108 protein-coding genes, 3 pseudogenes and 1 riboswitch (1 of these 112 cut by a window edge) are annotated in these 114,631 nt (G+C 62.0%); of the genes and pseudogenes, 58 read left to right on the forward strand and 53 right to left on the reverse strand.

The annotated features are described in order from the left end of the window. Window positions 1–160 (reverse strand): transposase (locus tag H0485_RS09815; protein ID WP_226935427.1); only part of this gene is annotated, 160 nt, incomplete at its 3' end. Window positions 161–347: 187 nt separating this feature from the next. Next, window positions 348–614: pseudogene (locus H0485_RS09820) on the reverse strand (transposase); the annotation flags it as partial. Here H0485_RS09820 and H0485_RS09825 point away from each other — a divergent pair. From H0485_RS09825 to H0485_RS21850, 3 genes and pseudogenes are all read left to right on the forward strand, one after another. Then, window positions 532–1,347 (forward strand): IS4/Tn5 family transposase DNA-binding protein, encoded by an 816-nt coding sequence (locus tag H0485_RS09825; protein ID WP_226935200.1) that lies wholly within the window; start codon window positions 532–534, stop codon window positions 1,345–1,347. The pseudogene H0485_RS09820 and the gene H0485_RS09825 overlap by 83 nt on opposite strands. Before the next feature lie 155 nt (window positions 1,348–1,502). Further along, window positions 1,503–1,583, forward strand: a pseudogene (locus H0485_RS21845) (transposase); the annotation flags it as partial. A 47-nt stretch (window positions 1,584–1,630) separates the two neighbouring features. Further along, window positions 1,631–1,894, forward strand: coding sequence for an IS4 family transposase (locus H0485_RS21850; protein ID WP_226935429.1), 264 nt, complete (start codon window positions 1,631–1,633; stop codon window positions 1,892–1,894). 504 nt (window positions 1,895–2,398) lie between these two features. Here H0485_RS21850 and H0485_RS22000 read toward each other — a convergent pair. The 4 genes and pseudogenes from H0485_RS22000 to H0485_RS09850 all read right to left on the reverse strand — a co-directional run. Further along, a pseudogene (locus tag H0485_RS22000) lies at window positions 2,399–2,532 on the reverse strand (IS5/IS1182 family transposase); the annotation flags it as partial. Between the two features lie 33 nt (window positions 2,533–2,565). Then, window positions 2,566–4,080 carry a DUF6880 family protein gene (locus H0485_RS09840; protein WP_226935201.1) on the reverse strand — a complete coding sequence of 505 codons (1,515 nt, stop codon included), beginning with the start codon at window positions 4,078–4,080 and terminating at the stop codon, window positions 2,566–2,568. A gap of 136 nt (window positions 4,081–4,216) precedes the next feature. After that, window positions 4,217–5,050: a hypothetical protein gene (locus H0485_RS09845; protein ID WP_226935202.1), complete on the reverse strand. Its 834-nt coding sequence runs from the start codon at window positions 5,048–5,050 to the stop codon at window positions 4,217–4,219. A 2-nt stretch (window positions 5,051–5,052) separates the two neighbouring features. Continuing rightward, on the reverse strand, window positions 5,053–5,508 hold the full coding sequence (locus H0485_RS09850; RefSeq protein WP_226935203.1) for a hypothetical protein: 456 nt from the start codon (window positions 5,506–5,508) through the stop codon (window positions 5,053–5,055). A gap of 451 nt (window positions 5,509–5,959) precedes the next feature. On the opposite strand from H0485_RS09850, the gene H0485_RS09855 reads away from it, so the two are divergent. The 11 genes from H0485_RS09855 to H0485_RS09905 all read left to right on the forward strand — a co-directional run bounded on the left by H0485_RS09855 (window position 5,960) and on the right by H0485_RS09905 (window position 15,960). Further along, window positions 5,960–6,766, forward strand: coding sequence for a hypothetical protein (locus H0485_RS09855; protein ID WP_226935204.1), 807 nt, complete (start codon window positions 5,960–5,962; stop codon window positions 6,764–6,766). After that, window positions 6,766–9,105: a TnsB C-terminal domain-containing protein gene (locus tag H0485_RS09860; RefSeq protein ID WP_226935205.1), complete on the forward strand. Its 2,340-nt coding sequence runs from the start codon at window positions 6,766–6,768 to the stop codon at window positions 9,103–9,105. Before H0485_RS09855 ends, H0485_RS09860 begins: the two co-directional genes overlap by 1 nt. After that, window positions 9,102–10,091, forward strand: coding sequence for an AAA family ATPase (locus tag H0485_RS09865; RefSeq protein WP_226935206.1), 990 nt, complete (start codon window positions 9,102–9,104; stop codon window positions 10,089–10,091). Before H0485_RS09860 ends, H0485_RS09865 begins: the two co-directional genes overlap by 4 nt. A gap of 48 nt (window positions 10,092–10,139) precedes the next feature. Next, window positions 10,140–10,433, forward strand: coding sequence for a hypothetical protein (locus H0485_RS09870; protein WP_226935207.1), 294 nt, complete (start codon window positions 10,140–10,142; stop codon window positions 10,431–10,433). Then, a complete protein-coding gene (locus tag H0485_RS09875) occupies window positions 10,433–10,654 on the forward strand; it encodes a hypothetical protein (protein ID WP_226935208.1) in 222 nt (73 codons plus the stop codon). The genes H0485_RS09870 and H0485_RS09875 overlap by 1 nt, the downstream gene beginning before the upstream one ends. Beyond that, a complete protein-coding gene (locus H0485_RS09880) occupies window positions 10,654–11,553 on the forward strand; it encodes a hypothetical protein (RefSeq protein WP_226935209.1) in 900 nt (299 codons plus the stop codon). Before H0485_RS09875 ends, H0485_RS09880 begins: the two co-directional genes overlap by 1 nt. 91 nt (window positions 11,554–11,644) lie before the next feature. Next, window positions 11,645–13,228 (forward strand): hypothetical protein, encoded by a 1,584-nt coding sequence (locus H0485_RS09885; RefSeq protein WP_226935210.1) that lies wholly within the window; start codon window positions 11,645–11,647, stop codon window positions 13,226–13,228. 2 nt (window positions 13,229–13,230) lie between these two features. After that, window positions 13,231–13,683: a hypothetical protein gene (locus tag H0485_RS09890; protein ID WP_226935211.1), complete on the forward strand. Its 453-nt coding sequence runs from the start codon at window positions 13,231–13,233 to the stop codon at window positions 13,681–13,683. Continuing rightward, the gene (locus H0485_RS09895; protein WP_226935212.1) at window positions 13,680–14,009 is read left to right on the forward strand and encodes a hypothetical protein; all 330 of its coding nucleotides are present in this window, start codon (window positions 13,680–13,682) and stop codon (window positions 14,007–14,009) included. The genes H0485_RS09890 and H0485_RS09895 overlap by 4 nt, the downstream gene beginning before the upstream one ends. Next, complete coding sequence (locus tag H0485_RS09900) at window positions 14,009–14,695, forward strand: N-acetylmuramoyl-L-alanine amidase (protein WP_226935213.1); 687 nt, start codon at window positions 14,009–14,011, stop codon at window positions 14,693–14,695. Before H0485_RS09895 ends, H0485_RS09900 begins: the two co-directional genes overlap by 1 nt. A 197-nt stretch (window positions 14,696–14,892) precedes the next feature. After that, the gene (locus tag H0485_RS09905) at window positions 14,893–15,960 is read left to right on the forward strand and encodes a rolling circle replication-associated protein (protein WP_226935214.1); all 1,068 of its coding nucleotides are present in this window, start codon (window positions 14,893–14,895) and stop codon (window positions 15,958–15,960) included. 770 nt (window positions 15,961–16,730) lie between these two features. Here the strand turns inward: H0485_RS09905 and H0485_RS09910 are convergent. The 16 genes from H0485_RS09910 to H0485_RS09985 all read right to left on the reverse strand — a co-directional run bounded on the left by H0485_RS09910 (window position 16,731) and on the right by H0485_RS09985 (window position 31,541). Beyond that, entirely contained in the window at window positions 16,731–17,459 is a 729-nt protein-coding gene (locus H0485_RS09910; protein WP_226935215.1) for an ABC transporter permease, read from the reverse strand. Then, window positions 17,456–18,163 carry an ABC transporter ATP-binding protein gene (locus H0485_RS09915; protein WP_226935216.1) on the reverse strand — a complete coding sequence of 236 codons (708 nt, stop codon included), beginning with the start codon at window positions 18,161–18,163 and terminating at the stop codon, window positions 17,456–17,458. The genes H0485_RS09910 and H0485_RS09915 overlap by 4 nt, the downstream gene beginning before the upstream one ends. Beyond that, a complete protein-coding gene (tenA, locus tag H0485_RS09920) occupies window positions 18,160–18,837 on the reverse strand; it encodes a thiaminase II (protein WP_226935217.1) in 678 nt (225 codons plus the stop codon). Before tenA ends, H0485_RS09915 begins: the two co-directional genes overlap by 4 nt. Next, window positions 18,834–19,778: an ABC transporter substrate-binding protein gene (locus tag H0485_RS09925; protein ID WP_435531492.1), complete on the reverse strand. Its 945-nt coding sequence runs from the start codon at window positions 19,776–19,778 to the stop codon at window positions 18,834–18,836. Before H0485_RS09925 ends, tenA begins: the two co-directional genes overlap by 4 nt. A 2-nt stretch (window positions 19,779–19,780) precedes the next feature. Beyond that, window positions 19,781–20,767, reverse strand: a complete 987-nt coding sequence (locus tag H0485_RS09930) for a HesA/MoeB/ThiF family protein (protein ID WP_226935219.1) — start codon at window positions 20,765–20,767, stop codon at window positions 19,781–19,783. Next, entirely contained in the window at window positions 20,764–21,360 is a 597-nt protein-coding gene (locus H0485_RS09935) for a thiamine phosphate synthase (RefSeq protein WP_226935220.1), read from the reverse strand. Before H0485_RS09935 ends, H0485_RS09930 begins: the two co-directional genes overlap by 4 nt. Continuing rightward, window positions 21,357–22,121, reverse strand: coding sequence for a thiazole synthase (locus tag H0485_RS09940; RefSeq protein WP_226935221.1), 765 nt, complete (start codon window positions 22,119–22,121; stop codon window positions 21,357–21,359). Before H0485_RS09940 ends, H0485_RS09935 begins: the two co-directional genes overlap by 4 nt. 3 nt (window positions 22,122–22,124) lie before the next feature. Beyond that, window positions 22,125–22,319 carry a sulfur carrier protein ThiS gene (thiS, locus tag H0485_RS09945; protein WP_226935222.1) on the reverse strand — a complete coding sequence of 65 codons (195 nt, stop codon included), beginning with the start codon at window positions 22,317–22,319 and terminating at the stop codon, window positions 22,125–22,127. After that, entirely contained in the window at window positions 22,319–23,299 is a 981-nt protein-coding gene (locus H0485_RS09950) for an FAD-dependent oxidoreductase (RefSeq protein WP_226935223.1), read from the reverse strand. Before H0485_RS09950 ends, thiS begins: the two co-directional genes overlap by 1 nt. Next, a complete protein-coding gene (gene thiD, locus H0485_RS09955; protein ID WP_255613478.1) occupies window positions 23,296–24,078 on the reverse strand; it encodes a bifunctional hydroxymethylpyrimidine kinase/phosphomethylpyrimidine kinase in 783 nt (260 codons plus the stop codon). Before thiD ends, H0485_RS09950 begins: the two co-directional genes overlap by 4 nt. A gap of 78 nt (window positions 24,079–24,156) precedes the next feature. Then, window positions 24,157–24,261: riboswitch (TPP riboswitch) on the reverse strand. Window positions 24,262–24,696: 435 nt separating this feature from the next. Further along, window positions 24,697–26,442 carry a dihydroxyacetone kinase subunit DhaL gene (gene dhaL, locus H0485_RS09960; RefSeq protein WP_226935225.1) on the reverse strand — a complete coding sequence of 582 codons (1,746 nt, stop codon included), beginning with the start codon at window positions 26,440–26,442 and terminating at the stop codon, window positions 24,697–24,699. An 8-nt stretch (window positions 26,443–26,450) separates the two neighbouring features. Continuing rightward, on the reverse strand, window positions 26,451–27,209 hold the full coding sequence (locus tag H0485_RS09965; protein WP_226935226.1) for a GolD/DthD family dehydrogenase: 759 nt from the start codon (window positions 27,207–27,209) through the stop codon (window positions 26,451–26,453). Window positions 27,210–27,327: 118 nt separating this feature from the next. Further along, window positions 27,328–28,311: a substrate-binding domain-containing protein gene (locus tag H0485_RS09970; protein WP_226935227.1), complete on the reverse strand. Its 984-nt coding sequence runs from the start codon at window positions 28,309–28,311 to the stop codon at window positions 27,328–27,330. A gap of 70 nt (window positions 28,312–28,381) precedes the next feature. Beyond that, a complete protein-coding gene (locus tag H0485_RS09975; RefSeq protein ID WP_226935228.1) occupies window positions 28,382–29,374 on the reverse strand; it encodes an ABC transporter permease in 993 nt (330 codons plus the stop codon). 27 nt (window positions 29,375–29,401) lie between these two features. Then, a complete protein-coding gene (locus H0485_RS09980) occupies window positions 29,402–30,880 on the reverse strand; it encodes a sugar ABC transporter ATP-binding protein (protein WP_226935229.1) in 1,479 nt (492 codons plus the stop codon). A gap of 331 nt (window positions 30,881–31,211) precedes the next feature. Continuing rightward, window positions 31,212–31,541 (reverse strand): DUF2322 family protein, encoded by a 330-nt coding sequence (locus tag H0485_RS09985; RefSeq protein WP_226935230.1) that lies wholly within the window; start codon window positions 31,539–31,541, stop codon window positions 31,212–31,214. Window positions 31,542–32,080: 539 nt separating this feature from the next. Here H0485_RS09985 and H0485_RS09990 point away from each other — a divergent pair. From H0485_RS09990 to H0485_RS10010, 5 genes are all read left to right on the forward strand, one after another. Further along, a complete protein-coding gene (locus tag H0485_RS09990; protein ID WP_226935231.1) occupies window positions 32,081–33,547 on the forward strand; it encodes an alanine/glycine:cation symporter family protein in 1,467 nt (488 codons plus the stop codon). Window positions 33,548–33,841: 294 nt separating this feature from the next. Continuing rightward, on the forward strand, window positions 33,842–34,048 hold the full coding sequence (locus H0485_RS09995) for a cold-shock protein (RefSeq protein ID WP_226935232.1): 207 nt from the start codon (window positions 33,842–33,844) through the stop codon (window positions 34,046–34,048). A gap of 385 nt (window positions 34,049–34,433) precedes the next feature. After that, complete coding sequence (locus H0485_RS10000) at window positions 34,434–34,823, forward strand: DUF6481 family protein (RefSeq protein WP_226935233.1); 390 nt, start codon at window positions 34,434–34,436, stop codon at window positions 34,821–34,823. A gap of 358 nt (window positions 34,824–35,181) precedes the next feature. After that, window positions 35,182–35,655 carry a MarR family winged helix-turn-helix transcriptional regulator gene (locus H0485_RS10005; RefSeq protein WP_226935234.1) on the forward strand — a complete coding sequence of 158 codons (474 nt, stop codon included), beginning with the start codon at window positions 35,182–35,184 and terminating at the stop codon, window positions 35,653–35,655. A 21-nt stretch (window positions 35,656–35,676) separates the two neighbouring features. Beyond that, window positions 35,677–36,864 (forward strand): MFS transporter, encoded by a 1,188-nt coding sequence (locus tag H0485_RS10010; protein ID WP_226935235.1) that lies wholly within the window; start codon window positions 35,677–35,679, stop codon window positions 36,862–36,864. Between the two features lie 51 nt (window positions 36,865–36,915). Here H0485_RS10010 and purU read toward each other — a convergent pair whose 3' ends face one another. The 6 genes from purU to katG form a co-directional block, all read right to left on the reverse strand. Next, window positions 36,916–37,800, reverse strand: coding sequence for a formyltetrahydrofolate deformylase (gene purU / locus H0485_RS10015; RefSeq protein ID WP_226935236.1), 885 nt, complete (start codon window positions 37,798–37,800; stop codon window positions 36,916–36,918). A gap of 245 nt (window positions 37,801–38,045) precedes the next feature. Next, window positions 38,046–38,987, reverse strand: a complete 942-nt coding sequence (locus tag H0485_RS10020) for a glycine betaine ABC transporter substrate-binding protein (protein WP_226935237.1) — start codon at window positions 38,985–38,987, stop codon at window positions 38,046–38,048. Window positions 38,988–39,067: 80 nt separating this feature from the next. Beyond that, window positions 39,068–40,156: a Zn-dependent alcohol dehydrogenase gene (locus tag H0485_RS10025; protein ID WP_226935238.1), complete on the reverse strand. Its 1,089-nt coding sequence runs from the start codon at window positions 40,154–40,156 to the stop codon at window positions 39,068–39,070. Further along, window positions 40,153–41,706: a transcriptional regulator BetI gene (betI, locus tag H0485_RS10030; RefSeq protein ID WP_226935239.1), complete on the reverse strand. Its 1,554-nt coding sequence runs from the start codon at window positions 41,704–41,706 to the stop codon at window positions 40,153–40,155. The genes H0485_RS10025 and betI overlap by 4 nt, the downstream gene beginning before the upstream one ends. Window positions 41,707–41,878: 172 nt before the next feature. After that, window positions 41,879–42,856 carry a bile acid:sodium symporter family protein gene (locus tag H0485_RS10035; RefSeq protein ID WP_226935240.1) on the reverse strand — a complete coding sequence of 326 codons (978 nt, stop codon included), beginning with the start codon at window positions 42,854–42,856 and terminating at the stop codon, window positions 41,879–41,881. 463 nt (window positions 42,857–43,319) lie between these two features. Next, window positions 43,320–45,500, reverse strand: coding sequence for a catalase/peroxidase HPI (gene katG / locus H0485_RS10040; RefSeq protein ID WP_226935241.1), 2,181 nt, complete (start codon window positions 45,498–45,500; stop codon window positions 43,320–43,322). A 126-nt stretch (window positions 45,501–45,626) separates the two neighbouring features. Here katG and H0485_RS10045 point away from each other — a divergent pair, with 126 nt between their 5' ends. After that, a complete protein-coding gene (locus tag H0485_RS10045) occupies window positions 45,627–46,547 on the forward strand; it encodes a LysR substrate-binding domain-containing protein (RefSeq protein WP_226935242.1) in 921 nt (306 codons plus the stop codon). A gap of 90 nt (window positions 46,548–46,637) precedes the next feature. On the opposite strand, the gene H0485_RS10050 is transcribed toward H0485_RS10045, so the two are convergent. After that, window positions 46,638–47,627: an MDR family oxidoreductase gene (locus H0485_RS10050; protein ID WP_226935243.1), complete on the reverse strand. Its 990-nt coding sequence runs from the start codon at window positions 47,625–47,627 to the stop codon at window positions 46,638–46,640. 207 nt (window positions 47,628–47,834) lie between these two features. Here H0485_RS10050 and H0485_RS10055 point away from each other — a divergent pair, with 207 nt between their 5' ends. From H0485_RS10055 to H0485_RS10095, 9 genes are all read left to right on the forward strand, one after another. Next, window positions 47,835–48,491, forward strand: coding sequence for a TetR/AcrR family transcriptional regulator (locus H0485_RS10055; protein ID WP_226935244.1), 657 nt, complete (start codon window positions 47,835–47,837; stop codon window positions 48,489–48,491). Window positions 48,492–48,586: 95 nt separating this feature from the next. Continuing rightward, on the forward strand, window positions 48,587–49,840 hold the full coding sequence (locus H0485_RS10060; RefSeq protein ID WP_226935245.1) for a sarcosine oxidase subunit beta family protein: 1,254 nt from the start codon (window positions 48,587–48,589) through the stop codon (window positions 49,838–49,840). Between the two features lie 11 nt (window positions 49,841–49,851). Then, window positions 49,852–50,121 (forward strand): sarcosine oxidase subunit delta, encoded by a 270-nt coding sequence (locus H0485_RS10065; RefSeq protein ID WP_226935246.1) that lies wholly within the window; start codon window positions 49,852–49,854, stop codon window positions 50,119–50,121. Beyond that, window positions 50,118–52,973 carry a 2Fe-2S iron-sulfur cluster-binding protein gene (locus H0485_RS10070; protein WP_226935247.1) on the forward strand — a complete coding sequence of 952 codons (2,856 nt, stop codon included), beginning with the start codon at window positions 50,118–50,120 and terminating at the stop codon, window positions 52,971–52,973. The genes H0485_RS10065 and H0485_RS10070 overlap by 4 nt, the downstream gene beginning before the upstream one ends. After that, window positions 52,966–53,475, forward strand: a complete 510-nt coding sequence (locus H0485_RS10075) for a hypothetical protein (RefSeq protein ID WP_226935248.1) — start codon at window positions 52,966–52,968, stop codon at window positions 53,473–53,475. Before H0485_RS10070 ends, H0485_RS10075 begins: the two co-directional genes overlap by 8 nt. Before the next feature lie 405 nt (window positions 53,476–53,880). Next, on the forward strand, window positions 53,881–54,876 hold the full coding sequence (gene dctP, locus H0485_RS10080) for a TRAP transporter substrate-binding protein DctP (protein WP_226935249.1): 996 nt from the start codon (window positions 53,881–53,883) through the stop codon (window positions 54,874–54,876). A gap of 7 nt (window positions 54,877–54,883) precedes the next feature. Further along, window positions 54,884–55,390 (forward strand): TRAP transporter small permease, encoded by a 507-nt coding sequence (locus H0485_RS10085; protein WP_226935250.1) that lies wholly within the window; start codon window positions 54,884–54,886, stop codon window positions 55,388–55,390. Then, window positions 55,391–56,680, forward strand: coding sequence for a TRAP transporter large permease (locus H0485_RS10090; protein ID WP_226935251.1), 1,290 nt, complete (start codon window positions 55,391–55,393; stop codon window positions 56,678–56,680). 199 nt (window positions 56,681–56,879) lie between these two features. Beyond that, entirely contained in the window at window positions 56,880–57,854 is a 975-nt protein-coding gene (locus H0485_RS10095; RefSeq protein WP_226935252.1) for a sugar-binding transcriptional regulator, read from the forward strand. Window positions 57,855–57,885: 31 nt separating this feature from the next. Here the strand turns inward: H0485_RS10095 and mtnA are convergent, their stop codons facing one another. After that, on the reverse strand, window positions 57,886–58,992 hold the full coding sequence (gene mtnA, locus H0485_RS10100) for an S-methyl-5-thioribose-1-phosphate isomerase (RefSeq protein WP_226935253.1): 1,107 nt from the start codon (window positions 58,990–58,992) through the stop codon (window positions 57,886–57,888). Further along, window positions 58,989–60,254, reverse strand: a complete 1,266-nt coding sequence (mtnK, locus tag H0485_RS10105; protein ID WP_226935254.1) for an S-methyl-5-thioribose kinase — start codon at window positions 60,252–60,254, stop codon at window positions 58,989–58,991. The genes mtnA and mtnK overlap by 4 nt, the downstream gene beginning before the upstream one ends. A 201-nt stretch (window positions 60,255–60,455) precedes the next feature. On the opposite strand from mtnK, the gene H0485_RS10110 reads away from it, so the two are divergent. From H0485_RS10110 to H0485_RS10135, 6 genes are read left to right on the forward strand one after another with little or no spacing between them, the layout of a single operon-like run. After that, window positions 60,456–61,964: a sugar ABC transporter ATP-binding protein gene (locus tag H0485_RS10110; RefSeq protein ID WP_226935255.1), complete on the forward strand. Its 1,509-nt coding sequence runs from the start codon at window positions 60,456–60,458 to the stop codon at window positions 61,962–61,964. Between the two features lie 53 nt (window positions 61,965–62,017). Further along, window positions 62,018–62,977, forward strand: a complete 960-nt coding sequence (locus H0485_RS10115; protein ID WP_226935256.1) for an ABC transporter permease — start codon at window positions 62,018–62,020, stop codon at window positions 62,975–62,977. A 32-nt stretch (window positions 62,978–63,009) separates the two neighbouring features. Continuing rightward, the gene (locus tag H0485_RS10120) at window positions 63,010–64,047 is read left to right on the forward strand and encodes a substrate-binding domain-containing protein (protein ID WP_226935257.1); all 1,038 of its coding nucleotides are present in this window, start codon (window positions 63,010–63,012) and stop codon (window positions 64,045–64,047) included. Between the two features lie 54 nt (window positions 64,048–64,101). Continuing rightward, window positions 64,102–65,034: a transketolase gene (locus H0485_RS10125; RefSeq protein ID WP_226935258.1), complete on the forward strand. Its 933-nt coding sequence runs from the start codon at window positions 64,102–64,104 to the stop codon at window positions 65,032–65,034. Between the two features lies 1 nt (window position 65,035). Then, on the forward strand, window positions 65,036–66,037 hold the full coding sequence (locus H0485_RS10130; RefSeq protein ID WP_226935259.1) for a transketolase family protein: 1,002 nt from the start codon (window positions 65,036–65,038) through the stop codon (window positions 66,035–66,037). After that, the gene (locus H0485_RS10135) at window positions 66,037–67,164 is read left to right on the forward strand and encodes a RuBisCO large subunit C-terminal-like domain-containing protein (RefSeq protein WP_226935260.1); all 1,128 of its coding nucleotides are present in this window, start codon (window positions 66,037–66,039) and stop codon (window positions 67,162–67,164) included. The genes H0485_RS10130 and H0485_RS10135 overlap by 1 nt, the downstream gene beginning before the upstream one ends. Window positions 67,165–67,182: 18 nt before the next feature. Here H0485_RS10135 and eutH read toward each other — a convergent pair whose 3' ends face one another. The 3 genes from eutH to H0485_RS10150 all read right to left on the reverse strand — a co-directional run bounded on the left by eutH (window position 67,183) and on the right by H0485_RS10150 (window position 70,547). After that, window positions 67,183–68,382: an ethanolamine utilization protein EutH gene (gene eutH, locus H0485_RS10140; RefSeq protein ID WP_226935261.1), complete on the reverse strand. Its 1,200-nt coding sequence runs from the start codon at window positions 68,380–68,382 to the stop codon at window positions 67,183–67,185. Between the two features lie 64 nt (window positions 68,383–68,446). Further along, a complete protein-coding gene (locus H0485_RS10145) occupies window positions 68,447–69,718 on the reverse strand; it encodes a D-arabinono-1,4-lactone oxidase (protein ID WP_226935262.1) in 1,272 nt (423 codons plus the stop codon). 61 nt (window positions 69,719–69,779) lie between these two features. Further along, window positions 69,780–70,547 (reverse strand): SDR family NAD(P)-dependent oxidoreductase, encoded by a 768-nt coding sequence (locus H0485_RS10150; protein ID WP_226935263.1) that lies wholly within the window; start codon window positions 70,545–70,547, stop codon window positions 69,780–69,782. A 92-nt stretch (window positions 70,548–70,639) separates the two neighbouring features. Here H0485_RS10150 and H0485_RS10155 point away from each other — a divergent pair, with 92 nt between their 5' ends. From H0485_RS10155 to H0485_RS21775, 6 genes are all read left to right on the forward strand, one after another. Then, on the forward strand, window positions 70,640–71,515 hold the full coding sequence (locus H0485_RS10155) for a helix-turn-helix transcriptional regulator (RefSeq protein WP_226935264.1): 876 nt from the start codon (window positions 70,640–70,642) through the stop codon (window positions 71,513–71,515). A 232-nt stretch (window positions 71,516–71,747) separates the two neighbouring features. Beyond that, complete coding sequence (locus tag H0485_RS10160) at window positions 71,748–72,581, forward strand: metal ABC transporter substrate-binding protein (protein WP_226935431.1); 834 nt, start codon at window positions 71,748–71,750, stop codon at window positions 72,579–72,581. 53 nt (window positions 72,582–72,634) lie between these two features. Beyond that, window positions 72,635–73,519 carry a manganese/iron ABC transporter ATP-binding protein gene (locus H0485_RS10165; protein ID WP_226935265.1) on the forward strand — a complete coding sequence of 295 codons (885 nt, stop codon included), beginning with the start codon at window positions 72,635–72,637 and terminating at the stop codon, window positions 73,517–73,519. Beyond that, window positions 73,516–74,379: a metal ABC transporter permease gene (locus H0485_RS10170; RefSeq protein ID WP_226935266.1), complete on the forward strand. Its 864-nt coding sequence runs from the start codon at window positions 73,516–73,518 to the stop codon at window positions 74,377–74,379. The genes H0485_RS10165 and H0485_RS10170 overlap by 4 nt, the downstream gene beginning before the upstream one ends. Beyond that, window positions 74,376–75,209: a metal ABC transporter permease gene (locus H0485_RS10175; RefSeq protein WP_226935267.1), complete on the forward strand. Its 834-nt coding sequence runs from the start codon at window positions 74,376–74,378 to the stop codon at window positions 75,207–75,209. Before H0485_RS10170 ends, H0485_RS10175 begins: the two co-directional genes overlap by 4 nt. A 147-nt stretch (window positions 75,210–75,356) precedes the next feature. After that, window positions 75,357–76,166 carry a response regulator gene (locus H0485_RS21775; protein ID WP_290427255.1) on the forward strand — a complete coding sequence of 270 codons (810 nt, stop codon included), beginning with the start codon at window positions 75,357–75,359 and terminating at the stop codon, window positions 76,164–76,166. Here H0485_RS21775 and H0485_RS10190 read toward each other — a convergent pair. Both H0485_RS10190 and H0485_RS10195 read right to left on the reverse strand, forming a co-directional pair. Continuing rightward, window positions 76,154–78,874, reverse strand: coding sequence for an ATP-binding protein (locus H0485_RS10190; protein WP_226935268.1), 2,721 nt, complete (start codon window positions 78,872–78,874; stop codon window positions 76,154–76,156). The genes H0485_RS21775 and H0485_RS10190 overlap by 13 nt on opposite strands. Beyond that, window positions 78,874–79,557, reverse strand: coding sequence for a substrate-binding periplasmic protein (locus tag H0485_RS10195; RefSeq protein ID WP_226935269.1), 684 nt, complete (start codon window positions 79,555–79,557; stop codon window positions 78,874–78,876). Before H0485_RS10195 ends, H0485_RS10190 begins: the two co-directional genes overlap by 1 nt. Window positions 79,558–79,909: 352 nt before the next feature. Here H0485_RS10195 and H0485_RS10200 point away from each other — a divergent pair, with 352 nt between their 5' ends. Genes H0485_RS10200 through H0485_RS10215 form a run of 4 tightly spaced genes read left to right on the forward strand, consistent with a single transcriptional unit; the run spans window position 79,910 to window position 83,142 of the window. Further along, window positions 79,910–80,743: a transporter substrate-binding domain-containing protein gene (locus H0485_RS10200; protein WP_226935270.1), complete on the forward strand. Its 834-nt coding sequence runs from the start codon at window positions 79,910–79,912 to the stop codon at window positions 80,741–80,743. An 11-nt stretch (window positions 80,744–80,754) separates the two neighbouring features. Then, entirely contained in the window at window positions 80,755–81,510 is a 756-nt protein-coding gene (locus H0485_RS10205; RefSeq protein ID WP_226935271.1) for an amino acid ABC transporter permease, read from the forward strand. After that, a complete protein-coding gene (locus tag H0485_RS10210) occupies window positions 81,500–82,381 on the forward strand; it encodes an amino acid ABC transporter permease (RefSeq protein WP_226935272.1) in 882 nt (293 codons plus the stop codon). The genes H0485_RS10205 and H0485_RS10210 overlap by 11 nt, the downstream gene beginning before the upstream one ends. 11 nt (window positions 82,382–82,392) lie before the next feature. After that, the gene (locus H0485_RS10215; RefSeq protein WP_255613479.1) at window positions 82,393–83,142 is read left to right on the forward strand and encodes an amino acid ABC transporter ATP-binding protein; all 750 of its coding nucleotides are present in this window, start codon (window positions 82,393–82,395) and stop codon (window positions 83,140–83,142) included. 63 nt (window positions 83,143–83,205) lie between these two features. Here H0485_RS10215 and H0485_RS10220 read toward each other — a convergent pair whose 3' ends face one another. Genes H0485_RS10220 through H0485_RS10230 form a run of 3 tightly spaced genes read right to left on the reverse strand, consistent with a single transcriptional unit; the run spans window position 83,206 to window position 87,536 of the window. Then, the gene (locus tag H0485_RS10220; protein WP_226935273.1) at window positions 83,206–84,714 is read right to left on the reverse strand and encodes a malonate--CoA ligase; all 1,509 of its coding nucleotides are present in this window, start codon (window positions 84,712–84,714) and stop codon (window positions 83,206–83,208) included. Between the two features lie 23 nt (window positions 84,715–84,737). Next, window positions 84,738–86,120 carry a malonyl-CoA decarboxylase gene (locus H0485_RS10225; protein ID WP_226935274.1) on the reverse strand — a complete coding sequence of 461 codons (1,383 nt, stop codon included), beginning with the start codon at window positions 86,118–86,120 and terminating at the stop codon, window positions 84,738–84,740. Window positions 86,121–86,153: 33 nt separating this feature from the next. Then, window positions 86,154–87,536: an SLC13 family permease gene (locus H0485_RS10230; protein WP_226935275.1), complete on the reverse strand. Its 1,383-nt coding sequence runs from the start codon at window positions 87,534–87,536 to the stop codon at window positions 86,154–86,156. 187 nt (window positions 87,537–87,723) lie between these two features. On the opposite strand from H0485_RS10230, the gene H0485_RS10235 reads away from it, so the two are divergent. Further along, window positions 87,724–88,383 carry a GntR family transcriptional regulator gene (locus tag H0485_RS10235; protein ID WP_226935276.1) on the forward strand — a complete coding sequence of 220 codons (660 nt, stop codon included), beginning with the start codon at window positions 87,724–87,726 and terminating at the stop codon, window positions 88,381–88,383. 569 nt (window positions 88,384–88,952) lie between these two features. Here H0485_RS10235 and H0485_RS10240 read toward each other — a convergent pair. Beyond that, the gene (locus tag H0485_RS10240) at window positions 88,953–89,558 is read right to left on the reverse strand and encodes a cupin domain-containing protein (protein WP_226935277.1); all 606 of its coding nucleotides are present in this window, start codon (window positions 89,556–89,558) and stop codon (window positions 88,953–88,955) included. Window positions 89,559–89,672: 114 nt separating this feature from the next. Between H0485_RS10240 and H0485_RS10245 the strand changes: the two genes are divergently transcribed. From H0485_RS10245 to H0485_RS10290, 10 genes are all read left to right on the forward strand, one after another. Next, on the forward strand, window positions 89,673–90,986 hold the full coding sequence (locus H0485_RS10245) for an NAD(P)/FAD-dependent oxidoreductase (RefSeq protein ID WP_226935278.1): 1,314 nt from the start codon (window positions 89,673–89,675) through the stop codon (window positions 90,984–90,986). A gap of 184 nt (window positions 90,987–91,170) precedes the next feature. Then, window positions 91,171–91,920, forward strand: a complete 750-nt coding sequence (locus H0485_RS10250) for an ABC transporter substrate-binding protein (RefSeq protein WP_226935279.1) — start codon at window positions 91,171–91,173, stop codon at window positions 91,918–91,920. A gap of 106 nt (window positions 91,921–92,026) precedes the next feature. Further along, complete coding sequence (locus tag H0485_RS10255) at window positions 92,027–92,689, forward strand: amino acid ABC transporter permease (protein ID WP_226935280.1); 663 nt, start codon at window positions 92,027–92,029, stop codon at window positions 92,687–92,689. Window positions 92,690–92,697: 8 nt separating this feature from the next. Next, window positions 92,698–93,426: an amino acid ABC transporter ATP-binding protein gene (locus H0485_RS10260; protein ID WP_226935437.1), complete on the forward strand. Its 729-nt coding sequence runs from the start codon at window positions 92,698–92,700 to the stop codon at window positions 93,424–93,426. 95 nt (window positions 93,427–93,521) lie between these two features. Next, window positions 93,522–94,451, forward strand: a complete 930-nt coding sequence (locus H0485_RS10265; protein WP_226935281.1) for a 2-hydroxyacid dehydrogenase — start codon at window positions 93,522–93,524, stop codon at window positions 94,449–94,451. Between the two features lie 177 nt (window positions 94,452–94,628). Then, window positions 94,629–94,805 (forward strand): hypothetical protein, encoded by a 177-nt coding sequence (locus H0485_RS10270; RefSeq protein WP_226935282.1) that lies wholly within the window; start codon window positions 94,629–94,631, stop codon window positions 94,803–94,805. A gap of 217 nt (window positions 94,806–95,022) precedes the next feature. Further along, a complete protein-coding gene (locus tag H0485_RS10275) occupies window positions 95,023–96,054 on the forward strand; it encodes a phosphotransferase enzyme family protein (protein ID WP_226935283.1) in 1,032 nt (343 codons plus the stop codon). 181 nt (window positions 96,055–96,235) lie between these two features. After that, window positions 96,236–97,822, forward strand: coding sequence for a flavin monoamine oxidase family protein (locus H0485_RS10280; RefSeq protein WP_226935284.1), 1,587 nt, complete (start codon window positions 96,236–96,238; stop codon window positions 97,820–97,822). 25 nt (window positions 97,823–97,847) lie between these two features. Then, window positions 97,848–98,243, forward strand: a complete 396-nt coding sequence (locus H0485_RS10285; RefSeq protein WP_226935285.1) for a c-type cytochrome — start codon at window positions 97,848–97,850, stop codon at window positions 98,241–98,243. 60 nt (window positions 98,244–98,303) lie between these two features. Continuing rightward, window positions 98,304–98,792, forward strand: a complete 489-nt coding sequence (locus H0485_RS10290) for a RidA family protein (RefSeq protein ID WP_226935286.1) — start codon at window positions 98,304–98,306, stop codon at window positions 98,790–98,792. Between the two features lie 147 nt (window positions 98,793–98,939). Here H0485_RS10290 and H0485_RS10295 read toward each other — a convergent pair whose 3' ends face one another. From H0485_RS10295 to H0485_RS10355, 13 genes are all read right to left on the reverse strand, one after another. Further along, window positions 98,940–100,010 (reverse strand): DUF1513 domain-containing protein, encoded by a 1,071-nt coding sequence (locus tag H0485_RS10295; RefSeq protein WP_226935287.1) that lies wholly within the window; start codon window positions 100,008–100,010, stop codon window positions 98,940–98,942. Window position 100,011: 1 nt separating this feature from the next. Then, window positions 100,012–101,004, reverse strand: a complete 993-nt coding sequence (locus tag H0485_RS10300; RefSeq protein ID WP_226935288.1) for an imelysin family protein — start codon at window positions 101,002–101,004, stop codon at window positions 100,012–100,014. Next, complete coding sequence (locus H0485_RS10305) at window positions 101,004–102,584, reverse strand: di-heme oxidoreductase family protein (protein ID WP_435531493.1); 1,581 nt, start codon at window positions 102,582–102,584, stop codon at window positions 101,004–101,006. Before H0485_RS10305 ends, H0485_RS10300 begins: the two co-directional genes overlap by 1 nt. A 76-nt stretch (window positions 102,585–102,660) precedes the next feature. Beyond that, the gene (locus H0485_RS10310; RefSeq protein ID WP_226935290.1) at window positions 102,661–103,923 is read right to left on the reverse strand and encodes an imelysin family protein; all 1,263 of its coding nucleotides are present in this window, start codon (window positions 103,921–103,923) and stop codon (window positions 102,661–102,663) included. A 152-nt stretch (window positions 103,924–104,075) separates the two neighbouring features. Then, window positions 104,076–104,621: a YaeQ family protein gene (locus tag H0485_RS10315; RefSeq protein ID WP_226935291.1), complete on the reverse strand. Its 546-nt coding sequence runs from the start codon at window positions 104,619–104,621 to the stop codon at window positions 104,076–104,078. Between the two features lie 141 nt (window positions 104,622–104,762). Continuing rightward, window positions 104,763–105,875: an NADH:flavin oxidoreductase/NADH oxidase gene (locus tag H0485_RS10320; RefSeq protein ID WP_226935292.1), complete on the reverse strand. Its 1,113-nt coding sequence runs from the start codon at window positions 105,873–105,875 to the stop codon at window positions 104,763–104,765. 244 nt (window positions 105,876–106,119) lie between these two features. After that, window positions 106,120–107,040, reverse strand: a complete 921-nt coding sequence (locus H0485_RS10325) for a sugar phosphate isomerase/epimerase family protein (RefSeq protein WP_226935293.1) — start codon at window positions 107,038–107,040, stop codon at window positions 106,120–106,122. 48 nt (window positions 107,041–107,088) lie between these two features. After that, window positions 107,089–107,934 carry an ABC transporter permease gene (locus tag H0485_RS10330; RefSeq protein WP_226935294.1) on the reverse strand — a complete coding sequence of 282 codons (846 nt, stop codon included), beginning with the start codon at window positions 107,932–107,934 and terminating at the stop codon, window positions 107,089–107,091. Further along, the gene (locus H0485_RS10335; protein WP_226935295.1) at window positions 107,931–108,806 is read right to left on the reverse strand and encodes an ABC transporter permease; all 876 of its coding nucleotides are present in this window, start codon (window positions 108,804–108,806) and stop codon (window positions 107,931–107,933) included. Before H0485_RS10335 ends, H0485_RS10330 begins: the two co-directional genes overlap by 4 nt. Further along, a complete protein-coding gene (locus H0485_RS10340) occupies window positions 108,799–109,878 on the reverse strand; it encodes an ABC transporter ATP-binding protein (RefSeq protein ID WP_226935296.1) in 1,080 nt (359 codons plus the stop codon). The genes H0485_RS10335 and H0485_RS10340 overlap by 8 nt, the downstream gene beginning before the upstream one ends. 71 nt (window positions 109,879–109,949) lie before the next feature. Continuing rightward, on the reverse strand, window positions 109,950–111,095 hold the full coding sequence (locus tag H0485_RS10345) for an extracellular solute-binding protein (protein WP_226935297.1): 1,146 nt from the start codon (window positions 111,093–111,095) through the stop codon (window positions 109,950–109,952). A 365-nt stretch (window positions 111,096–111,460) separates the two neighbouring features. Then, the gene (gene maiA, locus H0485_RS10350) at window positions 111,461–112,093 is read right to left on the reverse strand and encodes a maleylacetoacetate isomerase (protein ID WP_226935298.1); all 633 of its coding nucleotides are present in this window, start codon (window positions 112,091–112,093) and stop codon (window positions 111,461–111,463) included. After that, window positions 112,090–112,518: a MarR family winged helix-turn-helix transcriptional regulator gene (locus tag H0485_RS10355; RefSeq protein ID WP_226935299.1), complete on the reverse strand. Its 429-nt coding sequence runs from the start codon at window positions 112,516–112,518 to the stop codon at window positions 112,090–112,092. The genes maiA and H0485_RS10355 overlap by 4 nt, the downstream gene beginning before the upstream one ends. A gap of 118 nt (window positions 112,519–112,636) precedes the next feature. Here H0485_RS10355 and hmgA point away from each other — a divergent pair, with 118 nt between their 5' ends. Together hmgA and fahA are read left to right on the forward strand one after the other, a co-directional pair. Next, on the forward strand, window positions 112,637–114,001 hold the full coding sequence (gene hmgA, locus H0485_RS10360; protein WP_226935300.1) for a homogentisate 1,2-dioxygenase: 1,365 nt from the start codon (window positions 112,637–112,639) through the stop codon (window positions 113,999–114,001). 106 nt (window positions 114,002–114,107) lie between these two features. Next, window positions 114,108–114,631, forward strand: partial view of a fumarylacetoacetase gene (fahA, locus tag H0485_RS10365; RefSeq protein ID WP_226935301.1) — the 5' portion only. Its footprint extends 739 nt past the window's final position; only the first 524 of its 1,263 coding nucleotides appear in the window; it begins with the start codon at window positions 114,108–114,110; the stop codon falls past the right edge of the window.

Below are 114,631 nucleotides of genomic sequence, written 5' to 3' on the forward strand. Positions count from 1 at the left end.
CATCGCTGTAGGTCTGCTGGCGGCCACGCCTGCCTGTCGGCGCAGCGTCCCAGCTCATCTCGGGGTCGAACCAGATCGTCAGCGAACCCCGGCGCTTGAGCGCATCGTTATAGGCTGGCCAGTTCCTAGTCCTGTAGGTCGGGGAGGTGGGTCTGCTCATGCACCCCAGCTACCATATTGGATTCACGAGATGAATCCCTCACGGGATTTGCGCAACAGAGCCTTTTCAAATGCTTAAGCAAATTAATCACTATAAGCGTGTATCATTTCTCAAAACAAAGGGTTGTGTCGCGAATGTGGTGAGAATTGCCGAGCAGCGGGCTCCGAGCATGTGAGATTGGCTCCAGTCAGGCGGCGAGGTCAAGGGACATCGGCACCAGAGGCTGAGAAAGGGTTTCCCAGCCATCGACCTTTCGCATCTGGATCTGCCCTGACGCCAAGAGCGCCCAGAGCAGCATCGGCACGGTCTCGGCGCAGGGGAGCACGGTCTGGGTCTTGATGCGGCGGCGGAACTCCTCGTTCAGACGCTCAATGGCGTTGGTGGTCCGTGCGGATTTCAGTTGCGACGGATCGAAGCGGGTGAAGCTGAAGAGGCGATCGCCGGCCTCCTTGAGGCCCCGCCCTGGCAAATCTCTGCCCACGGCGTTTCAGGACTGGTCGAACACTAAGGCCGCCTACCGCTTCTTCTCCAACGGAAATGTCAGTGAAGATAAGATTCTTGAGGGCCATTTCGCCGCCTCTGCCCTGCGTATCAAGGCAACCGACGGTCCTGTCCTGATCCTGCAGGACACCACAGAATTTTCGTTCAAACGCGCTTCGCCGGAGAAGATCGGGTTTACGAAAGTGTCGACCGGCCGCAAGCTCAAGGAAGGCCGCTACCAGAAGCATGCGATCTGTGGGCTCCTGATGCATGCAAGTCTGGCGATCACACCAGAGGGCTTGCCGCTCGGGCTGACAGCGGCCAAGTTCTGGTCGCGTTCAAAATTTAAGGGGACCGCAGCGCTCAAACGCAAGATCAACCCGACCCGCGTCCCGATCGAGCAGAAGGAAAGCATGCGTTGGCTGGACAACCTGCGCCTGTCTACCGAGTTGGCAGGCGCACCTGAGCGCTGCGTGCATGTCGGAGATCGGGAAAGCGACATTTACGAACTCTACTGCCTCGCAGAGGAGATCGGGACGAACTTCGTCGTCCGGAGCTGCGTCGTTCGCCTGGCGGAGGATGGCACCACAACCATTTCCAAGGTCATGGCACAAGTGCAGTCCAGCGGCACGCACGAGGTCCGGTTCCGCGACGCGCAGGGCAAAAACCATTGCGCGATGCTTTCGGTTCGGCCGCCCCAAGATTGACCGTCCGGCCGCCGATCGGTAAGCAGCGGCAATACCGGCACCAGGAGCTCCAGATCATCCATGCCGAAGAGCTTAACCCGCCTGAAGGCCGATCACCCATCTTTGGGAGGCTGATCACGAACCTGCCGGTCGCAACTCACGCGGACACGGACGCGGTGCACAAACTTGAATGGTATGCGCTGCGCTGGAAGATTGAGACGTTCTTCCGAACCCTGAAGACTGGGTGCCGGATCGAGGAACTCCGTCTTGCCACGGCCGATCGTCTGGCCAACTGCATTGCACTGTGCTGTATAGCCGAGAGACACCGGCATCAGACCCTGCGGCAGTTTTTACAGACGAAGAGCGCCATCTACTCGAATGTGCAACGCCGGACAGAATGCGCCAGGCATCGCACGACCTGGCGTTCTATGCACGGCTCGGCGGCTATATCGACAGAACGTCCGACCCGCCACCTGGGACCACAGTCATCTGGCGGGGCTTATCGCGTCTCTCTGATCTCCTCGAAGGAGCACGCATGGCAAAGCCGCCGCCGGAAACTTATGGGTAATTGCAAGCCGGTGAGGGCCGTCTGCCCCGTTTTTGCAAATAGGCTTAAGGCATTGCCTTATGTCATATTCTACACATTCTCCCTCGATCGAGATTTTCACCGCCGATGAAGTCGGCCGGCGTCGCCATTGGAGCGATGAGGACAAGCTGCGGATTGTAGAAGATGGCCGCCAACAATCTCGCGAGACTTCCCAAACTGCTGACCGCCTGAGGCCGGGAGGCTCAGCCAAGCATGCATATTGCCTGGCGAAGAAGGCACGGCGGAACAACAGTTTCCGTTTCCACCCAGCTCTGCCCCATGCCTGCACCTCGATTATTCGGTGCCACATGACGAATCATGATCGCTTGTGCTCAGGCAAGGCCAAGTGGGTAGGTGACCACTTGTGGGTAATTGCAAGCCTCACCGCAAGGATACGTATCTCTAAGGGCTGCGGACAGTGGATCGAGAAGAGCTTTTGAATGCGCCGCCGTTGACACCCCTTGGCAGACCAATCGGATGTGGGGCCCCAAAAGCCCTGAGCACGGCGAATACGGAAAGTCGATCATGCCACTCAGAGGGTATATGGCCAGACGGCCGCCCGATTTCATATGACCGATCTCTGGTTCGATGGCGCTCCGCCGTTCCAGCAACATCGCCAGCGCCAGACGTAATTCTTCGGCGCTGACTGATGATCAGTCGCCGACATTCCAAATCGGTCGTCGTCCTCTCTTGAATGAATCTGATTTCGGGACTGACAGCGGCTCGCCGAACTGTGCCCAGAACCCGGATTTTCGCCCATGATCGGCACGGAGCTTCGCGCGATACGCCTCATGAGCATCGAAATCCGCAGGTCGCGCAGGATCCGCATCCGCTTCTGCGGCAAGCAAATCAAGCTGGCGCAGATACTTCGCCCCGTGCCCATAGGCCTTGGAGCGCGCCCGCCGCAGGATATCATCAAGAAGCGCCCGGAAAAGGATGCTTGCCGCCAGCGGATGCTCGTGCTGCAGTTGATCCGCAACCTCGGGCAGGATGTGCCAGTCGCGGCCCTCCCATTGCGCATGCCTCGCTACAACAAGTCCGGCCGCCAGATCCCGCCGCGGCCATGCGAGGAAGAAGTTCAGCGCGGCCATGGTGTCCGGATGCGCCAGAGCCAGCGTCATGGCCCGTTCTTCCGCCTCCATATCCTCGAAGTCCGGCAGCATCTTCAGATGCGCCCGCAGCAGGACCGGTGCGAGCGTATCGCGGAAGCGGTCCCACAGGAGCGCCAGCGCCTCTGGCGTGCGGTCCAGCGCCCGCAATATCCGCGCCTCGAGTTCGGACTGCCGAACCAGCGGGCTGCGATCCGGCGGATCTTCGTCCTCGTCCTCGATGCCGAAAGGCTGAAGATGCGCTTTAGGGCCACCGCGCCGCACCCAGTCGAGCGCCTCGGTGAGCCGCCCCGCATCCAACAACCGGCGCGCGATATCGAGCGTGTCGCGATCCCTTTCCGGTTTTTCCGCCTCAATGGCGATCAGCCGGTCCAGATCGCCGGATGCGGTCGCGATCATTTGCCGGATCTCTCGCCATTGCCCTGTCATGGAAAAGAACCAGCGTTCCCGCGCGCGCTGGCCTGCCTCCGCCGCGTCACGCTCCGCGATCCGTTCAGAAAGATCGGCATCCCAGATGGCCAGCACCTCGGGTGAGAGGTGTGGCACCACCTGCTCGGCAATCGGCTTCAGGTATCCGTGTTCCGTCTCGCCAAGCGCGGCCATGATGATCTGCGGCAGATTCGCGCTTGAAAGCCGGGCAGAAACCGACCCCATGGCCTCTATGGCCTGCCAGTAAATGTCTTGGAGCTTACCGGAAGAATCGTCGACACGCTGGAAGACCTGATCGTGGGTTGCTATGAAGCGGATCAGCCGCGATGCTCCGAGATCGGCGCCGGCGGGGCAAAGCTCCTTGACGATGCTGTCGCACAGCCCCTGCAGATCATCCCTGAATGCGCGCTCCTTGTCCCAGTCGATGAAGGTGCGCGCCCGCTCAAGTCCCGAGAGCCGCCGGTCGATCAGCTTCGTTATGGCTTCCGGCCCGGACTTGCCGGCAAGCGCCGCATTCACACGGCGTTTGAAACCTGCATTGACATGCACCTCGTCGAAGACAAGTTCAGCCAGCTTTTCTGCGCCGAGGGCGGTGAGGGATTCTTTGGAGAGGGCGGGTTTACGGGCCATGGGGCTTCCGGGCATAATGGGTCATGGTTTGATGCCGGATACGGGGCAGACGGACAATGAGCCAGCAGTGTGCGGTAATACCGGCCTCGTTCTGGGCGTCCAGAACCCGGACTGCCACATTCGCTTCAGCAAAACCCTAGATCACCCCGCACGAGCAACTGGGCTTTCTGCCCCAGCCAGTATCGATGGCATCCAAAACCAGTGCCTCTCTCCACAAAGGCGTCTTGCGACAGATCCGTTGGGGTCGATCCGCATTTGCAACTGTCCTGAACTGGACAAGTCCCACCCATTTCAGCGGTTCAAGAACAGACTGGCGGAAGTTGATGAGCTCTCGCCACCTGTCATGCGATCGCTCATCGATTGGCCCATAGAAGGCTGAAAACACGCGTTCTTCAATCGGCTCCAGATCGAGGATCTGGTTCATGACGTTCAGCCAGATGTCCCAATTGCCCGCGACACCTTCTCCGAACCGCGAAAACCCCGCATGGTCGATCTGGAGGACAAACATCGGGACGATCGCGTCGAAGAGCGCGCCGGGCTTGCCGAGAAGATCTGTCCCTTTCTTCGTGATCAGGAAGCGCCCCTTGTGGTGCTGAGCAAGGCGGGACGAGATCAGCAGGTAGTGCAGCATCTGCAGCGGCGGGAAGTCATGCTCGTTCAAGGCACGCCCCAGGGCATAAGGCTGATCTTTTCTTTCCCGCGGCCAATCGAATTCCGCCAGTGCCCAGGCAACAAAACTGCGCTTGAAGGCCTTGGTCTGGGTCAGCTCAATCCCGCCGTGCTCGGCCGCATATCCCAGAATGAGACGCGCACCCCGCAGAATCGGGGAGCATCCAAGCACTGCGTGCTCGTCGGGAATTGCTCTGAATGCCAGCACCTGGAGGTCTCCGTCTTTGGCGCGTTTCTGGCAAAAGTGGACCTGCGCGCCAAATTGATCCTGGGTCGGACGGCCAGCAACCTCAAGGCGCAAAATTATTTCGGCGCAACCATTGCGGAAAAAATCCCCTTTGTTTTCATTACCCTGGCACCCAGGCCGTGGCTAAGTCCTGGATTTTCCAGGGAAAATTTTGGCGCTATCCACATGAAATCTTCCAGGGGGGGCTTTTGCGCCCACCGAAGTGCTTTATCTTCCGCCTTGTGAGACATGAGAACCGGACCAATGACGATCCAGGACAAGACCACAGATGCGACGAAGATCGGGGCGAAGCCTTGCCAAGGCGCCGCCTCGATTCGAATCGTTGATGCGGTTTCCCACAGCCACTGGGCACTGGGAGGCGGCTTTGCCGTGATCGGGTTACGGTCTTTCGTGTCTGCGGAATTGGGAAAATCAAACCCGTCCCAATTCTCACAAACCCAGACCATGCAAATGGAGCCTTCAGCCTTGTCAGCTGGCTCTGATTTTCCCCCAGAAAAGAAAATGCCAGCCAAGGGGTTGCAACACCCCTGCCCTGACCTCGCGGTCTCGGGGCGGCGAATAGATGATTTCGTCAAATGCCGAAGCGGAGGTTTTTCCGAGCTAAGGCACTGATAACAAATAAAAGACTCTGAATCTGGATAAATCCAGGGCAAGATCCTGCGCAGTCTTCAAATGCGTGCGGAAGCCTTGATGGGTTTGGCAGACAGGCAGAGGACCATAACGAAAACCAGAAGAAGCATCGACCTCACGTCGGCGCATCATACGGCTTGTTGCGATCTCGGGCATCAACCCGGGATCGAGGATCACACCTGACTATGCCTCAAGGCTGAACGAAGTCCTCAGGACTGCGAACGGAAGAGGCTTGTCCGACGAGCAGCATGAAACCGGCGCCACACCTCCTCCCTCCCGCCAACGCGATGCGCGTTTCAGCGGCCGATACCGCTTACCCTCAGGGGATCACAGATGAAGCTCAAGGATGCAAAGAAAGTCACAGAACTCGGGGCAAAAGCACCCCGCAAGCCGCCATTCAGGCAGAAGTGCTCGCTGCGCGATCGCCTGAATGCCCATGCGGTCCTTGCCGAAAATGCCCGCAAGGAACAATCAGGCTTGCGGGCATCACGGGGGAGCACCTCTGACCGCTACACAGATCGTGCATCCGCGGGAATTTCGCATCGCAGCATCATCTGCAACCTGCCGGTTCCAGCCCAAGGCGGACAGATCCTTATCCTCGACAGCCGGCTTGAGCGCGACCATGCGCTGGCCCTGATGTTCAACCCTGGCGTTCGCTATATCGAGGAACAGGTTGGGTTTAACTGGACGGAAGGTGGGAAAACCTTCACCCACTATTTCGACCTGTTGACCCTTGGCCACAATGGCGAGGCCATTGGTTGGTCAGTTCGTCCCAAATTTCGTTATGATGGCTCGACGCTTTCTCAGAAGCTGCCAAAAATTGCCGAGTATGCTGTTTGCACTGGGCAGTTGGACGCTGTTCGCCTTCTGACAGATCAGCATATCAATCCCACCGCGACGGATGACGCGCTGCTGATCCTCTCCGTGCGAGAGGATGACGAGGTGGCACAGGAAGCCGTGCGCGCTGCTCTGACAGAAGCACAAGCCCCTGTTTCCTATCAGGATTTGATTGATCGTGTTCAGCTTGGCCGCCGCGGACGTGATGCCATCCTTCGGTTGCTTGGGCTGCGCGTCGCAAGGCTCCACAGCTACGGGCTCAGCCATGGAAATGCCCTGATCAGTCTTCGGGAGGGCCTGTAATGGGAGCGAACTCTGCTTTGGCACCAGCCATGAAGACCGTGCGCATTCCTGGCTATTCTGACATCTGTGACCGCTACGCAGTGGGCGACATTCTGAACATCAACAGTGTCAGATATGCCGTCTGCGAAATCAAATCCCGAGGCATCTCTCTGCTTCGGCAGGATATCGATGGCGCAAAGCCGGAACTCTTCTCACCTGCGCAGCTGCATGAAGCTGAAAGCAGCTTCGGCTTTCGCCATAATTCCGGGCTCAGACTAGGAATTTTGCCGACAGATCCTCGCCTGACCCTGGCCTCGGCACAGCCTGCACATACGCTGTGTCGGACCTACATCAAGATCCAGTTCATACAGAGGTTCAATGACCTTCATGAAGGCGGAAAGATCAAGCGACGGGCCAAGCTGACTGGTGATGAGCATCGCTTGCTTCGTCAGACAGTAAAAGAAGACAGCACGAAGCATTTGGAGAACCTCGACAAGCACCAGCGACTGGAGATCGAGGTCGAATATTTTGGCAGCGGCTCATTCCCCTCGGAACGCACAATCCGTGACTGGACCAAGCGCTACTCTACCGACGGCGCCTTGGGCCTGGTGCGGAAACTGCGGTCCGACAGCAGCAGACGGTCAATGTCGGATGCCGCGCTCTGGATGATGGTCAGAAACGTCTTGAAGTTTCAATGCCGGAGCCGCCCACGTCCATGTGACATCATCCGCTGGACGAAAGATGACTTTCAGGCGGCCAATCTTGACCGTGAAGCGAACGGTTTAGAGCTCCTGAAATGCCCCAGCGATCAAACCATTCGCTCTGAAATCAAGAAGCTGGACCCTTTCCAAACCTGTCTGGCGCGCGAGGGGATGTCAGTCGCCCGGGCCAGATTTGGGTCTGTCTATGGCAAACTTCTGGCTGCTCGGCCTGGGCAAATCGTCATCATTGATGAGGTTACGCTGGATGTGCAAAGCCTCAAGAAAGCACCGGGGCTGAAGCAGCTACTGGCTCCGGCAGCTCTCAAGAAAATGGGCTGGGACGGCGGAACCGGCCGTCTGCATCTGACTGTGGCGATTGACGTGAAGACGCGGGTGATCCTCGCGGCCCATATCAGTGCACATCCGGCTGCCGCGTCCGCCTTGGCGACACTGCAAATGATCATGACCGACAAGAGCTACATGACGGAGCTCTTTGGTCTTGAAAAAACATGGCACATGCACTGTCGTCCGGAAATAATCTATACCGATCATGGCCCTGCGTTCAGGGCCGGCGATTTCATTGCAGCCGGCGGTGAATTCCAGATTACGATTGAGAAATCGCCTGCCGGCATTCCTCAGATGCGTGGTCATGTCGAGCGGGCGGTTGGGCGGCTGAATGTCGAAGTCTCCACCGGATCCCCTGGCGCGACGGGGAGGAACATTGCCGAGCGCGGAGATCGCAAACCTGAGAAGGATGCGGCACTTACCCTCGACCATTTGCAACATCTCGTGCTGCTCTGGATCGTTGATGCCTACCATCATACGCCCCATGACGGCCTGGGCGGTGCTACTCCGGCTGAGGTATGGGACTCTTACCAGGGCGCTGCTGATGGGCCACGTCCCCTGCCCGAAGAGGACCAAATGCGGATGGTATTCGGCACTCCCGAATTCCGCACCGTGCAGCGTCAGGGTATCTTCTCCAACTACGTCTACTACCACTCCATAGAACTGGCCGAATGGTTCAAGCGTAACGACGACCACAGGGTTGAAGTGCGCTCATGGGACAATGACATCGGCGCCATTTCTGTGCTCCTCGATGGCAGCTGGCATACGCTGGAATGCACGGATCCACGCGCCAAAGGCCTGAACGGCGTGCAATGGAGAGCCGCAAAGTCTCGGACCCGTGGCGTAGCCAGGGCTGCGTACCCATTTGACTGCATCCTCAGAGTCTACAGAAAGATGGATGCGGTGAAGCAAAATGCCCGGAGCTCGCGTGGGCTATACATCCAGGCGCCATCCCCCGAGGAGCTTGCTGCAGCCGAGCACGAGACCACCACGGGCTTCAGGCAGGCAGCCCTGCGTGCAAGCGGACCGTCCGACAAGATGCTGCAGCATCCCGACCAGCTTCCCGGAGAGCGGGTGCCAAGTGCAGACACAGTGAGCGAACGGCCGCAGACCGGGGGCCGGATCCTCCATCCTACTGAGGCCTACCTGGCACGGAAAGGAAGCGACCAGCCTCACAGGCCGGAAACGCCACCCCCGACATCTCTGCGCACAAGGCCTGCAAAGCCGAACGATCGCGCTGAAGCGGCGCCAGACAACGAGTGGAAACTCACCCCGGCCCAAAACCCGGCATCCAAAGGAGACAAACCCAAATGAACACGCAGATCGAAACCGCTGATCAGCTGCAAACTGCAGCGCTGCCGACCTCCGTTGACGCTGTGCTGGAGGGGCTCCGGCAGATGCATGTCAGCACGGAATGGGATACCCAACTGCGCCGCCATTTCGATCGGCTGCTTCAAGTCAAAGCCGGCGGTGGGCTTACAGCGCGGCCAGCGCTGTTCGCTCAGGGTCGGGAAACAAGGGGCATTCTGGTCACGCACGCGCCGGGGGGCTGCAAGACGACCCTGGTCAATCACATGCTGAGGACACACCCTGCGCTCAGCAACCGGCAGCACTATGTCGAGGCAACTGTTCCATCCCCTGCAACCCTGGGCGCGCTTCTGCGGATTATCCTGACCAACAGCGGTTACAATCTCGTCAGTCACAAAGACGAACCCCTGAGCCTGACCGAACAATTGAAACGTCGCTTTGCCGCCCAGCAGACCGGGGTTCTCTGGATTGATGAAGCCCAGGACCTGAAAAGTGTGGGCAAGGACAACATGCTCAGAACGATCAAGAGTTTCATGCAGGCGCCCTTTCCGGTCATCGTGATCCTGAGCGGCACGCCCGATCTTCTCAAGATCATCGAGAGCGACGAGCAGCTGGACCGCCGGTTTTCAAAGATGAAGCTACCCGCGCTGGACCCCTACAGCTACGCCGACAGGATCCGATCGATCATCGAAAGCTATGCTTCTGCCGCTGCTCTGGGGGTCGCAGTCGGTGATGACTTGCCACAGCGGCTGATCCACGGATCTCGCAATCTGTTCGGGCGCTGCATCGAAAACATCATCGGTGCGATTGAGATGGCTTTACGTGAGCGCGACACGTCCCTCACGGATTTCCATTTTGCCGACTACTATGAACTGCAGGAGGGATGCAGTCCCGAGAGCAACGTCTATCTCAATGAATATTGGGCCGATATCAGGTTTGGAGTTCACGATGAGGAGGAAGACGCGCCGAGAAAAGGCCATCGATGGCGCTGACTTCAGACCCGAATGACTTCAGATTGAGCGAACCAAAGGACCGGCACTGTGCCGGTCCTTTTTTATGTGCCGGGTCTCAAGGCTGATGCCCAGCCTGGCAGAATATCCCTGAACGCCTGGCAAAATAACTATGATCTGCAAAATGATGCCAATCAAGTAATTGATATTGTTTACTTAAATATCGCCGAATTTGCAGCTTGGCAAAAGTGGTCTTGTTTTTACAGCCAGCTTTCTGCAAAGTCGGTTTCTGCTGTTCTCCCGATGCTTCTGGGTTTTATCGGGGGCACTGTCTCTCTCTTCTTCCCGGCATATTTTCAGGCATTCTGCGCCGGGCTGGCCTGATGCGGCTTTCATCCATCGAAAAGACGGATCATGTCCGTTATGGCCGTGAGCCTGTCTCAGATTATTGGTCAGCAATCTGGCGGCTTGTGCCGTATCTGGACAGTCTTGGCTGGACAGAGGTTGATGACCTTCCCTTCGCTGCTGAGCTTGTTTGCGATATTTTTTGGGTCACCCATGCCGAATTGCGGGCTGACCTTAAAAAGGCGCGGGGGTCGTTCTGATGGTCGACCTTGCGGGAGCCGGAGCCATTATCAGTGGCCTCGGCGGTCTCTTCGGTAAGAAGCAAAAGCTCTATAAAATGGATGGCCAGATTTGGGATGCCGCACGCGGCGCTCGTCTGGCCTCTGAGGACTTTGGCTTCAATCCCCTGACGCTTCTCAACACGCCTACCAACGGTGGCACAGCCTATGGTGGTGGCCCCTCCATGGGTGAGAGCATCGGCAACGCTATGATGCTTCTCGCTGATAACCTCGGCGGGAAAGATAAGGGGATGGACCCTGCTGCCCAGCAGGTCACCCGGCTGGCTAACCAAAATGCAGAGCTTAAGCGCAAGCTTGACAGTCAGACCATTCGGCCCAAAGTAGGCGGGATCTATGCGCAAACCGAGGCTGTGCCTTCGCTTGCGTCCGCCTTGGGGAAATCGAATGGTCAACCAGCTTCTGGTTCTGTCTCTCGCGTCAATGCTTCTCGTGGTTCTGGGGCTGTTTCTGCAGACCCTTCTGGGTTAACACCTCTCCCCACTTCTGAGGCGACTGACCCTCGACGTAAAGTTGAGGATAGCCCTGTCAAAACCCACAGTGGCTTCATGGTCATCGATAACCCGTATTTCGGGCGCTTGCGCGTTCCCACTCTCGATGGGGATGAGGCATTGCAATGGTACGATTATCCAAGCCTTGCCGGGATTTATGCTGGCAATAAGGCATGGGATATCGGCACCAGCGTTGGCACCTATGGCCGTAACAAGTTCATTTCAAATTTTGGTCTGTCTCCCCATGATTGGTGGAACGGTAAAAAATATGATGTGAATCCTGACGGCTACAATGAGCAAGGGAAGCCATTCTGGCGCGTTCCGGGTGGGACCACTTGGAACCCTCCCAAAAAGCACCGCAAAAACCAATGAAGCGCTGCAAGAAATGCGCTGAACGCCGGGCCGCTTTGAAGCGGACCGCGAAAAAACTCATCATCAAAATTCGCCCGAAAGGAAAAGCTCAATGAGCTTCCAAACCCCTCGCAACACGCGCCGGGAGCATCGGACTATTGTCGATCGTACTCGCGCTGGAAAACTCAATCCCTGCATGGCTGTGGCCGTGCGCGGCAATGAAGGCGGGATGCTGTCTCAGTCCATCACTATGGAGCTGGACCCTATCGCTGGCCGTATGATCACGCCTATCACCGCAGAATTCATTTCGGTCTTTGTTCCGGTGCAGGCCATGTATGCCCTGCGCTTCCCGAATGATGCATATGCGGGGCTTACTGAGGTTCTGCGTGAAAAACTGGCCAACGGTGAAATCCTGTTCGGCCTCGACCATTCGCCGGGTGAAATCTCGGACCGGATGGGTATCAACCCGGTCAGTATCTCTGGCAATAAGCGCGTTTTGACTGCCGCGCTCTTTGCTCATAACGCGGCTGTCAATCATCTTCGCTTGCGCAAGTACACTTACGCAACGCAGCTTCTCGCCACGAATAATGTGGTCACCCCCGCCCTGATCGGTCAGACGGTCCTTGATCGCTTCAACGCTGTTCTTGATCCTGATGACCGTATCAACGGCGCTGTGCAGCTTGATATTCCGAATATGCAGCTGCCCGTTTCGGGCGTTGGCTTTGAAGCTGCTAACCCGGTTACGGGTAGCGTTGCTGCAAAGCTTGATGCTGGTTCTTCTGCTTCTCGTACTGTTCCTGTCGCAATGAGCGATAACACCTCGGGTCGTCGTCTTGCTGTTGAGAATTCTGGCACTGGCGCTACTCTTGCGCCGAAAGTTTTCGCTCAGTTGAATGGCCTTGTGGCCGGTGGTGTCTCTCTCTCGGATTTCTATAATGCCGAGAAAATGGATAGTCTGACTCGCACCATGCGCCAGATCGTGGATGATAATCCCGAATATGGCGAGGAAATGGTCCTTCGCTGGGCGCATGGCCTGTCTGTTGACAGTGGCAAAACTCCCTTCGTGATCCACCAGCAAACCCAGCAATTCGGCCGCAATATCGTTGGCGCAACTGATACCTCTGGTATTCAGACTGATGTTATGCGCTCTGATATGGGTCTCACCATGCAATTCTCGGTGCCGATCCCACGCACTGAGCTCGGCGGCATGATCGTCACATTCTGCACTGTGAAGCCTGACGAAACTATTTCCAGTCAGCCCCACCCCATTCTTTCCGAACCTTGGGGCGCTGATAACTTCGCCGCGGATGAATTGAAAATTGATCCTGTGCCGGTGACCATGCGTCAGCTTGACAGCAATATCCTTGCTGCAAGCGAAAGCACTGTGGCGGCTTATGTCGGCCATAATGAACTGAAAAAGACCTATGTCTCTTACGGTCTCTCGCGTCGTCTCGACGCCTCGACGGTCGAAAACAAAACCGCCGTCTGGCAGCTTAACGTTCCGCTGTCGGTCACGCCGAATAATATCCTCTATCCTGAAAACCTCTCGCACTATCCGTTCGCGGATCAGAATGCAGAGGTCTGCACTTACACGGTGACCAGCAACGCGGTCATTCAAACCCCGATGATCTTCGGTCCGACCCCGGTCGAAACCCTCGCCATCATCGGCGCAGAAGATATCTTCGAGCAGGAGTGATCATGAATATCACCGCTAAATCTTCCCTCGTCTCTGCAAAGGGCGGTCGCATCGAGTACGTCTCGCCGGACGGTGAACTTCTTCGTGCGGTCGACGTTCCGCCTGGCATCGTCTCCGCCCTGCAATATCTCCAGCTGGCCCCTGAGGGGGCCACTATGGAGATCGCCGAAGGCATCGAGGTTGTCTCGCCTCGCTCGTCTGTGGGTATTCAGGAATACGGTGAAGGCGCTTTCGAAAGCGGCGCTAACCCCGATTTCCGGCCCACCAGTGCGACCACTAACGCCCTGCAGATGGCGCTCTCTATGCGTAAACTCCAATCCATGTCGAAAACCATCGACGCCCGCATGAGCGCCCTGCAGAATATGGAGCGTATCCCGCAGAACCCTGCGCCCTCCCCTGCCCCTGAAACTGATCCTGTGATCGAGCCAGTCACGCCGGAGCCTGACCCGGCATGACATCACGGCGCTATGTGAAGCGCATCTGGCGCGTCCCGAAAGATCGGGGCGCGTTGGAATACTTCGCCACGCTCGTGGTGAAAGCGCTCGTCAAACACGGCTGGCCCGCAAAATGGGAGCCAGTCCTGACCACTAACGGCTTTGAAATTCAGAGCCACGATCACGGTAACAATCTGCCCCCTGACTTCCTTCACGCTGCCGAAATGGCGGTGCGGATCACTGCTCGCACCTATCGGGTCGATGTGGCCAGCTATGGCAACGTCTATGAGCTGGCCCGCAATTATGAAGTCACCAAAGGCGGGCATTTCAAGGAAGTGAAGCACTGATGTATTTCCATGGCAAAAATCGCGTCCCTGTAACCGAAGCAATTCTGCATTGCGCTGCGATCCCGACAGGTTACTTCAAGGGGGCCAGCCCCTTTGAAGTCTTCTCTAAAGTTAATCAGTGGCATACTGAGAGAGGCTTCAAAAACGGCTTTGGCTATCATGCTTTGATTATGCCAAGCGGCGTCGTCTATAAGGGGCGCCCTTATGACATGATCGGCGCTCATACCCTTGGGAAGAATTCCGGAACTATCGGCATTCTACTGATCGAGAGTGTAAAGATTGAGCGTATTGGCCAGTTTTATGACTACTTTACTGAGCGGCAGTATGGCGCTCTGAGGATCTTTCTTCGCCAGTTCCCGGGGCTGACTAAGGTCAGCGGTCATAATGACTACGCTAAAAGGCTTTGCCCCGGTTTCATGGTTAATTCTGATGAATGGCTCTTAACAAAGGGTGGGCTTCTTAGTCCTACCTATGCAGCGTGGGAGACCTCCGAAAGGCTGTATAATAATGATTATATCCATCTGCTTATGCAGAATGGTCAGCCCTCGCGCATTAATGCAGAAAGCTTCATTACTTACACCGGTAGCCATGATCATTATCTTTCCCTTGGTGGAAAGTATGATTTGCCTGTGAAGCCTGCCAAGAAAATCTGCCTGGAAGAAATGAGGCAAAACGCTCGAAAATAATTCCAGCCTCCCCGCCCGCCTAGTGAATACGGCGGGCGGGGTCCTGTGCATCCCTTGTTCCTGTATGCACTTAAAGACACTCGAAAGGCTCAATTCCCGTGTGTACTCGTCCGATCACCCAAGATGGCCGTACCTTTGCATGTCGCACCTGCGACGAATGCATTGCCACCCGCCGGCACGGATGGGTAGCCCGTGCCATGGCCGAAAAGGCCGAAAACAAGCACGCTCTCTGCGTTGCGCTTACTTACTCCGATGAAACCCAAGAGGGCCGGGACGGCGCTCGTTTCTTCTGCTATGCGGACGTTCGCGCTTTTGTTAAGCGCCTCAAGTCAGCCCTTCGCCGCGCGAAGCTCTCTGATACAGTCCGTTTCATTTGTGCCGGGGAGCAAGGCGACCGCAATGGCCGCTGCCATTGGCACATGGTTCTTTTCTCTGATGTGGATCTCACTCAGGCCGGGTCTATCTCTGGTAAATTCGGCCCTATCACTGACAGAGCTTCATTAATCAGCGTGGGCAAGCATATGCGTCGCCTCAACTGGTCGCTCTGGCCCTTCGGCTTCGTAACATTTCAGGAGCCGGATCAAGGCGGGATGTCCTACGTCCTTTCGTATTGTCTTAAAGACCAGTTCACTGTCGAAAATTCGCAAGGTACGATGCGCGAAGCAAAAGCCGAGAATTTCGCTACTGGTCTATTCAGAATGTCCAAGCGTCCAGCCATAGGCGAGCGCTGGCTCATTCGTAAAATGGAAGCCCTCGACGCCACCGGCTCGGTGCTTCCCTCTCTCAATATCAAAATCCCGGATTTCGCAGGCTATTGGCAGCCTAGCGGCTCGTTCCGCAAGAAGCTGCTCTGGCACCTCGTGGCGCTTAACAAGCGCTCTCTCTGGACCTATGGGCGCAATGCGCCTCAATGGTCCGCCCTGCTCTCAAGCTGCTCGGATAACGAGTCAGATATGGAAATCCTCAATGGCACGTTCATCGAAGAAAAAATCGACCCCAAGCACAAAATCACAAAGCTCGGTCGCCAGCTCGAAAGTTACTCAAACTTCCGCGACAAACGTCGCGCGGAGCAGGCTTCCGGACCCTGTATCTGTTATCAGTGCTGTAAGCTTGAAGACCCGCATACGCTCATTTCAGGAGGGCGTATCACTCGTATCGAATACGAGGGCGATGAGGTCGAATACTATTGGTACCACAAGGACCACGGTGTCGAATATTCCGTCCGCCACGAAAGTTGCAAATACCTCCCGGACGGTCCGTTCTGAGACCATTAACGCAACCCTAAAATCTCCTGAGCCGCAGACTTGCAAGGCTCGTCCTACTGATACCACCAAGAAGGGTTCAGGCGGTTCCCGCTCCTTCGTTCCATGGTGTGATCGCAAATCCTAATCCCCGGTAAGCTGGATCGTTTTATTCGGCGCTTTGCGCAAACGGTCTAAGTCGAGCTTACAGAGCCAAAGGCTCCCCCTCCCCTAAAACACAAGGGGGAGGGGTTGGGGGGTTCGGGGGGATAGGGGAGGGGGTGAAACCCCTTCCCCTGTCCCCCCGCGCTACGTTTCCAAGGGCGCTACGTTCAGCAGTTAGCATGGCCTGCCCATTCGCTTGCGCGCGCTGCATTCGCCCGATTAGAACAAGTAGCACTAAGCCCCGGTCACCGCTCTTTCCAAACAGGGCTGTAGGTGGCCGGGGCGTGGTTCGATTTGTGCAATGTTGCATAATGTAAAGTCTCGGTGCCGAGTGATATTGTTCCTGATTCGATCACGGCATAAAAAGTAGTCAACCCCTATTGACTCCCCCTATATCTTGTGCCATCCACAAGATGCGCTAATGTGAAAGTTGTCTTTTACACTTTTCATATTATGCGTTCAGTGCCATCTCAGCGCCGGAATTGTCAGGCTCAGGCAGATCGTGTCGCCTGAGCCTGTCGTGGCGTAGTCTTTCCATCAGGCAGTCTTTCCTGCCTGCGAACACATCGCCACAGAAATAAATACAATCCGGGTTCTGTCTGCTTTTCCGGGCTGTAGCGACCGATTTTTCAGATCGGCCCGAAGTGGCGGAAAGCGCGGTGGACGAGCTGGCCAATGATCATGTGGAATGTCAGCGCGATCAGGCTTACCATGGCAAGCGCCGCGAAGGTCAGGTCGATCTTCATGCGGCCATTGGCATGGATCATCACCGCGCCAAGCCCTTCGGAGCCACCCACCCATTCGCCGATCACCGCCCCGACAGGCGCATAGACCGCAGCGAGTTTCAGCCCGCTTCCCAGCATCGGCAGGGCCATCGGAATGCGGATATGCAGCAAGATGCGCCATTCCTTCGCCTCTAATGTGCGCGCAAGCTCGAGACAGGCCGAAGAGCTGCGCTCAAGCCCGTCGGAAAAGGCCGATGCCACGGGAAAAAAGCAGATCAGGGCGGCGACGACGATCTTGGGCGCCATGCCATAGCCGAGCCAGAGCGTCAGGATCGGCGCCAGCGCGAAAATGGGGATGACCTGGGTGACCAGCAGCACCGGCCGCAGGTTGCGGCCAAGGGCGGGAAAGGCGGTCATGGCAATCGCCAGAATGGCCCCCGCCCCGAGGGCAAAACCGGCGAGGATCTCGGTCAGGGTCCGCAAAGCGGCAGCACCCAGCAGCTGATGATGCAGGATCAGAGCCTCGGCGACGCGCCCGGGCCCCGGCAGCAGATAGGGCGGCAGGCCTGCCGCCAGGACCAGCATTTGCCACAGGCCCAGCAAGATCGCCCCGCACAGAAACAGCCGTCTCATGGCATCATGCCCTCAGTGATAAGCTGCGCAAGCAGGGCCGCCTGGCAGGCAAGGGTCGCAGCATCGCCCGGCAGGCGCGGCGGCTGGCTTTGCGGCGGGGGCAGCCCGGTCAGGCCGGTTTCGGTCAGAACAAAGATATGATCCGACAGGCGGGCGGCCTCGGCCGGATCATGGGTGACCATCAGCACCGTCCGTCCCTTCAGCAGCCCCGCGGCCAGATCCTGCATCATCAGGCGCATCCGCGCATCCAGCGCCGAAAACGGCTCATCCAGCAGGATGAGCGGGCGATCCTCCATCAGCACCCGTGCCAGTGCAACCCGCTGGCACTGCCCGCCCGAGAGTTCGGGCGGGTATCTGGCCCCATGTCCGGCCAGGCCGGTCTCTTCGAGGATAGAGGCGAGCCGGGCCTGATCGGGGCGCTCGCCGCGCAGGCGCGCGCCCAGAGCGGCATTCTGCCGGACCGTCAGCCATGGCAGCAAAGCGGGATCCTGGGCCATCAGGGCGAGCGGAACCCGGTTTTCTACCCTTCCCTGAAAGGTGCCGCCGATCGGCAGATCCGCGATCAGGCGCAGCAGGGTTGACTTGCCCACCCCCGACGGCCCCAGCAGAGAGGTCCAGCTGCCTGGCCGGAGCTGCAAAGTGAGCGGCGCGAAAAGCGGTCGTCCGGCCATGCAGACCTGACCCGACACTGTGACAGCTTTCATGCGCGGCCAAGGCCCCAGAACCCGGCCTCAAGCTCGGTCGCGGTGATGAAATGCCGCTCGAGGTCTTTCCAGCGTGGCAGATTTTGCGCCTCACCTCCCAGCCGCGAGCACACGGCCTGATCAATCAGCGCCCCGGTGTCACGACAAAGCTGCTGATATTCCGCACTGCCATAGGTTTCGATCCAGTCGCGATAGCGGGTCTCGCCGCTCTCGCGCAGCAATCTTGCGCCGATCTCGCCATAGCCCAGCACACAAGGCGCGAGGGCGGCCAGCAGGTCGAGAAAATCGCCGGAATAGCCGGTCTCCAGCACATAGCGGGTATAGGCCAGGTTTTCGGGGGCCTCGCGCGTCGCCTCGAGGATCTCGCGGCTGATCCCTGCGGCCTCGCAGCTGCGGATATGCAGATCCATCTCGAAATGCAGCAGTGCATGGACGGTGGCGCTCGCGGCCTTCATTTCCTCCAGAGAACCGGCTTTGACCACCGCCAGCGACCAGGCGCGGGAGAAATGGATCAGAAACACATAATCCTGCTGCAGGTAATTCAGGAAGGCGGCTTCGGGCAAGGTGCCGCTCCGCAGGCCTTCGACAAAGGCATGGCGGCTATAGGCCTGCCAGGTCTCGCCCGCCGCGGCCCGCCAGGCGGCAAAGCTTTCGCCGTAATCGGGGCCGCTCATCGCTTTGCCCCCGGATCAATGGCCAGTTTCTCCACCGGCAGGATCGAGGGGATCAGGCCCGCCGCATGCAAAAAAGCCTCAAAACGGGCATAGCGCCCGTGATCCAGCGCGGCCGGGCTATGGGCAAAGCGCGGCAGGGTATCGCTCCAGGCGCGGGCGTTCAGCTCATCGCTCAGATCGGGGCCGCTGGCGGCGAAAATCGTAAAAGCTTCCTCGGGATGGTTCAGCATATATTCACCGGCCTGCCCGACCGCCGCCAGAAAGCGGTTGATCCGGTCGTGATCAAGGCTTTCGGCATTGGCGATGAAGATCAGCTCGTCATAGGTGGGCAGGCCGTTTTCCTCAGGGTAGAAGCAGCGTCCCCCGGCCCCCGCGAGGCGCATCTGCGTCAGCTCAAAATTGCGAAAGGCGCCGATCACCGCATCGACCTGCCCGGTCAGAAGCGAGGGGGTGAGCGACCAGTTGACATTGATCATCTCAACATCGGCCATGGTCAGATCCACCGAGGCCAGCATGGCCGACATCATCGCCTCTTCGACCCCCGAGACCGAATAGCCGATCTTTTTGCCACGCAGATCGCCAAGGCTCTGCACCGGGCCATCCGCATGCACCATCAGGCAGTTCAGCGGCGTCGCGATCAGCGTGCCGACCCGGATCAGCGGCAGCCCCTCATGCACCTGAAGATGCAGCTGCGGCTGATAGCTGACCGCCAGATCGGCGCGCCCTGCCGCCACCAGCTTTGGCGGCTCGGTCGGATCTGCCGGGGCGATGATCTCAACCTCCAGCCCCTGATCGGCGAAGAACCCGCGTTCCTGCGCCAGAATGATCGGAGCATGGTCAGGGTTTACATACCAGTCGAGGATCAGCGTCAGGGGCTCGCTGGCCAGCGCGGGTGCGGCGCTGAACAGGCCAGTGGCCAGAGCAAAGGCGAAGCGCTTCAAAATCATGTAACATTCCTTTCCGGAAGGGGGAGATCGGCCATCAGAACGATGGGGCCAGTGCAACAGGGCCGCAGCCGCTCGGCCGCGCGCCAGGCGCGCAGGCCTGAGCGACAGACGAAAACCGCGCGCTGGCCCTGGCCGGGTTTCGGGCCGCTGGGGCCAAAGGCCCCGACGGGCAGGCGCAGGGCCTCTGGGGTGACCGGGCAAGGCGCTTCATCTGCCCCGCGCAGATCAACGACGAAATCTCCGGGGCGCAGCCCGGAGCGGGCGATGAAGGGAAAATGGCTGACCGGCTCGGGCGCGCTGTCAAAGCGAAAGCTGCTGCAGCGAAAACCCGTCATATCATAGCGCAGGATCTGCCCGAGGGGGGAGGGCTGCTGCCCGGTCAGGACCGCCAGCGCCATCTGCGCCTGCACCAGCCCCATCATGCCGACAACCGGGCCGAGCACACCTGCCGTGGCGCAGCTGGCAAGGGTTTCGGGCAGATCGGGAAAGACCGCGCGCAGCGAAGGCGCCCGCTGGCAAAAGCCGCCGACATAGCCCGAGAGCCCCAGAACCGAGGCTGAGATCAAAGGCCTGCCGCGCTGCAGGCAGAGATCCGAAAGCGTATAGCTGACCGCGAAACTATCGGCGCAATCGAGCACCAGATCCGCCGCTTCGATCAGGCCCGGGGCATTGGCGGGGGTCAGCCAGTCCAGCACCGGAACCAGGCTTACCTCCGGGTTCAGCCGGTGCGCGACCTCTGACGCCGCCAGGGCTTTGGGCTGGCCGATATGGCCGGCATAGATCGGCTGGCGGTGCAGATTGCCGGTCTCGACCAGATCGGGATCGACCAGGGTTATCCGCCCGATCCCGGCACCGGTCAGATATTGCAATACCGGCACGCCAAGCCCGCCTGCCCCCACAATCAGAACATGCGCCACGCGGATCCGCGCCTGCCCCTGCTGGCCGATTTCGGGCAGGATCTCCTGCCTTGCATAGCGGCTCATTGCGTGGCCGCCAGCCAGGCTCTGAGCCTGGCTTCGGGGGATGGGTTCAGGGTGATATCAGTCACGGCCGAGACGATATCGGCCCCGGCGGCAAAAGCCTCGGGCGCGCGCGCGATGGTCAGGCCACCGATGGCCACCAGGGGGATATCGCCGATCCGCGCCTTCCATCCGGTCAGCTTTGCGCAGCCCTGCTCATGCCATTTCATCTGTTTGAGGATGGTGGGCCAGACCGGACCGAGCGCGATATAATCGGGCGAAAGGGCGAGCGCACGGTCAAGCTCGGCCTCGTCATGGGTCGAGACCCCAAGGCGCAGCCCCGCCCTGCGGATGGCGCCCAGATCAGCGCTGTCCAGATCCTCCTGGCCCAGATGCAGCCAGTCGCAGCCTTCCTCAATTGCGATCTGCCAGTAGTCATTCACCACCAGGATGGCCCCGGCCGCCCGGCACAGATCCCTGGCGCGGCGGATTTCGCTCCGGACCTCGGGGGTCGGGCGATCCTTGATGCGCAGCTGCACCAGCTTCACCCCCAAGGGCAGCATCCTTGCGATCCAGCCGGCATTTTCGAAAATCGGGTAGAAACGGGGCAATGTCATGCAAGAAACGCCTTTCCGATCACCGGGGTAGAGGGCGCCGCCATATCCCGTGCCTCCATCGGATCGGCGCGGTAGGCCGCTGCCCCGGCCTCAATCGCCAGGGCCATGGCGCGCGCCATAGCCACCGGATCACCGGCCTTTGCCACCGCACTGTTGAGCAGCACCGCGTCATAGCCCAGCTGCATCGCCTCGGCGGCATGGCTGGGCAGGCCGATCCCGGCATCAACCACCAGAACCGCCTCGGGAAACTCTGCCCGCAGGGCCCGCAAGCCATAGGGGTTGTTCAGCCCGAGACCCGATCCGATCGGCGCGCCCCAGGGCATCAGCACCTCGCATCCGGCTGAGCAGAGCTTTTCGCAAAGGATCAGATCCTCGGTGCAATAGGGAAAAACCTTAAACCCTTCGGCACAAAGGATCTGCGCTGCCTCAGCCAGGGCAAAGACATCGGGCTGCAGGCTGTCGCTATGGCCGATCACCTCCAGCTTGATCCAGTCGGTGCCAAAGAATTCGCGGGCCATATGCGCGGTGGTGACCGCCTCTTTTACGCTGTAGCAACCGGCGGTATTGGGCAGGATATGGGTGCCAAGCCCTTTGATCAGTTCCCAGAATGCCTGGCCGCCGCCCTGTTCGCGCCGCAGGCTGACAGTGGCGATACCGGCTTTCGATTGGGCAAAGGCCCGGGCCAGAATGGCGGGCGAGGGATATTGCGCCGTGCCAAGCATCAGGGCGCTTTCCACCGGCGTGCCATAGAAGAGCGGCATGGTTCAGCCCCCCTGCATCGCGGCGAGAACCTCGATCCGGTCACCCTTGCAGATCGGGGTCGTGCCGCGCAGCGTCAGGGGCACGAAATCGCCGTTGCGGGCGGTGGCGACTTTGGCGCCAAAGCCCTGTTCGAGCAAAAGCGCCTGCAATGTCGCGGCCGCTGTGCACTTTACCTCGCCATTGAGAATGATCTCCATCAGGAAGCCTCCTTCATGAATTCGGGAATGGTGCCATGCGCGACATGGTCAGCGACCATGCCCGCCACCGCGGGCGAGAGCAGAAAGCCGTGGCGATAAAGGCCATTGGCGTAAAGCCTGCTGCCCTCGCGGCGCAGACGGGGCAGATTATCGGGAAAAGCAGGCCGGGCATCCGCGCCCAGTTCCAGCACTTCGGCCTCGCCAAAAGCCGGATGCAGCGCCCAGGCGGCGGAGAGCAGCTCCATCAGCGAGCGGGCGGTGATCACACCGCGCCGGTCGCTTTCAATCATGGTGGCGCCAAGCATGAATACGCCCTCGCCGCGCGGCACGATATAAAGCGGAATGCGTGGATGCAGCAGCCGCACCGGACGCGACAGGCTCAGCTCCGGGCAGCGCAACACCAGCATCTCCCCCCGCACGCCGCGCAGATCGGTCAGCTGGTCGCGGGCGGCAAGCCCCCGGGCGTCGATCACCAGACCGGCGGGGGTTGAGGGGCTTTCGTGATAAAAACCCACCCCCCGGGCGAGCAGTCTGCTCTGCAGCGCCTGCAGCGCTTTGCGCGGCGCCAGATGCGCCTCGTCCGGATAGAACAGGGCCGAGGAGAAGCGTCCGGCCAGATCGGGTTCCAGACTGGCAATCTGCGCCGCATCAAGGCTCTGATACCCGCGACTGCGACGGGCAAAACGGGCCAGCTCGCCCCTGTCGCGCTCTGGTGTCAGTACCAGGGTGCCCCGGCATTCGACCGCGCCGCTGTGGCGCTGCCACCAGTCGGCGGCCCTCAGGCCAAGACGCCTGACCGGCTCGGCGGCATCAACCGCCTCGCAATGCGGTGCCAGCATCCCCCCCGCCCACCACGAACAGCCAAGCGGGCCGGGTCCGGCATTTGGATCGACCAGTTCGATCTGGTCATATCCGCGCGCGGTCAGCTCGGTGGCGATGGTCAGGCCCATCACACCCGCCCCGAGAATGCGGATCCTCATGCCGGCCACCAGCTGTGGAAATGATGCACCGGCCCGTGACCAGAGCCGACCCCCAGCCCGTCGGCAGCCGCAATCGCCTTTTGCAGATAGCAATGCGCCTGGGAAACCGCTGCGCCGGTTTCCAGCCCCTGCGCCAGACCTGCGGCAATCGCCGCCGAGAGGGTACAGCCCGTGCCATGGGTATTGCGGGTGGCGATGCGCGGCGCGGTGAAAACCGCGGCCTCTGCGCCCAGCAAGAGATCGCTGCAGATCGCGCCCTCGGCATGGCCGCCTTTCATCAGCACCCATTGCGGCCCCATGGCCTGCAGGGCTCTGCCCTGTTCCAGCCGCGCCGCAATATCCGCCGCGCAGGGCAGCTGCAGCAGCTCTGCCGCCTCGGGCAGGTTCGGGGTCAGGACTGTGGCGAGAGGCAGAAGATGGTCGCGCAAGGCGCAGACCGCTTCGGCCTCAAGCAGCCGGTCCCCCGATTTCGCCACCATGACCGGATCGAGCACGAGGGGGATCTGATAGGGGGCCAGAGCTTCGGCCACGCTGCGGATGATTTCTGGCCCGCCCAGCATACCGATCTTGATCGCGCCAACCGAAAGATCATCCAGCACCGCGCCGATCTGTGCCCGGACCATCTGCGGCGGGAGGGCCGCAATGGCCGTCACCGCGCGTGTATTCTGCGCCGTCACTGCGGTCACAACGCTGGCGCCATAGACGCCAAGGGCCGAAAATGTTTTCAGATCGGCCTGTATGCCAGCGCCGCCGCCACTGTCGGAACCTGCTATTGTCAATGCTATGCCTGTCACATCGCCCTCAAAAACGGCCGACGGAATGGCATAGGAACCTGACGCAGGGCAGTATGCCCCGACGAAAACAAGCTACCCGTTCCCTCCGCCGGTATTAACCGGATCAGGTTCGATGGGTTAGCTTTCGCCTCTCAGCCCTGATGTCTCAGGGCACCCCAACGAGTAATCGCGGCGGATGATAGGGACTGAGATCCACATTGCAAGATCGAATATCAGAACAGATTGAAAATTATGAGATCCTGCGAGGCAGCGCCCGGGCCTGCACCCCCTGATCCCCGCCGTGATCTGGAGTAGTTACCAGAACGGAGACCGGCCCCCGGAGTGCCCCCCTGCCCGGCGTCACGTCCTGAAAGAATGGCTGATTGCGGCCTCGACCGGCGGAAAACTGGCTGAGGCCTGCCCCTGAACCAGGGCGGCAACCGGGGCAGAGTGAACTGCCAAAGGCCGGGAGGGACGGCGGTGACTGAACCGGCACATCGCCTGGTCGGGACATCATGCGGACATGCGGGTGAAGGGCGTGAGCAGTGGGGCTGCCCATCCCCGGATCCCCAGGGAAAGAAAAGCCCGCTTGCGCGGGCTTTTGAAAAACGCTTTGTGCCGGGATCAGCCCGCGGCCTGCAGGCGCCGGGTGATGCTCGCGGCAAGGGTGATCAGGATCAGACAGCAGGAGGTTGCCCCGGCATCCTGCACCCCGCGCGAGCGCTCGCCAAGACGCGCTGCCCGGCCCAGTTTCGCGACGAGGCCGATGGTGCTGTCGCGCCCGCGGATGGCAGCCGCCGACATCAGCTCCAGCGCCGGGGCGAAACCATCCGCTTTCGCGGCGCTGAATTCTTCCACCGCCGGGACAAGGCAGTCGATCAGGGTCTTATCCCCGACCTGCGCCGAGCCGGTACGCCGCACCCCGGCCAGCGCCGCGAGCAGCACCGCCTCAAAAGCATCGGCATCCAGCGCCTCGCGGCCCTCAGCCTCATCGGCCATATTCTCAAACATATAGCCATAAAGCGGGCCCATCGAGCCGCCGATCTCGGTCATCAGCACATCCGAGAGGATGCGCAGAGCATCATCAAGGCCGATCTCCTGGCCGCGGATCCGCTCTGCGGCGCGACCAAAGCCCTTGGCCATATTAATGCCGTGGTCGCCATCGCCGATCAGCCCGTCAATCTCGGAAAGATGGGCGCGATTGGCGACAATCACTTCGGCCAGCTCGGTGACAATGGCGGCGGCCTCTGGCCCGGTAACGGCAATATGTGGTCCCTTCAGCCTGGCGGTCTTGACCACTTTGACACGCTCGGCGCTGCGCGCGGCCCTGCGGCTTTGGGCCGGAGCAAAGCCATTTTGTGCCGCAACCTGGCCCGTGACCATGCCAGGCGCCTCAGCCGAGAGATCAAGCAGCGCCTTCAGCTCCTCATCCAGCGCCATGATGGTCAGCGTGGCCCCGACCATCTCCAGCGAGGTGAAGTAATTGCCGACAAAGGCTTTATGGACATGCAATCCCCGCGCATCGAGCTGGCTCTCAACCCGGTCGTAAAGCACGTAAAGCTCATTCACCGGGGTTGCCCCGAGGCCCGAGAGCAGCACCGCCACTTCGGTGCCCGGTGCCATAGCGTGATCCTCAAGCACGATATCGAGCATGTCATCGGCCACCGCATCCGCGGTTTTCAGGGCTTCGACCCGCACCCCCGGCTCGCCGTGATGACCAATACCAACTTCCATCGTGCCCGGGGCGATCTGGAAATTCGGGTGACCAACCGCAGGCAGGGTGCAGGGGCCAAGGCCCACCCCCACCGAACGGCAGGCATCAACCGCCTTCTGTGCCACCGCGATCACCTCGGCGAGGCTGCCACCAAGCGCGGCTTTTGCGCCACCGATCTTCCACATGAAGATCTCGCCCGCGACCCCGCGCCGCTTTTCACGCTCGGCGAAAGGGGCCGAGCAGACATCGTCATTGGCGACGACAATGCCGGTCTCGATACCCTCGGCGGTGACAGTCTCGCGCGCCATACGCACATTCATATTATCGCCGGCGTAATTGCCAAACAGCACCGCCACCCCTGCCCCGCCATCGGCAGCCCGGATCGCATCGGCAAAGCTTTTCGCCGTGGGCGAGGAGAACAGCTCTCCCACCGCCACCGCATCGACCAGATTGCGGCCGGTATAGCCGATAAAGGCAGGCTCATGCCCCGAGCCACCGCCGGTCACGATCCCGACCCGGCCCTGTTGCGGCGCATTGGTTGAGACCACCACCCGGGGGTTGTCGGGCGAGAGGCGAACCAGATCGCGGTGCGCACGGACAAAACCGGCAACGGTTTCGTCAACGATATCATCGGGATTGTTCAGAAATCTTTGCATGTTCCGGGTCACTTCACAGTATAGCCGCCATCGACCAGCAGGTCGGCGCCATTGATCATCGCGGCCTGGTCCGATGCCAGGAAGACCGCAGCTGCCGCAATTTCTTCCGGCTCGGCAAAGCGGCCGGTCGGGATCTGGGTCTTCAGCGCCTCACCCTTCGGACCATCCCAGGCTTTGCGGCCCAGCTCGGTCAGCACCACAGTGGGCGAGATGGAATTGACGGTGATGCCATACTTGCCCCATTCCAGCGCCAGGGTTTTGGTAACGCCGATAATGCCGAATTTAGTGGCGCAATAGGCGACATGGCCGTCAATCGCCACCGATCCTGCCTGGCTGGCGAGGTTGATAATCCGGCCGCCGCGTCCCTGGGTGATCAGGCGGTTGCCAAAGGCCTGGGCCATCTGGAAGCTGCCGGTCAGGTTCACCGCAAGACTGCGATCCCAGGCCACCTGGCTGATCTCGGCCGCCGGCGCCAGATCAACGATACCGGCGCTGTTGGCGAGGATGTCGAGACCACCGAAGGCAGCGAGCACGGCCTCAAGCGCGGCCTCCACCGAAGCGCGCGAGGTCACGTCACAGGCAAAGGCTTTCGCGCCTTCGAGGCTGGCCGCATGGGCTTCGGCAGCGCCGAGGTTCATATCCAGCAGGGCAACCTTTGCCCCTTTGGCGGCAAAAGCAGCGGCAATCGCCGCGCCGATCCCCGAGGCCGCGCCGGTCACGACGGCGATCTTGCCAGAGAGTGAAAAATCGTAAGCAAAGCCGGACATGGCGGTTCCTTCGGACAAAGGCGGAGGGCTGCAGGAGGCGGGCGGCTATATCGGCTGCCCACCGGAAGTCTGGTACGGGAAGGGCCTGCACAGACGCGGCCCTTCCCGATGCTCTGGCTTACTGACGCTCGGCCAGCAGCGCGTCGACATTCTCAGCCGTGACCGGGGTCCATGGCACGTTATATTCGGCATCTTTGCCGCCGTTCCACGGCATATCGGTATATTTGGCCCAGATATCCGATTTCGGCTGGTAATCGGGCAGCACTGCCGCGATGGCGAGATCGACTGCGCCCTGGGCCTGAGCGGCACCATCTTGCAGGATCGAGGCCATATCGCCGGCTTTCACCGCGGTCAGCGCATCGGTCACGCCGTCGATCCCGGCAATGGCGATGGTGGTGACGTCGATATCGGCGGCCTTGATTGCCTCAATCGCGCCAAGCGCCATCTCGTCATTCTGGCCGATCACCCCGTTGATCGCCTCACCATGTTTGGTCAGCCAGTTTTCCATCAGGCTCTGACCCTCGGCGCGGCTCCAGTTGGCGGTCTGCTGTTCCAGCACTTTCACTTCCGGGCATTCGGCCAGGGCTTTCATATTGCCCTCAAGACGCTGGATCTGCGCCGACTGGCCGATCGGACCTTCGATGATCACGACATTGCCCTTGCAGCCGATTTTATCGAGGACATATTTTGCCTCCATATAACCCGACTGCACGTCATCCGAGCCGACATAGGATTTCAGCTTGTCGGAATTGACCCGGGTGTTCGAGCCGATCACCGGGATCCCGGCCTCGGCGGCCGCATCGACAGCAGCAGCGCCAGCCTCAATATCATGCGGCACGAAGACGATGGCATCATAGCCTTCGGTGATCATAGTCTCGAACTGCTCCTGCTGGACCAGCGCGTCATAGCGGCCATCGAAGACGGTCAGATCGACCAGGCCTTCTTTTACCGCCGGGTGATTGGCGGCGGCATCGGCCCAGATCTGCATGAATTCGGCGTTCAGGCCGTAGACCGTCGCGCCGATACGCGGCTTGTCCTGGGCGAGGGCGCCGGCTGCGCCAAGTGCCAGGATGCTGGCCGTCAGAAGTGATTTCACAAACATACTATATCCTCCCTGATATAACTGAGATCGTCTGAAGTCTGGTAAAGCTGACAGGTGACTGCGGTTGCCGTCAGTCCTCGCGGCTGCGCGAGCGGTCGAGCATCACGGCGGCCACGATCAGCGCGCCTTTGATCACCTGCTGGTAGTAGGATTCCACGCCCTGCAGATCGAGGCCGTTGTTCACCACGCCGATCAGCAACGCCCCGATCAGCGTGCCCGAAACCCGGCCGATCCCCCCGGCCAGCGAGGTGCCGCCGATCACCACGGCGGCAATCGCATCAAGCTCATAGGCCACGCCCGCCTGGGGCAGGGCCGAGCCGGTGCGCGCCGCAAGGATCATCCCTGCGAGCGCCGCCAGAGCGCCCGAGATCACATAGACCGCAAGGCGGATCCGGTTGACCGGCAGGCCCGAGACCTTGGCCGCATGGGGATTGCCCCCCACCGCATAGACATGGCGGCCAAAGCGGCTCTGGCTGAGCACGAGATGCGCGATGATAAACACCGCCAGCAAGAGGATGATCGGCGTCGGAATGCCGAAGATATTGCCGGTGCCGATCCAGCGAAACTCGGGCGTCAGCGCCGGAACCGGACGACCGCCCGAATAGAGCAGCGTCAGCCCGCGTGCCGCCGACAGCATACCGAGTGTGGCAACGAAGGCCGGGACTTTAAAGCGGGCGACGAACAGGCCCGAAACCCCGCCGCAGGCCATGCCGACCAGAAGGCCAGCAAGGATAGCAACGGGCGCGAACCAGGGCGCGCCGGGGATGAAGGTGGCGGTCGAGCTGGTGGCAAAGCTGCCCGCCACCACCCCTGCGAGGGCGACGACTGAGCCGACCGAAAGGTCGATGCCGCGCGTCAGAATGACGAAGGTCATACCAATCGCCAGAATGCCATTGATCGAGACCTGGCGCAGCACGTTCAGCAGGTTGCGCGTGGTCAGGAAATTCTCGCTGATCACCGCCAGAACGGCACAGCACAAAGCCAGCGCCAGAACGATGCCGTATTTCTGCATCATCTGTGCGGCCTGAAAGCCGGAGGCGGCCTGCGGATTTGGGGTGCTCATTGCGGCATAGCTCCTGCTTTCTCCCTCTCAGACCGCCAGATGCAGCAGCGCTTCCGCGCTCAGCTCTGCCCGGGACAACATGCCCGCCTGATGGCCGTCTTTCATCACAATGACCCGGTCGGCCATGCCGAGGATCTCATCGGTCTCGGAGGAGACCATCAACACCGTGCCGCCCGCCCGGGCGAAATCTGACATCACCCGGTAGATTTCGCGTTTTGCGCCGACATCGACGCCGCGCGTCGGCTCATCGAGCAGCAGGATTTCCGGCGCGGTCAGAAACCATTTCCCGAGCACGACCTTTTGCTGATTGCCCCCCGAGAGATAGGCCACCGAAAGCGCATCCGTGGCGGTCTTGATCTTCAGCTCGTCAATCATCGCCCGCGCCCCCGCCGCCTCACGCCCGCCCTGCATCACGCCCAGAGGGGAAAGTCCGGGCAAAATGGCCAGCGACAGATTTTCGCGCACACTTCCCGCCAGAACGAGGCCCGAACCTTTGCGGTCCTCGGTGACAAAGGCGATCCTTGCGGCAATGGCCTCGCGCGGGCTGGTCAGGCGGACGGGCTTGCCATGTATCAGCACTTCGCCGCCCGCCTGAGCGGAAAGGCCGAACAGACGCTCAAAAATCTCACTGCGCCCCGAGCCCATCAGCCCATAAATGCCAAGGATCTCGCCGCGATGGGCGGTGAAGCTGACACCGCTGAGGCCCCGGTCGCCCGAGAGATCGCGCACTTCCAGCACCTGTTCCGGGTCGGACTGGTTTTGTTTGACGAATTCCTCATTCAACGGGCGGCCCACGATCAGCTGGATCAGCCGCTCTTTATCGAGATCAGCAATCGCCCCCTCCTCGATGAACTCGCCATCGCGGAACACGGTGTAGCTGTCGCAGATATCAAAAATTTCCGAGAGGCGGTGGCTGACATAAATCACGCCCTTGCCTTTGTCGCGCAGGGTTTCAATGGCACGAAACAGCTGGCGCGCCTCGGCCTCACCAAGGGCCGAGGTCGGCTCGTCAAGGATGATGACCTCGGCCTCATGGCTCAGCGCCTTGGCGATTTCGACCAGCTGGGTCTGGGCCACGGTCAGGCTCATCATCGGCTGATCGGCGCGGATGTTAAAGCCAAAGCCGTCGAGCAGCTCCTGGGTTTTGCGGTTCATGCTGCGAAAATCAATCCGGCCCGGAAACCGCACCGGCTCACGGCCGAGCCAGATGTTCTCGGCCACACTCATCGCCGGGATCGGGGACAGCTCCTGCTCGACCATGGCGATGCCATTGGCCAGAGCATCACCCGGCCCCGAGAAGCTGACCTCGCTGCCATTGCGCAGGATTTTGCCCTGATCGCGGGGCTGAATGCCCATGATGATTTTCAGAAACGTGGATTTGCCCGCGCCATTTCCACCGCAAAGCGCATGTACCGAGCCGGGGGCCAGGCGGAATCGGCCATTTTTCAGCGCCGGGACGCCCGAGAAGCTTTTGCTCAGGGCTTCGACTTCAAGAACCGGCTGCATCGCTCCTCCCCGGGGCTGGTTGCATATGACAAAATTCACAAATGTCTGGAAAATGTTAAATCTTCGCGGCGTCATATGTCAATATTGTTTTTACAAATGACAAATAAGCTGAAAATTCTGACCTGTTACACCGCCAGGCCAACCGCCCAGGTTATGTTCAGCCCGTCTCAAAGCCCCCCGCGACCGGCAAGCGGCAGGGTGATTCCTGGCTCGGAAGGGGGAAAATGCAAAACGTCCTGCTGCGCCGGGCAGCAGGACGTAAGGGCTGCAGCGGTAAGAGCCGCTGGTGGGAAATGGGCCGCATCACCCGGCGGCTGCCGGGGCGCGGGGCTCAGGCGCGGATCAGTTCGATCTCGAGCCCCGGGCCCTCGCTCAGCACCGCAAAAAGGCGATCGATATTCGGATGGGCCCCCGGACGGTTTCTGGCATCGGCCGTATGTTCGGCAAAAATCTCGAGCCCATGCTGCGCCGCCGCCCTGTCGAGCCGGCCAAACTGCTGGTGCAGATACTGATAGACCGCGAGCGACCCCTGCTTGCCAGGTTCATTGGCGATGCTGGCAATGAGCTCACCAGTGGCCGTTTTCAGCTCGATACGCGCCAGGCCGTCGATGGGCGGCAGGGCCTGCAGATTGTCTTTGAACGAAGCTCCGGGCCGGATCATCGCCGCCTCCCTCTCTCTCTGTCAGAATTGCCTGGCCTCTAGCAGTTTGCCGCCCCTCCCACCAGATCAGGCACTCAGATCACCGGCGCCGTGGCGTGCATTGCCACAGATCCGCCGCCGCGCCACCCGAGCGCCCCCGTCTGCCAGCGATATTCTGCCCTGCGCCGCCGAAAATAATCCGACATTTTTCAACGACGTGAAATACACCCCATGATTGATAACCTGGGCACGCGAATATCACCGATAACTCATAACTCAGGCAGCCGAAAAGCCGGCGCAGCCCTGCCCGGATGCAGGATGGCGTCGCGTCATAGTGTTCATAATAAAGCTGAAATCTGTTTTCGGCTGAGATCCGGCCGCAAAGCTGGCTGCTCCCGCCGCCATGCCGGGCGCTTCTGGTATGCAACCTGAAATTGCAATTAACCCCGAATCCGCGCTCTCCCTCAGGTGGTGCCGAAGCCCGCATCCCCTGGCAGACTATATTGACAATGAGGCGATTTTCCCGCGGGGAGGAGGGGCAACAGGTGGAGGGCCAGAGCATGGTTTGGTTGGAAGAATTTCTCGGTACGGTGGGCAGCATTGTCTGGGGCCCCTGGATGCTGATCCCGCTTTTGCTGGGAACAGGCCTCTATCTGACAGCGCGGCTCGGCCTTTTGCAGCTGCTCTATCTCGGCCCGGCCCTGCGTCTGGGGCTGATCAAACGCAAAGACAGCGGCGCCGAAGGCGATCTGTCGCAGTTTCAGGCCCTGACCACCGCGCTGGCCGCAACCGTGGGGACCGGCAATATCGTCGGCGTCGCCACCGCCATCGGTGTGGGCGGACCGGGGGCTTTGTTCTGGATGTGGGTGACCGCGATCCTTGGCATGGCGTCGAAATATGCCGAGGCCTTCCTTGGTGTGCGTTACCGCACCACGGACAGCGCCGGTGAAAAGAACGGCGGCCCGCAATATTACCTCGAGCGCGGCATTCCCGGCGCTTTCGGCAAATTCCTCGCCCTCTCCTTTGCCATCTTCGCCGTGATCGCCTGCTTCGGCATCGGCAATATGACCCAGGGCAATTCCATCGCCTCTAACCTTGAGCGCAGCTTCGCCGTGCCGCTATGGCTGACGGGCGCGGTTCTCGCGGGGCTGACGCTGCTGGTTCTGGTGGGTGGCATCAGGGCCATCGGCCGGGTGACCGCCGGTCTGGTGCCGGTGATGATCGTCTTCTATGTCGTCGCCGCCCTCTATATTCTGGTGGCCAATGCCAGCGCGGTGCCAGCGGCCCTTGGCCTGGTGTTCAGTTCGGCCTTTACCGGCAGCTCGGCAGTGGGCGGCTTCCTTGGCTCGACCATCATGATCGCGGTGCAGTTCGGCGTGGCGCGCGGCATTTTCTCGAACGAATCCGGCATGGGTTCGGCCGCGATTGCCGCCGCCTCGGCCCAGACCATCCATCCGGTGCGCCAGGGTCTGGTGTCGATGACCCAGACCTTCATCGATACGATCATCGTGGTCAGCTGCACCGGCCTCGTCATTGTCACCACCGGTGTCTGGCATGAAATTGACCCCACGACGGGCGAGCGGATCGCGGCTTCGGTGATGACCGGCCAGGCCTTCAGCCATGGTCTGCCGGGTGAATGGGGCCACTGGATCGTCACCATCGGCCTGGTTCTCTTTGCCTATTCGACCATTCTTGGCTGGGCTTATTACGGCGAGCGCAATGTCGAGCGCCTGTTTGGCCGCGCTCTGGTCATGCCGTTCCGCATTCTGTTCGCCGGCATCGTCTATATCGGCTGCACCGTGCAGCTGGGCGTGGTCTGGAACTTCTCGGATGTGGCCAACGGGCTGATGGCAATTCCAAACCTGATTGGCTTGCTGCTGATGTCGGGGCTGATTGCGCGCGAAACCCGGCTCTATCTGAAACATGACCCGAAACTGACGGCGAGCCGGGCCGAGGTCGAAGCCTTTATGAAAGGCGATCCGGGCTGGGAGGAATGGAAGCGCAGCGAGGCGGCCCGCGAGCACTGATCCCTGCTGACAAAATCAGAACGCCCGGGCAAAGGCCCGGGCGTTTTCATCTCTGCCGCCAGGCTGAGAAAGCCGCAGCCGCGGGGCACGAAACAGCTCTTTCCGGCCAGAAATCAGCTCGATATGTCAGAAATCCGGCAGGTTCTGCGATAGTTCTCGCTATTTTGCTGCAACCAGGCTAGAGGGGCGCTGCATATTTTGTTTTCGAACCCTGTTCCTGTCGGCTCAGCATTCGATTTGCAGCTTTGCCGGGCCGCTGCGCGATGTGAGCGGCATCATACAGGAAACAGCACGATGGCCCAGGGCACGGTGAAATGGTTCAACGCCACCAAAGGCTTCGGCTTCATCGCACCGGCATCCGGCACGAAAGACGTTTTCGTGCATATCTCGGCGGTTGAGCGCGCGGGCCTTCGCAGCCTCGACGATGGTCAGGCACTGTCCTTTGACCTCGAAACCGACCGCAACGGGCGTGAATCGGCAACGAATCTCGTCCTCGGCTGATCTGCGTCAGCTGACAGCAAAGGGGGGATCAGCCGGGCTGGCCCCGCCTTATTTTACCGGCCGGAACGGACATCTTCTCAGATTTGTTCGCATCCGGCACAGAGCAGAGACTGATCGGGATCCCCCGGGAACCCCCTCGCCCTTGTCCTGTTATGTGATGGAACAGGACCGGAATACAGGCCTGAACAGACCCTGCAGGGGAGGGCGTTTCCCCTTCGCCGCGCAGGTTTCGCCTGTCGGCAATCCGCGCAGTGCCGGCGAGAGGCCGGCCCTGCCAGAGAAGAAGACCAGGCCAGAGACGACGCACCGGACGCCGCTCTGCCAAAGCACGCCAGCCCTGTCTGACAGGCGCGTGTTCCATGAAGATCCGGAGTAAAAGCAAGAGATGAAGAAGACCAAAGAATTTTCCGACCGTCGCGGCGATGCCGCCAGCGCCAAAGCTGCTATGATGGAGAATTTCCGCAAAGCTCAGGCTGCGGCAGCGGCCGGCCAGGAAGAGCGCCTGAAGGCCCGCGTCGAAGTGGCAAAAGCCCGTGAGGAGCGCCAGGCGGCCCGCGAGCAGGAAAAGCAGGAGGCTGCGCAGCGGCTGATCGCCGAGGCCGAGGCGAAGGCCGCCGAAGAGGCGCGCCGGCTGGCCGAAGAAAAAGAGGCCGCCCAGGCGCATATGACCGCGCATGAAAAGCGCATCGCGCTGGTCTTCTCGGATGAGGCCGCACGCAAAGCGCTCCGCGATCAGCGCTATGCTAAACGCAAGGCAGCCCAGGCGCGCAGCTGATCTGATCGCTGCCCCCTTCGCGCTGCAAACCCAGCCGCCCTTGTGGTGGCTGGGTTTATGATAGCTGTCACAGGCATCAGCGCCGGGGCTGAGCCGCCTTGCACCGCTCAGGAGGGCTGCGCCTCGCCGTGATTGCCCGGCCCCGGAACTGCCGGAATGCGCGCAGAGCCTGCGCTCCTGCTGCCTGAGGGCGGTGCATCGGCATATCCTGCGCGACCCGGTTTTCCGGTCCCACAGGCCGAAGGGCCGTGTCATGGGCAGAGCGCCCCGTCGCCGCCTGTCATGTCTTTATCGCAACGCCGTTAAGCCCAGGCCAATTGCGCTTGCCAATCGCTGCTTTTCGCAGAATAAAGCGGGCATGCAGCCTAATTTACCCCCCGAAGCCACCGCTGGCCTGACTGATCCCGCCACAAGGTTTGGCAGGCTGATCAGTGCGGTTTACCGCGAATGGCGCCGCCAGGTTGACCTGGTGCTGCAGGATATGGATCTGAGCGAGGCGACGCGGATGCCGCTGCTGGTCCTGCTCGATCATGGCTCGGAACTGCGACAGAAAGATCTGGCCCAGGCGCTGGCAATTGACAGCTCCTCTTTGTTTCGGGTGCTGAATGCGCTGCGCAGACGCGGCTATCTTGACTGGACAGCTGACCCCTGCGACCGACGCGCCAAGCTGATCCGTCTGACCGCCAAAGGTCACGAAATTGCGCATCTGGTACGCAATAAAAGCCTTGAAATTGAAGAGAAAATTCTTGCCGGTCATGCGCCTGCTGACATGGCCCTGACCCGTGCTTTTCTTGAACATCTTCTGGAGCGTCTCCGGAAGACAGCCCTCTGACCCCCGCGAACTGAGACCCAAATGCATGCGCTGAGAACCGTTTTCGCTCCCTGGCTGGTGGCGGTCACAATGGTGTCGGTCCTGATGGCCACCGCGCTGATCAGCCCGCTCTATCCGCTCTATGGGGCTGCCTGGCAGCTCAGCCCGGGCGAGCTGACCCAGCTCTATGTTATCTATATGATCGGCGCGCTGACCTGCCTGTTGTTTCTGGGCCGGCTTGCCGACCGCTGGGGGCCGCGCCCGACCCTGCTGCTCGCGCTTTGTCTGGCGCTGAGCGGCACTTTGCTTTCGGCACTCGCGCAGGGCGCGGGGCTTTTTAGCTTTGCCCGCTTCCTTGTCGGCATTGCCAGCAGCCTTGCCACCACTGGCGGCGCGGTGGCGCTGCTCGCCACGATGCCGGTGGAAAAACGCCACCGCCTCGCCAGCATGACCAGTCTGAGCATTGTGGCCGGCTTTGGCCTTGGCCCGGTCATCGGTGGCCTGACAGGCCATCTGGCGGCGCATCCCTTACAGACGGTTTTTTATCCCGCGCTGGCGCTGCAGGCGGTTGCGCTGCTGCTGCTACTGTTCGTGATCCCGCCAATGCCCTTACCGCGCCGGCTGCGCCCGGGCGATTTTCTGCCAAAGCTCAGCTGGCCCGACCGCGCGCAGTCTTTGCGCTTTGCCCTGACCATCTGCGTGCCCTTCCTCGCATTCGGGGTCTTCGGCCTGCATTCCTCGCTGACGCCGCTGATGATCCGCGAGATGACCGGGCTTTCCGGCCCGCTGGTCGCGGGGCTTTCGCTGGCTCTGCTTCTGACCGGGGCCGGGCTGTCACAGCTGTTTGGCGCCGGCCTCAGCGCCCGCCAGGCCGTCATGCCGGGGCTGTTCCTGATGGCCTCAGGCGCGGCAGCAATGCTGCTTAACCTCGGCGTCGGATCGGTCTGGCTGTTCGGCTTTGGCGGCATCTGCGCCATGTTCGGCCATGGGCTGTCGCTGCTCGGCAGCTCAAAGGCGCTTTATGAAATCTCAGATACCAGTAATCGCGGCGCGCTGACCGCCACCTATTGGGCGACCGGTTATTCGGGATCGGTTTTCCCGCTGCTCGGGACCGGCTGGATTGCCGATCGCTGGGGCACAAATACCGCAGTCGGGCTGTTCTTTGCCCTGATCACCGTACTGACGCTGGCGCTGATCCTGGCGATCCGGCTGCTGCTGCCGCGCCCCTGAAGACAAAGGCTGTCTCCGGCCTGAAGCTTCAGGCCGGAGCGCGATCATGGCTCAGCCCATACGCTCAGAAGCGTAGGAACCCGGCGAGGCCGGGAATACCACGGTTTTCTCACCGTTGATGAAGACACGGCCATGGATATGGGCATGGATGGCGCGGGCCAGAACCGAAGCCTCAACATCGCGGCCAAGCGAGACGTAATCCTCGCCCGATTGCGCATGGGTGATGCGCACAATGTCCTGTTCGATGATCGGGCCTTCGTCGAGATCCGCGGTCACATAATGCGAGGTCGCCCCGATCAGTTTCACCCCACGCTCAAAGGCTTGTTTATAGGGGTTCGCGCCTTTGAAGGACGGCAGGAAGGAATGGTGGATATTGATGATCCGGCCCGACATTTCGCGGCACATCTCATCTGAGAGCACCTGCATATAGCGCGCCAGCACGATCAGCTCGGCCCCGGTCTCGCGCACGATCCGCATCTGCTCGGCCTCGGCCGCGGCTTTGGTCTCTTTGGTGACCTTGATGCAGTAATAGGGGATATCCTGGTTCACCACGACTTTCTGGTAATCCATATGGTTCGAGATCACCGCGACGATCTCAACCGGCAGGGCGCCGATCCGCGAACGATAGAGCAGATCGTTCAGGCAATGGCCAAAACGCGACACCATAATAATGACTTTGCGCTTGGCCAGCTCGTCGAAGAATTCGGCCTCCATGCCGAATTTCTCTGCAATGACCACGAAGGCCTGGCGCAGATCCTCCAGGGTTTTCCCCTCCTGGCTGCCAAAGCTGATGCGCATGAAGAAACGGCCGGTATGGCTGTCGTCGAACTGGCTGCTGTCGGTGATATTACAGCCCTGTTCAGCGAGGAAGGTCGAAATGGCAGCGACAATGCCGCGGGTTGAGGCACAGGTGACGCGAAGGGCAAGTTTGGTCATGAAATTTCCAGATACCGGAAGGGAGGGCAGCACAGCCCGGCTTGCGAAGCGAAACCGGGCTGTCGGCTGCTCTATAACACTCTGCTACAGGAAGCACCCTGTCATTCCGGCCCCGGACTTGTTCATTTCGGACTAATTTCCGGCTCATCCGCCAGAAACGGACATGTTCTCAATTGCTTGCCTGGGTCGAGGCGAAACAGCACAGGCTGCGCCTCCGGCCCCGATCTGCGGCCGGAGAGCTGGGGTCACTCCAGTCCGAGCGCCGCTCGGATCACCGGCAAAGCCGGCGCGCCTTCCCGCGTGGTCACGCCTTCGAGCCAGGGCCCAAGCAGTTCGGGCATTTCCTTCAGCTGCGCCCGGGCCGCATCCATCGGCTCAAGCCCTTCGCTGAGGATGCGGTTCATGCCATAGTTTTCATAGGCCAGCGTATATTGCATCTGTGACAGGAGCCGCGCCACATTCGGGCATTCGGCCGCATAGCCCGGACGGGACAGGGTCCGCACTGTCGCGCCGCCGAAATTGGCGCCAAAGACCTCATCCCCGTCCTCGAGATAGGCAATCTCATAATTGATGTTCATCGGATGCGGTTCCCAGCCGAGGAAGACCACCGGTTCCTGGCGCGAAATGGCGCGCTCGACCTGCGAGAGCATGCCGCTTTCACTGGTCTCGACCACTTCCCAGCTGTCGTCAAAGCCGTAAAGACCATTGGCCACCATATCGAGCAGGTAATCATTTGATCCCGGCTCGATGCCATAGATTTTGCCGTCAAACAGCTCACGATTGGCTGCCACATCGGCAAAACTGCGGATCCCGGCCGCATTCATATAGGCCGGAACCGCGAGGGTGAACTTCGCCCCCTCAAGATTCACCCCCAGAACATCGACCAGGTTTTTGTCAAAATACTCTTTGAAACTTTCGTCCTGGACCGGCCGCCAGTTGCCCTGGAAGGCATCCATATTGCCCTCCTGCAAGGCGGCATAGGTGACACCGAGGCCAAGAATGGTGTTTCCCGCATCATAGCCGAGCGTATCGAGGATCAGCTCGACAGTGGCATCGGTGAACAGGATATCGGTCCAGCCCAGGTTTGCGAGCCGCACCGTCTGGCAGCTGTCTGCCTCGGCGAGGGCTGCCCCCGCGCTCAGGCTGAGGATGGTGGTAAATGCTGTGGCGGCAGTGAGTTTTCTCATCTTGTGTCCCTGTTGGTTGATATCTGGTGAAACAATCCTTCTCTGAGACCGTGGCGGCCGCAGAAAGCTCGGAACCCCGCTCAGCTGCCGAAGGTAATGACTGAGCGCGCCACCCGTCCGGCCCGCAGATCGTCAAAACCCTCGTTGATGGCTTCCAGTGGCAGTCGCTGCGAGATCATCAGATCGAGATGCAGACGCCCGGCGAGATAGAAGTCGACGTAACGCGGCATATCCACCCGGAAGCGGTTCGAGCCCATATTCGAGCCCTGCAGCCGCCGGTCATAGAGCAGGGCCACCGGATCAATCTCCAGCTTCTGCCCTTCGGGCACCATACCAATCACCGTGGCCACGCCAGAGGGGGCCAGCATTTCAAAGGCCTGCTCGGCGGTGCGTTTCCTGCCCAGGGCCTCAATGGCGTGATCGACACCACCGCGGGTCATCTCGCGCACAGCTTCGACCGGATCGATACCGCTGGCATCCAGGGTATCGGTCGCCCCGAACTGGCGGGCCAGCGCCAGCTTATCCTTCTGGATATCAATGGCGATGATGCGCCCTGCCCCGGCGATCGCGGCGCCATTGATCGCCGAGAGCCCGACCCCGCCGCAGCCGATCACGGCCACCGTCGCCCCGACCCCGATCCTGGCGGTATTGATCACCGCCCCCATACCGGTCGTCACCGCACAGCCAATCAGCGCCGCACGGTCAAAGGGCATGTCGCGGCGGATCTTCACCAGCGCATGTTCATGGACCAGCATCATTTCGGCAAAAGCGGAAAGCTCATAGAACTGTGCCACCGGCACCGCCCCCTGGGAGAGGCGGAAGGGCTGGCTGTCGTCACGGCGCGTCTCATGCTGGTGGTCGCAGTTATAGGGGCGCCCGGTGGTGCAAAAGCCGCAATGGCCGCAGAATACCGAAAGGCAGCCAATCACATGATCCCCGGGCGCGAGGCCGATCACCCCCTCGCCCACTTTCTCGACGATCCCGGCCACCTCATGGCCAAGAATGGCAGGCCCTTGCATCGCATAGGCACCATCGATGAAATGCAGATCCGAATGGCACAGACCCGCCGCCATGGTGCGCACCAGCACCTCGCGCGGGCCGGGATTTGCGATCTGCACCTCTCCAATGCTGAGCCGCTGTCCGGCTCCGTGAAACAGCGCGGCCTTCATAACGGGGTCTCCTCAATAGAGCAGTGCTGGCGCAAAAACGCGCTGATTTCATCAAGCGAGGTCGTGGCCTCGGGTAATGCAGGATAAAATTCAAACACATGCCAGAGGCCGGGCCAGTCGCGCAGCGTGACCGCGACGCCTGCCGCCTGCAGCGCGTCGACAAGGCGATACACCTGTTCATGCATGATGTCGCGGCTGCCCGTGGTGATGAAGGCGGGCGGCAGGCCGCGCAGATCTCCGAGCAGCGGCGAAACCGAAGGGTGCTGATGATGGCCCGGCGCATAGAGTCGCGCCGCATCGCGCAGTATCTGCGCGGTGATGGTCGGATCCCAGCCATCATTGGCAAAGCCGTTGCCGCCGCTCAGGTCGCACCAGGGCGAGAGCAGGACCATGGCGGCGGGCAGTTTCAGCCCTTCGTCGCGGGCCGCCTGAAGCATGGCCAGCGCCAGGCCGCCCCCGGCAGATTCACCAATCACCGCAAAGGGTTCTGTCGCAGTGGCGACAAAAGCGCGATAGGCCGTCAGGGCGTCTTCAGGGGCTGCGGGCCATGGATGTTCCGGTGCAAGCCGGTAGCTGGGCGAGAAAACAACTGCCTCCAGCCTTTCGGCCAGCCCGGCTGAAATCGGCAGGTCGGCCTCGGGATCACCGCTGATATAGCCACCGCCAAACAGATAAAAATGCTGCGCCAGCCCTGCTGCGCCCGCAGCCCGGGCTGATTTTGGCACAATCCGCAGTGTCTCGATCCCGGCAAGGCTGTGGCGCGACAGGCTGACCTGATGGCGTTTCACCGCCGCCCGGCTCTCAGGGCGCGCGGTGGTCTGAGCCAGGCTGCGAAACCCCGCAATGCTGCTGTGACTGACCGCCATACTGGCAACCGGAAGATAGTCGCGCAGGAACTGCTGCGCCGCTGCACTCAGCGCTGCATCTTCGGCGGCGCGGCGCGGGGCCTGATCTGCGGGCGGAGAAAAATGCTGGCCGGGCAGCAGGCGCTGCAACACCCGGTAAAGCAGCGTCCGGGCGCGCTCGGGGGTGAAGGTCACCGGATTGGCGGTGTTCTGCCAGAGCCCGTCGATGAAAATCGCCAGCTCTTCGGCCAGATCGCTGGCCTCGGCACGACCGATCCCCATAGCCCGCAGGGCCTGGCTCAGCGTCGACAGAAACCGGCGGTCAAAAGCGTGCTCGATCCGCTGCAGCAGGGGATATTCACCGATCAGCGCATAGATCGCCAGCCATGTATTGACCGCCTCGGGGGTCAGAACCGAAGGGGCAATCTGCGCCTCCAGAAGCGCCGTTACCCGCTCCTGCGGGCTGTTGGCCAGCGCGAGACGGCGGCGCATCCCGGCGGTGAATTCACGATAGATGCTGCGGAAGGTTTCCAGCAGCAGCGTTTCTTTATCGGCGAAGTAATGCTGGATCAGCGCCGGTGCCACCCCTGCCTCGCGGGCGATGCGGCCGAAGGTGGCGCGGGTGATACCCTCTTTATGGATCGCGGCCATGGTGGCGGCGATGATCTGACGCCGTCGTACCGGCTCCATTCCGACTTTGGGCATTGCAATACCTGGGCTGGGAGGGAAATCAGATGTGATTCGTTTTTATAGTATGATTATATAAAAATAAGTCCACATCTTTTCGCAGCCCGGAAAACGAAAGCGCGCCCCCTGTCGGGGACGCGCCTGGCGGTCAGACCGGTGTACTGCGGATCGGGTTCGGAGCAGGCGGGGCTCAGGCGGCTGGAGCCGCTCCCCCACCCTGCGACCAGCGCTGCGCAATCACGGCGCAGATCAGCAGCTGCGTCAGGTGATAGAGCATCAGCGGCAGGATCACCGGGCCAATCGCCTCGGGGGCGAAAAGCGCCGTGGCAATCGGCAGGCCGCTGGCCAGGCTCTTGGTCGAGCCGCAAAAGAACAGCGAGGCTGCATCCGCCCGCCCGAGGCGCAGAACCCCTGCCCCCAGCCGCATCATCAGCATCATCAGGGCAAGGAAGCACAGGATCACCGCCGCCAGGCTCAGCAGCCGTGGCAGCGGTGTATTCTGCCACAGGCCGGCCACGGTCCCGGCGCTGAAGGCCACATAGACGATCAGGAGAATAGAGCCGCGATCCGCGATCATGGTCAGGCCAGGACGCTTCTTGAGCGGCGCCATCAGCCAGGGCCGCAGCAGCTGACCAAGCGCGAAGGGCAAGAGGATCTGCAGGAAGATCGTCAGCACCGCATCGCCGGAAATGCCGCCACTGCGGTGCAAAACCAGCGCCATCAGTGCAGGCGTCAGCAGCACGGCAGCCAGGTTGGACAAAGATGCCGCGCAGATCGACCCGGCGACATTGCCGCGCGCCAGCGAGGTGAAAGCGATAGAAGACTGCACGGTAGAGGGCAGAACCGAGAGGAAGAGCAGCCCAACCGCCAGCTCTGGCCCGATCAGCGGCCCGGCGATCCAGGCAAGACCAAGACCTGCCAGCGGGAACACCGCCCAGGTCGCGGCAAAACAGCCCAGCTGCAGGCGCAGATTGGTCATCGCCTGGCGCAAAGCGGCCGTGTCGAGCTTAGCGCCATAGAGGAAGAACAAAAACGCCACCGCCCAGTAGGTGACATGTGACAGCACCGTGGCAAAGCCGCCGCGCGCCGGAAGGAAGGCTCCGGCCAGCACCATCAGAAGCAACAACAGCATATAGCTGTCGAAGCCGAAACGTTTTAATCGGTTCATCATCTCATTCCTGGGGCTGCCAGCCCGGCAGGCGAGGGCAGGCCATTATCTGATTGCGGTCTGGCACGAGGCACCAGGGCGGTCCATCATTACGGTTGTCCCGGCCACCGACAAGCACCTCCGGGAAAAAGTGCTGCATTTTCAGTCAGGATCCTGTCTGTGCTGCCCCTCGCTTTCCGGCGGGGATCACCGGCCTGAAGCGTCTTCGGCCCTGAGAGAAAGGCGGCAGCGCTGCCACCGCGGCGCGCCTCGTCGGGATGATCTGATCCGGCAAGCGGTCCATGCAGCAGGCCCCCCGGGCCGCGGCTCTCCAGCGCCGGAAAAAGTCGCACCAGCATCCCCAGGCCGCAGCAGGCGGAAAGCCCGGCGCCGGCGCTGCATCCGCGATCCGCTTAATCCAGCCCTTACCACCAAAGAAAAACGCCGGCCCCGAAGGAGCCGGCGTTTCGCTTTTCAGCGCTGATCAGGCCTGCAGATCGTAGCGGTCTGCCGTCATGACCTTGGTCCAGGCTGCGACGAAGTCACGGGCGAACTTTTCTTTATTGTCGTCCTGGGCATAGACCTCTGCATAGGAGCGCAGGATCGAGTTCGAACCGAAGACCAGATCAACGCGGGTGGCGGTGAACCTGGTGGCACCGGTGGCGCGCTCGACAATGTCATAGCTGTTGCGGCCGGTCGGCTTCCAGCTATAGGCCATATCGGTCAGGGTGACGAAGAAGTCATTGGTCAGAACACCCGGAGTGGCGGTGAACACGCCATGCTTTGCACCGCCAAAGTTGGTGTCGAGCACACGCATACCCCCGATCAGGGCAGTCATTTCAACGGCGGTCAGGCCCAGCAGCTGCGCGCGGTCCAGCAGCATCTCTTCAGCAGTCACGATTTCGGAATGCTGCTGCAGATAGTTGCGGAAACCATCATGCTTCGGCTCGAGCACTTCAAAGGCCGCAGCATCGGTCTGCGCCGCGCTGGCATCACCCCGACCCGGAGCGAAGGGCACCTCGATCGACAGGCCAGCCGCTCTGATCGCGTTTTCAATCCCGACGTTACCCGCCAGAACGATCACATCCGCCAGCGAAGCGCCACCTGCCGCGGCAATCGGCTCGAGCGCGGCCAGCACTTTCGCCAGACGGGAGGGCTCATTGCCTGCCCAGTCTTTCTGCGGGGCCAGACGGATGCGCGCGCCATTTGCACCGCCGCGGAAGTCAGACCCCCGGAAGGTACGGGCGCTGTCCCAGGCGGTGGCGATCAGCTCGGCATCCGACAGGCCGGTTGCCGCGATTTTCGCTTTGAGCGCTGCCACATCATAGGAGGTATTGCCTGCCGGAACCGGATCCTGCCAGATCAGCTCTTCCTGGGGCGCATCCGGGCCAATGTAGCGGGTGTTCGGTCCCATATCGCGATGGGTCAGCTTGAACCAGGCCCGGGCAAAAGCATCCGAGAAGGCGTCGAAATCATTCATGAAACGCTCCGAGATCGCGCGGTAGACCGGGTCTACCTTCAGCGCCATATCGGCATCGGTCATCATTGGCATACGGCGGATCGAGGCATCCTCGACATCGACCGGCATGTCAGCTTCGGCAATATTCACCGGCTCATATTGCTGTGCACCGGCCGGCGATTTCGTCAGCGCCCAGTCATATTTGAACAAAAGGGTGAAGAAGCCATTGTCCCAGACCGTCGGATGGGTGGTCCAGGCGCCTTCGATACCCGAAGCCACCAGATCACGGCCAATGCCACGGCCGGTGGTCTTCATCCAGCCCATGCCCTGATCCTCAAAACCGGCCGCTTCCGGCGCGGGCGAGAGATCGGCGGCATTGCCATTGCCATGGGCCTTACCGATGGTATGGCCGCCGGCGGTGAGGGCCACGGTTTCCTCGTCATCCATGCCCATACGGGCGAAGGTTTCGCGCATCATCAGCGCGGTGCGCGCCGGATCCGGCTGGCCGTTCACGCCTTCGGGGTTCACATAGATCAGACCCATCTGCACTGCGGCCAGCGGGTTTTCCAGCGATTTGGCGTCAGTCACATCGGCGTAACGGGTATCAGAAGGCGCCAGCCATTCCTGCTCGTCACCCCAGTAGATATCTTTTTCCGGATGCCAGATGTCTTCGCGGCCAAACGCAAAGCCAAAGGTCTTCAGACCTGCGACCTCATAGGCGATGGTGCCGGCATAAGAGATCAGATCCGCCCAGGACAGCTTATTGCCGTATTTCTTTTTGATCGGCCACAGCAGGCGGCGGCCTTTGTCGGTATTGACGTTATCGGGCCAGGAGTTCAGCGGGGCAAAGCGCTGGTTGCCGGTGCCATTGCCGCCGCGACCATCGGTATTGCGGTAGGAACCCGCAGCATGCCAGGTCACGCGGGCCATCATGCCCACATAGCTGCCCCAGTCTGCCGGCCACCAGTCCTGGCTGCTGGTCATCAGGGCGCGCAGGTCGGCCTTGAGGGCCTCCACGTCGAGCTTTCTGACCTCTTTGCGGTAGCTGTACTCCGCCCCCATCGGGTTGGTTTTCTTGTCATGCTGATGCAGAATATCGAGGTTCAGCGCATTCGGCCAGAAGACGCTGGTACCGCCGTTTTTGGTGGTAGCTGCCCCATGCATCACCGGGCATTTGCCCGCAGACGAAGTGTTGTGGTCGCTCATTGAGTATCCCTCAGATAGTATCTCAGGCCAGGAAGGCACGGGAGATGGCGTAGACTGGAGTCGTTCTAACCTGGAGTCTTCATAAATAAAATTTGTATTTTCTGATCGTAGTAATATGCAACGCTTATGATCACTCTCAAACATCTGCGTTATTTCAGTGCCCTCGCCCAGCACCGCCACTTCCAGCGGGCCGCGGATGCCTGTGCGATCAGCCAGCCCGCCCTCTCGCTGCAGATGAAAGAGCTTGAAGCCGTGCTCGGCGCACCGCTGATCGAGCGCGGCAGCCGGCAGATCAGCATTACCCCCCTGGGCGAGCAGTTTGAGATCCGCGCCCTGCGGATCCTGCAGGAGGTGGCCGAGCTGACCGATCTGGCCCGCGCCGCCAGAGAGCGGATCCAGGGGGAGCTGCGCCTCGGGGTCATCTCGACCATTGCCCCCTATCTGCTGCCGCCGGTGATCCGCCGCCTGATGGCCGATATGCCAGGCATTGATCTGCGCCCGCGCGAGACCACCACCGATAAGCTGCTTGAGGAACTGGCGCATGGAAGGCTTGACGCCGCGATCATGGCGCTGCCCGCCTCGCAGCCCGGGCTGGAAGAGCATTTCCTGTTTGAAGAGGAATTCCTGCTGGTGCGCCCCTCGGGCGAGGCCGGGCAGCCCCTGCCCTTTCCCGGCCTGCTGCCGCCGGGGCTGCGGCTTTTGCTGCTGGAGGAGGGGCACTGCTTCCGCGATCAGGCGCTTGGCTATTGCACCCGGAAGAACGAAGTCGCGCCGGATATGCTGGAGGGCACTTCGCTGGCGACGCTGGTGCAGATGGTCGAGGCCGGAATGGGCATCACGCTGATCCCGGAAATGGCGCTGAAACGCGAGACCCGCGGCGCAGATGTGGCCATCACCCGGCTGTGCAAGCCGAGGCCGACACGGCGGATCGGCATGGTCTGGCGCTCCAGCTCGCCGCTCTCGGATCATCTGCGCCGCATTGCCGAGCTGATCGGGGCGGAATATCACTCTCTGCGCCAGCAGGCCGGACCAGAAATTCCGGCCTGAGAAGCGGCGCCCCGCGAATAAAACAGCGAGGCCGCAGGAGAATGCCCTGGGCCAGCGCCGCTCTCGCCCCCGGGACCGCGCCCCGCTCTCTCAGCCGATCTCGATCACGGTGCGGCCGCGGATCTGACCGGCCACGATCTGTTCGGCCAGCTGCGGCAGATCCGCAAGCTTTGCCCTATGGGTCAGCCCGGCCAGTTTCGCCCGGTCGAGATCGCGCTCGAGCAAAGCCCAGGCCCGGGCGCGCCGCGCCTGGGGACACATCACCGAATCCACGCCGAGCAGCGCCACCGAGCGCAGAATATGCGGCATCACTGTGCCGGGCAGATCAGCGCCCCCGGCCAGGCCGCAGGCCGCAATCGCCCCGCCATAACGGGTCTGCGCCAGAGCATTGGCGAGAGTATGGCTGCCAACCGCATCAATCCCGCCGGCCCAGAGTTCGGCCTGCAAGGGCTTGCCCGGCGCCGCGAGGCTGGCCCGGTCTGTCACCGCCGTCGCACCAAGCCCGCGCAGAAACCCCTCTTCCGAAACGCGCCCGGTTGAGGCGGTGACCTCAAGCCCGCGCGCGGCAAGCAGAGCAATGGCGATGGTCCCGACACCTCCGGCAGCCCCCGTCACCAGGAAGGGGCCTGGTCCGGCAAGCGTGCCATGATCCTCCAGCGCCAGCACACAAAGCGCGGCCGTATAGCCCGCCGTACCGATCGCCATAGCCTCAGCGGCGGAAAAGCCAGCAGGCAGCCGGGTCAGAAATTCGGGCTTCAGCCGCTGAAACCGGCTATAGGCGCCCCATTCGGTCTCGGAGAGGCCCCAGCCATTAACGATCACCTGATCGCCTGGCTGCCATTGCGGCGCGCGCGATGACACCACCACCCCGGCCAGATCGATCCCGGCCACCATCGGCAGCCGCCTGGCGATCCGGGCCTTGCCGGTGATCGCCAGCCCGTCCTTATAGTTCAGGCTGGAATGGCTGATCTCGACCAGCACCTCATGATCGGGCAGATCCGCAAGGCTCAGTTCGGTCAGCCCGGCCCGGGGCCCTCCCTCTGTCTCGCGGATCAGCATAGCGGGAAATCTGCGCGTCATCCGGTATCCTCCAGTGCCATATCTACAGACAGTGCTAACCGCCGGCAGGGCCTCTGCCTAGGCCCCGGAAGCAGCAGCCGGCCCTGCCGCCCCGCCCCAGGAGGGTACAGATCTGACCCGGCCCGGGGATGAAATCGGGCTGCGGTGATTGTCAGCCCGGCGCACATCGGCGATGCTCGGCCCAATCCTCCGAGCAAAGCGAAGCCAATGCCAGCCACATCCTCCACAACCCGGACTGATCCAAAGCCTGCCGCTGCAGAAGCCGAGCGCGAGGCCCGTCTTACCCGGGCAGACTGGCTGGCGCTGGCGCTGGAAACTCTGGTCAGTGACGGCATTGATCAGGTCAAAATCCAGATCATGGCAAAACAGCTGAATGTGGCGCGCTCCAGCTTTTACTGGCATTTCGAAAGCCGCGAGGCGCTTCTTGATGCTATGCTGCAGGAATGGCTGCAAAAAAACACCGGCCCGATCATTGAGCGTGCGTTGCGGCCCGCCGCTGATATCAACCTCGCGCTGATCACCGTCTCGGAATGCTGGCTGCACCGCTCGCTGTTTGATCACACGCTCGATGTCGCGGTCCGGCTCTGGGCCCGGCGCTCAGATGAGGTGCGCCGCGTGGTTTTACAGGCCGATACCATGCGAACCGATGCCATCCGCGCCATGTTCATGCGCTATGGCTATGAAGAGACCGATGCGCTGATCCGCGCCCGGACCATCTATTTCACCCAGATCGGCCAGTTCACCCTGGAAGATATCGAGCCGCCACCCCTGCGCAGAAAACATGCCATTGATTACATCCGCATTTTCACCGGAGTCAGCCTGAACGAGGCCCATCTGCGCGCGATCTCTGCCATTTTTGGCTGAGCCGCAGGATGCGCCGGACAAAAGCGCGGCAATTCTGGACATACATGTACTGATCTGGCAAAGGGGGCGAGTCCCCAGATCAGAGCGGCCTTGTCATGACGCGTAAATATTCTGCCCTCTCGCTTTTCAAAGAGGGTCTCACCGGTCAGAAGGGCTGGGAGCCAGCCTGGCGCTCACCCGAGCCAAAATCCAGCTATGATCTGATCATCATCGGCGGCGGCGGGCACGGGCTTGCCACGGCCTATTACCTCGCCAAAACCCATGGCATCACCAATATCGCGGTGCTGGAAAAGGGCTGGCTGGGCGGCGGCAATACCGGGCGTAACACCACCGTTGTGCGCTCAAACTATTTCTTCCCCGAAAGCGTGCGGCTCTATGACCTGGCGCTGAAGCTCTATGAGGGGCTCTCGGCTGAGCTGAACTATAATATCATGCTGTCGCAGCGCGGCATGATCAGCCTGGCGCACAGCCCGGCCGAAATGGAAATGTCGGCCCGCATCGTCAATGCGATGCAGATCAATGGCACCGATGCTGAGCTTTTCGGGCCGGAAGATGTGAAACGCGTGCTGCCGATCTATAATTTCTCGGACCGCGCGCGCTATCCGGCCCTGGGCGGGGTCTGGCAGGGCCGGTCCGGCACGGCACGCCATGATGCGGTGGCCTGGGGCTATGCCCGCGCCGCAAGCGCCATGGGCGTTGATATCATTCAGCAATGCGAAGTGCTTGATTTTCTGATCGAGGGCGGGCGCTGCCGCGGCGTGCGCACCACCAAAGGCGAAATCCGGGCCGAGCGCACCGGCATGGCCGTCGCCGGTCATTCCTCACAGATGGCGATCAAAGCCGGCTTCCGCCTGCCCGTCACCTCCTATGCTTTGCAGGCCTGCGTCTCCGAGCCGGTCAAGCCGGTGCTCGACACGATCGTGCTCTCGCCTGGCGCCGGCACCTATGCCAGCCAGTCCGATAAAGGCGAGATGGTGGTCGGCGGCGGGCTGGACCGCATCCCCTCCTATGGCCAGCGCGGCAATCTGCCGGTGCTTGAAACCGTGCTCTCGGGCCTTGTTGAGATGTTCCCCTCCTTCCGCCAGCTCAAGCTGATGCGGCAATGGGCCGGGATTGTTGATGTGGTCCCCGACAGCTCTCCGATCATCGGCGAAAGCCCGCTGCCCGGCCTGTTCCTGAACTGCGGCTGGGGCACCGGCGGCTTTAAGGCCATCCCGGCCGGCGGCACGCTGCTCGCCCATCTGCTGGCAACCGGCCAGCATCACGACATCTCGCGCCCCTTCGATCTCGACCGTTTCACCACCGGCCGCCTGATTGATGAGGCCGCAGGTTCCGGCATCGCCCATTAAGGCTGACATCCATGCAAATCTTCTCCTGCCCCTTCTGCGGCGAACGGCCCGAGACCGAATTTCACTTCGGCGGCGATCTGAACAATCCGCGCCCCGAGGGTTTTGATCAGGTCAGCCCTGAGACCTGGGCCTCCTATCTTTATTACCGCAACAACCCCAAAGGCCTGGCCCGTGAGTTCTGGATGCATATTCCCTGCGGCGAATTATTCGCCATGGAGCGCGACAGCGTGACCATGGCAGCCGCCGCCGGCCAGGCTCTGATCCATGAGGGCGAGAAATGAGCGCGAAACGTCTGCCTGCGGGCGGTGAAATCAACCGGGGCAAGGCGCTGCGGTTTACCTTCGATGGCCAGCCGGTTCTGGCCTATGAGGGCGATACTTTCGCCGCCGCTTTGCTGGCTGCGGGCCATAAAGTGGTGGCGCGCAGCTTTAAATACCGCCGCCCGCGCGGAATTTTTGCCGCCGGGGCCGAGGAACCAAATGCCTATGCCGATCTGCGCAAAGCAGGTGAGACGCGCATCAATCTGCGGCTGACCACCGAGCTGGCGGTCGATGGGGCCGAGCTGCGTTCGGCCTCGACCGCGCCCTCGGCGCTGCATGACCGCACCGGCATGCTCGATCTGTTCGCGCGCTTCATCCCTTCGGGCTTCTACTACAAGACCTTCATCTGGCCGAACTGGCATCTGTTTGAGCCGCATATCCGCGAAATGGCCGGGCTTGGCCGGGTGGATGTGACGCAGACCGGCCCCGAGGGAGAGCAGAAGAACCACCATTGCGACGCGGTTGTGGTCGGTGCGGGCCCGGTCGGCATCGCCACCGCCCGGATGCTGGCCGAGGCCGGCCAGAAGGTGCTGCTCTGCGACGAGGCGAGCCGGATGGGGGGCAGCCTGCTGTCGCGCGATGCGGTGATCGACGGCCTGCCGGGCCGGACCTGGGCCAGGCAGAACCTTGACGCTTTGCAGGCCCTTGGGGTGACGCTGCTGCCGCTGACCACCGCTTTCGGCATCTATGACCATAATCTGATCGCGCTGAACCAGCGCCGGGCCGATGGCAGCCCGGATCTGCTGTGGCGGGTGCGGGCCGGGCGGATCCTGCTGGCCACCGGAGCGATTGACCGGCCGCTGCCCTTTGACCGCAATGACCTGCCCGGCATCATGTCGGCCCAGGGGGCGCTGACCTATCTGCGCCGCTACGGCGTGCTGGTGGGCGAGCGGCTGGTGCTGGCCACCAATAACGCGGCCGGGGCGGGTATGGCGCGCGCTTTCTGCGAGGCCGGGGCCGAGGTGGTGCTGGTCGACAGCCGTCCTGCTGCTGCCGAAATCAGCGCTCCGGGCCTGCGCCATCTGCGCGGCGTGGAAATCCGCAAGGCCTTTGGCCGCAAAGCGGTTACCCATGTCCAGCTGAGCGATGACCAGACCCTCACCTGCGATACGGTCCTGGTCTCGGGCGGCCTGACCCCGAGCATTCACCTTTACGCCCAGGCGAAGGGCAAGCTGCGTTTTGACGATCAGAAACTGGCTCTGGTTCCTGACAGCGAGCTGGCGGGCATCACCGTGCTCGGCGCAGCGCGCGGCGATTTTGCCCTCGACCGGGCGCTGGCGGCACTGCCTGCAGCCCTTGGCCTGCCCGAAGCGGCGGTGATCCCAGCCGAGGGCACCCCCTGGGACATCACCCCGGCCTGGCCCACGCCCGGGATGAAGGGCCGGGTCTGGATCGATTATCAGCATGATGTAACCACCAAGGATGTGGCCCTCGCAGCGCGCGAGAACTTCGTCTCGGTCGAGCATCTCAAGCGCTATACCACGCTTGGCATGGCCACCGATCAGGGCAAGACCTCGAATCTCAACGGCCTTGCCCTGATGGGCCAGCTGACCGGCCGCACCATCCCCGAGGTTGGCACCACCACCTACCGCCCGCCCTTTACCCCGGTGCCCTATGTCAGCCTCGCCGGCAATCGCGGCGGTGAAAGGATGAACCCGCTGCGCCGTCTGGCCGTCGAAAACCAGCACCGTGCCGCCGGAGCCAGCTTTGGCGAATATGGCGGCTGGCTGCGCCCGGCCTGGTACGGATGCGACGAAAGCGCCATCATGACCGAGGCCCGTCTGGCCCGCGAGCATGTCGGCCTGTTCGACGCTTCGCCGCTTGGCAAGATCGAGGTGATCGGCCCTGATGCCGCCGAATTCCTCGATTTCATCTATTACAACACCGTCTCGACGGTGAAGCCGGGCGGTTGCCGCTATGGTTTCATCCTGTCGGAAAATGGCATCGTCTATGATGACGGCGTGCTGGTGCGCCTTGATGAGAGCCGCTTCATCGTCTCCTGCTCCTCCTCGCATGTGGCCGGGGTTTACGGCATGATGGAGGAATGGCGTCAGGACCGTTTTCCGACGAAGAAGATCTTCATCCATAACGCCACCGCCGAGACCGCCACCTTTACCGTGACCGGGCCGAAGGCGCGCGAGGTGATCCGCGCCGCTGGCATTGAGGCTGACCTCGCGGATGAGGGCTTCCGTCATATGACCACGCGCTGGGGCCGCTTTGCCGGGCATGAGCTGCGTCTGACCCGGGTCAGCTTTACCGGCGACCGCTCTTATGAGCTGTCGGTGCGTCAGGATCTGGCCAGCGGGCTGTGGCAGAAACTGGCTGAGGCCACGGCAGAGTTTAAGGGCGGTCTGGTTGGCATTGAGGCGATCATGATCCTGCGCGCCGAAAAGGGCTTTATCGTCATCGGCAAAGACAGCGATGGCATGACCCGCCCCGGCGATCTGGGCCTTTCCGGCCCCTTGCGCAACAAAAAGACCGAATTCATCGGTCGCCGCTCGCTGCTGCAGGATGAGGCGCAGCGCCCCGACCGCAACCAGCTGGTTGGCCTTGTGCCAAGCGACGGGCTGGGGCTTTTGCCGATCGGCGCGCATGGCATTGATCTGAGCGGCGGCGCCCCGCGTTCGATCGGCTATGTCACCAGCAGTTATGACAGCGTTTCCCTGCCGCATCCGGTCGCGCTTGGCCTGATCGAGCGCGGCGCCAGCCGCCATGGCGAAGAAATCACCTTGCAACACCTTGGCCAGCGCCGCCGTGCCCGCATCACGCCGCCCTGTGCCTTCGACCCTGAGGGGGAGCGTCTGAATGCTTGATCGTGGTGAATTCTGGGCGCCCGCTGTCAGCGAGGGCCTGCTGATCCGCACTGCGCAGCTGGAGGTGGAGCTGCTTGCACCGCTGCACCAGATCATGCTGAGCGGTGATCTGGCGGCCGGTCTGGCGCGCTATGGGTTGAGCGAAAGCCTTGGCCTGATGGCCGGGGCACAGGGCGAAACCTATGCGCTGCGGCTGGCGCGCGGGCGGATGCTGATTGTCGGCGCGGGCACGGATGCCGCCGTCGCGGGCTGGAGCGAGGGCATTGCCACCACGCCGATGACCGGCGCGCTGGCGGTTCTGGAATTGCGGGGCGAGGGTACGGCCGAGCTGATTGCCCGGGCAACTCCCATTGATCTGTGCCAGGCCTCACCCTGTGCCGCGCTGAATTTCGCCGGAGTGACATCGGTGCTCTACCGCCATGAAGGTGCAGTGCGCCTGCATCTGGACCGTGGGCTGGTCAGCTATATGGCCGACTGGATCCGCAGCAGCGGCGCGGCCTGAGGCTTTACACCCCGAAAAAACAAGGGCCGCACCGACAAAAAGGGGCGGCTTTTTCATTTTCCGCACAGAGATGACCTGAAACCTGTTCAATTGTTACGCGATAACTGACAGAATCTTTTACAAAATGACGATATGCTTGTCAGTTTTGAAGCTTTTGATTTGTATAAATCCATACAGGATTGTACTTAACTGCGAAGAATCCTGGTCCCATCCCTGTGCTGGCACTGAAAGGCATAAGATCTCAGCCCCCTGAGAGCGAAGGCCCCACAGCGCCCTTCAGGCCGGGCAAGGCAGAAAGCTGTTCGCTCTGACGGGGTGCCCCCTCTCAGGGCGTCACAGTTTAAACGGACAACAAGCCGGTTTGTGGCCCCGGTGAGCATCTGGCCCGATGATGGAGACCCGCGCATGACCTTCAAACATTTGCCGCTGGCACTTGCCGCCAGCCTCAGCCTGATGGCCGCGCCCGCCGTCGCTGAAACCGTGCTGAAAATTGCCACCGATTCCGGTGCCAAAGGCTCGGATACCGGGAATGCGATCGAATCCTGGGCGAAAAAGATCGAAGAGGGCACCAATGGTGAGATCAAATTCGAGATCTTTTACCAGAATGAGCTGGGCGGTCAGCAGGAAACCTTCGATCTGCTGATGGCAGGGGATGTCGACCTGATGCTCAACTGGCCGATGACCTCATATGATCAGCGCATCTCGCTGCTCTATGTCCCCTATATGTTCACCAACTGGGAAGACGGGCTGAAAGCCTATTCCGCAGATGGCTGGCTGACCCAGGCGATGAGCCTGATCTATGAGGATCAGGGCCTTGAATTCCTTGGCGCCTGGCCGGAAGGTTTCAACGGTATTGGCACCAAGGGCGGCCATGCGCTGACTGCCGGGGATGCCGCGAAATTCAAAGTCCGCGTGCCGCCGATCTTCCCCTTCACCGAGACCGCGCAGGCGCTCGGCTATCAGACCGCCGCCATCGACTGGGGCGAACTCTATTCCGCGATCCAGACCGGCATTGTCGGCGGGGATGCCGCCAATATCATCTTCTACGACCTGACCTATTTCCCGGATCTGCTGACCGACTGGACCTCGACCCGCACCCAGCTGATCACCGGCGTGCTGACCGCCAATGCCGAAAGCCTTGAAAGCCTGAGCGAAGCGCATCAGCAGGTGATCCGCCAGGCCGCGAAAGAAGTGATGGAAGCCCGCTTTGCTGCCGCCGAAGCCGCGAATGCGGCCGATGCAGAAAAATGGAAAGCGCTTGGCCATGCTTTCATCGAGCCGAGCGAGGCCGAAATGGCTGAAATGGTCCGCACCGTGCGCGAAAAAGTTTGGCCGCTGATGGAGCCGGTGCTCGGCGAAGAGCTGACCGCGCTTATCCATGCCAATGCCTCGGTGAACTGAGCGGCTCATGCTTCGCGTTCTGAACCTTTGCGACAGGGGGCTTAACGGTCTGCTGTCCGCACTTGTCCTGATCACCAGTGCGGTGACCACCCTGTGCCTCGTGGTGCTGGTGATCACCCGCTATTTCTTTGACCTCTCGCTTGCCGGTATGCACGAGACCAGCCTGTTCGCGGCAATATGGCTCTATATGGCCGGGGCCGTGATGGCGACACGGCGTGGCGAACATCTGGTGGTGGATATTCTGGCCACCTCGCTGCCCTCGGCGCGTGGCCGGGCCTGGCATAGCTTGATGATCGCGGTGATAACCCTGGTGATCGTCGCCTTCTTTGCCCAATGGGTCTGGGGCATGTTTGCCTGGGGCATGAAGCGGCCCCAGATCATTCCGGTGCTGAATGTGCCACTGTGGTGGGCCCAGGCCCCGCTCGCGCTGATGGTCTTTGCCGGTATGCTCTATGGGTTGCGCGATCTGGCCCGCGCCCTGCTCAGCCTCTCCCGTCTGTCGAAGGAGGCGTGAATGGAAACGCTGGCCGTTCTGATTTTACTGCTTGTACTTCTGGGCATCGGTCTGCCGGTGGCCTGGTCTTTTGCCGGGGTGGTCGCAGCCCTCGCCTGGTTCTATGACGCCAATCTCAACACGCTGATGCTGCAGGGCTTCCGCTCGCTGAACTCGGTCATTCTGCTGGCGCTGCCGCTGTTCATCCTCGCTGGCTATCTGATGGAATCGGGCGGGATTGCCGGCCGGCTGATCAGCTTTATCGAAATGCTGCTCGGCCGTCGCAGAGGTGGGCTTGGCACCGCCCTTGTCGGTGCCTCGGGTATGTTCGGCGCGATTGCCGGCACCGCCACCGCCGCCGTTGCCGCTATCGGGACGCTGATGATCGATCCGATGGAGAAACGCGGCTATCCCCGGGGCTATGCCGCGGCGCTGCTGGGCATTTCCTCGCTGATCGGCATTCTGATCCCGCCCTCGATCACCATGATCCTGTTCGCGGTTGCCACCCAGCAATCGGTTGCCGCCTGCTTTGCCGCCTCTATCGTGCCGGGCCTTTTGCTGATGGGCGGGCTGATGGCCTATAACCGCCATCAGGTCGGCCGACGTTTTCAGGAAACCGCGCCGCCCCCGGCCCAGAGCCTGCGCGAGAAACTCTCGGTCACCGCACGCACTCTGCCGGCGCTGCTGCTGCCGCTGATCATTCTGGGCGGGATCTATGGCGGGGTTTTCACCCCCACCGAGGCCGCTGCTTTCGCCGTGCTGTCGGCGGTGCTGATCGGCATGTTCATCTATCGTGACATGACCTGGAAAAAGCTGGCCAGCAGCACGGTGCAAAGCGCCGAGACCACCGGCTCTATCGTGCTGATCTTGCTGTTTTCCTTCATCATTGGCCGGATCCTCGTCGCCGAGCGCATCCCCCAGGAGCTGACCGAAATGGTCATGGCGGCGGTTGAGAATCCGATCCTGATCATTTTGCTGGTCACCACTTTCCTGGTGCTGATCGGTGCGGTGATTGACGATGTTTCCATCACCGTGGTCATCGCGCCGCTGTTGCTGCCGCTGATGGTTTCGGTTGATGTACATCCGGTGCATTTCGCCTCGATCGTCGCCACTTCGGTGGTGATCGGCGCGAACAGCCCGCCCATGGCACCGCTGCTCTATATGGCATGCCGGATCGGCAAGGCGCCGGTGAAAGAGGCAGTCCTGCCAGCGCTGCAGCTGATCCTCTGGGTCGCGCTGCCGCTGATGCTGGTCACCACTTTTGTGCCCGAGCTGTCACTGGCCCTGCCGCGCTGGCTGGGGCTGCTGTAATCCCATCCGAACAGACAGACGGCCACACAGACAGACAGACGGCGCGCCCCTCCCGGCGCGCCGTTTTGCATTGCTACCTGCCGCCCCGGCCGGGCAAAAGCGATAAATCTTCTGCCGCAGCGCGGCCCGGCGATTGCCCCGGGCGCGGCCCGCTGCTACAAATGTCACATATCTTTGTCTTAGGTAAAATGAGGCGCAAGTGACCCCTGGCAGCAAGCGGCGCACCATGGGCCAGGTCAGCGGCGAAAATGCCGTGATTGAAGTGGCATGGCTCTATTATCATGAAGGGCTGAACCAGAAGGAAATTGCGGATACGCTCAGCATTTCCCGCGCCACTGTGGTGAATTACCTGCAGGAGGCGCGCGAGCGCGAGCTGATCCGCATCACCCTCGCCGCACCTGCCTTTACCACCCACCGCCTGGCCCATGAGCTCTGCCGCCGGTTCGGCCTGAAAGCCGCCTATGTGGTGCCCGAAGAGGGCGCAGGGCTTGAGCAGGCGTTTCGCCGGGTGGTGAAAGGCGCCGCGCTCTGGCTGCCCGATCTGCTGGCGCCGGGCGATCACCTCGGCCTGGCCTGGGGCCGCACCGTCTATGATCTGGCCGAAGCGCTGGAGGTCACGGCGATTGAGGATCTGACCGTGCTGCAGCTGGTCGGCTCCATGGCCACACCCTATGGCTTTACCGCCGAGGCCTGCTCGACCCGGCTGGCGCAGCGCCTTGGCGCGCGCTGTCTGAACCTGCATGCCCCTGCCATTCTGTCGAGCGCCTCGCTCTCGGCCGCTCTGCGTGAGGAGCCGATCCTGAAGCGCCAGCTCGATGAGATTGAAAAGGTCAATAAGCTGCTGTTCTCGGTCGGCACGGTCGCCGGTGACAGCCATATCGTCTCAAGCGGTCTCGCCACAGCCGGGGATCTCGACTTTTACATCCGGAGCGGCGCGGTGGGCGTGATCTGTGGCCGCTTTGTCGATAAAACGGGCCGCGAGATCCCCGGCCCGATGAGCGAGCGGATGATCGGCATTCCGCTCGACCATCTCGTCGGGCTGGAAAGCGGCATTCTCGTCACCCCGGGCCATGATAAGCTCGAGGCGACCCTGGCTGCAATCCGGGGCGGCTATGTCACCCATCTGGTGACCGGGCTGACCGTGGCCGAGGCGCTGCTCGAAGCGGAGTTCTGAGGCAGGGGAAACCCCCGCCCCTGCTCCGCCATCAGCGGCTGAGTGCCGCCGCTTTCAGATCGCCGAACATCGCCTCCATCGCCGCCGCATCTGCCCTGCAGATACCGCGCTCGGTGATCAGCCCGGTGACCAGCGCGGCGGGCGTCACGTCAAAGGCCGGATTGCGTCCGCCGGTGCCGTCAGGGCTGATCTGCACCTGGATGATCTGGCCCGAGGCATCGCGGCCCTGAACATGCGTCACCTCACGGTCTGAGCGCTCTTCAATCGGGATCTCTTTCACCCCGTCCACCACCGTCCAGTCGATGGTGGGCGAAGGCAGCGCTACATAGAAGGGCACATCATTCGCCTTTGCGGCCAGCGCCTTGAGATAGGTGCCGATCTTATTGCAGACATCGCCCTGGGCCGTGGTGCGGTCGGTGCCGACGATCACCAGATCCACCTCGCCATGCTGCATCAGATGGCCGCCGGCATTGTCAACGATCAGATCATGGCTGATGCCGGCGGCATTCAGCTCCCATGCGGTCAGCTGCGCGCCCTGGTTGCGTGGCCGGGTCTCGTCAACAAAAACATGAACCGCAATCCCCGCCTCAACCGCGTGATAGATCGGCGAGGTCGCCGTGCCCCAGTCTACCGTCGCCGGCCAGCCCGCATTGCAATGGGTCAGGATATTCACCGGCTTTCCCGGCTTTTTCGCGGCAATCTCGCGGATCAGGGCCAGACCATGCGCGCCGATGCGCCGGTTGATCTCGACATCCTCATCGGCAATCTCATCGGCCCGTTTTGTCGCCGCCGCCGCGCGCTCCGCCGCGGGCAGCGGGCGCAGCACCCGCTCCATCTCATCAAGCGCCCAGCGAAGATTGATCGCGGTCGGGCGGGTTTCATGCAACACCTCCCAGGTCTCGCTCAGCGAGGCATCTGACGGGTCGCGCCCCATCTGACCGGCGACGCCGTAAGCCGCTGTCGCACCGATCAGCGGCGCGCCGCGCACCCACATATCGCGGATCGCCACCGCGTAATCCTCACGGCTGGAAAGCGCGACGATGCGCAGCTCATGCGGCAGCCAGCGCTGATCAATAATCCGCACCTCTCCCGAGGCCTCGCGCCAGATGGACCGGTAAGGCTTGCCATTGATTTTCACAGGTGGTCCTCCGTATTCACGCGCGCCGCGAGATCAAGCAGCGCCTGGGTTCCGCTCAAGGTATGGCGGCTGTGGATCAGCGCAGTGCCAAGAGCAAGGGCACGGGCCTCACAGGCCGCACGCAGTGCAACATCATCAATCCGTTCAAAATCAGCATTATGGGCCAGGCCAAGAATGCGGCGATGGATCTCAACCCCACAAAAACCAAGCGCATCGCGCCAGATCGCCCCCAGCCTTTCGCCCCGCGCAATCTCGCTGGCAAGACCGTGGCGCTGATCCTCATAAAGCGTCGCCTGATAGAGAATGCCCTGACGCTCCTCGCGCCAGAGCCGGGTAAATTCGGCCTCAAAGCTGGTCCAGACCGCCGCCGTGACCGAGAGCAGCCAGGACTGATAGCCAGAGCGTGCGCCAGGGCTTTCCGCGTGACCGGGCTGCGCAAGGCAGGCCATCAGAAAATTCGCCATCAGCATGCCAATGTCAAAACCGATCGGCCCATAGGTGGCAAATTCCGGATCAATCACCCGGATATCGCGCTCTGACACCATGACCGATCCGGTATGAAGATCGCCATGCAGCAGGGTTTCCGCCTGCGAGGTGAAGGCCATTTTCAGATGCTGCGCCGCCACTTTCAGCGCCAGATCGCCGCGCAGCCGCGCCACCGCAGCCTCAAGGCCCGGCGTATGGCGGTTCAGGGCTGCCTCGAAATAAGGATCTGAAAAGACAAGATTTTCGGTAATATCGCATAATTCGATATTGCCCGCGAACAGCGCCAAATCGGCTTTTTTCTCAGCCGCTTTCATCGAAAGATCCGAGCCACGGAACAGGGTCCTGGCGCAGAACTGGCCGAGCCGCTCGCCCAGCCCCCCATAGCGCTTACCGGCGATCAGCCCGTGGCGCAGGATGATATGCGGGCTGAGATATTCCATCACAATGAGCGCCTGGGCCTCATCGAAATGCCAGAGTTCCGGCACGCTGCCCGGGTCACGCGCCGCCTGGCGCTGCAAAGCATGATATTCAAAGAAACTGCGCTTCAGCGGCAGGGGCCAGCTTTCGCCCACAAGCCGCACATAGGGCAAAGCCTGTTTCACAATCGCCGCGCCCAGGCTGCCGCGCAGGATGAAAACGAGGTTGAGATTGCCATCCCCGACCTCCTCGACCTGCCAGCCCTCAGCCGGGCCGATGCGGCGGGTCAGAAGATCGAGACCGCCCAGCCTTGCAGGCAGGCTCCCGGGTGTCAGGGCTGCATAGTCAGACGCGCTCACGCTTCTCCTCCTCCTGAAAACCGCCGCCTTCCAGAATGAAATCTTCCGGCCAGGCTGCTGCTTGCCTGTCTGCAGCACAGGGCGTTCCTTACCTGGTACCGCTCTCCCCGGGGCAGGATTTCCGCGTCACGATCATTTGTCAAACATTATTGACATTTGAACAAGTCACGCTAGCGTCAGCCCTGGGAGAGGAGAATTTATGTGTCTCAGCCAGGCATCGTTATTACGGGGCTGACCCGATCCTTCGCGCGCAATCATGTGCTGCGCGGCATCAATCTGACCCTGCCTGCCGGCGCGATTACTGTGCTGATGGGGACAAATGGTGCAGGGAAATCCACCCTGGTCAAAATTCTCTGCGGTGTGCAGGGCGCAGACAGCGGCACTATCACGCTTGACGGCCAGCCCTTTACCCCCGCCAGCCCGGCGGCGGCGCTGCGCGCCGGGGTGGTGACGGTGCATCAGTCGATCAATGACGGGGTGGCCGCTGATCTCGATATCACCTCAAACCTGCTGCTCGATGATCTGGCCAGCCGCTCGGGCTCCTTTCTCAATGGCCGGAAAATGCGCGATAAAGCCCGTGCCATTGCCGCAGCCGTGGGGCTGAAAGCCGATGTCAGCCGCCCGGTGCGCGAACTCAGCCTTGCTGATCGTCAGCTGGTCTCGATTGCGCGCGCCATGTCGCACCGACCGCGCCTGCTGATCCTCGATGAGCCGACCTCCTCGCTCTCAGCCGCCGAGGCCGGGCAGCTTTTCACTTTGCTGGACCGGCTGCGCAGCGAGGGGGTGGCGATCCTTTATATTTCGCATCGCATGTCCGATATCCGCCGCCTTGCTGACCGTATCGTCTCGATGCGCGATGGCCAGATTTCGGGCCTGTTCGAGGGCAGCCCCCCCGATTACGCCGGCGCGGTCAGGGCGATGCTGGGCCATGAGATCAACAGCAGTGACATTCAGATCCCCGCCCCCGGCCCTGCCGTTCTCAGCGCAAAAGCACTGCAGCTGCGCGCTGAGAGTCGCCCCTTTGATCTGAGCCTGCATGAAAATGAGGTGGTGGTGATCACCGGCCTCGTCGGCTCGGGCAAGACCGAACTGGCCGGGATACTCTACGGATTGCGCAGGCCCCATGCCGGAGATCTCTGCCTCGACGGCGCGCCCTATCAGCCCCGCGATCCGGGCGAGGCGGTCAGGAAAGGCGTCTGTCTCAGCGCCAGGGACCGGCGCATGAATGCGGTGATCCCCGATTTCGACATTACCAGAAACATCACCCTGCCCTTTCTGGGCCGCCATTCCGGGCTGCTGGCGCTGCTGCGCCCGGGGTCGGAACGCGCGACCTCGACCCGGATGATCCGCGAGATGGGTGTGGTCTGTCAGGGGCCAAAGGACAGCATCCTCACGCTTTCCGGCGGCAATCAGCAAAAGGTAATGGTGGCGCGCTGGCTGGCCGAGGCCTCGCGGCTGCTGATCCTGGATGAGCCTTTCCAGGGCGTCGATATTCAGGCCCGCCGCGATATTGCCCGCCATATCCGCGCCAGTGCCGCCCGCCGCGCCACCCTGGTGCTCTGTGCCGAGATCGATGAGGCGCTCGAGATTGCCGACCGCATCCTGGTGATGAGCGAGCAGAGCCTCGGGGCAGGGCATCGCAATGAAAATATCGACCTGGCCCGGCTGATGGCCGAGGTCACCGCTTCCGCCGCAGGACAGGCCGCATAAACAAAGACTTCAGCTTTACTGATTTTGCCATCCGCTACGGTTTTTTGCTGCTGATGGTGGCACTGGTAACCGGCTTTACCATCGCCGAGCCCGCATTTCTTTCGGCCCGCAGCGCCGTGTTCATTCTGCAGTCGGTGGCCATTACCGGCATCCTGGCGCTTGGGGTCACCGCCACCCTGGTGGTGGGCGGCTTTGATCTGTCAATCGGTGCGGTCGCCACTTCGGCGCTGATGCTTTCGGCCTATACGATGGTGATCTGGGATCTGGGCGCGGTCGAGGCGGTGGTGTTCTGCCTGGCCATGGGGGCGCTGGTCGGGCTGATCAACGGGCTGCTGATCGTGAAGATGAAGGTGCCGGATCTGCTGGCGACGCTCGGCATGATGTTCCTGCTGATGGGGCTGCAGCGCATTCCGACCGAAGGCAATTCGATCTCGACCGGCATGTCTTTGCCCGATGGCAGCAGCGCGACCGGGGTGTTTGCTCCGGGCTTTCTGATGCTGGGCCGCCACCGGCTCGATTTCATCCTCGAGGATCTGATCCCGCTTTCGGTGGTGTTTCTGCTGGTCATCGCCTTTCTGGTCTGGGGCTTTCTGGAACTGACCCGGCATGGCCGCATCATGTATGCTATCGGCTCGAACCCCAATGCCGCCGCCCTGGCCGGGATTAATGTCGCGCGTTACCGGGTGCTGGCCTATGTGATCTCGGGCACATTGGCCTCATTCGGAGGGATCCTGCTCGCGGCCCGCCTCGGGCGCGGCGATGTCGCCTCGGGCAATAATCTGCTGCTTGATGCTGTCGCGGCAGCGCTGATCGGCTTTGCCGTGTTGGGTGCCGCCAGACCCAATGCCTTTGGCACCGCCATAGGCGCGCTTTTCGTTGGCATCCTGCTCCAGGGGCTGACCATGCTGAATGCCCCCTATTACACCCAGGATTTCATCAAAGGCTTTGTGCTGGTGGTGGCCCTGGTCTTTACCTTTGCGCTCTCCGGTCGGGGGGGGCGGGCGCTACACTGAAACAGAAAGACAATAAATTCAGGGAGGATACCATGATTTCCAGACGGACATTCACCGGACTTCTGACCTCGGTCGCGCTGTTGCCGGGCATTGCTCTGGCCGAAGGCGCGCCCGCTCCTTTCGATACTCCCGGCGATGTGAAAATCGCCCTCGTGCGCTATCTCTCGACCGGCGATTTCTTCCAGGCCTATCTCTCGGGCGTCGAGAAACAATCTGCCGCGCTGGGGGTAAACCTGCAGGTGTTTGACTCGCGCCAGGATGCGGCGCTGCAGGCCGATATGGTCGATCAGGCCATTGCGCTTGGGGTCGATGGCATCATCATCCAGCACGGCTTGACCGAGTCGATGAAAGAGGCCGCGCAGCGCGCCGTCGATGCCGGGATCAAGGTGGTGGCCTTTGACGTGAATGTCGAAAACACCGCCATCCCCCAGGTCGAGCAATCCGACCGCGATCTGGCCCGTCTTGCGCTGGAACAGGCGATCAGAGACCAGGGCGAGACCTGGACGGCGGGCTATGTCTATGTGCCGGGCATCGCGCCGCTCGACCGCCGCGACGAGACCTGGAAAGAGTTTAAGGCGAAATATCCCGGCATCACCGAAAAGGCGATGTTTGGCACGATGGACAATCCGATTGCCAATTCGGTCGCCAATCAGGCCCGCGCGGTGCTGACCGCCAACCCCGATATCCAGGTGATCTTCGCCCCCTATGATGAATTTGCCAAAGGCGCGAAAATCGCCGTGGATGAGGCCGGCATGTCGGGCGATGTGGCGATCTATTCCGCCGATATCTCGACCGCCGATATCGCACTGATGCGCGAGGAGGGTTCGGGCTGGAAAGCCACCGCCGCGACCAATCCGGCGGTGGTGGGTGAGGTCTCGGTGCGCACCCTCGCCCGGCTGCTGGCCGGTGAGGAGGTCGGTGCCCAGGTCATTGTACCGCCGACCCTGATCACGCAAGGCGAACTCAATGATCTCAACATCTCAAATATGGAAGAGCTGGGCGCGAAAATGCCTGCCTTTGTCCATGCCGAGGTTTCGGTCAGCCCCTGGATGAAACTGCCCGAACGTTAACATCTGCCGGGGGGCGGTCACCCGCCCCCTGCCCCTTCTGCAGTGAGGCCCGTTTTGCGCAATTCCCGCCCGACCGAAGAGATCGCCCATGGCATCCGCTGCCGTGTCTTTGAACATACGATGCGCAATAATGGCGGCTATCTGAGCCAGGCCTGTTCCGCCGCCGAGCAGCTGGCGTTTTTGTATAATGAGGCGCTGAACCTTGGCCCCTCGACCATGCCGATGATCCCGCCGCCCTTTACCGGCGTGCCCTCGGCCACGCATACCGGCTACCGCACCGGCGCGGGCTATAATGGCCCCTTTGACGCGGTCCATGACCGGTTGTTCATCGCGCCCGCTCATTATGCCCTCGTCGCCTATGCCTGCCTGATCGAGGTTGGCCGCATGGCGCCGGAGGGGCTGGAGATGTTCAACCAGGACGGATCCTCGGTCGAGATGATCGGGGCCGAGCATTCGCCGGGGATGGAGGTGCATAACGGCACGCTCGGGATCGGGCTTTCAACCGGCGCGGGCCTGGCCTGGGGGCGCAAGCGCAAGGGCGAGAGCGGTGAGGTCTGTGTTTATATGTCAGACGGCGAGGTCCAGGAGGGCCAGACCTGGGAGGCGGTTCAGGCGGCAGCGCATCACGGCATCGATAACCTCTGGGCGCTGATGGATGTGAACCGTCAGCAATGCGACGGCGCGATGGATTCAGTGATGACCGTGGGCGATATTGCCAGCAAATTCCGCAATTTCGGCGCTGTGGTGGCCGAGGTCGATGCCCATGACCTGAATGCGCTGCGCCAGGCGAAGGCAACCCCGCATGAGGGGCAGCCGCTGATCATTCTGGCCCATTCCAGCCCGGTGAAGGGCATGGAATTTCTGATGAAACGCTTCCCGCGGCTGCATTACGTTCGCTTTAAATCCGAAGAAGAGCGGGCGGAAATGAATATCGCTATCGCGGCAGAGCTGGGGATCGTCCCGGTCGATCTGGGGAAGGGTCACTGAAATGGAAATGGTCAACCGCCCCTATGCCAGCGCCTTTGAGGCCTATGCGGTGCAGCACCCCGAGGTGCTCTGCCTTTCGGCCGATCTGACCTCGAGCTGCGAGATTGACGGCTTTCGCGACCGCCACCCGGATCAGTTCCTGTCGCTGGGCATGGCCGAGCAGAATATGCTGTCTTTTGCTGGCGGCCTCGGCCTTGCCGGCTTCCGCCCCTTCCTGCATTCTTTCGGTGTCTTTCTGTACCGGCGCCCCTATGACCAGCTGATCGCCTCTATCGCCTATCCGCGCCGCCGGGTCCGGCTGATGGGCTTTCTACCCGGCGTGACCACCCCGGGCGGCATGACGCATCAGGCCATCGAAGACATCTCGGTGATGCGCAGCATCCCGAATATGACGGTGCTGGAGGCAGGCGATGCAACCGAGGTCGAAAGCATCATCGCCGCTGCTGACAGTGTCGACGGTCCGGTCTATTGCCGCATTCTGCGTGGCGCGGTGCCGCGTCTCTTCGACAGCCCGCTTGTAATTGGCAAAATGCGGGTGCTGGCCGGGGGCAGCGATGTGCTGATCGTGACCTCAGGCATCACCACCGAAGAGGCGATCCGGGCGCGCGCGGCGCTGGAGCGTGCCGGGGTCTCGGTCCGGCATCTGCATCTGAACACGCTCAAACCCTTTGATGCGGCGGCGATCCTGGACCATGCCAGCGCGGTCAGCCATGGCGTCATCACGCTGGAAAACCACCTCGTCACCGGCGGTATCGGCTCGATGGTGGCCGAGGCGCTGGCCGAAGCCGGGCTGGCCCGGCGGCTGATCCGGCTGGGGCTGCAGGACACCTATGCCCATGGCGGCTCGCGCCCCTATCTGATGCGCCATTACGGCATGGATGCGCTGAGCCTGGTGCGCGCGGTCGAGCGGCTGACCGGGGAGACGACCGGCATTGATGAGACCGCGCTGGAGGCGGTGCGGGTTGAGGCGGTGCATTCCGCGCTCAAGGCCGAGGCGCTCTGATGCGCTTTACCGTCAGCTACCGTATCCGCGCCAGCGACCGGGCCGGGGCCATGGCCCGGGCGGAGGGGATCGCGCTTGAGCAGACCGTTGAAGTGCCGCGCGCCGTGGTGCCGCCGGGCTATATCGAGGATGAAATCCTCGGCCGGGTTGAGGAGCTGGGCCAGCTGGCCGATGGAATCTGGCAGGCGCAGATCTCCTATTCGCCCGATACGGTCGGCGAGGAGATCACCCAGTTTTTCAATGTGATTTTCGGCAATTCCTCGCTCCAGCAGGGCATCCGCGTCACCGCCATCGATCCCGGGGCCGAGATGCTGCGGCGGTTTCCCGGGCCAGGCTTTGGCATAAAGGGCCTGCGGCAGCGGGTCGGGCGGCAGAAGGGCGCGATGATTGCCCCGGTGCTCAAGCCAATGGGTCAGTCTGCTGCGGCCCTGGCAGCGCTTGCCGCCGGATGCATTCGGGGCGGCGCAGATATCATCAAGGAGGATCACGGCCTTGCCTCGCAGCCCGCCGCCCCGTTTGAGGCCAGGGTCGAGGCGATCGCCGCTGCCGTGGCAAAGGCCAATGCCGAGACCGGGTGCAACGCGATCTATATTCCCAATCTCTCTGGTCCGGCCGATCAGATCGAGGCCAGGCTGCGCTTTCTCAAAGCGGTCGGTGCGGGCGGCGTGCTGATCATGCCGGGGCTGCTGGGCTTTGGCCTCGTGGACCGCATCGCCCGCGACCGCGCGCTCGATCTGCCGGTGATGACCCATCCGGCCTTTCTCGGCCCCTATGTTCTGGCGCCGGATACCGGCATTGATCATGCGGTGCTCTTTGGCACGATGCAGCGCCTCGCCGGGGCCGATATCTCGGTTTTCCCCAATCTGGGCGGCCGTTTCGGCTTTTCAGCCGAAGAATGCCGCGCCATTGCCCGGGGCTGTCGCAGCCCTGGCGGCCCGGGAAGGCCGATGCTGCCCAGCCCTGGCGGCGGCATGTCACTGGACCGCGCCGGGGATATGATACGCATGTATGGCGAGGATCTGGTCTGTCTCTTGGGTGGCAGCCTGCTGGCTGATCCTGCGAATATCCATCTCGCCGTCGCCGCGATGCGCCAGGCGGTGGATGCTGCCGGGGCCAGCCCGAACTGAGGCCAGCCCCGGCTGAGATCAGACGCGCGACACCGCCTTATCGCTGGCGAGGCCCGGGCTTTGCAGCCACAGAGCGATGGCAAAGCCCGCACCCCCCCCGACCAGCTTGCCCAGCAGCAAAGGCAGGATAAGCGTTGGCTGGAAATTCGCCGAAAACGCCAGGTGATCGCCGAACATGAAGGCACCGCAGACCGCGAAGGAAATCACCAGCACCTTGTCACGCGGCGGCATGTCTTTGACCAGGCGGAACATGGCGAGGATATTCGCCGCCGCCGCCAGCAGCCCCGCCGTTCCTGCCGCCGAGAGCCCGAGCCTCTTGCCCAGCCATTGCATCGGCGCCTGAAGAAAGCGGTTCATCAGCCAGACCATGGGGAAGGCCCCGGCCAGCATGATGCCGATATAGCCCGCCACTTCCAGGGCGCGGAACTGATCCCCGGCATCGGCGATGATCGGGGCAAAACCCCAGGAGCCGAAGAGGGCCGAGAAAAAGCCGGTGAAATATTCAACGATGGAAAACACCAGCACCAGGGTGATCGCGGCATAAAGGATCCGGCCAAAGGCCAGAAAGCCGCGGATCATCAGCGCCGGGAACAGCTTCAGACAGGTGGCCAGCACAAGGCAGAACACGATCAGTGGCGCGATATTGCGCAAAACCCCTGCCACATTCAGCGCCAGGGCCCGGCTCGCCTCGCCGCTGGCATCAATGCCGGGCCGGATCGCCACATCCATTACCCCCATGGCAAGGCAGGAGACCAGCACCCCGATCGGGATCGACAGGAGGCCGCACATAATGCCGACCGCCATATACTGGTGATCCTCTTTCTCCAGCATCGCCAGACCAACCGGGATCGAGAAGATGATCGTCGCCCCGGCCATAAAGCCGGTGATCGTGGCCAGCATCCAGCCCTCGGGCGAGAGCGCCAGCTCTTTTGCCAGCTGATAGCCACCCATATCCGCCGCGATCACCGAGGTTGCGGCCAGTGCCGGATCCGCGCCCACCGCCAGGAAAACCGGCCCGAGCACCGTGCTGATAAAGGCCGAAAGATAGGGAATGGCCGCCATGATCCCGGCCACCGGGATGAAGATCGGGCCAATGGAATGCAGCCCGGCGGTAAATTCCTTGCCAAGCGGGCTTTCGGGATCACGGATCGAGGCAAAGGCCCCGATCACGGCGCAGATCATGATAATATAGATAACGACTGTACCGATATAGGCCAAAGTCTTTCCTCCCTTGAGGGCCGGTCAGGGATCTTGCGCCCCCGTCCCGGCGGGTTTCTGCGGTTCAGCGGAACAGCTGCGAGAGATGGTCGTTCAGATAAAAACCGTCTGGATCAAGCTTGCGGCGCAAGGCGCGGAACTCTCCGGCCTTCGGATAGATCGAGCTCACATCCTCGCCGGTCAGGAAATGCATTTTGCCCCAGTGCGGGCGCGCGCCATAGCTGCGCAGGATCTTATCGACCGCGCGCAGATAGTCCCAGTAATCCACCCCCGGCTGGCCCGAGACCGAAATCGTCACGCTGTCCTGGCGGTAGAAGGGCGACATCCAGGCCTCATCCCCGGCGGTGAACCGATATTCGATCGGGAATTTCGCCTCGGGGAAATCCTCGAGCATGATCTTACGCACCGCCCGGACAGCTTCTTTACCGGACTGAACCGGCACCGCATATTCCAGCTCGTGAAAATTCGCTACATATTCAATCGGATAGACATCTGAAGAATAGGCCGCCTTTTCAAATTCACGCTCAAATGGTGCCTCGGTGGTGATATCCATCACCTTCATCTCACAGACATCGGCTGTGCGGCCGGTCTTTGAGGTGGCCGAAGTATCGGGCAGGCAATAGAGATGCCGGCTCTCCTCATAGGGGCACCAGAAGAAGCTGAAATGGCGGTGTTTTTCGGCCAGCTCGTCATGCATCTCCATCGCGCTTTCGAAATCCTCGCGCCAGAGACGTTCTTTCAGACGGTAGCTGTCGGTCAGCTGCAAGGTCATTTCCGAAATCGCGCCCAGCGTGCCGAGCGAAACCCGGCTCGCCAGCAAAAGATCCGGCGTGGTTTCATCGACGGTGATCACCGAGCCATCGGGCTGCACCAGCCGCATGCCGACGATGCAATCTGCCAGCAGCGGCAGTTTCGCCCCGGTGCCATGGGTGCCGGTGGAAAACGCCCCGGCAATCGCCTGGCTGTCGATATCGCCCTGGTTGAGCATCGAAAGCCCCTCGGCTTTGAGCACTTTCACCAGCTCATTGATCGTGGTCCCAGCCGAGGCCGTCACCCGGCGTTTTTCGCGGTCGATGCTTTTGACGCCCCGCATATTGGCGAGCGTCAGATGCAGACCATTGGTCAGCGCCACCGGGGTAAAAGAATGGCCCGAGCCCGCGACCCGGACATTCATCCCCTTGCCGGTCGCTCCGGCGATCAGGCTGCACAGCTCATCCTCGCTCGCGGGGGCGGCGCGCGCGGCGCGGATGCAGGTCTGATTGCCAACCCAGTTGCGCCAATGCGCGTGATCCAGCCCGAAATCGTTTACCGTCATACCATGCGATGAGGTATTCATGGAAAACTCCCTGTTGGTTTATCGTTTTTTTGACAGAGGGTCTCAGCCCGGTTCCCGGGGCTCAGACCGCAGTATAGCCATTGTCGGCAAAGAGATGGGTGCCGTTGACGAAAGAGGCCTCATCGCTGGCAAGGAACAAAGCCGCCGAGGCCACCTCATCGGGGCGACACAGCCTGCCCTGGGCCGTAGCGATCATGCTTTCCGAAACATCGACGCCCTGCCTGCCAAGCAGCTCAATCTCGCGCAGCCCATGGGCGGTGGCGATAAAGCCGGGGCAGATCGCATTTGAGCGGATACCGCGATCCCGGAACTCGACCGCAATGGCGCGGGCGAACATATGGCAGGCGCCTTTTGAGGTGCAGTAGAGCACCTCCATCGGCGTGCCGACCACGCCCGAGATCGAAGAGGTGCAGATCACCGATCCGCCACCGGCGGCAATCATCCCTGGCAGCACCGCTTTGGTCACCAGAAACATGCTTTTCACATTGACCGCCATGATGCGGTCCCACTCCGCCTCGCTGGTCTCGAGAAAGGGCAGAGCCGACAGAATGCCTGCATGGTTCATCAGCACAGTGATCGGCCCGAATTCTGCCCCGACGCTCTGCACCGCTGCGCTGACCTGGCTGCTCACCGAGACATCGGCGGCGACGAAGATTGCCTCCAGCCCCTCATCGCGCAGACTTTGCGCCAGCTCTTCGCCCCGGCTGCCCGGCAGATCAAGAATACCGACCCTGGCCCCTTCGCGCGCAAAGCGTTCCGAGGCCGCGAGGCCGCAGCCGCCGGCCCCGCCGGTGATCAGCGCGGTCTTTCCCTGCAATCGTCCTGTCACATCACCCTCCCTGCCGAGGCTTGCATGCCCGGCCGTTTTTCGCATCAATGGCAGGCGACACGGATCCCTTCCGCTGTGCTCTCCTCCACCGGATGATGAAAGCCTATGAGGATGCCGCTGAATTGCTATATGGCGAAAGTCATATGATCGCAGAGCCGATGGACAGTATGATCGCAGGGGCGATTGCCGGGGTATTCGCCAGCAGTGGCGGCCCGGGCTTTGGCGCGGCGCTGGATCAGCTGACCCGGCTCGGCGCCGGGTTCGATATGAGCTGCATTTTTGGTTTCTCGCCCCATATGCCGCCTGCAGTGATCCATGATGGCTATAGCGAGACCACCGACCGTAAGGCGCTGAAATCCTATCTGCGCGGCGCCTATCTGCTCGATCCGTTCTATGCTGCCTCGGTCAGTCCGGTCCGCGAAGGCGGGATGGCCCGCGAGGGGCTGTGGCGGATGCGCGATCTGGCCCCCGATGCCTATTTTGAGGGGGCCTTCGCCTGGTCGCAGGAGGTGCATCCCTGCATCTCGGATCAGGCCGGCACCCTGGTCGAGGAGATCGGTTTTCTGATCCCGCTCGGCAGTGATGTGACTGCAACCTATTCTCTGATGCGCAATCGTGGCGGCTCGGCCTTTGATGAAGGTGAGACCGCTCGCCTGACCGCGCTGCAGCCGGTGATCACCGCCAGCCTGCGCCAGCACTGGGCGCTGATGCAGCATCCGGCTCCGGCCGCTGTCCCTGCCGGTCCGCAAAGCGAGAAGGTCTTTGCCGCCGCCTTCCAGAGCCTGACCCCGGCGCAGCAGGCGGTGACCAAGCTGATCCTGCGCGGTCACAGCAATCTCTCGATTGCCGGTCACATCGGCATTACCGAAGGCACGGTCAAGCTGCATCGCTATAACATTTACCGACGCCTCGGCATTACCGGCCAGGCCGAGCTGTTTCAGCGCTTTATCGATTTTCTCGGCCGCTGAACGCACCCTTTCTCAGCCCCGCCCCAGGAGTTCGCGCCGCAAATGCCGGGATCAGCTATTTTTTACAGTTGAGAATGATTTGCAATTGCAATTACTTTCAACCCCGCTATCACTTGCACAACCCGTTTGCCAAATGACCACTGCCCCTGCCGCGAAAGGATTGCTGATGACCACCAGATTTGCCCGCCTCCTGGGGGCCGCAACCCTGAGCGCCCTGCTGACCGCCCCGGCCATGGCCGATGAAAAGATGAAAGTGGTCACCACTTTCACCGTGCTCGCGGATATGGCGCAGAATGTGGCGGGAGATGCTGCCGAAGTGGTCTCGATCACCAAAGCCGGGGCCGAGATCCATGGCTATGAGCCAACGCCGCAGGATATCGTCCGCGCCCAGGGGGCCGATCTGATCCTGTGGAATGGCATGAACCTTGAACTGTGGTTTGAGCGCTTCCTGACCAATCTCGGCGATGTGCCCTCGGTCACCGTCACCGATGGCGTGGATCCGATCCCGATTGCCTCGGGCTCCTATCAGGGCAAGCCGAACCCCCATGCCTGGATGGGGCTGGAGAATGCCCAGATCTATGTCGACAATATCGCCCGCGCCTTTGTCGCCGCCGATCCGGCCAATGCCGAAACCTATCTGGCCAATGCCGAAAGCTATAAGGCCAGGTTGCGCGCCGGACTCGAGCCGCTGAAGGCAGAGATCGCCGCAATCCCCGAAGCGCAGCGCTGGCTGGTCAGCTGTGAGGGGGCCTTCCCCTATCTGGCCCGTGATCTGGGGCTGCGCGAGCTTTATCTCTGGCCGATGAATGCGGATCAGATGGGTACGCCGCAACAGATCCGCACCGTGATTGACGGCGTGCGCGAACATGCGATCCCGGCCGTATTCTGTGAAAGCACCGTGAATAACGCTCCGGCCGAGCAGATTGCCCGTGAAACCGGGGCGGCCTATGGTGGCATGCTTTATGTCGACAGCCTTTCCGAACCGGATGGCCCCGTGCCAACCTATCTCGACCTGCTTCAGGTCACCACCGCCACGATTGCAAAGGGGCTTGGTGGCGCCGAATAGGCCCTGCCGCCCCTGAGCTGCTGATCCGACACAATACAGGAAACAAAGCCAAAATGTCCGAACCAGACCCGAGCACGGCTGCAGGCATTTCTGCCCGGGAGGTGACCGTCACCTATCGCAATGGCCATACCGCCTTGCGCAATGCCGGCTTTGAAATCCCCAAAGGCACAATCACCGCGCTGGTCGGGGTGAATGGCGCCGGTAAATCCACATTGTTCAAGGCGATCATGGGCTTTGTACCGGTGGCACGCGGTGAGATCCGCCTGCTCGGCCTGAGCGTAGGCGAGGCGCTGAAACGCAATCTCGTCGCCTATGTGCCGCAGAGCGAAGAGGTAGACTGGACCTTCCCGGTGCTGGTTGAGGATGTGGTGATGATGGGGCGATATGGCCATATGGGCTTTTTGCGCCGCCCCGGCAAAGCCGATCACGCCGCCGTCACCGCCGCGCTGCAACGGGTGAACATGCTTGAATTTCGCCACCGCCAGATCGGCGAGCTTTCGGGCGGGCAGAAAAAGCGGGTGTTTCTCGCCCGGGCGCTGGCCCAGGATGGTCAGGTGATCCTGCTCGACGAACCCTTTACCGGCGTCGATGTGCAGACCGAAGAGCAGATCATCACCCTGTTGCGCGAGCTGCGCGCCGAGGGCCGGGTCATGCTGGTCTCGACCCATAATCTGGGCTCGGTGCCGGAATTCTGCGACCGCGTGGTGCTGGTGAAGGGCACGGTGCTGGGTTACGGCCCGACCGAGACCACCTTTACCCGCGAAAATCTCGAGGCAACCTTTGGCGGCGTGCTGCGCCATTTCACCCTCGGCGGTGATGTGCTGCATGAGGATGACGATCAGCGCCAGATTTCGATCCTCAGCGATGATGAGCGGCCACTGGTGCATTATGCCGACCGTATCCACCGCCAGTCTCCGGCCGGAGAGGTGGGACAGTGAGCCTGTTACTCGAACCCTTCACCTATCAATATATGCTCAATGCGATGTGGGTCTCAGCGCTGGTCGGCGGGGTCTGCGCTTTTCTCTCGGCCTATCTGATGCTTAAGGGCTGGTCTCTGATCGGCGATGCTTTGTCTCACTCGGTGGTGCCGGGCGTGGCCGGGGCCTATATTCTCGGCCTGCCCTTCGCGCTTGGCGCGTTTTTGTCGGGCGGGCTGGCCGCCGCGGCGATGCTGTTCTTTTCGGATCGCTCGGGGCTGAAGCCCGATGTGGTGATCGGGCTGATCTTCACCAGCTTCTTCGGCCTGGGGCTGTTCATGATTTCGGTCAATCCGATGTCGGTCTCGATCCAGACCATCACCATGGGCAATATCCTCGCCATTTCGCCCGAAGACACGCTGCAGCTGGCGATCATCGGCTTTGTCTCGCTGATCATCCTGCTGGCGCGGTGGAAAGATCTGATGGTTGTCTTCTTTGACGAGACCCATGCCCGCTCGATCGGGCTGCGGCCGGGGCTGCTCAAGGCGATGTTTTTCATGCTGCTCTCGGCCTGTGTGGTGGCTGCGATGCAGACGGTGGGCGCGTTCCTCGTAATCGCCATGGTGGTGACGCCCGGGGCCACCGCCTATCTGCTGTGTGACCGTTTCCCGCGGCTGATCCAGCTCTCGGTGCTGATCGGCGCAGTGACCAGTTTTATCGGCGCCTGGGCCTCATATTTCCTCAACGGCGCGACCGGCGGGATTATCGTCTGCCTGCAGACCCTGATCTTCCTCTGCGCCTTTGTCTTCGCACCGAAACACGGCCTGCTTGCCGCGAAAGCCCGCGCCAGAGCCGCCCTGGCCGGGGAGCTGCAGTCATGAGCGCCGATCTGCTGCTGCCCTTCCAGTTTCCCTTCATGCAAAATGCCTTTCTGATCGCGGCCATGCTGGCTGTGCCCACTGGGCTTTTATCGTGTTTTCTCGTCCTCAAGGGCTGGGCGCTGATGGGGGATGCGATCAGCCATGCCGTACTGCCCGGGGTGGTGCTGGCCTATATCACCGGGATACCGCTGATCCTCGGTGCTTTTGCAGCCGGACTTTTTGCCGCTCTCGCCACCGGCTATCTCGCCGGCAACAGCCGGGTGAAACAGGATACGGTGATGGGGGTGGTGTTCTCGGGCATGTTTGGCCTCGGGATCGTGCTCTATACCTCGATCCGCAGCGATGCCCATCTCGATCATATTCTGTTTGGCAATATGCTCGGGGTCAGCCTGCAGGATCTCTGGACCGCGGGGCTGATCTCGCTCGCCGTGAGCCTGGTGCTGGTGCTGAAATGGAAGGATCTGATGCTGCATGCTTTTGATCCGACCCAGGCCCGCGCCTCGGGTCTGGCGGTGGGGCTGCTGCATTACGGGCTGCTGACCATTCTGTCGCTGACCATCGTCGCCACCATGAGCGCGACAGGGCTGATCCTGGCCATTGGCCTGCTGATCTGCCCCGGAGCCACCGCTTTCCTGCTGGTGCGCAGCTTCGGGCGGATGATGCTGGTCTCGGTTCTCATCTGCCTGATCTCACTGCTGGGCGGGGTCTATGCCTCATTCTTCCTCGACAGTGCTCCGGCGCCGACAGTGGTGCTGATCTTCACCGCGCTGTTCCTCGCAGCCTTTCTGCGCCGGATGCTGCAAAACCGCCGCATCGCCGCAAAAACCTGAGATCAGCCCCGCCCGGGCCCTGCCAGGCGCAGGACGGGCGGGGCCCGGCTCTGCCCCGCCTCTTTCGGTCACGCGCGATCCGGATTAAACCGCCCGCACGCCGGGCGCTGGCCTTCACAGCCGCCCGGATCCGACCGGAAGATCCAGATGACCTCGCTCAAACGCAACCTGCCGCCCCTGACCAGCCTCGTGACCTTTGAGGCCGCGGCCCGGCTGGGCAGCTTCTCCGATGCCGCGCGCGAGCTGAATGTGACGCGCGAGGCGGTCAGCCGCCAGATCCGCACGCTTGAGGCCTATCTCGGCCTGTCGCTGTTTGAGCGCAATGCCAATGCGACTGCGCTGCGCGACTGGGGGCGGCAGTATTTTGAGACCGTGACCAGCTCTCTGGATGCTATTGCCCGCGCCTCGCAGAGCTTTCCCTCTGCCGCCCCGCCCGGGCCGGAACCCGCTGCCGTGGCTGAGGTAATCGCAGAAGGCCCGCGCCCGCGCCTGCTGATCGTGGATGACATGCCCGGCAATATCCACCGGCTGCATGATATTCTGCGCGGGCAGTATGACACCATCGCCCATATCTCGGCGAGCGATACGCTCGACTGGCTGGCACGCGGCGGACAGGCCGATCTGGCGCTGCTTGATGTGCGGATGGCGGATATGGATGGCTATGCTCTGTGCCGCCGGATCCGGGCCGATCCGCGCCATTCCGCGCTGCCGGTGATCTTTCTGACCAGCCTTGACGCGCCCCAGGATGAGACCGAGGGCTTTGCCGCCGGGGCCTGCGATTTCGTCTCACGCCCCTTTGCAGCGCCGGTGCTGCTGGCCCGGATCGCTGTACAGCTGGAGCTGCGCCGCACCACCAGCGCCCTGGAAGAGCTGTTGCAGCGCCGGGCCGACCGGCTGGAACATGCCGAAGCGCTGATCCGGGCGATCAGGGCCGGGGTGGAAAGCTACCCCGGCTGAAGCGCAGCGAGCATCTGCAGCGCCGCCCGGAAATCAAGGCGTTCCGCCGCCTCCTGCAGAGGCTGCCTCGACCGCTCAGGCAGGGCAGGCAGCAGTTCCGCCAGCAGGTCAAAACCGCGCATCTCGCGGCCTTCAAGCGCATTAAGACAGGCGGCAAAAGCCGCTGAGGCCGGAGGCGCTGCCGCGTTTTCCCGCCGCGATGCCGGATGCGGCAGCGAGGCCTCCAGCGCATCAATCGCCGCTGAAAGCCGGGCCGCAGGCAATTCTCGGGTGCTGCAAAGCTCGGCCAGGGTGGTCGCGCCCAGCTGTGCGGCACCCCCCCGGATGGCATGCAGCACCTCCTGACGGACCAGGCCGTCCCCCCCTGCCCCGATTTCTGCCAGCAGCCGGCGCCAGTCCTGTATCTCGGCGGGCAGCCTGGCCAGCCAGGCAGCGGCCAGGCTGGCCGAGCCCCCGGCATGGCGCAACAACAGCGCCTGATCAAACACCCGCCCGGCCGGGCGGAGCGGGCTGTCCGGCGCCGGTCCGCTGATGCTGACCCGCTTGCCTGCCAGCACCCGGGACAGCTCATCGAGCAGCCGCTCGGCGCTCAGCGGCTTGCCGATGAACCCGGCAAAGCCCGCCCCTGCGCAGGCATCCAGGGTCGCGGTCGAGACATCGGCGCTCAGCGCCACCACCGGCACCCGCCCCAGCCCCGCCTCGCGCAGGGCAGCGATGGTGGTAAAACCATCCATCCCCGGCATATGCAGATCGGTCAGCACCAGATCAAAGCCGCCGCGCTGCGCCTGCCAGAGCGCCAAAGCCTCGCTGCCGCCGGCAGCCGGGCTGACCTTCGCCCCGGCCCGCTCGAGCAGCGCCTCGACAACCACACGGTTGATCGCCCGGTCTTCGATCAGCAGGATACTTTTACCCGCCAGCCCGGGCCTCGCCGCCGCGCGTTCCTGCGGCCAGGCCTCCGGCGCGACCGCCCGGCGCAGCGCGGCCACCAGTTCGCGGTGGGTCAGCGCCTCGGGCAGGATCTGCACCAGTCTGCCCTGGAATAACAGCTCAAAACCGGTTGTCGCGGCCGCGCGCAACACCAGTCCGGGCAGCGGCAGTGCAGCCGGGCAGAGCCGCGCAAGACGCCTTTGCAGCAGACGCGCCTGGCGTGCGGGCATCGGCGCCAGTTCGGGGCGCGGCAGGCCGGGATCGGGCGCCGGCAATGCCCCCGGGCCCTGCAGCGGCAGGTAAAGCACAAACAGACTGCCGCGCCCACTGCGGCTGGTGAAGGCCAGACGCCCCCCCATCCCCACCGCCATTTCCGCCGCAATCGGCAGGCCGAGCCCGGTGCCCGAGACATCGCGCGCAGCAGAGCTGTCGGCCTGCATGAAGGGGCGGAACACCACATCGCGCTCGCCCGGCTGCAAGCCCTTGCCGCTGTCAAACACCGACAGCCTGAGCCAGTCGCCACGTCGGGTGATGCGCAGAACCACCCGGCCCTGCGGGGTGAATTTCACCGCATTGCTGGCGAGATTGAGCAGGATCTGCGTGACCTTCTGCGCATCTCCGCGCAGCGAGGCCGGCACATCCGCGGCAATCTCGCCGCGCAGAGCCAGGTCCGGACTGGCATGGGCCAGGGCCCGCGCCTCGGCCAGCACCTCATCAAATACCGCCTCAGGCGCATAGGGGCGCGCGGCATAGACCATCTGCCCTGCTTCCAGTTTGGAAAAATCGAGCACCTGATCAATACTGCCCAGCAATTGCTGCGCGGCATACCGCATGTCACTGACATAGCCCCGCGCCGCCGGATCCGGATCGCCCGCCAGCAGCAGATCTGAAAGCCCGGTAATCGCATTCAGCGGCGTGCGCAGCTCATGGCTCATATTGGCAAGGAAGACTGATTTGGCACGCGAGGCGGCCAGCGCCTCATTGCGCGCCACCAGCAGTTCGGCGGTGCGCTGCTCGACCTCTTCGCGCAGATGGTCACGATAGCGCTCCATCCGCGTCACGGTACGGTTAAAGTCATGGGCCAGCACCGAGACCTCATCACCCTCGGGGTCAAAGACCTCGGCCACCCGCAGACCGGCGAACCGGAAACTGCCGGTCTCACGATGCCCCCGCGCGGCCCGGGCCAGCGCGTCGAGCGGCGCAATCACCCGGTTGCGCACCAGCCAGAACAGCAAAGCTGCGATCAGCAGAGATTGCAGAACCGTGGTGCCGATCATCGCCAGGGCGCGGTGGCCCAGCTCATCATAAAGACCGGCAAAGCTGAGCCGCAGCTCAAGCGCCGCCACCGGCTCGGCCGCACCGCGCCCGCGCAGAACGAAATCATGGCCACCGCTGAGCCAGTCATGGGGCACGATGCGGCTCAGAGCCCAGAAGCCCGGTGCCTCGCCACTGCCACCGGCCGCCAGATCACCGATCTTCAGCGCCTGCATCTGCTCGGGGCTGAAGATCAGATCCCGGACCCTGACCGATTTCACCAGCGGCATTTCAGACAGCCGGTCCAGCGTGGCCTGAACGGCGGCAAGGTCGAGATCCCAATATGCGCTCTCCAGCTGCGGCAGGGCAGCGGCGACAACCCGGGCGTTGTTTTCCAGCGCGCTGTCATAGCTGCGGCGGAATTCAGCAAAGGCCAGCAGACCGCCCAGCCCCATACCCGAGAGGATCGAGATCACCACCGAAGCGAAGGCAATGCGCCGCGCAAGACTTTTCCGGCGATGCGGCATCAGCCCTCTCCATGCGCGGCGAGGATGCGATCGATGCTGCCCCTGAGCCACATTTCGGCAAGCGCCTGGCCCATCAGCCCGGCCTTGGCATTCCCCGGGGCATCGCGGCGGAAGCTGACATAGCGCGGCACCTCGGCCAGCGCCGGGCGCAGAATGCGGATCCGCTCGCTTACCCCCAGCTGCCGGGCGGCATAGCGCAGATTGGCGCTGCCCCCCAGCACGGTGCTGACCCGGCCCAGCAGCAGCTTGCGCAGACTGGTCAGATCATCAATCGAACCCTCTCTGGTGAAAGCTGCCGAGCGGTCGAATTCGGGCGTATAGGTGAAACCGTTCACCACGCCCACGCGGTGGCCCGCCAGCAGGCGCAGATCATAGCCTGCTGCGGCGCGCCGGTCGTATGCGAGCGCATCCTGGCGCGGATCCTCAGCCCGGACCGCAAAGGCCTGCTGCGTCCGGCGCATCGGCCCGACCATATTCCAGCGCTCAAAACGCTCAGGCGTCGGCGCCACCTGATAGAGCGCATCGGCCTGCCCGGCCTCAAATCCGAGAATCGCCCGCGGCCAGGAGAGCGGGATTGTGGTCAGCCTCACCCCCAGCAACAAAGCCGCCTCGGCGATGATATCGACATCAATTCCGATGAGTTTTTGATCAAGATGATAATTATAGGGCGGAAAATGCTCCATCGCGAGGATGGTCCACTGCCGCGACCCCGCCGCCAGAACCGCAGGCGCGGCCAGGGAGAGACCCAGCAGTGACGTGGCGGCAAGCCCCAGGATATGGCGCCGCGACCGGGCCTGAGCACCCGGGCTGCAGGCTACTGAACTCTCTGTAAAACCATGGTAATTTTCAGGTGAACCGGCTCCGCCCGCCTCGCTTCCGGTGGAGCGGGAAGCTGATTTTGTCAAAGGGCTCACATTGCTCTCCTGCCCGCCCTCTGACGGAATTATTGCCACCCCTGGGCAACCTTTTTGTCTCTCACACTCCGCCACCGGCGGTTGTTAGTCCTGCGCGGACTGTACTGGGAGGTTCCATTCCATGAAAAACACCATTCTTGCAATCCTGGCCGCTTCGGTTGCCCTCTCGCCGCTGGCAGCTGCCGCCGAGGCCTGCAGCAATGCCGCGCTGAAACGGGTGCAGGCTGCCGGTAAACTGGTGGTGGGCGTAAAGGCCGATTACAAGCCCTGGGGGTTTCGTGACACCAATGGCGATATCATCGGGCTTGAGCCGGATATGGCCAAAGCCGTCGCCGATACCCTTGGCGTTAAGCTTGAGCTGGTGCCGGTGATTGCCTCGAACCGCATGCAGTTCCTGCAGCAGGGTCAGATCGATCTGATGATCGCCACCATGACCGACACTGCCGACCGCCGCGAGATGGTGGGGATCAAAGGCCCGAATTACTATGCCTCGGGCACTGCTGCGATGACCCCGAAAGCGCTTGGCCTGACCGAATGGGAAGCTTTGCGCGGCAAGCCGGCCTGCGGCGTCCAGGGCTCGTTCTATCTGCAGAAGATCGAGCAGACCTATGGCGCGACCATCGTCGCTTTCGGCAATGCTGCCGAGGCCAAACAGGCGTTGCGCGACAAAAAATGCATGGCCTTCGTCTATGATGACACCACCATCGGTGCCGATATTGCCGCCGGTGGCTGGGAGGATTTCGAGATCAGCCTGCCGGTTGAAGATTTTGCTCCCTGGGGCCTCGCCGTGGCCAAAGAAGAGGAAAACTGCGCGCTCGGCCAGATCGTTTCGGGCCTGCAGTATTCCTGGCACCGCGACGGCACGCTGATCGCCTTGGAAAAAGAATGGGGCGTACAGCCGAGCCCCTTCCTGAGCGAGATGCATGAGCGCCTCGCTGATCCGCTGGCGCAGTGAGCGGCCTCCCGATGATTGAGCTGATACAGAATTACTTCCGCGAACTGGCGCTGAGCTCGCCCCATTGGAATTTCGTCTGGATCTATGATCCGCATCAGATGAACCGGGTGCTGACCGGCCTGTGGATGACGGTGAAACTCAGCCTGTTCTGCCTGGTATTCTCGGTGATCATCGGGATTTTCGGAGCATGGGCGCAGGGGGCGAGAAGCCGCCTCCTGCGGGCCCTTGTCTCGGGCTATGTGCAGTTCTTCCGCAATACGCCGCCGCTGCTGCAGCTTTTGTTCTTCTATTTCGCCCTTGGTCAGTTCACCCCCAGCTACAGCCCCGATGGCTGGCTGGAAGTGCCAATCATCTCGAATGTCGGCTGGGCGATCATCTCGCTTTCCTTCTTCGCCGGGGCTTTCAATATCGAGATCTTCCGCGCCGGGGTTGAGGCTGTGCCACATTCCACCCGCGAAGCGGCAGAATCCCTCGGGATGACCCGGTTCCAGACCTATACCAATGTGGTTTTCCCGCTGGCCCTGCGCATTTCGATGCCGGCGCTCTCGGCCAATCTGATCAACCTCGTCAAGACCACCAACCAGGCATTTGCGATTGCCGTGCCCGAGCTGCTCTACCAGTCGGTTTCGATCTGGAATGATTACCCCTCGGCGCAGAACCCGACCATGCTGATGCTGCTTGTCTGCTATCTGGGCCTGGTGGGCTTCCTGTCCCTTGGCATGGGACGCTGGGAAAAAACTCTGAGGATTCCGGGCTATGGCGTTTAAATCAACGATCCCAACCGCAAATGTCAGGGGCGGCATGCCGGTGCTTTTGCCCTTCCGCCCCCGCGGCCCGGCCTGTGATGAGATGTTTATCACCCGCTGGCTGGGCGCGATCCCGCTGCCGGTGATGCTGCTGATCGCCCTGGCTTTCCCGGCCTTTGCTTTCGCACAATCCGCAGGTGCTAGCGAGCCGGTGCTCGACAAGCTGATGCGCTGGATCCCCTTCCTGTTCACCCGGGGCTTTTTGTTCAACGTCCTGATCTCCTTCCTTGCCATGCTCCTTGGCACAGTGTTCGGTCTTCTGCTCGGGCTGACGCTCATCTCGAGGTTCCGGGTTCTGCGGGGCCTGGCACAGGCCTGGGTCTCTTTCTTCCGCAACGCTCCCTGGCTGGTGCTGCTCTTCATCATCCTGCTAGCTTTCCCGTTCCAGATTACAGTTTTCGGCATGACACTGCCGCTGCCCGGCTGGGTAAAAACGGTGATCGGTCTGGCGTTGCCGCTTTCGGCCAATATTGCCGAAGTGGTGCGCGGCGCGATCCAGTCGGTGCCTTCGGCCCAGTGGGAAGCGGCCGAAAGCCTGGGCTTTACCCGCCGTCAGACCATTTTCCAGATCATCCTGCCGCAATGTTTCAAGCGTATGCTGCCGCCCTGGATGAACTGGTATGCCATCCTGACCATGTCGACGCCGCTCTGCTCGCTGCTTGGGGTAGATGAGATCATCAGCCTGACCCGTCAGGCGATGGAGGCCGAGGGCAACCGCCCCGAACTTCTGATGCCCTTCTATGGCTTCGCCCTGTTCCTCTTCTTTGCCTATTGCTACCCGATTGCCCGTTTCACCCTGTGGCTGGAACGCCGCGTTGCGGTTAAGACCTGAAAGGCCCTGCTATGACCAACTGGACCCCTGACCAGCCCATCGTCAGCATCCGTGATGTGCATAAATCCTATGGCCCGGTGCAGGTTCTGCGCGGCATCAGTATGGATATCCGCAAGGGTGAGGTGATCTGCATCATCGGCCCCTCAGGCTCGGGCAAATCCACCCTGATCCGCTGCATCAATGCTCTGAATGACATTCAGTCCGGCTCGATCCTCGTCGAGGGCCAGGAGGTACATGATCCGAAACTCGATAAGCTGGCACTGCGCCGCAAAGTCGGCATGGTCTTCCAGCAATATAACCTTTTCCCACATAAAACCGCGCTGGAAAATGTGATGATGGCGCCGGTCAAGGTGCTGAAGGAAGACAAAGCCGAGGTCGGGCTGCGCGCCCGCGCGCTGCTGAAAAAAGTCCGCCTTGAAGGCAAAGAGAACCATTATCCCGGCGAATTATCGGGTGGTCAGCAGCAGCGGGTGGCAATCGCCCGCTCGCTCGCCATGCGCCCTGATGTCATGCTGTTTGATGAGGTGACCGCCGCGCTGGATCCGGAAACGGTGAAAGAGGTTCTGGTCACGATCAAGGATCTGGCGGCGGAGGGCATGACCTGTATCCTGGTGACCCATGAGATGGGCTTTGCCCGTGAGGTCTCGGACCATGTCTATTTCACCGATAAAGGCGTGATCGTCGAACATGGCGCCCCGGCGGAATTCTTCACGAACGCCAAAGATCCGCGCACCCGCAATTTCCTTGACCAGGTGCTGTGAGACGAGGCGACCTCGCAATCATCTGACGGCCCGCCCCTGGAAGGAGGCGGGCCGTTTCACTTATCAGAGCTTCGCAGCAAAGCGGTCGCGCAGCAGGTTTTTCTGCACTTTCCCCATGGTATTGCGCGGCAGCTCTTCGACGAAATGGATGTGTTTTGGCTGTTTAAACCGCGCCAGACGCGGAGCGAGTGCCTGTAGGATATCGGCTTCGCTGAGGCGCGGTGATCCGGTTGGCACCACAACGGCAGTGACCGCCTCGCCAAAATCCTTGTCGCTGATGCCGATCACCGCCGATTCCAGCACGCCCGGGATCTCGTCAATCTCGGCCTCGATCTCTTTGGGATAGACGTTATAGCCGCCGGTGATGATCAGATCCTTGCCGCGCCCGACGATATGGACATAGCCCCGCGCATCAATCCGCCCCAGATCGCCGGTGATGAAGAAGCCATTCTCACGCAGTTCAGCCGCAGTCTTCTCAGGCATGCGCCAGTAGCCTTTGAACACATTGGCGCCGCGCACCTCGATCATGCCGATCTCGCCTGCAGGCAGCAGGGCACCGGTCTCGGGATCGGTCACGATCACCTCGGTACCAGCGAGCGGCAGCCCCACGGTTCCGGCGACGCGCTCTCCTTTATAGGGGTTGGAGGTGTTCATATTGGTCTCGGTCATGCCGTAACGCTCAAGGATCGCATGGCCGGTGCGGGCGCGCCAGGCGCGGTGGGTCTCGGCCAGCAGCGGTGCCGAACCCGAGATAAACAGCCGCATATTGGCGGTGGTCTCGCAATTCAGCATATCATCCTCCAGCAGGCGGACGTAGAAGGTCGGCACCCCCATCAGCACGGTGGCGCGGGTCATCAGCTCAAAGATCCGGTCGATGTCGAATTTCGGCAGGAAGATCATCGAGGCGCCCGAGAACAAAGTCAGGTTCGTGGCGACGAAAAGACCGTGGGTATGGAAGATCGGCAGGGCATGGATCAGCACATCATCGGCAGTATAGGCCCAGGTGTCGCGCAGGGTCAGCGCGTTTGACACCAGGTTGTTATGGGTCAGCATCGCACCTTTTGAGCGCCCGGTGGTTCCAGAAGTGTAAAGCAGCGCCGCAAGATCATCATCGGCGCGCGGCACGGTGGCAAAGGCCGGATCGGCCGGGGCCGCCGCATCGCTCAGCGAGCCCTGACCATCTGCGCCCAGCGTCAGAAGTCTCGCCCCGGCCTTTGCCGCCAGTTCCGCCATGGCACCGGCCTTCGCCGGGTCGCAGATGAGCAGCACCGGCTCGGCATCGCTGACGAAATAGTCAATCTCGGCTGTGGTATAGCCGGTGTTCAGCGGCAAAAACACCCCGCCTGCCCTTACCGTGGCCAGATAGAGGATGATGCCCTCAACCGATTTCTCGATCTGCACTGCGACACGGCCGCCCGGGGTCAGGCCAAGGCTGACAAGCGCATTCGCCATCTGCCCGGTCCGGGCCAGCAGCGCGCCATAGCTGATGCGCTCGCCTGCCAGGGTTTCAATCGCCGTAGCGGCGGGACTGGTGATTGAGGCTTCGAGCCTGTCGAACAGATTCTGGGACATGGTGCCCTCCGGTGGCAGAGACTTCAGGAACGCGCGGGCGAAGGCGCGGCAGGAACTGAGGCCTTTACCTTATCCGAGGCCGCAATATGCGCACGCTCGGCGAAGGCCTCATGATTGGCTTCGATCTGGCTGAGATCATAGAGATAATTGACCATCAGCCCATGCGATTGCTTCAGCCCGTTGGCCGAGATATCGCCGAGATAGTTCAGCCGTTCAAGCCGGGCGCCATTGCCCAGATGGAACCGCGCCACCGGATCCTGCACGCGGTGCGATTTATCCTTCGCGCGCAGGAAATACGTGGCCGCGGCGGCCAGCAGGGGTGCTTTGAGCTGCGCGGCGATGGCCTCATCCTCATGCCAGCCCGGCTGATCCAGCGCCGCAAAGGCAAGGCGCTGATCCTCGCTCAGCAGTTCGGATTTTGTATCCTTTCGCTCAGACGTCAGCCAGGCAGCAAAGCCCGGCACCGGCGAGAGGGTGACGAAGCTGCGGATATTCGGCAGCTCGGCCTTCAGCTCCTCAACCACCTGTTTGATCAGGAAATTGCCAAACGACACCCCGGCAAGCCCCTTCTGGGTATTGGAGATCGAGTAGAAGACCGCCGTCGTCGCTTCTTCGGCTCTGATCGGTTCACGCTGCAGGTCAAGCAGCTCGCCCACATTATCCGGCATCTCGCGGGTCAGCGCGACTTCGACAAAGATCAGCGGCTCATCGACCAGCTGGGGATGGAAAAATCCATAGCAATGCCGGTCGGTGGGCTGAAGCCGGTTGCGCAGATCATCCCAGTTGCGGATCGCATGTACCGCCTCATAGCGGATGATCTTTTCCAGAATGCTGGCCGGGGTGTTCCAGTCGATGGCGCGCAGGCTGAGAAAGCCGCGATTGAACCAGGAGCTGAACAGATGCGAAAAGTCGCTGTCGACCCGGCGCAGCCCGGGATGCTGGCGCATCAGCCCCAGCAGTTCCTCGCGGATCCTGACCAGGCCCGCCGTGCCGCCCGGGGCAAGGTTCAGCCGCCGCATCAGCTCCTGGCGGCGCGGCTCGGAGGCAATATGCAAAGCCTCGGCCGCCTCGGGGGCCTCCGGGCTTTTCTGCAGCGCCGCCAGCGCCTGTTTCACTGCTTTGGCATCGGGGCCGAAACGATCGGCAAGCGCCTGCAGAAAGGCCAGACGTGCGGCCGGATCTGCCGCTTCAAAGGCAGCCAGCAAAGCCCGGGCGAGAACCACGCCCGAAGCCTCGCCCCGGCGCGAGAGCAGGCTTTCGCCCAGCTCTTCCAGATCGGGGGCATTGACCGCCTCGCCCCCGGTGCCGTCGCGCCAGCCGAGCAGACGACGGCCCCGCTCGGTCAGGCTTTCCAGAAGATCGCCCAGAAAGGCGGGGCGACGCTGCGTCTGATCACTTTTCGACATCTGTCAGACCTCCTCTTAAGGCGCTGCCCTGGCTCAGCCCGGCAGCAGAACGAACACAATCCACAGAACCAGCGGCGCGACCAGCGTTACCAGCGCGCCATAATTCAGCAGTTTACGGAAGAAGACCTGTTTATCCACCGCATGGGCATTGGCCAGAACCAGCGCGCCATTGGTCGAGAAGGGGCTGACATCAACAATGGTCGAGGCCACGGCCATGCCGGCGATAAAGCCGATGGCGCTGACACCGCTGTCACCTTGCAGGAAGGGCACTGCCAGCGGGATCAGCGAGCCGAGCACCGCCGTCGATGAGGCAAAGGCCGAGACCACCGCTCCGATGAAGAACAACAGCAAAGCGGCCAGCAGGGGCGAGGCCAGACCGGCCACGCTGTCGCCGACGAAATCAATCGTCCCCATGGTCTCGAGCACTGCAACATAGGTTGAGACGCCGGTGATCAGCATGATCTCGGGCCAGGCCACCTGGGCCATAGCGCGTTTTTGCATGGTCGGCGCGCAGAGCGCGAGCGCCAGACCGATGGTAAGGGCGACGAAACCGATATCGAGACTGAAGGCCAGAACCAGCACCGCCAGCAGCACCAGCGAGGCCAGGGTGAAGACCTGGTAGAGGTTGCCATCCTTATGATTGCCCTCTTCCACCTCGGCCACGAGGCGGTTCGATCCGCCGCCGCCCTCTGCGCCAATGCGGCGGGTCAGGGCCTCGGCCTCGCTGTCGCCAAAGATCTGCGGCCCGGTTGCCGGGCGCGCAATCTCAATATGCGGCACTTTCACCGCATCTGCGGGGGCCATCTGTACCTGCATCAGCCTGCGCCCGCCCAGCAGCATGAACAGGATCAGGGCAACAAGGGCATTGACGGTAAAACTGGCAGCAAAAGTGGTCATCGGGCTAAGCGGCAGGCCGGCTTTGGCCACCACGCCATTGGTGATACCACCATAGATCGAGATCGGGGAAAAGCCGCCGGCCTGCGCGCCATGCACCACCATCAGGCCCATCAGCATCGGCGAGATATGATAGCGGAAGGCAAAGCCAAGCGCGATCGGCGCGACGATGGCCACGGCACCGGGGCTGACCGCGCCGACCGATGTGAGCAGAGCCGAGATGAAGAACATGATCCATGGAATCGCGGCGAGCCGCCCTTTGACCGCGCGCACCGCCATGCGCACCAGCCAGTCAATGGTGCCATTGTTCTGCGCCAGTGCGAAGAGCCAGGTCACCCCCACCAGCGTCAGGAACAGACTGACCGGAAACCCGGCCATAATCTCTTTGGTGCTCTGGGCGGCCAGCAATGTGCCCACGAGGAAAGCGCCGACAAAGGCCAGCACCCCCATATTTATCGGCCAGAGCGTTGCAACAACGAACATCGCGGCCAGAGCATAGATTGAAATCAGATGTGGTGTCATGCGCGGCTCCTCTCCTGCATTCCCCAGGCACCGCTGATGCGGCCCCCCACCGCGCGGCCCTCCCAAGCGACGCGTTTCCCTCTGTAGTGTTATATGTCTCGACCTCTAATGTTGTATATAACAAACTAATCAATAGATATTCTTCCGCCTGGGCTCTAGCATCCGCCTCAGGCAGACGGAGCGCGAAATGAGCACGATCCCCACCGCGACGCGAATTCGCAATACGCTGGAAAACGCAATTGTCGCAGGACGTTATTTGCCGGGAGCGCGGATCGACCCCGAGCTGCTCGAGCAGGAATTTGGCTGCTCGCGCACCCCGGTCCGCGAGGCGCTCTATCAGCTGGAATCCTCCGGTCTGGTCAAGATCATGCCAAAACGCGGCACTTTTGTCAGCGCCTGGACCCCCGATCAGCTGGCCGAACGCTTCGAGGTTATGGCAGAAACCGAGGCGAGCTGTGGCCGTCTGGCAGCACGTCGGATCACCGATGGCGAAATGACGGCTTTTGTGAGCATCCACGAGCAATGCCGCGCTCTGGCCGGGGCCGGGGATAGTGAGGGCTATTACCGCCACAATTCCCTGTTCCATCATTGCATCTACCGCGCCACCCATAACAGCTTTCTTGCCCAGGAGGCGGCGCGGCTGCATGCCATGCTTCAGCCCTACCGGCGGATGCAGCTGCGGGTGCGCAACCGGATGGGGCGCTCGTTTCGCGAACATGACCGGGTGGTAGAGGCGATCCGCAGCGGTGATGGCGAGGCGGCAGCGACGGCTTTGCGCGATCATGTGATCGTTCAGGGCGAGCGGTTCCATGATCTGCTGGCCATGGTGCGCCAGGCTGAAGGCTGACAGCCGGGCTCTGTGCAGCATGAATATCAATGATGCACAGAGCTCTGACAGCCAGTGAAGGCTCTCGCCCCATATACGCGCTTTACCCGGACGGCCGGTCAGGATCGCCGGGGAGAGAACCATGGCCCCCGCCGGATCTGACACTGTGGTCGCCACGGCAGCCCCGCCCGGAGCCATTCCGAGGCAGGGCATGAAGCTGCTGCCCGATCCACGCCACTCTCCGCTTTTGCGCTTTCGGGCCTGCTGATCGGGGCGACCGGTCTGCTCTGGCTGGCGCAATGGAGCCCGGCAAAGCCACCGCCGGGACTGAAAGCGATTATCACCGCAATTATCGGCGGGGTGTTCGCCGCTTTCCGGCGCTATGGCCGGGGGCTTCCTGCCTGGCGCAATTGAAGAGCTGCCCGAGGCCTGCCTGCCGCAGAGCCTGTCCCCTGTCACGATGCCTTTGCAATCTTGCAGGTCACAGCGCTGCTGCTCTGGCGGCCTCCGGGGCTGCAGAGGCGAACCATTACCATGAGCCTCTGCCGAAAACCGCCCCGCTGCCATCCCTGGCCGGGGGCGTCCGGGATTCAATCGGGTTTATTAACCCAGATCACCACGGCCTCGGTCTCTCCCGGATTGAAGAAGCGGTGACTGATGGTCGAGGGCAGCGCGAAACCATCGCCCTCCTGCAGCTGATAACAGGTATCCTCGACCTGCAGGGTGAACCGGCCCGAGACGACATAGCCAAGCTCTTCACCGGAATGGGTATAGCAATCCTCACCCGAGGAGCCCCCGGGCGCAATCCGCACCACGAAGGATTTGATGCTCTCGATCAGCTCGGGCGAGGCGCGGTTTTTCACCACCCCGCCGGTATTGAGTACCTCGCTCTGCTCGGCCGCGCGCAGAACATAGGGATTGGCCCGCACCGCGCTGGCGAAACCCTTCGGATCAATCAGCTGCGCCGGGCTCATCGCCAGAACCTCGGCGATAATATAGAGGCTGCGCACCGTCGGCGAGACCAAACCGCGCTCGATCTGTGACAGCGCCCCGGTCGACATGCCGGATTTGCCTGAAATCTCGCCCAGCGTCAGCCCGAGTTCCTGGCGGCGCGCCCGGATCCGGCTGCCGATGTCATCCTCAGCCAGGCCGTTCAGATCGGCCAGAGCCGAGCGCGAGTTACCGGATTTTATCATGCCTCATCCCTGCGTCAGCCCTGTGAGCCTGCTTCCAATATATTTCATTATTATGCTAAACAATATAAAATTATTTAATAGTATGAAGACACACTCAGCAAGAGGTCACAGCAGATGCCCGGCGCCCAGACAAAATACACACCCTATTGGTGGGAGGCGGCGCCGCTGCAGTCTGAACCAGTCCGCGAGCTCACACCAGCCTGCGATATCGCAATTATCGGCGCAGGATATGCTGGTCTTTGCGCTGCGCTGCATCTGGCACGCGCCGGACGCACTGTCCAGGTGTTTGAACGCGAAAAAACCGGCTTTGGCGCCTCGAGCCGCAATGGGGGAATCACCTCCGGCAATCTGCGGCCCGGCGCGGCGGCACTGACCGCCAGCTATGGCGCCGAGCGCGCCGCCCGGATCACCGCCGAAGGCCATGAGGCTCGCCGCTATCTGCAGCATTTCATCAGCAGCGAGCAGCTTGACTGCGATTTCCAGCCGGTTGGCCGCTTCTACGGTGCCATGACCCGGGCCGAATATACCCTGCTGGCCCGCCAGGCCGATGAGCTGGCCCGCGAGACCGGCGTCACCTCTTTCGCCGTGCCGCGCACCGAGGTCAGCCAGCATATCAGCACCGATCTCTATATGGGGGGCTCGGTGCGGATGGATATCGGCGGGCTGCATCCGGCGAAATTCCAGGCCGCCCTGCTGCGCGCCGCCAGAGCTGCAGGCGTGGCGATTCACAGCGAATGCCGCGTCGAATCGGTCAGCGAGGGCACGCATAAACATAAAGTAAGCACGGAACGCGGAACAGTTTTCGCGCGCGAAGTCATCGTCTGCACCAATGGCTATACCGATCACGCCGATCGCTGGCTGCGCCAGCGCCTCGTGCCGCTGCGCTCGCGCATCATTGCAACCGAAGTGCTGGGCAGCGAGCGGGTGAAGGCCCTTGTTCCGGGTCTGAAAATGCTCACCGACACCCGGGCGATGACCTATTATTTCCGCCCCAGCCCCGATGGCAGCCGCCTGCTGTTTGGCGGCCGCGACACCGGGCTTCTGGGCGATAACGAGGTGCCCACCCGCGCCAATAAGCGCGAATTGCTGCGGATTTTCCCCGAGCTGGAAGGGGTGCAGATCTCGCACAGCTGGAGCGGTTATGTGGCGATGAACCGCAATATGCTGCCACGGATCTTCAACCGTGGTGCGATCCATTACGCCACCGGTTTTTGTGGATCCGGCGTGGTCTGGGCGCCCTGGCTGGGACTTAAAATTGCCGAAAAGCTGCTCGGCAGCGCCGCCAGACCCAGCGCTTTCGACTTTTCACCGCCGGGTCTGGTCCCAACCTTCCGCGGCAAGGCCTGGTTCATGCCGGCCGTTTTCGCAAATCTCGGCCTCCAGGACAGGCGCGCCCTCGCCCGGAACCAGCGGGAAAGGTCGGCCTGAGCCGGGTTCAGCGCTGTAACCCCGGGTCTGGCGCTGACGAATTGCGCAATTTTCGCAAAATTTTGCAGAATAATGAAACATCAAAGTGAAATTTATTGCCATTAAAATTCACTTTGTTAAAATGCACCTATAAGAGGTACGCTTTCCTGCTGCCTCACCTGATAAGCATATGAAGGGGAGTTCTATGCGTCTCAACAGGATTTGCAGCGTTGCGCTGGCGGCTTTGATGGCTCTGAGCGGCGCCGCAGTGGCGCAGCAGCAGGTCACCATCGGCTCGTCGCCCACCGGCCTGCCTTTCACCTTCGTCAACACCGAAACCAATGAAATGGACGGCGTGCTGATCGATGTGATGAAAGCAATCGAAGCCGATACCGGCCTGACCCCGGTCTTCGTGCCGACCCAGTTCTCGGCGCTTGTGCCCTCGCTGACCTCGGGTAAAATTGACCTGATCGTCTCGGCGATGTTCATCACCGAAGAGCGCGCCAAGGTCGTGGATTTCTCGGACCCGATCTATGGCTATGGCGAAGGCGCCTTTGTCGCGATCGACGATGAGAATTCCTACACCAAATGGGAAGATTTCGCCGGGAAGACCATCGGCGTGCAGCAGGGCACGACCTTCGTCGAGCTGTTCCAGAAAAGCGGCATTTTCGCCGATGTCAAAATCTATAAAGGCATCCCCGATATCATCGCCGATGTGAATGCCGGCCGGATCGATGCCGGTCTCGCCGATGGCCCGATGGCAGCCTATTACATCGGCCAGGGCCGCTTCCCCAAAGTCAAAATGGCGGAAGATTATGTGGCTTCGGCTGCCGGTGAGTTCGGCGTGGCGCTGCGTCAGGGCGATGAGCGCCGCGAGACCATCAATAAGGCCATCGCGCGCATCAAAGAAGATGGCACGCTCGCCGAGATTCTGGCGAAATACGGCCTGAAATAATCCAGGGCCCGGAAGGGCCGCCCCGGCGCGGCCCCTCCCTCCTCCGGACCTCCGGCTTCCTGTGCCCGGGGTCCGCTTTGCCCCTGCCCCAACCTGAGACCTGCTTATGCAAAACTTTCTTCTGGACGCCCGCGAGTTCTTTCCGGTTCTTCTTCAGGGTGTGAAATTTACCCTTCTTGTCACTCTGGGCGCCCTGATCCTGTCGACCGCGCTCGGCCTTGTCTGGGCCCTGATGCGGGTTTCGGGTATCGGCTGGCTCGCAAGGCTTTCTGCCTGCATTGTCAACGTGATCCGCGGCATTCCGATCCTCGTTCAACTCTTCTATATCTATTTCGTTCTGCCCGAATTCGGCATTGCCCTCTCAGCGCTCCAGGCGGGTATCATCGGCCTTGGCATCGCTTATTCCGCCTATCAGGCCGAGAATTTCCGCGCCGGGATTGAGGCCATCGACAATGGCCAGACCGAGGCCGCGCAATCGATCGGCATGGGCTGGTTCCAGACCATGCGCCGGGTCATCCTGCCCCAGGCCGTGCGGGTCATCCTGCCGCCCTATGGCAATATCGTGGTCATGTTGCTGAAAGACAGCTCGCAGGCTTCGGCGATCACCGTCGCGGAACTGACCATGCAGGGCCAGCTGCTCGCAGCATCCACCTTCAAGAATATGAGCGTCTACAGCCTCGTCGCGATCTTCTATCTCTGCCTCAGCATTCCGCTGATGCTGTTGGTCTCGCGGCTTGAGAAGCGCTTTGGCAAGAACAAGGGGCACTGACCATGGCGATGATTCAGCTCAATAATGTCACCAAATCCTTCGGGGCGCTGCAGGTGCTCAAAGGCATCACCGGCGAAGTGCAGAAGGGTGAGGTGGTCTGCCTGATCGGCCCCTCGGGTTCGGGAAAATCGACAATCCTGCGCTGCCTGAACGGGCTGGAGGTCTATCAGGGCGGCCAGATCCATATCAATGGCGAGCTGGTGGATGCCACGAAACCTGCGATCCGGCAGATCCGGACCCGGATGGCAATGGTGTTTCAGCGCTTCAACCTGTTCCCGCATCGCACCGCGCTTGAGAATGTCATCGAAGGTCCGGTGCATGTGAAGGGCGAGAACCCGAAAGAAGCCCGCGAATATGGCGCGCATCTGCTGGAGCGGGTCGGTCTTGGCGCGCGCAAGGACTACTTCCCGGGTCAGCTGTCCGGCGGGCAGATGCAGCGGGTCGCCATTGCCCGCGCGCTGGCGATGCGACCCGAGGCCATCCTGTTCGACGAGCCGACCTCGGCGCTCGATCCGGAGCTGGTCGGGGATGTGCTCGATGTGATGCGCTCGCTGGCGGAAGAGGGCATGACCATGCTGGTCGTCACCCATGAGATGGGCTTTGCCCGCGATGTGGCCGACCGGGTGCTGTTCCTCGACGGCGGTGTGATCGTTGAGCAGGGCAAGGCCGATGCCGTGCTCGGCGCGCCCCAGCATCCGCGCACGCAGGACTTCCTGCGCCGTGTTCTCAATCACTGAGCCGGTCCAGAGCCGGCGTGAGGTTTCAGCACGGAGCGGGTCAGATCGGCGCGCTCCGTTTTTTTAAGCCTGATTTATCGACGAGGGAGAGGCAGATGGCCTTTTACTGCAATACCGACGCAAGACGCAGCGCCATTATCCGCGACGCCTTTGCCAGGGCCCGCCCTGATATCGAGGTTCTGACCGGAGAGCTCGACGCAGCCCAGGCGGCACGGGTGCAGTATATGTTCTGCTGGAAGCCCCCGGCCGATACTGCCACCCGGTTTCCCGCCCTTGAGGTGATTTTCTCCTCGGGTGCGGGGGTTGAGCAGTTTCTCGGCCTCGACCTCCCCCCGGCGCTGCGGATCATCCGCATGACCGAACCCGGCCTTGTGCGGATGATGCAGGAATATGTGGTGATGGCGGTGCTGTCGCTGTTTCGCAATCTGCCCGCCTATCTTGCCCAGGCCCGCGAGGGCATATGGAACGAGCTGCCCTATAGCGCGCCCTCCTCCTGCCAGGTCGGGGTTATGGGCCTCGGCCAGCTCGGCACCGGGGTGATCGGGGCGCTGCGCCCCTTTGGTTTTGGCCTTCAGGCCTGGGCCCGCAGCCCGCGTGATATTGAGGGGATCCGCTGTCACCACGGCGCAGAGGGTCTGCAGGACTTCCTCGCCACGACCAGTATTCTGATCTGCCTGCTGCCCCTGACCGATGAGACCGAAGGCATGATCAACGCCGCCTTCCTGGCCCGGCTGCCGCGCGGCGCCAGCCTCGTTCTGGTGGGGCGCGGCGGGCATACCAGGCAGGAGGATCTGCTGGAGGCACTCGACAGCGGTCAGATCGGATCGGTCTTCATGGATGTGACCTCGCCCGAACCGCTTCCCGCCGATCACCCGCTCTGGCACCATCCGAAAGTGATCCTGACCCCGCATGTCGCCTGTGTGACCGATGCCCAGGGCGCGGCGGAAGTGCTGCTGGAAAACCTGGAGCTTCTGGCTGCGGGCGGGCAACCGGCCGGTGAGGTGGACCGCCAGCGCGGATATTGATCCCGGCAGACCGGGGTGCGGGCTGGGGTTTCCATTGCCCCGCACTCCCGGGCGGTGCCCCATAGTGACCTGGCATCACAGGCTCACGACGGGGCTGGAAGGCCGGTTTCCTGCCGCTGCGGCAACCATTTCGCCCTGGCGGCGTTTTCCCCTCGCCCTTCGCAAAGGAAATCAGCCATGCCATGCAAAGCTCCTCTTTCCTGCCTCGCGCTCGCGCTGCTCCTCGCGGCCTGCGGACCGAATACCGCCACCCGGGCGACAACCGGAGCAGCTACCGGAGCCGTGGTGGCCGGCCCGGTCGGGGCCGTGGCGGGGGCCGCGCTCGGCGGATCCGGCGTTATCCGGGTGAAATGACGGACCAGGCCAGGGCAGGGCAGGTGTCATATCTGCCCCTCGCCCGGTCCGGCTGATCAGGTGCAGGTATCCGGGGTCGCACGGTTTTCTTTCAGCCCCGGCCGCATCCGGTCAAACATCGCTTGACCACCCCCATGCCTGTGCCGCTCATGCGCCTGAGCAGAAATGAAACCTCTGCAAGATCAGGGCAGAGACTGCGGGAAAGAGAGAGCGGGTTTTGGCTGGCCTTTATGATGATGCCCATGTGACACGGCTGACCCTCGCGGTCAGACAGCTTCTGCCGCAATGGGGCCTCTCGCCGCAAACCGCTCTGCATCTGCTCGCTTTGTCCGAAAACGCCACTTTTCTTGCCTCTGATCCGGACGTGCCCCGGCAGATTGTGATCCGGGTGCATCGTCCGGGCTATCACAGCCTTGCCGAAATCTGCTCGGAGCTGGACTGGATCGCGGCGCTGAAACAGGACAGCAGACTGATCCTTCCCGCCACTATTGCCGCCCTTTCGGGCGAGCGGGTGATCAGTTTTGAGGATCAGGGACAATCCCGTTATGTCGTCGCCTCCGAATTTCTCGAAGGGGTCGAACCCGGCCCGGGAACCGCGCTTATCCCCGGCTTTCGTCTGCTGGGGGCAATCTCGGCCCGCCTGCATCAGCATGCCCGCACCTGGCAGCGCCCGGCGGGATTTACCCGCAAAGCCTGGGATTATGCCGGGGCCTTCGGCGAAAATCCGGTCTGGGGCCGCTGGCAGGATGCGCTGGATCTGACGCCCGAGGGCAGGGAAATTCTGAGCGAGGCCCAGGAATGCCTGGGGCAGCGGCTGGCGGCCTATGGTCAGGATCCGGCGCGTTACGGTGTGATCCATTCCGATCTGCGACTCGCCAATCTGCTGCTGCGCGGAGAAGAGATTGCCGTCATCGATTTCGATGATTCCGGTTTTTCCTGGTTCGTCTATGACCTCGCCTCGGCGCTGACTTTTTGCGAAACCGAGCCGGAAGTACCGCAGATGATACAATCCTGGATTGAAGGCTACTGCGAGGTTCACCCGCTGTCAGGGGAGGATATCGCGATGATCCCGAGCTTCCTGATGTACCGGCGTTTTACCATTTCGGCCTGGATTTCCACCCATGCCGAAACCGCAACAGCCCGTGCGGCGGGGCTGGGGCAATACACGCGCGAGACCGTGGAATTCGCCCGGCGCTATCTCAGCTGCGAGGCCTCTCCGGAGCGGAATATCTATGCACTCTGGGGTTGAATCGCGTGATCGCACCTCCCTCGCCCTCGCCTTCCTCCCCCTCACTGCGGTCTGGTTCCCAAAATTCTGCCTACCATGTTTCTGCCGGAACCGATAATAGAGCTCCTCGTTAACCCGCCAAGAGGGCGTAAGTTACGACCTGCCAGTGGCAGGAAAGTATACCCACTGAGGAGTACAGGAAATGGAGTCAGTTCCGAACGGAATGACACGGCGAAATCTGCTGGCGATGGTCGGTGCAGCGGCAGGGGCAAGCGCAATGTATGCGGCGATGACCAGCCTCGGCCATGCGCGCCCCTCGAATTATCAGGGCCCGCTGAAGCTGGAAGGCGACCCCAAAGGCGCATCCGTCCTGGTTCTGGGTGCCGGTCTGGCCGGAATGACCGCAGCCTTTGAGCTGCGCAATGCCGGCTATAACGTCAAGGTTCTGGAATATCGCGAGAAGGCCGGCGGACGCTGCTGGACCCTGCGCGGTGGCGATGTCTACACCGAACTGGGCGGCCATACCCAGGAAATCAAATTTGCCGAGGGCAATTACATCAACCCCGGCCCCTGGCGCATTCCGTCGGACCACTTCGCGATCCTCGACTACTGCCGCAAGTTCGGCGTGGCGCTCGAGCCCTTCGTGCAGGTGAACTACAACGCTTATGTGCACAATTCCCAGGCCTTCGGCGGCAAGCCGCAGCGCTTTAAAGAGATCCAGTCCGACTACCGCGGTCAGATCGCCGAACTGCTGGCCAAAGCCGTGCAGCAGGAAAAGCTCGACGATCTGGTGACCGATGAGGATGCCGCGCTGCTGGTCGAAAGCCTCAAGCGCTATGGAGTGCTGAACGACGATCTCGAATATGTGAAATCCGATGCCGTCTCGATCTATCGCGGCTGGAAAACCGATCCGGGTGGCGGCGAAGGTGCCGAGCCGGAAGCGTCGGACATCATTTCTTTGTCCGACATCCTCAAGGGCCGTCTCTGGAACGACCTGATCACCGGCGAGTCGATCGACCACCAGTCGGCAATCTTCCAGCCCGTTGGCGGCATGGATATGATCGCCCAGGCTTTCGAGCGCGAAGTGAAAGATCTCATCACCTATAATGCGAAAGTCATTCGCATTGAGGGCGGTGAATCCGGCGTCAGCGCCACCTGGGTCGATTCCGCTAAGGGCGGCGAAGAGCATACGGTCAGCGCTGACTATTGCATCTGCACCATTCCCTTCTCGGTCCTGAGCCAGATCGAGCATAATTTCGGCTCGGACATGACCGAAGCGATTGAGAGCGTGCCCTATGCTTCCTCGATCAAGGTTGCGCTCGAGTTCAAGCGCCGCTTCTGGGAACAGGATGAGCATATCTATGGCGGTATCAGCTATACCGACCTGCCGATCACGCTGATCTCCTATCCTTCGACCCGCTTCCTCAGCGAAGGTCCCGGCGTGCTGCTGGCGGCCTATTCCTGGGGCGCTGCCTCCTATCAGTTCAACGCGGTTGAACATGAAGAGCGTGTCGAACTGGCGCTGAAATACGGCGAGCAGATCCACCCGCAGTATCGCGAAGAATTCACCACCGGCGTCTCGGTTGCATGGCACCGCGTGCCGTGGACCCTGGGCTGCTATGGCGAATGGCGCGATCAGGCGACGCATTATCCGCTGGCCCTGAAGATGGACCAGCGCACCCTGATGGCCGGGGAACATATGTCTTATCTGCCGGCCTGGCAGGAGGGCGCAATCCTCTCGGCTCTCAACGCGATTGAGCGCCTGCACAAGGTGGTGACCGGCGCCTGAGGCGAGGTCAGAAAAGGATATGATCATGAAACAATATCTGATGGCCGCAGGCCTTGGCCTGACCCTTCTGTCGCCGCAGCTCGCCTCGGCGCAGGACTTCGTGCAAAGCGGCTCCTCCGATATGCTGCCGCAGCAGGATGGCCAGTCGCTGTTTAACGCGGTCTGCTCGGGCTGCCATATGGCTGACGGCCGCGGTGCCGAAGGCGCAGGGCATTATCCGCCGCTTGCAAACAGCGAATTCGTTGAATCGCCGGAAGCTGTCGCGACCTGGATTATCAACGGCTATCGCGCCATGCCGCCGCTCGGCGGGATCATGGACGACGCTCAGGTCGCCGAAGTGGTGAACTATGTGCGCCACAATCTCGGCAATGACTATGAAGGTCAGATGACTGCCGAGGATGTAGCGGCCCTGCGCGAATAAAACCGGTCCCGGCCCGGATCACACCGGGCCGGGGCTCCCCCCTGAACAGGATAAGACCTGATGAACAAGACATTCGTTTCTGCCGCCCTGCTCGCCCTGCTGCCGCTCTCCGCTGCACAGGCCGAGGTCATCCGCCACAAGACCCCCGGTTCGGACTTCCCGATTGCCCGGGCGGTTGAAGTGCCGGGCGGCGCGACCACCGTCTATGTCAGCGGCGCGGTGCCGCAGCCTGCTGATGCCTCGCTCGACGCTGCCAGCGCCGAAGCCTGGGGCGACACCAAAACCCAGACCATCTCGGTCCTGAATGGGATTGAGGCCACCCTGAAAGATCTCGATCTGACCATGGGCGATGTGGTGAAGATGCAGGTCTACCTCGTTGCCCCCGAGGGCGCTCCGGCCGACTTCTCCGGCTTCATGGAAGGCTATACCCAGTTCTTCGGCACTGAGGCTCAGCCAAATCTGCCCGCACGTTCGGCTATGATCGTCGACGCCCTGGTCCACCCGCGCTGGCTGGTGGAAATTGAGGTGACGGCAGTCCGTCCGCAGTGATGGCAGCTGCGGCTGCGGGCATAAACCCTGAAGCCGCAAACCGCTCAGAAAAGGCAGGCCCCCTCCCGGGCCTGCCTTTTTGCCGGTCTGCACCTTTTTGACGACCTGGATTGGCGAAAACAGACCCGGCCCTGAAACCTCAGCGCCTCAGAGCGCGATCAGGTGATTGTCCCAGGCCAGATTGCTGTTGCTTTGCAAGGGTCGCAACCCCTCCGCCCGGCAGTCCCAGATTACCCCCTGGCCATCGGTTGCAATCAGCCCCTCTGCCCCGGCCGAAAGGCCACAGATATCGGCGCGGCGATGCATCGCAACCGGCTCTCCCGCCGCGTTAAACAGCATCACCACCCCGCCCACCGGTGAGGTAATCCCGATCAGATCGCCCGCGCGGCTGATCGCAACCGATCCGGCATAGCCTTTCATCGCGAAATCATGGCCCGGCTCCGCCGTGCAGAGCTGCACCGCCCCGCCGCGGCGATGCAGGCCAAGCTGTGGCACAGCCTCGCCCGGATCGCCCTCCCATTGCATGGCGAAAGCCACGAGACCGTCGCGTGATAAAGCCAGATGGCGGATCGAATTCTGTGCCAGCCCGGGCGGCAGGATCACCTGTTCAAGCAGCTCGCCCCCGGTCGAGATATAGCTCAGACTGGGCTGCATCTGCCCGAGGTTCAGCTTGCTGCGGTCACTGGGGTCGGTCTGGATCCCGCCATTCGCGATCACCAGCACATCATCGGAATGGCGCAAAATCTCATGCGGACCAATGCCGCCGCTTGGCCATTCACCAATCCGCCGATAGCCCGCCGCCACCTCCCAGACACCGATCCGCCCCGCTGAACCCTCGGCAATGACCTCAGAGGTGTAAAGCAGCGCACCATCGGCCGAATAGGCGCCATGGCCGTTAAACTGCCGGCCTTCCGGCGGGGTAAGGCGTGTTCTGACGCTGCCACGGCTGCAGTCAAGCACCATGGCAAAGCGCCCGGGCCTGCGGGCGAAAGCCACGGCTTCGGCCCGGCGGGGATGCGCCGTTGCCGCATGGCCCCGCGCGGGCAGCGGCAGGGCAAAGCAGCTCTCACCCGTGGCGCTGATCCCATGCAGCCAATGCGCCCCCTCGCCGTCACGGGCCGCAGCCAGAAAGGCCGGATCGCCGACATCTGCCCAGCCCGGACAGGGCAGAGCGGTGACCGCAAGCAGAGAGGCCAGAAATCCGCGTCGGCTGGTCATGTCAGTCTCTGTCCTGGGAGTTAAAGCCGGTATCCACCGCCAGCGAGGGGCCAAGCTCGGATCGCAGCGTGTCGCGCAGGGCAAGGATCTCCTGGCGCAAAGCCTCGCCCTGCTGCCAGGGGCCCGGCGTGCCAAAGTCCGCCAGAGTGCTTTCCGGCAGCGCCCGGGCGCTGGCCAGCACCGCATCAAAGGCCTTACGGCTGCGCGGCAGCGAGGGGTTCATCGCCAGGGCAAACCCGCGCAGCCCCTCCAGCGACAGCGTGATATTGCGCAGGGACCGGCCCGAAAGCCGGGCCTCGGCCCGCTCCGGGCGGGGCTTTTCTGCCGTGCCGAGTGGCCGGCCCAGCCTTTGCCCGGCGTTGAACTCCAGCCCCGAAATCAGCTGGGTGAAAAGCGCTCGCCTGGATTCGCTCAGCGACAGAAACTGTGTATTCCCCGGCGCGCCCGGCTCAAGCAAGAGCTGGTCAATCCCGCCATTCCAGCCCGCCTCAAGCGCCCGGGCCGAGGCAGAGAGGTCAGCGGTCAGCGCCTTTGTAAGGGCGCAGCTATAGTCATCTGCCCTGAACGCCGGATCAAACAGCAAGGGCTCAAGCCCGGTAAAGCCCCGCGCGGCCACGGAAATCTGCGAAAAGGCGGCCGGATCGGTAACCACCGGATTTTGCTCACGGATCAGCCCGGCAAGGGTGCGCGCGCCCGAGCCTTTCGGATCGGGCCAGAACAGGATGGCCAGCGAAAGCCCGCCTTCTTCGGCGGGCCCCAGATGCAGATGCGCCACCCCCATCCAGGCATCCTGCGCCGCATGGAAGGCCTCGCGCAGCCCGGCCGGGGCACAGTCTTTCTGCGCCGCCTGATCCAGCCTCTCTGTCGCTGCGCTGAAAGCGCTATAGCCCGGCCGGGCATGATCCTGCACCACCTCAGCCACATCAGCGCGCCCGATCCCCGCCGCGAACAGCGGCAGGATCAGCGCGATGGCCGGAAGAAAACCGTTTCGCATCAGAGGCTCTCCAGAAAACGGATCAGGGCGTTTCGGTCAGAGGCGGGCAGAGTAATCACCCCATCCCGGGCGGGCGCGGCCTCGCCGCCATGCCAGAGCACTGCCTCAAGCAGATTGCGTGCCCGGCCATCGTGTAGAAACTGGGTATGGCCGCTGACCTTTGCCGTCATGCCAATCCCCCAGAGCGGCGCCGTGCGCCATTCCCGGCCCTCCGCCCGGCCCTCGGGGCGATGATCGGCCAGGCCCTCCCCCATGTCATGCAGCAAAAGATCAGTATAGGGCCAGATCAGCTGAAAGCTCTGCTCGGGCTGGTCCTGCAGCCGGTCGGTGACGAATTTCGGCTGATGGCAGGCCGTACAGCGCAGATCGTAAAACACCGCCTTGCCGCGCAAAACCTGCGGATCATCCACATCGCCCCGGGCCGGAACCCCGAGGTTGCGCGCGTAAAAGCTCACCAGATCAAGGCTGGCCGCATCCACCTCCAGCCCGTCGCGTATGCCGGCTTCCTGGCCATGCTCTGCCCTGCGGCACTCAGCCTGCGCTTGAGTGCAATCGCCCCAGGGCTCGGGGTGATGCGGCGTCGAGAGCCCGAGATCACCGGCAAACGCATCCGCCGACTGATCGGCAATCGTCGCCGTCCCGGCTTTATGCCCGAAGCGCCCCAGCATCAGCCTGCCGGTGGAAAAAGACTGCGCCAGATTGGCCCGGCCCGATATGCCATCGCCATTCAGATCATCCGGATCTGCCAGGGCGAGAATATCGCTGGCCGGAATGGCTTCGAGCAGGCCCAGCCCGATCATCTGCGGCGCCACACGCGGCGAGAGCATGACATCTGCCGCCAGCGGCCCATAGGCCGGATCCGCCACCGAATAGCGCGGCTGGCGCAGACTGACTTTCGTCCCGTCAGCCAGAACCAGCAGCTCTTCGTGCCAGAGGATCTCCATGCGCCCCTCGGCCTTCTGGCCAGGGGTGGCGAAATCCTGCAGCTGACTGCCATAGACCGGCTCGGGACGGGTGGCGATCCAGCCCTCAATCTCAGCCGCCGCCTTGGCCTGGTCGGCGGCACTGGCAGGAACAGAGAGCCGCAGGAACATAGAAACCGCATTCTCTCCGGGGGTTTCCGGCGGATGGCCCCGCCCGTCCTTCAGATGGCAATCCTGACAGGCCCTGGCATTATAGAGCGGGCCAAGCCCGTCAGAGGCCCGGGTTGAGGCCGGCGAAGCGACCCAGCTTTTGCGGAACAAAGCATTGCCGAGCTTGAAATCCATCTCACGCGCAAAGGGCATATTCGCCGAAGACAGCGAGAAGGCATCGGCGCTGTCGCGCCGCCGCACCGTCGCGGCCCCGGCCGACTGCGCCTCAAAGGGCTCGGCTTTGTCAAAATCAGCAGGCGGGGCCAGAACCCTGGCAATGCGGGCGGCTTCTTCGGCGCTGCGCGGCACCACCGCCAGCGGGCTGGCGGCAGAGAGGGGCAGATCCTGCCCCGCCGGTACGCCTTCCCCCGCCGTCAGGACAGCAGATCCCGCCACAAGCAGCGCGAACCCCAGCCCCAGCGCCGGCCCCTTCCCCTTCGCCCGCATCATCAGAGCTCAGCCTGGCCTCGCCTTTCGGCTCCACAGCCCCCGGCCTGCAAAGGCTGGCAAGGCCGCGCGCCGCTCACCGGAACACCGCTTCCGGGCTGTCGAGGCTGTCCGAACCCTCAAAATCAATCTTTGACAGGCCCAGCACCGCCACCGCCCGCTCGATCGAGCCGGTCTGGGTCACAAGGGCCGCAATCGCATCTCCGAGCAGCTTCTCTCCCTCCAGATTGCCCGGTGCGATCATCTGATCATAAGCGAGGCCGGCTTCAGCCGCGGCTTTCACCGCACCAAGCGCCGCAACCGAGGCCGCAAGCTCGCTTTTCAGCCGGGCATCCACCTCCGGATCAGCAGCGGCAACCAGATCAGCAAGCGAGGCCCCTGACACCTGGCTGCCATCGGTCCGGGTATAGCTGCCAAGATAGGCGTCGCGGATGCCAAGCCCGTCATAATAATGGCTGTTATGGGTGTTATCCGAGAAGCAGTCATGCTCTTCCTCGGGATCATTCAGCATCAGCCCGAGCTTCATCCGCTCGCCCGCCAGCTCGCCATAAGACAGGCTGCCCATGCCGGTCACCATGGCAACCAGACCAGCCTGGGGATCCGCCGTCACCGCCTCACGGGCTGCGCCACCCTCCTGCCAGTTTGCCAGCATTTCCTGCAGATCTGTGACCAGCAGATCGCTTGCCGCCTGCAGATAGGCGGCGCGGCGGTCACAATTGCCACCGCTGCAGCCCTCGCCGGTCACATAATCGGTATAGGGCCGGTTGCCCGCCCCCGGCCCGGTTCCATTCAGATCCTGGCCCCAGAGCAGAAATTCAATCGCATGATAGCCGGTGGCAACATTGGCCTCGATCCCATCCGCCTCATGCAGCACATCGGCCAGCAGTTCAGGCGTGATCACGCTGGCATCAATCTCACGGCCCGAAAGGCTGAATTTCGGGGTGGCGATCACATTGAGCTGTGCCAGATCATTGTCTTCTGAGCGCGCCGTATCCCCGGCCACAGAATCAATCAGCCCCTCATCCAGCGGCCAGGAGTTCACCCGCCCCTCCCAGTCATCAACCAGCGGATTGCCAAAGCGGTAGACCTCGGTCTGCTGATAGGGCACCCGCGCCGCAAGCCAGGCCGAACGCGCCGCCTGCAGGCTGCTCTCCGACGGGGCAGCGATCAGGGCTTGCACCGCCCCCTGCAGCGCCTCGGCGCTGTTCAGGCTGTCTTCATATTTGGCGGCGGCAATCTCGGCATAAGTGGCGACGACCTGCGCCGGATCTGCCGCCCGGGCGACGAGGGGGCTGAGCGCAACCCCCATGAAAACGGCAAGAGGGGAAAGCTTGATCATGGTTCTGGTTCCACGGGCTCAGAGGAGAGGGCGACAGAAAAGGCAGTGCGGGCAGAACGGCTGGCCCGTTATTACTGACTGTTTCTGTCAGACCTGTAAAGCGTGCTCTGTGCCCCCCTGCCCCGCGCGGCCATCCGGGCGGGAAAGCTGGATCAGGCCGCGTCTTTCCACGGTTCCGGAGTGATATAGAGGATCGTATCCTCAACACTGACCATCACTTCGCCATCCTGAATATTGACCTGCAGCCGCATCGAACGGCTCGCCTGGCGCGCCAGTTCGACAGTGCTGCTTTGCGCCAGGTTGAACACCCGCAGATTTTCGAACCGCGTCGTGCTGCCCCTGATTTTGCCCCACCACATTTCAGCGGCGCTGCCGCCGTAGCTATAGACCACCACCTGATCGGCCTTGCTGCAGGACTGGCGCAGCACCTTCTCACCCGGCAGGCCAAGCGCGACCCAGAGTTCCAGCTCGCCGCTCAGGCTTTTCTGCCAGATATCGGGCTCGCCTTCCGTAGAAATGCCCCGGGTCATCTCGAGGCTCTCATGGGCATTCAGCGCAAAGGCCAGAATGCGGATCATAAGCCGTTCATCCGTCTCGGAAGGATGTTTCGCGACGGTCAGCTTATGGGTTTCGTAATAGTGACGATCCATATCAGAGACCGAAAGTTCGACTTTATAGATAGTGGCATTCTGCGCCATGGTCCGGCCCTGTCTTGCGAAGATTGCGGTGTGTAGGGCCGTTGCCACGCCAAAGAAAGCCCAAACTCTGCCGCCTGGCGCCGGTGCGGCGCCTCAGGTGCAGGACGAAAGGGGGGAAGAAGGCACCGGAGCGCCCCCTACTCAGCCTTTGAACGGGATCAGCAGGTTTTTCAGACCATGCGGCTGGCAGCGCAGATATTGCGGCGCGCAGGTCATCTGCTCGCCAAGCTCTGCCGCGGCATGCCAGGGCCAGCGCGGATCGTAAAGCGCGACGCGGGCAATGGCGATCAGATCGGCCTCGCCCGCCGCAAGGATCGCCTCGGCCTGCTGCGCTTCGGTGATCAGACCGACCGCAATAACCGGAATCCCCAGCCCCGGGCGCAGAGCCGCGGCAAGCGGCACCTGATAGCCCGGCCCGACGGGGATCTCCTGACGCCGGTCGAGGCCACCGCTCGAGACATGGATCGCCGCCGCCCCCCCGGCCTCCAGCGCCTGGGCAAAAGCAAGGCTGCTGGCCACATCCCATCCGCCCTCGACCCAGTCGGTGGCCGAAAGGCGGACAATCACCGGACGCCCGGCCGGGAAAGCGGCGCGCATGGCCCGGAACACTGCCAGCGGGAAGCGCATCCGGTTTTCCAGACTGCCGCCATACTGGTCCTGGCGCTGGTTTGACAGCGGCGAGAGGAACTGATGCAGCAGATAGCCATGCGCCGCATGCAGCTCAATCGCGTCATAACCCAGACGGCCAGCGCGGCGGGCGGTATCGGCAAAAGCCGCGATGAGGCGGGCAAGGCCCGCATCGTCCAGCTCGAGAGGTGCGACCTCGCCCTCACCGAAAGCGAGGGGCGAGGGGGCCACCGGCTGCCAGTGGCGCGGATCCTGCGGGCCAAGCTGCGCGCCACCCTTCCAGGGCTGATCACAGCCCGCCTTGCGCCCGGCATGGGCGATCTGCAACGCCAGCGGCATCGGCGACCAGGCGCGCACCCCCTCCAGCACCCGCCGCATCGCAGCCTCGGTCGCATCATCATAGAGCCCGATATCGGCCCATGAGATCCGGCCCGCAGGCTCAACCGCGCAGGCCTCGACGATCAGCAGGCCCGCCCCCGACAGGGCAAGCTGGCCGTAGTGGATCAGATGCCAGTCGGTCATCCGGCCCTCTTCGGCGGAATACTGGCACATCGGCGCGATCACGATACGGTTGGCCAGCGGCAATGCGCCAAGCGACACCGGGCTGAAGAGTTCTGATCCGGCCATAGGGCACCCCCGTTCTGAAAATCCTGGATTGGGCATTCGCCCATCGCAGCAGCAGCAGCAGGAGTGCCCTGGCCGGGGGCAGAAAGGCAAGGGCCAGCGCCGCCTGATGTCCAGCCGCGCCTGAAGTTCTGAGCGATGTCGCTCAGCCCATGGCGGAAGGAATGGCAGCCTGGCCCGCATCTGCCGGCCGGTCAGCAGCCGGGAAAGCGGCATATGCGGGCGCGGCGCAAGGATGCACGCCGCCTCAGCCCGGGGGCGCGGTTCTGGCCCTGCGGCACAGATCCTGGCTCACCGCCACCGCCTCGGCGGCGCGGTGCCAATAGCGTTTGTCCAGCTCAATATTGAACACCACCCCGGCGGGGAAGCAGCATTCTGTGATCAGCTGCTCCCAGGGGATATCGCCCTCTCCGGGCGGAAGATGCAGATCGCCATGGCCATAAGCCAGGCGCTCGCCCTGGGTATAGGCCCACATCTCATCCTGGCGGCCAAAGCTGTCATGGATATGCAGATGCCGGGCAAAGGGGGCAAGACGCTTCATCTGCGAGACGAATTCCTCTCTCCGGCCCATGGCATCGAGTTTAAGATAGCTATGGCTGAAATCGATCGTGGCACAGAGGGCGGGATGGGCGATCGCCTCCAGCTCGCCGGCCAGCTGCACGGGATCCGGCGTATGTTTCCAGCCGTCATATTCAAACAGGGTTTCCACACAGGCGATTAACCCGCGCGCTGCCGCCAGCTCACCCGCCCGGTGCAGGAAGTCACGCTGACGCTTACAGGCCTCGGCCCGGGCTTCGGGCAGGGTCTCCATCGTCATCCCGGCATGGAGCACATAGTGATATGCCTCCAGCCCGGCAGCCACATCCATCGAGGCAGCCATCACCTCAAGATGGCGCGGCACAGCCCAGTCGGGATCCATCGGATTGATCGCCAGAGGGCCATGCGCGGAATAGGCAATGCCACGGCCCTGAGTGGCCGCGCGCACCTCAGCCAGACGCCTGTGATTCACCCGGCCGGCAATGACCAGATCATAGTCAAAGATCGGCAGTTCAATCAGATCAACACCAAGGCTCTGGATGTGATCAAGTCCGGTGCCAAGATCAGAGAGGTCATCCGCCCCTTTGATGGCCGAAAGGCCAACACCGAAAGCATCATTTTTAATCTGCAAGGTCAGGTTCCGTCGAAAAAATACAGGCTGCAGGGATCGGGGCGTGCCTCAGCTGATGGCGCTGCGCTTCTTACGCAGCACTTCCCAGAGGATCGCGCCCAGAATTGTCATGATCATCAGCGTCAGGCCAAGAGCATTGATTGCCGGAGTCAGGCCCGCGCGCACTTTGGCGGCGATGAAGATTGTCAGCGGGGTCTCGGTGCCGCGGACAAAAAGCGTGGTGTTGTAATTCTCGAAGGACTGCAGAAAGGCGATACAGGCCGCAGCCAGCAAAGAGGGCCGCAGATAGGGCAGCAGGATGCGGCGGAACACATAGAAGCGGCTCGCGCCAAGGCCCAGGGCCGCCTCCTCCATGGTGCGGTCAAAGCGCTGCAGCCGGGCCACCACCATCAGCATGACAAAAGCGATGATAAAGCTGGACTGCGCCAGAATGCTTAAGGTGATGCCGCCACCGATGCCGGCACGGCGCCAGAACAGCAATGTGGCAATGCCCAGCACCACCCCCGGGGTCAGCATCGGCGAGACCATCAGCGCATAGAAGAAGCTTTTTGCTTTGCCATGCAGGCTGGTCAGCACAAGCGCGGCGGCAAGGCCCGTTGGCACCGAGATCACAATCACTCCGGCAGCGATCAGCAGCGAAACTTTCAGCGCCTGCCACAATTCCCGGTCTGTCAGCATGTCCACGATCCATTTCGTGGTCGTGCCCAGCCAGGGCGTCACGGTGGGAAAGCTGCTCTCATTAAAGGTGGCCAGGGCAAGGATCGCCAGCGGTGTCAGGATATAGGCGAAAAAAACCAGCAGATAGACGCGAAACAGCAGAGCGGGCAGATGGTCCGTCAGTTTCTGTAGCGGCTTGACGGCAAAGGCCGGAGCAGGGGTTGGGTGAGTGATCATCTGACCGCACTCGCAAGATTAACGCGGAAAAGCCGCAGAAGGCAAAGCACCACCAGCAGGCACAGCACCAGAAGCGTCAGGCCATAGGCCGCACCACGGTTCCAGTTACCGTTTTCAAAGAACCAGTCATAAACCAGCTGGGTAAACCAGCGGCTGCCCGGCGCGCCCAGCAGGGCCGGTGCCATATAGCTGCCCGCCGAGAGGATGAAGGTAAAAACACAGCCGGTGGCAATGCCGACACGGGCATGGGGCAGGACGATCCGCCAGTGGATTCTCAGCCGCCCCGCCCCCATGTCGCGCGCTGCCTCGATCTGGGTGCCATCAAGCGTGCTCATGGCATTGGTGATCGGGAACAGCATGAACAGGATATAGGCATAGGCCATGCCCGCCAGCACCCCGCCATCGCCATACCAGCGCACCGGCCCGGAAATCAGCCCCAGCTGCAGCAACAGCTGGTTGAGCGGGCCGGAAAACGCCAGAATGATATACCAGGCCAGACCGCGCAGCACTTCATTCATCAGATAAGGCACCAGAAGCAGGACCATGACCAGCCGGCGCGGCTGTTTTGACTGCCCCAGCCACCAGGCCAGCGGATAGCACAGGATCAGGGTCACCAGGGTGACCAGAGCGCTGGAGACCAGCGTCTTCAGGAAGATCTGCCGATGCGTGGCATGTCCGGCCAGATAGGCGAAATGCGTCAGGCTATAGACATCCTTTTCGCCCCCGGTCTGCGCCGGTGGCAGGCTGGGGCGCAGGGCGAAATCGAGCATGGTCAGGTTCGGCACCAGCACCAGAAGTCCCAGCCAGAGCGCCACCAGCACAAGAAAACAGCTGCCAAGCGGTTTCCCAAAACGCGTGAAAAGCTCATTCATCGGCCAGAACCACCGCATCCTCACGTGAGAACCCGGCCTCAAAGCGGCTGCCGATGGCCGGTGCCTCCGGCAGCTGGCGATGCGGGATCGAAAGCTGCACCGCCTGACCGCCCGCCTCGCTGAGGCTCATCGCATGGGCGGTAGCAAAGGCCCCCTCAAAATCAAAACGCGAGGTAACGGCGCTCAGCCGGTTCTCAGTTTCGCCCTGATGCAGCCGGAAAGCCTCGGGGCGGACATAGAGACGGGCGTTCATACCGGGCCGCAGACCGCCGTCATGGCGCCCGGTAAACCGGCCATGTGGCCCCTCGAGCAGGGCATAATTCTGGCAGGCATTCAGCACTTTACCGCTGAACATATTCGTTTCGCCGATGAATTCGGCAACGAAGGGGGTTTGCGGCTGGTTATAAAGCTCAAGCGGGGTGCCGGTCTGCTGCAGCTCACCCGCATTCATCACCGCGATACGGTCCGACATCGCCAGCGCTTCGGACTGGTCATGGGTGATATAGATGAAGGTCACGCCGGTCTTGCGCTGCAGATCGCGCAGCTCCGCCCGCATATGCTGGCGCAGCTTCAGATCAAGCGCCGAAAGCGGCTCATCGAGCAGCAGCACCTGCGGTCTGATGGCCAGCGCCCGGGCAATGGCGACGCGCTGTCGCTGCCCGCCCGAAAGTTCATGCGGCATCCGCTCGCCAAAGCCCGGCAAAGCGATCAGCTCCAGCAGCCGCTCGGCCTCCTGCCGTCTTTGCGCCCGGGGCATGCCCTGGACCTCAAGGCCGAAAGCGATATTCTCCCAGACCCGCATCAGCGGAAACAGCGCCAGCGACTGGAAAATCATCGCGGTTGGCCGGCGATTGGCCGGCACGCCGGTCATATCCTGACCATTCAGAAAAATCTGTCCGGCACTTGGCTGGATGAAGCCGGAAATCAGCCGCAACAGCGTGGTTTTACCGCAGCCCGAGGGGCCGAGAATCGAGAAAAATTCGCCCTGCCTCACCTCAAGCGACATTCGCTTAATGGCGGTTGTCGTCGAGAATTTCATCTCAACGTTCGCAAGACTTACAGTATGGACCATGATTTACTTCTTACGGCGATGCAGGGAAGTTCCGGCCAGCCCGGCCGGAACTTTATGCAGATTGGGCAGGATCAGGCGCTCAGGAAACGATCCTGATATTCGCCACGCAGTTCGACAAACCAGCTTTCCTGGACCGGCCACCACCACAGCCCGTCAAGGGCATTCTCCGGATAGGCGCTTTCAAAGAAGCTGCGGGCATGGGCCGGCAGCAGCGCTTCGGCGCCTTTTGCGGTGGAATTGACCCGCGCATGGCTGGCATACATCGCACCGGCCTCGGCGGTCAGCATCCAGTTGATGAAAGCATAGGCCTGATCCACATTCTCGGCACCCACCGGCAGAGAAATCCCTTCCATCCAGGCCAGGGCGCCCTCTTTCGGAGAGATATAGCCAAGTTTCATGCCTTCCTCGCTGAGACCGGCCGCGGTCGAATCCCAGGTCTGCCCCAGCACGCAGCCATTGGTGCGAAACGCGCCCTGGGCCTCGTTCTGGGTGGACCAGAACTGAGCGATATTGGCTTTGCGCGCGATGGCTTCTTGCAAAATCACGTCATAATTGGCGCGCATTGCCTCTTCGCTGGCAAAGCTGTCGAGAAGCGGGCGTGGCAGCCTGCCCTCGGCTTCCAGCCACAGGCCCAGACCGACCAGCGCCGAATGGCCACGCACGGTAACCTTACCGGCCATTTCCGGCGCCCAGAGATCACCATAAGAGGCCTTGCCCCAGATCATCGGTGCTTTTTCAGTGTCAAAGGCGATGGCCTCGGTGCCCCAGTCGGTCGGCACCTGATAACGCTTGCCATCCACAACCGCGCCCAGCTTTTCCGAACTGCGGATCGCGCTGTCGATACAGCGGTCCCATTCGACACGGCTTTCATCAATCACCTGAACCAGCCCGGCCTCGACATAATTCGGCACCCGGTCGAGCGCGGGCCAGATCACATCAAAGCCCTGGCCCTGGTTCACCTTCATCAGGTTCAGGATCTCGTCATTGGTGCCATAGGGGGTATAGGTGGCGCGGATCCCGGTGGCCTTTTCAAAAGCGGCCAGCATTTCAGGCGAGATATAGCCGGCCCAGGCCGCGATCCGCAGCTCGCCCGAGGAGGATTGCGAAAAACCGGGGCGCGCGATGAAAGGCATCGCCAGCGCAGCGGCGCCCGCGCCAAGCAGGCTGCGACGGTTAAGGGTCTGCGCGGAAGGCAGGGCAGGAAGCGATACGGCCAAGATGAGACTCTCCGGGTAGCTGAACGGTCCGCAGATACGGATCGCGCCCTTGCTGACCGCCCTAAGTGACATCCGGACGACAGTGATACGAAAGATCGATGAAATCAGCCGCCATCAGTACGGGCAAAGCCGGAAGCGAGGCCTGCGGCGGGGCAGATTCTGAGAGGAAGATCCCCTCTGGCCAGGCCCAGCCTGTAACCGGAAGTCAATTCAGGGGTAACACAGCGCCGGTCAGGCCATGCCTGAAAAATCAGCCCCCCGTCGACGCGGCGCACCGGCTCAGCAAGGACCAGGCGGGAAGCCCCGGCAGGCCTTACGAAAACGGGGCTGATCTGCATCAGCCCCGTGACAGATAGCAATCCGGATCAGGTGGCGGGCTGCCAGCGGTCGGGATGGGCGGCGCTGACGGCGGGCAGGGCCTCAAGCTCTTCTATGATCCTGGCAATACGCGGGAAGGCGGTGAGATCCACGCCCCAGCGCCGGGCATTATAGATTTGCGGCACGAGACAAATATCGGCGAGGCTGAGCTGGTCGCCATGGCAGAAGCGCCCGGTCGCGGGGCTGTCGAGCATAGCCTCAAAGCCGGTCAGACCACGGGTGATGAAATGCTGGCTCCAGCTCTCATTGCTGATGGCGCCGCCCGAGGCACTGACCGCATGGCGCATCACCGCGAGATTGCAGACCGGATGGGTCTCCATGGCAATGGCATAGGCCATGGAGCGCACCCTGGCCCGGCCCGCCGCATCCGCTGGCAAAAAGCCCGCGGCACGGGTCTCGTCCAGATATTCCAGAATGGCCAGGCTCTGGCTCAGCATCCTGCCATCGACCTGCAGGCTCGGCACCAGTCCCTGCGGATTGCGTGCCAGATTTTCCGCACTGCGCTGCTCGCCGGTCAGCAGATTGACCGGGATGCTTTCATATTCCATCCCGAGATATGCCAGAGCGATGCGCAGCCGGTAGGCCGCCGATGAGCGCCAGTAATCGTAGAGAACCGTCAATATTTTAACTCCGTCAGCCGCTTCAGGCCGGTTTCGAAAGCCGGGCGCTCTGCGCCCAGCAGCGCGGTCAGTTCGTGCTGAAAGCCAAGCGCGATCCCGGCAAGCCGCGCCATCAGCGCCTGGCCTTCCGGGGTCAGCGACAGCGAGACCAGGCGGCGGTCTTCGGGGTTGGTCACTTTGGTGGCCAGCCCGGCTTTTTCCAGCCGCGAGGCGGCGCGGCTGACCTTGGACTTCTCCATATCAACCCTTGCCTCAATCTCGCGCACCGAGACCCTGGCGCTTTGCGACAGATGCGCCAGCACCCGCCATTCCGGCACCGAAATCCCGGCCTCGGCGGCATAGCGCCGCTCGAATGCCTTTGAGATCCGCGAGGCGGCCACTGACAGCTGGTAGGGAAGAAAGTCGTTCAGATTAAATGTGGTCATGCTCAAAGCCCTTGATGAACAGAGGGCTATTCTACCCGTTTTCCTGACCGGGTCATTCTAGACTTGACTTCATTGCACATGCAACAAATATCTGTCGCAGAAGAGGTGAGGAGCCCCTATGTCTGCGAATCCGCTCACGCGTGTCATCACCCGTGCAACTTCCACCCCCGGGATGCACGAAGGCTATATGCCCGGTTTCGGGAATGATTTTGAAACTGAGGCCCTGCCCGGCGCGCTGCCCCAGGGCATGAACAGCCCGCAAAAATGCAATTACGGCCTTTATGGCGAGCAGCTTTCCGGCACCGCCTTCACCGCTCCGGCGCATCAGAATGAGCGGACCTGGTGCTACCGTATCCGCCCGAGCGTGCAGCACAGCCATCGCTACAGCCGCATTGATGTGCCGCAGTGGAAAACCGCCCCCTGTATTGACCCCTCGGTCACCAGCCTTGGCCAGTATCGCTGGGATCCGGTCGTGGCTCCCGAAGCCGCCGAGCTGACCTGGATCACCGGCATGCGCACCATGACCACCGCCGGAGATGTCAATATTCAGACCGGCATGGCCAGCCATATCTATCTGGTCACCCGCTCGATGGAGGATGAATATTTCTTCTCGGCCGACAGCGAGCTGCTGATCGTGCCCCAGGAGGGGCGTCTGCGCTTCCACACCGAGCTTGGCATCATCGATCTGGAGCCCCAGGAAATTGCGGTCATCCCGCGTGGCCTGGTGTACCGCGTTGAGCTGACCGAAGGCCCGGCGCGTGGTTTTGTCTGCGAGAATTATGGGCAGAAGTTTGAGCTGCCGGGCCGTGGCCCGATTGGCGCAAACTGCATGGCCAATCCGCGCGACTTTAAATATCCGGTAGCGGCATTCGAGGATCGCGAGGTGCCGACCCGCATCGTCATCAAATGGTGCGGTCAGTTCCATGAGACCCGGACCGGGCACAGCCCGCTGGATGTTGTGGCCTGGCACGGCAATTACGCGCCGTTCAAATATGACCTGCGGACCTATTGCCCGGTCGGCGCGATCCTGTTCGATCACCCCGATCCCTCGATCTTCACCGTGCTGACCGCGCCTTCGGGCCAGGAAGGCACGGCGAATATCGATTTCGTCCTGTTCCGCGACCGCTGGATGGTGGCTGAAAACACCTTCCGCCCGCCATGGTATCATAAGAATGTCATGTCCGAGCTGATGGGCAATATTTACGGCATCTATGATGCCAAACCCCAGGGCTTTGTGCCGGGCGGCATGAGCCTGCACAACTGCATGTTGCCGCACGGGCCGGACCGCAATGCTTTTGAGGCAGCCTCGAACAGCGAGCTGGGCCCGGAAAAACTGAAGGAAACCATGTCCTTCATGTTTGAGACCCGCTTCCCGCAGCACCTGACGCCCTTTGCTGCAGAGGCCGGGCATATGCAGGAAGATTATATCGACTGCTGGGGCAGCCTTGAGAAGAAATTCGACGGCACTCCGGGCGTTAAATAGGCCTCATGCTCCCCTGCGGCCCCCTCCGGGGCCGCAAGCCAAGCGCGGGCGCCAGGATATCCCCCGGCGCTGCGGCTGCGACTTTGTTTTTAGGAAGGAATGACCGATGACCCTGATCCGGTCCTGGGTGGAAAGCGCCAATCAGCCAGCTGGAGATTTCCCGCTCAACAACCTGCCTTATGGCGTATTTGCCCCGGCAGGGGCAGCGCCGCGTCTGGGCGTGGCGATCGGGGATTATGTGCTCGATGTCAGCGCAGCTGAGGCCGATGGGCTGATCGTTCTGACCGGGGGGCCGCTGCTGGACCAGCCGTTCTGGAACCCGGTGATGGCAGCCGGGCCAGCCCTCTGGGATCAGCTGCGCAAGCGCCTGATCGCGCTGCTGGCCGAGGGTTCTGCCTTTGAGGCAGCCGTCGCCCCCCATCTCAGCCCGCGTGCCGGGGTCACGCTCTATCTGCCGTTCCGGGTGGCGGAATATACCGATTTCTATGCGGGTTATCACCATGCGGTGAACGTCGGCACCATGTTCCGCGGCGCCGAGAATGCCCTGCCGCCGAACTGGCTGCATATTCCGATCGGCTATAATGGCCGCGCCTCCTCGGTGGTGGTCTCAGGCACCGATGTGCTGCGGCC

The organism is Pseudogemmobacter faecipullorum, assembly GCF_020539525.1.
Taxonomy (GTDB): domain Bacteria; phylum Pseudomonadota; class Alphaproteobacteria; order Rhodobacterales; family Rhodobacteraceae; genus Pseudogemmobacter; species Pseudogemmobacter faecipullorum.

Bases quoted from the DNA above. Each gene is read 5' to 3' on its own strand.
- H0485_RS09985 (WP_226935230.1), bottom strand. From the start codon at position 31,541: ATGATCCGGCCCGGAGCTTCGTTCAAAGACAATCTGCAGGCCCTGCCG.
- H0485_RS10075 (WP_226935248.1), top strand. From the start codon at position 52,966: ATGCTTGATCGTGGTGAATTCTGGGCGCCCGCTGTCAGCGAGGGCCTG.
- H0485_RS10175 (WP_226935267.1), top strand. From the start codon at position 74,376: ATGAGCGCCGATCTGCTGCTGCCCTTCCAGTTTCCCTTCATGCAAAAT.
- H0485_RS10210 (WP_226935272.1), top strand. From the start codon at position 81,500: ATGGCGTTTAAATCAACGATCCCAACCGCAAATGTCAGGGGCGGCATG.
- H0485_RS10000 (WP_226935233.1), top strand. From the start codon at position 34,434: ATGAAGAAGACCAAAGAATTTTCCGACCGTCGCGGCGATGCCGCCAGC.
- H0485_RS10195 (WP_226935269.1), bottom strand. From the start codon at position 79,557: ATGGAGCATTTTCCGCCCTATAATTATCATCTTGATCAAAAACTCATC.
- H0485_RS10235 (WP_226935276.1), top strand. From the start codon at position 87,724: ATGAGCACGATCCCCACCGCGACGCGAATTCGCAATACGCTGGAAAAC.
- H0485_RS10270 (WP_226935282.1), top strand. From the start codon at position 94,629: ATGCCATGCAAAGCTCCTCTTTCCTGCCTCGCGCTCGCGCTGCTCCTC.
- H0485_RS10190 (WP_226935268.1), bottom strand. From the start codon at position 78,874: ATGCCGCATCGCCGGAAAAGTCTTGCGCGGCGCATTGCCTTCGCTTCG.
- H0485_RS10250 (WP_226935279.1), top strand. From the start codon at position 91,171: ATGCGTCTCAACAGGATTTGCAGCGTTGCGCTGGCGGCTTTGATGGCT.
- H0485_RS09940 (WP_226935221.1), bottom strand. From the start codon at position 22,121: ATGCCGCTCTTCTATGGCACGCCGGTGGAAAGCGCCCTGATGCTTGGC.
- H0485_RS10290 (WP_226935286.1), top strand. From the start codon at position 98,304: ATGAACAAGACATTCGTTTCTGCCGCCCTGCTCGCCCTGCTGCCGCTC.
- H0485_RS10145 (WP_226935262.1), bottom strand. From the start codon at position 69,718: ATGAATACCTCATCGCATGGTATGACGGTAAACGATTTCGGGCTGGAT.
- H0485_RS10035 (WP_226935240.1), bottom strand. From the start codon at position 42,856: ATGAACCGATTAAAACGTTTCGGCTTCGACAGCTATATGCTGTTGTTG.
- H0485_RS09855 (WP_226935204.1), top strand. From the start codon at position 5,960: ATGAAGCTCAAGGATGCAAAGAAAGTCACAGAACTCGGGGCAAAAGCA.
- H0485_RS10230 (WP_226935275.1), bottom strand. From the start codon at position 87,536: ATGACACCACATCTGATTTCAATCTATGCTCTGGCCGCGATGTTCGTT.
- H0485_RS09915 (WP_226935216.1), bottom strand. From the start codon at position 18,163: ATGAAAGCTGTCACAGTGTCGGGTCAGGTCTGCATGGCCGGACGACCG.
- H0485_RS10065 (WP_226935246.1), top strand. From the start codon at position 49,852: ATGCAAATCTTCTCCTGCCCCTTCTGCGGCGAACGGCCCGAGACCGAA.
- H0485_RS10295 (WP_226935287.1), bottom strand. From the start codon at position 100,010: ATGACCAGCCGACGCGGATTTCTGGCCTCTCTGCTTGCGGTCACCGCT.
- H0485_RS10010 (WP_226935235.1), top strand. From the start codon at position 35,677: ATGCATGCGCTGAGAACCGTTTTCGCTCCCTGGCTGGTGGCGGTCACA.
- H0485_RS10335 (WP_226935295.1), bottom strand. From the start codon at position 108,806: ATGAATGAGCTTTTCACGCGTTTTGGGAAACCGCTTGGCAGCTGTTTT.
- H0485_RS10215 (WP_255613479.1), top strand. From the start codon at position 82,393: ATGACCAACTGGACCCCTGACCAGCCCATCGTCAGCATCCGTGATGTG.
- tenA (WP_226935217.1), bottom strand. From the start codon at position 18,837: ATGAGCGGCCCCGATTACGGCGAAAGCTTTGCCGCCTGGCGGGCCGCG.
- H0485_RS10135 (WP_226935260.1), top strand. From the start codon at position 66,037: ATGCGCTTTACCGTCAGCTACCGTATCCGCGCCAGCGACCGGGCCGGG.
- katG (WP_226935241.1), bottom strand. From the start codon at position 45,500: ATGAGCGACCACAACACTTCGTCTGCGGGCAAATGCCCGGTGATGCAT.
- H0485_RS10085 (WP_226935250.1), top strand. From the start codon at position 54,884: ATGCTTCGCGTTCTGAACCTTTGCGACAGGGGGCTTAACGGTCTGCTG.
- H0485_RS10090 (WP_226935251.1), top strand. From the start codon at position 55,391: ATGGAAACGCTGGCCGTTCTGATTTTACTGCTTGTACTTCTGGGCATC.
- H0485_RS10160 (WP_226935431.1), top strand. From the start codon at position 71,748: ATGGCCGATGAAAAGATGAAAGTGGTCACCACTTTCACCGTGCTCGCG.
- H0485_RS10260 (WP_226935437.1), top strand. From the start codon at position 92,698: ATGATTCAGCTCAATAATGTCACCAAATCCTTCGGGGCGCTGCAGGTG.
- H0485_RS10055 (WP_226935244.1), top strand. From the start codon at position 47,835: ATGCCAGCCACATCCTCCACAACCCGGACTGATCCAAAGCCTGCCGCT.
- H0485_RS10115 (WP_226935256.1), top strand. From the start codon at position 62,018: ATGGTGGCACTGGTAACCGGCTTTACCATCGCCGAGCCCGCATTTCTT.
- H0485_RS09975 (WP_226935228.1), bottom strand. From the start codon at position 29,374: ATGAGCACCCCAAATCCGCAGGCCGCCTCCGGCTTTCAGGCCGCACAG.
- H0485_RS09860 (WP_226935205.1), top strand. From the start codon at position 6,766: ATGGGAGCGAACTCTGCTTTGGCACCAGCCATGAAGACCGTGCGCATT.
- H0485_RS09910 (WP_226935215.1), bottom strand. From the start codon at position 17,459: ATGAGACGGCTGTTTCTGTGCGGGGCGATCTTGCTGGGCCTGTGGCAA.
- H0485_RS10225 (WP_226935274.1), bottom strand. From the start codon at position 86,120: ATGTCGAAAAGTGATCAGACGCAGCGTCGCCCCGCCTTTCTGGGCGAT.
- betI (WP_226935239.1), bottom strand. From the start codon at position 41,706: ATGCCCAAAGTCGGAATGGAGCCGGTACGACGGCGTCAGATCATCGCC.
- H0485_RS21775 (WP_290427255.1), top strand. From the start codon at position 75,357: ATGACCTCGCTCAAACGCAACCTGCCGCCCCTGACCAGCCTCGTGACC.
- H0485_RS09930 (WP_226935219.1), bottom strand. From the start codon at position 20,767: ATGAGCCGCTATGCAAGGCAGGAGATCCTGCCCGAAATCGGCCAGCAG.
- hmgA (WP_226935300.1), top strand. From the start codon at position 112,637: ATGTCTGCGAATCCGCTCACGCGTGTCATCACCCGTGCAACTTCCACC.
- H0485_RS10070 (WP_226935247.1), top strand. From the start codon at position 50,118: ATGAGCGCGAAACGTCTGCCTGCGGGCGGTGAAATCAACCGGGGCAAG.
- H0485_RS09890 (WP_226935211.1), top strand. From the start codon at position 13,231: ATGAATATCACCGCTAAATCTTCCCTCGTCTCTGCAAAGGGCGGTCGC.
- H0485_RS09965 (WP_226935226.1), bottom strand. From the start codon at position 27,209: ATGTCCGGCTTTGCTTACGATTTTTCACTCTCTGGCAAGATCGCCGTC.
- H0485_RS09995 (WP_226935232.1), top strand. From the start codon at position 33,842: ATGGCCCAGGGCACGGTGAAATGGTTCAACGCCACCAAAGGCTTCGGC.
- H0485_RS09825 (WP_226935200.1), top strand. From the start codon at position 532: ATGGCGTTGGTGGTCCGTGCGGATTTCAGTTGCGACGGATCGAAGCGG.
- H0485_RS10255 (WP_226935280.1), top strand. From the start codon at position 92,027: ATGCAAAACTTTCTTCTGGACGCCCGCGAGTTCTTTCCGGTTCTTCTT.
- H0485_RS09885 (WP_226935210.1), top strand. From the start codon at position 11,645: ATGAGCTTCCAAACCCCTCGCAACACGCGCCGGGAGCATCGGACTATT.
- H0485_RS10240 (WP_226935277.1), bottom strand. From the start codon at position 89,558: ATGATAAAATCCGGTAACTCGCGCTCGGCTCTGGCCGATCTGAACGGC.
- H0485_RS10005 (WP_226935234.1), top strand. From the start codon at position 35,182: ATGCAGCCTAATTTACCCCCCGAAGCCACCGCTGGCCTGACTGATCCC.
- H0485_RS10020 (WP_226935237.1), bottom strand. From the start codon at position 38,987: ATGAGAAAACTCACTGCCGCCACAGCATTTACCACCATCCTCAGCCTG.
- H0485_RS10315 (WP_226935291.1), bottom strand. From the start codon at position 104,621: ATGGCGCAGAATGCCACTATCTATAAAGTCGAACTTTCGGTCTCTGAT.
- H0485_RS10205 (WP_226935271.1), top strand. From the start codon at position 80,755: ATGATTGAGCTGATACAGAATTACTTCCGCGAACTGGCGCTGAGCTCG.
- H0485_RS10025 (WP_226935238.1), bottom strand. From the start codon at position 40,156: ATGAAGGCCGCGCTGTTTCACGGAGCCGGACAGCGGCTCAGCATTGGA.
- H0485_RS10340 (WP_226935296.1), bottom strand. From the start codon at position 109,878: ATGGTCCATACTGTAAGTCTTGCGAACGTTGAGATGAAATTCTCGACG.
- H0485_RS10265 (WP_226935281.1), top strand. From the start codon at position 93,522: ATGGCCTTTTACTGCAATACCGACGCAAGACGCAGCGCCATTATCCGC.
- H0485_RS09935 (WP_226935220.1), bottom strand. From the start codon at position 21,360: ATGACATTGCCCCGTTTCTACCCGATTTTCGAAAATGCCGGCTGGATC.
- H0485_RS09895 (WP_226935212.1), top strand. From the start codon at position 13,680: ATGACATCACGGCGCTATGTGAAGCGCATCTGGCGCGTCCCGAAAGAT.
- H0485_RS10220 (WP_226935273.1), bottom strand. From the start codon at position 84,714: ATGTCCCAGAATCTGTTCGACAGGCTCGAAGCCTCAATCACCAGTCCC.
- dhaL (WP_226935225.1), bottom strand. From the start codon at position 26,442: ATGCAAAGATTTCTGAACAATCCCGATGATATCGTTGACGAAACCGTT.
- H0485_RS10280 (WP_226935284.1), top strand. From the start codon at position 96,236: ATGGAGTCAGTTCCGAACGGAATGACACGGCGAAATCTGCTGGCGATG.
- H0485_RS09875 (WP_226935208.1), top strand. From the start codon at position 10,433: ATGCGGCTTTCATCCATCGAAAAGACGGATCATGTCCGTTATGGCCGT.
- H0485_RS10300 (WP_226935288.1), bottom strand. From the start codon at position 101,004: ATGCGAAACGGTTTTCTTCCGGCCATCGCGCTGATCCTGCCGCTGTTC.
- H0485_RS10130 (WP_226935259.1), top strand. From the start codon at position 65,036: ATGGAAATGGTCAACCGCCCCTATGCCAGCGCCTTTGAGGCCTATGCG.
- H0485_RS10355 (WP_226935299.1), bottom strand. From the start codon at position 112,518: ATGACCACATTTAATCTGAACGACTTTCTTCCCTACCAGCTGTCAGTG.
- H0485_RS10060 (WP_226935245.1), top strand. From the start codon at position 48,587: ATGACGCGTAAATATTCTGCCCTCTCGCTTTTCAAAGAGGGTCTCACC.
- H0485_RS10310 (WP_226935290.1), bottom strand. From the start codon at position 103,923: ATGATCAAGCTTTCCCCTCTTGCCGTTTTCATGGGGGTTGCGCTCAGC.
- H0485_RS09980 (WP_226935229.1), bottom strand. From the start codon at position 30,880: ATGCAGCCGGTTCTTGAAGTCGAAGCCCTGAGCAAAAGCTTCTCGGGC.
- H0485_RS09840 (WP_226935201.1), bottom strand. From the start codon at position 4,080: ATGGCCCGTAAACCCGCCCTCTCCAAAGAATCCCTCACCGCCCTCGGC.
- H0485_RS10330 (WP_226935294.1), bottom strand. From the start codon at position 107,934: ATGATCACTCACCCAACCCCTGCTCCGGCCTTTGCCGTCAAGCCGCTA.
- H0485_RS09970 (WP_226935227.1), bottom strand. From the start codon at position 28,311: ATGTTTGTGAAATCACTTCTGACGGCCAGCATCCTGGCACTTGGCGCA.
- dctP (WP_226935249.1), top strand. From the start codon at position 53,881: ATGACCTTCAAACATTTGCCGCTGGCACTTGCCGCCAGCCTCAGCCTG.
- H0485_RS10200 (WP_226935270.1), top strand. From the start codon at position 79,910: ATGAAAAACACCATTCTTGCAATCCTGGCCGCTTCGGTTGCCCTCTCG.
- H0485_RS09990 (WP_226935231.1), top strand. From the start codon at position 32,081: ATGGTTTGGTTGGAAGAATTTCTCGGTACGGTGGGCAGCATTGTCTGG.
- H0485_RS09865 (WP_226935206.1), top strand. From the start codon at position 9,102: ATGAACACGCAGATCGAAACCGCTGATCAGCTGCAAACTGCAGCGCTG.
- H0485_RS09880 (WP_226935209.1), top strand. From the start codon at position 10,654: ATGGTCGACCTTGCGGGAGCCGGAGCCATTATCAGTGGCCTCGGCGGT.
- H0485_RS10305 (WP_435531493.1), bottom strand. From the start codon at position 102,584: ATGCGGGCGAAGGGGAAGGGGCCGGCGCTGGGGCTGGGGTTCGCGCTG.
- H0485_RS10050 (WP_226935243.1), bottom strand. From the start codon at position 47,627: ATGACGCGCAGATTTCCCGCTATGCTGATCCGCGAGACAGAGGGAGGG.
- H0485_RS10120 (WP_226935257.1), top strand. From the start codon at position 63,010: ATGATTTCCAGACGGACATTCACCGGACTTCTGACCTCGGTCGCGCTG.
- H0485_RS10245 (WP_226935278.1), top strand. From the start codon at position 89,673: ATGCCCGGCGCCCAGACAAAATACACACCCTATTGGTGGGAGGCGGCG.
- H0485_RS10155 (WP_226935264.1), top strand. From the start codon at position 70,640: ATGATGAAAGCCTATGAGGATGCCGCTGAATTGCTATATGGCGAAAGT.
- H0485_RS10285 (WP_226935285.1), top strand. From the start codon at position 97,848: ATGAAACAATATCTGATGGCCGCAGGCCTTGGCCTGACCCTTCTGTCG.
- purU (WP_226935236.1), bottom strand. From the start codon at position 37,800: ATGACCAAACTTGCCCTTCGCGTCACCTGTGCCTCAACCCGCGGCATT.
- H0485_RS09950 (WP_226935223.1), bottom strand. From the start codon at position 23,299: ATGAGGATCCGCATTCTCGGGGCGGGTGTGATGGGCCTGACCATCGCC.
- H0485_RS09905 (WP_226935214.1), top strand. From the start codon at position 14,893: ATGGCCGAAAAGGCCGAAAACAAGCACGCTCTCTGCGTTGCGCTTACT.
- H0485_RS09900 (WP_226935213.1), top strand. From the start codon at position 14,009: ATGTATTTCCATGGCAAAAATCGCGTCCCTGTAACCGAAGCAATTCTG.
- H0485_RS10165 (WP_226935265.1), top strand. From the start codon at position 72,635: ATGTCCGAACCAGACCCGAGCACGGCTGCAGGCATTTCTGCCCGGGAG.
- thiS (WP_226935222.1), bottom strand. From the start codon at position 22,319: ATGGAGATCATTCTCAATGGCGAGGTAAAGTGCACAGCGGCCGCGACA.
- H0485_RS10045 (WP_226935242.1), top strand. From the start codon at position 45,627: ATGATCACTCTCAAACATCTGCGTTATTTCAGTGCCCTCGCCCAGCAC.
- H0485_RS10320 (WP_226935292.1), bottom strand. From the start codon at position 105,875: ATGGCCGGATCAGAACTCTTCAGCCCGGTGTCGCTTGGCGCATTGCCG.